We start from the raw sequence: 115,343 nt of genomic DNA, 5'->3' as shown, positions 1-115,343 counted from the left end.
GTTTGAGCAGGGGCTGCCGCTGGATGCGCCGGCGATGGCGGCGTTGCTGCACAGCAAAGAGCAGGGCTGGTGTCCTTTTAACCATGCCAGCGTCGACGCCGTAGCGATCAGTGCGCCGGTGCTGCTCGCCTCCAGCCATCAGCCGGGGCTGCCGCCCGCCGAGGATCTGGAGCTGTGGCCACAGTAGGGGCGGTTGCTGGTGCGCGCCAGACAGTGCGGCGGCGGCAAAAAGCGCACCAACCTGACGCCGCAGACCGCCAGACGGGTGCTGACGCTGTTCAGCCCCGGCGGCAAATCTGAAAAAGGGTGCGCCGCGCCTTTCTTGTGGCAAGCTGGCCATAATGGTATGGTCTTGGCCTTCTCAGATAGATCAATGCGATTCGCAAGGGGATTTACGCAATGCGTATTATTCTGCTCGGTGCGCCGGGCGCAGGTAAGGGCACTCAGGCTCAGTTCATCATGGAGAAATATGGCATTCCGCAAATCTCCACGGGCGATATGTTGCGTGCGGCGGTAAAAGCCGGCACCGAGCTCGGCAACCAGGCGAAAGCCATTATGGACGCCGGTAAACTAGTGACTGACGAGCTGGTTATCGCGCTGGTAAAAGAGCGTATCGCGCAGGAAGACTGCAAAAACGGTTTTCTGCTAGACGGCTTCCCACGCACTATCCTGCAGGCGGATGCGATGAAGGAAGCGGGCATCAAGGTAGACAACGTGCTGGAGTTCGCCGTGCCGGAAGAGCTGATCGTCGATCGCATCGTTGGCCGTCGCGTTCATGCGCCGTCAGGCCGCGTTTACCACGTCAAATACAATCCGCCGAAGGAAGAGGGCAAGGATGACGTGACCGGCGAAGCGCTGACCACGCGCAAAGACGATCAGGAAGAGACCGTGCACAAGCGTCTCGTCGAATACCATCAGCTGACCGCGCCGCTGATCGCCTACTACACCAAAGAGGCAGAAGCGGGCAACACCGCCTACCACAAAATTGACGGCACCCAGCCAGCGGCTGACGTCAGCAAACAGCTGGCCGCTATCCTCGGTTAAGCCTGTCGAGGCTGACGCGTGTCAGCCCCCCTTTTGCAGTAATTGCTTTTCCCTTCTGCGGTTTCGGCTACAATTTCTCTTGTTTTCGCGCATCCCTGCTATCAAGGACTAACAATGAGGCAAGATAAGCCAGGCGTGTTACTGGTTAATTTAGGCACGCCAGACGCTCCTACCACAGCCGCTGTAAAGCGCTATCTGAAACAGTTCCTGAGCGATCCCCGCGTCGTCGACATGCCGCGCTGGCTCTGGTGGCCGATCCTGAATGGCGTCGTGCTGCCGTTTCGCTCGCCGCGCGTGTCAAAACTCTACGCTTCGGTGTGGATGGAGGGCGGCTCGCCGCTGATGGTCTACAGCCAACAGCAGCGCGAATCGCTGGCGGCGCGCGTCGATATGCCGGTCGAGCTCGGCATGAGCTACGGCAACCCGAGCCTGCAGAGCGCCGTGGATCGCTTGATGGCGCAGGGCGTTACGCGCATGATCGTGCTGCCGCTCTATCCGCAATTCTCCTGCTCAACCGTGGCCGCGGTGTGGGACGGGCTCTACAACGCCTTTAAAACCGCGCGCACCCTGCCACATATCGACTTAATCCGCGACTACGCAGAGCATCCGGCCTATATTGCCGCGCTGAAAGCATCGGTGGAGCGCTCCTTTACGGCGCACGGCCAGCCCGACCTGCTGGTGCTCTCCTACCACGGTATTCCGCAGCGTTTCGCCAACGAGGGCGATGACTATCCGCTGCGCTGCGCCGATACTACGACGCTGTTGCAGCAGGCGCTGGGCCTGCGCGACGATCAGATCATGATGACCTTCCAGTCGCGCTTCGGCCGTGAGCCGTGGCTGCAGCCCTACACCGACGAAACCATGCAGGGCCTGGCGAAAAAAGGCGTTAAGCACGTACAGGTGATGAGCCCTGGCTTTGCGGCGGACTGTCTGGAGACGCAGGAAGAGATCAGCGAGCAGAACCGCGAGTTCTTCCTACACGGCGGCGGCGAGAAGTTCGAATATATCCCGGCTCTGAATGCCGACGCCGCGCATATCGAGATGATGGTGCAGCTGGTTAACGCGCGCCGTTAACAGCTCGCCGCAGACAGCCGGCCGCTCTCCCGTGTCCACCGAGGCGCGGGAAAGCCGCTGGCGTATTGCCCTGCCGCCAGTCTGGTGTGCTATCATCCTCCACTTATTTTTCTGACGGTACTCATCATGAAATTTCCCGGCAAACGCAAATACAAACACTATTTTCCCGTCAGCGCCCGCGATCCGCTGCTGCACGCCGCCTCGCAGGAGGTAGAAGCAGGCAGCTGGGTGGTCGGCATCGACCAGACGCTGGTTGATATCGAGGCCAAAGTCGATGACGCCTTTCTGGTGTGCTACGGTCTCAGCGCCGGGCACTCGCTGGTGATTGCCGACGACATCGCCGAAGCGCTCTATGGCGAGCTGATGCGCGACAACTTGGTCAGCCACCAGTTTGCCGGCGGCACCATCGGCAATACGCTGCACAACTACTCCGTGCTGGCCGACGACCGCTCGGTATTGCTCGGCGTGATGTGCAGCAACATCCAGATCGGCGGCTACGCCTATCGCTATCTGTGCAACACCTCCAGCCGCATGTTAACTATCTGCAGGGCGTCGACGGCGCCATCGGTCGCTGCTTCACCCTGATCGGCGAGCAGGGCGAGCGCACCTTCGCCATCAGCCCCGGCCAGATGAACCAGCTGCGCCCCAAAAGCATTCCCGAAGCGGTGATCGCCGGCGCGTCGGCGCTGGTGCTGACCTCTTACCTGGTGCGCTGCGGCGCCGGGGAGCCGATGCCGCAGGCCACGCTGCAGGCGATTGAGTACGCCAAACGCCACAACGTGCCGGTGGTGCTGACGCTGGGCACCAAATATGTGATTGTCGATAACCCGCGGTTTTGGCGCGATTTTCTGCGCGAGCACGTCACCATCCTGGCGATGAATGAGGAGGAGGCGCTGGCGCTGACCGGCGAATCCGATCTGCTGCTGGCCTCCGATATGGCGCTGGAGTGGGTCGATTTGGTGCTCTGCACCGCCGGCCCGACCGGCCTCTATATGGCGGGCTACACCGAAGAGGCGTACAAGCGCAACACCAATCATCCGCTGCTGCCCGGCGCGATAGCGGAATTTAACCAGTACGAGTTCAGCTGCGCCATGCGCCGCCAGGCGTGCGAGCAGCCGCTGCGTATCTTCTCCCATATCGCGCCCTATATGGGCGGACCGGAGAAGATCATGAACACCAACGGCGCAGGGGACGGCGCGCTGGCGGCGCTGCTGCACGACATCACGGGGAACAACTACCATCGGCAGAAAGTGCCCAACTCCAGCAAGCACGCGCGCGAGTACCTGACCTACTCATCGCTGGCACAGGTGTGCAAGTACGCCAACCGCGTCAGCTACCAAGTGCTGAATCAGCATTCGCCGCGCCTGACGCGTGGGCTGCCGGAGCGTGAAGACAGCCTGGAAGAGTCCCACTGGGATCGCTGAGCAATCCCGCTCTGCAGCCGCGGTAGCGAGCACAGGAATAAGGGGAGGCCGCAATGGAAAGGCGCGCGCTTTGCGCCAGCGGAAAAAGCGGGGCTGCCGTGTCAGGCACCCCGCGCTGAGCGGCTTGTCCAGCAAGTGACAGTGCTGTTTTATAATTACAACATACTAAAAAAGCAGGCATCTCCGCACGGTCAAGAATGTGCAGCTTTACGCGGCGCAGGTGAAGCATTGGCCGCTTTTCTGACGTCAGAAAAGCGACGCGCGTCGCTCACGCTATCCCCGTTCCCTCACGCGCGGCAACAGGCGCGCAAGGGAGCAGGGCGGGTTAAATTGGGCATTCGCGCACAACAGGGCGCTCGGTCATCTCCGCTTCCAGCATATGCAGCATGCTGCTGGCGATCTCGCGCTCGCCCATTACCACGCGCGTGGCGCCGCGCGCCATAATGTACTCCACCTCATCGTCATAGTGCGCGCGGGCGATAATTTCGATGTCGGCGAATTTCTCACGCGCCGTGGTAACGATCTCGCCCGACTCATAGCCGTTAGGGATGGTCAGCAGCAGCCAGCGCGCGCAGTCGAGCCGCGCCAGCTCCATGGTCTCGGCGCGCACCGCATTGCCCAGCACCGCCCGGACGCCCTGCTCACGCAGCGCCTCGACACGCGGCCGTGAATTTTCCACCACCACAAAAGGCACATCCGCCTCCAGCAGCTTCTGTCCCAGCAGGCTGCCGACGCGGCCATAGCCGACAATCACCACGTGATGACAGATATCCACCGGGATCTGCTTCTCCTCCTCTTCCGCTTGCTGACGGCTTTCGCTTTTCGCCAGATAGCGCTCGAGCAGGCTGAAGAGCACCGGGTTCAGCATAATGGAGAGGATAGCGGCCGCCAGCACCAGGTTGCGCCCCTCGCTGCTCAGCAGGTTCAGAGAGATGCCCAGCCCGGCAAGGATAAAGGCGAACTCGCCAATCTGCGCTAGGCTGACGGAGATGGTTAGGGCGGTGCGGCGCGAATGTTCGAGCAGCGTCACCAGCAGCCAGGCGGCAAAGGATTTGCCCAGCACCACAATCACCAGCGCGCCCAGCACCGCCAGCGGCTGCTCCAGCAGAATGCGCGGATCGAACAGCATGCCTACCGAGACAAAAAAGAGCACGGCGAAGGCATCGCGCAGCGGCAGGGTGTCATGAGCGGCGCGATGGCTCAGCTCAGACTCATTCAGCACCATTCCGGCAAAAAAGGCACCTAGCGCAAAGGAGACGTCGAAAAGCTCCATTGCGCCAAAGGCTATGCCGAGCGCCAGCGCCAGCACCGACAGAGTGAAAAGCTCGCGCGAGCCGGTGGCGGCGCTTTTGACCAGAATCCACGGCACTGCGCGGCGGCCCACCACCATCATCAGCACCATAAAGGCCGCCACCTTGCCGATAGTCAGCAGCAGATCCCACGCCAGCAGCTGCGGGCTGGCGTTACCCTTATCCAGCATGCCCGCAATGGCGGGCAGCAGCACTAGCGTCAGTACCATCACCAGATCCTCGACGATCAGCCAGCCGATGGCGATCTGTCCGCGCTGGCTGTCAATCAGCTGTCGCTCCTCTAGCGCGCGCAGCAGCACGACGGTGCTGGCAGTAGAGAGGCAGAGGCCGAACACCAGACCGGTCATCAGCGACCAGCCGAGCCAGGCGGAGAGGCCCATGCCGAGCAGCGTGGCGACGACGATTTGTGCCACTGCGCCCGGAATGGCGATGCTCTTTACCGACATCAGATCTTTGAGCGAAAAGTGCAGGCCGACGCCGAACATCAGCAGGATCACGCCCAGCTCCGCCAGCTCCGGCGCCAGGTTGGTATCGGCAACGAAGCCGGGCGTAAAGGGACCGGCCAGCACGCCCGCCAGCAGATAGCCGACCAGCGGTGAAAAGCGCAGACGATGAGCCAGCATGCCAAGGAGAAACGCCAGGACCAGTCCCCCGACGATGGTCGTAATCAACGGTGTGGTGTGATGCATGCCTGTCTCCTTGTATGCAAATGTATCTGCTTGTAACAAATGAGTTTAAAGCAATAAACGCTGTTTCGCTGAATAATTTGCGGATTAACCAGAAAAAAAAATTGAAAATGAGAGGAAAGCGCAACTGAAGGGCTATTTTCCCTGCTTTTACTCAATCGAGGCCGTTTGCAGGCAAGAGCGGCAGGGTGGAATAAGACAGCTTGATGACGGAAATAGCGCGGATAAATGGGCATCCTGCCATGAAAATAAAGGCAAAGCATTGCAAAATCAGGCAGAAAGCGCGTTAATCCAGCTTAAATTATTATTGTTCTCAATTGGGTATGCCTGTTAAATCCGCCCCGGCAGTATCATCGTCCGCGGCTTTCATCTTGAGTTCAGCGAGGCAATATGCGACACAATGGGGCGACAGGCGGACATCACCCGAAACGGGCACGTCGCAGAATAAGGAGATTGGCTTTTCTGTTTTCACGATGGGGTGGGCCTAGCGGCGCAAAAAACGCTGGTGGACACGTTGCTCTATGGCGTGCAGGCCAAAGGCGGCGGGGCGCTGATCCTCTCGGCGGGCGACGTCAATACCGGCGTGCCGGAGTCGGACGAGCTGGACGCCGAACCCGATATTCGCGGCATGAACCTGATCGGCTGTGACGCGATGGCGCTGGGCAACCATGAGTTCGACCATCCGCTTGCGGTGCTGCGCAAGCAGGAAGGGTGGGCGCGCTTCCCGTTCCTCGCCGCCAACCTCTATCAGAAAGGTACCGACCAGCGACTGTTCAAGCCCTGGGCGATATTTAACCGCATGGGGCTGAAGATCGCCGTGCTCGGCCTGGCCACGCCCGATACGGCGCGGCTGGCGAACCCGGAACATCTGCGTGACGTCGAGTTCCGCGATCCGGTCAGCGAAACGGAAAAAGCGGTGGCGGAACTGTGCGCCGGCGAAAAGCCCGACGTTATCGTGGTGTTGAGCTATCTCGGCTATAACGAAAATGGGGAGCACGGCAGCAGCGCCCCCGGCGACGTCACACTGGCGCGCCTTCTGCCGCCGGGCACCGTCGCTATGATCGTCGGCGGCCACTCGCACGATACGGTGTGCATGGAAAAAGCCAACGTGCTGGTAAAAGATTATCAGCCGGGCGCGGCGTCCCAGCCAGACAAGCAGAACGGCGTCTAGATTATGCAGGCCGGAAAGTAGGGCGAATATGTCGGGCGCGGCGATTTTACCTTCCGCAACGGCGAGGTGGAACTGGAGTCCTACACGCTGGTGCTGGTCAACCTGAAGCACAAAATCAAAAATGCGGACGGCAGCGAAAGCTGGCTGACTTGGCAGCAGGAGATCCCGAAAAACAGCACCATGATGAAGCTGCTGATGCCCTACCAGAAGCGTAGCGAGGGTTGCCTCAGCGTCGAGGTCGGCGCGACTCGCGGGCAGGTACGCTTTACGCAGACCAACCTGGGTCAGCAGATCCTACGCGCGCAAATGGCGAAAACCCAGGCGGACTTTGCCGTGATAAGCGGCGGCGGCATTCGCGCCTTACTGCCGGTCGGCAAGTTGAGCTGGCGCGATTTGCTGCAGGTGCAGCCGTTCGGCAATCAGGTGGTCTCCGTGACGCTGACCGGCGCAGAGGTGAAAACCTATCTCGACGCGGTAGCAAACATCAAACCTGATGCCGGCGGCTTCACGCAGTTCGCCAACGTCAGTCTGGTGAGGGATGGCGAGACGGTCAGCGATGTGCGCATCAACGGGCAGCCGCTGCAGGCGAAAAAAAACTACCGGCTGGTCACCAACAGCTTTAACGCGGCGGGCGGCGACGGCTATCCGCGTCTCGACACGCACGCCGGCTATCAAAACAGCGGCGCTATCGATGCCGAGGTGCTGCGCGACTATGTGAAAGCCCACTCGCCGCTCAACGCGGCGGACTATGCGCCGAAAGAGACAATTCGCACTCTGACGGAAGCGGAGAAAACGTCGCGCGAGACGCCGCACAAGCGCAGCTATCTGCAGATGATTCTGGCGTGGATCTGGCCATGGGGACATGAAACGGCGCAACGCGCACCGTAGCGTGCGGCAGGCAAATGCTGGCGCGGATGGCCGAGTCCCGTCGCAACGTCGCCCCCCTCCTTCGCGCCCGGCCAACGCGAGCAGGCGCCTTATTGCTGCGGGGTGCCCGTCAACGGGCCGATGCGCTGCGCGTTCTGAAACGCCTCGGCGATGTTGCGCCTGTTGCGGGACCTCTCGTGCCTCAGCCTATGCTTTCCGCTCTCAGACTGCACAGGCCTGTGCAAGATTACGCCTCGCAGGCTTTACGCCCGAACCAGCGAGGACGCAGCCGGTCCCATATCCAGTTGTACGCCATGGTGTAGGGCAGGAAAAAGAGGAAAAAGGCCACTTCCAGCAACAACGCCTGCCATATCGTAATGCCAAGCATCCACGCGGCGATCGGCAAGCCGATCAGAATAAATCCGCCCTCAAACAGCAGCGCGTGCAGCACACCGCGATGCACCTTGCCCGGCGGACAGTAAATCATATTCCACAGCATCGCCACGGTTGAGAGTATGATCGCCAGAGCGCCTATCTTAAACAGCGGCTTATCCATCGCCTAGGATGCCAGCGTCTCAAATCCCAGCGCATGTAAAAAACGTTCTTTCTGCGAACGGGTACGGATTATCCACCTCCATGAGTCAGGCGGGCATTCTGCCATCCCGTAGTGATAAGATAAAATGATGACCTATCGATAAAAGCGATGGATTAAAATGCGATACTCCCTGGAATCCCTTGAAGCCTTTGTACAGACCGTCAGCAGCGGCTCTTTATCCGAAGCGACGTGCGCGCTGGGCAAAAGCCAGTCAACCATCAGCATGGCGGTAGCCGGAATGGAGGACGATTCTTGGCTTTAAGCTGTTTGATCGCCGCAGACGCCAGCTGATCCTGACCGATCAGGGCAGGCGCGTGCTGGCGCAGGGCGTAGAACCGCGGCTCAGCTTCGCGGTCTCCGACTTCTGGCAGACCCAGCACCACGAGCAGCTGCTGAAGCAGTTCGACGCGCACTATCCCGAGATCGAGCTGGAGTGCGTGATCGCCGAAGACGCCGACGTGCTCGATCTGCTGCAGGCGGGACGTATTCATCTGGGCGTGGTGTGCGTCCAGCCAACGCTGCCGCGGCAGTCCGATCTGACGGAGAGCGCGCTGGAGCAGGTGCGGCAGGTGCGGCAGGTGCGGCAGGTGCGGCTGAACACCTGAGGCGAGCCGCGCGCGGCCGCGCCGTCGGGACGCGTCTGGTCGGCGCCGACCTATTTGCTGCTGCTGCTGCTGCTGGAGATGGCGGAGCAGGGGTTTGGCTGGAGCGTTCTGCCGCGCTGGCTGGTCAGGCAGTTTGGCCATCAGGTGTTGCAGGAGCTGATGCTGCCGGGCTGGCCGCAGCATATTGCGGTAGAGGCGGTCTAGTCGCGGCGCAATCCGCCGGGTCCGGCCGGGCGCTGGATGATCGATCAGCTCTGCGCCAGGCCGCATAGCTAGCGCACGCTGTCGCGTTTTGCGCGGGGGGCGCGTAGGCAGCACAGCGGCTGGTCGCGCCGCGCATGTTCGCTAACGCTTCACAGCGGTTAGTCGCACCGCAGATGTTCGCCAGCGCTGCACAGCGGCTAGTCGCGCCGCGCGATATCCGCCAGCGTCGCGTTGAGCAGACGCGCCAGATCCTGCGCCGCCAACTCAATATCCAGCCCGCGCTTGCCGCCGGAAATAAAGATGGTGGCGGACCCGGCGGCGGAGCTGTCAATCACCGTCGGCAGGCGCTTTTTCTGGCCCAGCGGGCTGTGCCGCCCACCAGATAGCCGGTAACGCGCTGCGCCAGCTGCGGGTCGGCCATATCCTCCTTATTCGCGCCCAGCGCCCTGGCGACCTTTTTCAAATCCAGCTGCCCGGAGACCGGCGTGACGGCCACCGCCAGCCGCTGCGCCTCGCCGTTCAGCGCCACCAGCAGGGTTTTATAAACCTGTCGGGCGTCGAGATTCAGCTTGCGTACGCTTCATCGCCAAAATTTTTTCATGGCTGTCGTGTTCGTAGGGGTGAAGCGTAAAGGGGACCTTTTGTTTTTCCAGCAGTTTTATCGCAGGCGTCATAAATCATCTTTTATAGGATTAATCTTATTACAAAATTCGATAAATTAATGGTGGCGAAAATTTATGCTTTAGAGGAGAATTTGCTCCGCGCCAGCCGACGGTCTGAGTGATAACCAAAATCATAAAAAATTCCTCTTTGACGAGCAGATAGCAATACCGGCCTACTTTTTTTGTTGCTGCAGCATATCGGGCAGATTCTGAACGCCATAGAGATGCAGCACCCCCACTGCCACGATATAGCGCCCGGACGGCAGTGCGTGAAGGCGATCACGCCACTGCGCGTTGCGATGCGTGATCAGCGCGTCGTTAAGCGCTGAGCTGAACATCGAGGGCAGCGTCAGCTTTGGCTGGCGCGGCGGCGCGTCCAGCCACCAGCTCACCATCATCTGCAGCAGACGTGCGTTGGTGTGCCAGTGCGTCAGGGTATCCTGCAGCAGCGCCATGCCGTCATCCGGCAGCGACTTGAGAAGCGCAATCTGCACCGCTGCGCCTTCCAGTTCGATGACCTGTTTGTTCATACCTTTCGCCGCCTGCAGCAGCTGAAAGTCAATGCCGTAATCGGGACACAGGCCAAGTCGCTGCGCCTGCTGCGCCTGCAGCATCAGTGCGATCTGCCAAGTGGGCAGGGCGTCAAACATCGCCGGCGACAGATGAAGCTCGCCGCACAGCGCCTCGAGTCGCTCCCGGTCCGCTGCCGTTAACCGCGTCTCCAGCGGCGCGCGCGGGTCAGCTTCGTCGAACGGCGAACCGCCCTGAGTAATATCCGCCTCGACAATCAGCGTATCCGCCTGTTGCAGCTGTCGCAGCAGGCGCTCCGGCAGCGGCTGCATATCGCGCGTGCCCATATGAATGCTGCCGACCAGGTGCAGCAGGCGATCGTCCAGCCGGATGTCCTGGGCAGGCCAGCGGTAGCTGGCGGGAAAAAACTGACTGAACAGCCCGTGCACGCTGCGCCAAATGCTGCCTCTCATTCCCTCTCCTTCCTCAGTCAAAACGCCATGCTAGCGATTCCCACTGCTGAAAGGCAGGGCAGGGAGGGCTATTGTCGCGCTGTCGGCCGAAAGCGCAGCAGGCGGTTGGCGTTGCCGACCACTGTAATGGAGGACAGCGCCATTGCCGCGCCTGCCACCACCGGGCTGAGCAGCGCGCCGGTCAGCGGGTGAAGCACGCCCGCCGCCAGCGGAATGCCGAGTCTGTTGTAGACAAAGGCGCCCAGCAAATTCTGACGAATATTGCGCAGCGTCGCGCTGGCGAGGGCAAGCGCGTCGGCGACGCTGTGGAGATCGGCGCGCATCAGCGTGATGGGCGCTGTCTCTACCACCACGTCGCTGCCACCGCCCATGGCGATGCCGACATCCGCCAGCGCCAGCGCGTCGTTAATGCCGTCGCCGACCATGGCGACGCGGCGGCCCTGCTGTTGCAGCACGGCGATGGTCTGCGCCTTCGCCTCCGGCAGTACGCCAGCGATCACCTCGTCGATGCCCGCTTCGGCGGCAATAGCGCGCGGTCTCTTCACGATCGCCGGTCAGCATCATCAGGCGGTAGCCCGCCTGGCGCAGCCGCTGCAGCGCCGCTTTGCTCTCCGGACGCAACTGGTTGCGCAGCGCAATCAGCCCGATCAGCTCGCCCGCCTGCGCCAGCAGCACCGGCGTCGCGCCCTGATGCGACAAGCGCGTAATATCCTGCAGCGCCGCCTGCAGATCGATATGGTGCGCCTGCATCAGCGCAACGTTACCCAGCAGCAGCGGCCTGCCGTCGAGTATGCCGCTCACCCCTTGGCCGCGTATTGTACGAAATTGCGCAATCTCGCCTGCGGCGGTCGTGCCCGCTACGGCGACGATCGCCTGCGGCAGCGGGTGGCTGGCGTTGTTCTCCAGCGCGGCGGCGGCCTGCAGAACGGCGTCACGCCGTCTGACCGCGCCACGTCACTACCTCATCCACCTGCGGCGTGCCCGCGGTGAGCGTGCCGGTTTTATCGAACACCAACGTGCACCAGCACGCCCAGCTCGGCGGCGCGGCCGACGCCGGCGATAATCGACATCAGCGTTGCGAGGCCCAGCGCACAGGGGCAGGCGATAATCAGCACCGTGGTGGCGATCACCAGTGTATAGGCGATCTGCGGCTGTAGCCCGACGAAATACCAGACGGCCGCGCTAATCAAGGTGATGGCCACCACCACCGGCACGAACACCGCCGAAATGCGGTCGGCGAGGCGGCCCACGTCGGGCTTGCTGCTCTGTGCCTGGCGCACCAGCTGGATAATACGCAACAGCGCCGTATGCTGGCCGGTGGCGCGTGCCGCAAAGCGTACCGCGCCATCCTGCACCAGCGTGCCGGCGTAGACCCTGTCACCTGCGCACTTGCCCTGCGGCACAGCTTCGCCGGTGAGCATCGCCTCCTCATCCAGCCAGGCTTCGCCCTCGACGATATCGCCGTCTACCGGCACGCGATCGCCAGCGGTCAGCCGCAGCGTCATGCTTGGCTGTACCGCGCTGAGCGGCACCAGCCGTTCGCCTTGCTCGCTGACGAGGCGCGCCAGCGCGTGACCGAGGTTAATCAGGCCGATAATCATTACGCTGGCTTCAAAATAGAGATGGCGCGCCTGCAGCAGAAAAAAGTCCGGCCAGAGCGCCACGCTGAAGGTGTAGATCCAGGCCGCGGCGGTGCCGAGCGCCACCAGCGTATCCATGGTGGCGCTGCCGCTGCGCAGGCTGCGCCAGGCGCTGCGATAGAAGTGACCGCCCGCCACCCATAATCAGCAGCGTGACGACGCCGAGGGCGAGCCAGAGGCTACGGTTGGCGTCGCTCAGCATCATATTGTCGCCGAGCATGCCCCAAATCATCAGGGGCATGCCGAACGCCAGCGCAGCCTGCTAGCTAAAGCGCCGCATCGCCTTGCGCGCGCTGCGCTGCTGTTTGTCGCGCCGCTCCTGCTCATTCTCAACCGGCTGAGCGTGGTAGCCCGCCGCCTCGACGGCCTTAACCAGCTGCTGCGCCGACGCCTCGCCCATCACCAGCGCGCTGCACTCACCCAGATTGACGCGCGCCTGCGAGACGCCGGGTACCTTTTCCAGCGCCTTTTCCACCCGGCTAGCGCAGCTCATGCCGTCGATAAGCAGAAACTGCGCGGATTCAGGCGCGATTGCCGGTTGGGGTTCCGCCACTGTTGTCAGTGCCTCCGGCGGCGGCTCTGAAGCTGTCAACTACTCAGGCTTTGGGCGGCTGTCGCTCGCCAGCGCGGCGTGATAGCACGCCGCTTCCACGGTAGCGATCAGCACGGCGGCGTCGGCGCTGCCGGTAACCCTACGCCTCCTGCTGGGTGACGCTGGCCTGTTCGACATCCTCGTGTTGTTCCAGCGCCTCTTTCACGCGTTTGACGCAGTAGCCGCAGGAGAGGCCTTCCAGCGCCAGAGAAATAGTGTGAGACATAGTCTGCTCCTGTTGTGTTGCAGTTAGCAATGCGAGCTTTTTATCACTCGTGATACAGGCTAAACTTTCCATCAAGGGGAAGGTTAAACTATTTTTATCAGTATCGGCCGCGAGCGATTTTTCAGAGGAGAGCAGCGTGAACATCAGCGATGTGGCGAAAAAAAACGGGTTAACCAGTAAGACGATCCGATTCTATGAAGAGAAGGGGGTCGTGACGCCGCCGCTGCGCAGCGACAACGGCTATCGCTGCTACAGCACCCATCATCTCGATGAGCTCAACCTGCTGCGCCAGGCACGTCAGGTGGGCTTTACGCTCGACGAATGCCGCGAGCTGGTCACGCTGTTCAACGACCCGGCGCGCCACAGCGCCGACGTCAAGGCGTGCACCCTGCAGAAAGCCGGGGAGATCGCCGCGCACATTGAATAGCTGCAGGCGATGCGCCTGCGCCTGCTGGCGCTGGCCGACGCCTGTCCGGCAACGAGCGCGCGGAGTGCCCGCTCATCAACAACCTGGCGGGCTGCGGCGGCGCAGAGAAAAAACCGTCGCGCTAGCGCGGCCGGATGCGCAGCATAATGCCCTCAATGCCCGTGACGATCACCTGGCTGCCGCGCTGGTTAAGCGTGTTGGGCTGCTGGTTGCGCTCGAGGTGGCGCATCCAGCGGGTACCAGAGATAGACGCAAATCAGCGTCAGCAGGGCGAACAGCGTGCCCTGCGCGGTCCAGCTGAAAGGAAGGCACCATTCAATGACGCCCACCAGCACCGCCGCCAGCCCGCTCCACAGCAGATAGCCGCTGGTGCCGAGCATCTCCGCCGCCAGCAGTAACCCGCCCAGCGTCAGCCAGAACCAGTGCGGATGGGCAATCATCTCCACCAGCATCAGCGTTTCGACTCTGAGGATGTGCCCTTAAGCAGCGCGCTGATACCCGCGACCGAGCCCAGCAGGCTGCCGGCGTCCAGCGGCATCACCACCACCTTGCTGTTGTTGGCTTCGCCGATTTTTTGCAGCGCGTCGGTATACTTCTGCGCGACAAAATAGTTCACCGCCTGAATATCGCCTGCCGCGATGCCCTCAGAGACCATTTTCGTGGCGCGCGCTTCCACTTCCGCCTGGCGTTCGCGCGACTCCGCCTGTAAAAAAGCCGAGGTGCGTTCGCCCTCGGCTTTGAGAATACGCGACTGCTTGTCGCCCTCGGCACGCAGGATCGCCGCCTGGCGCACGCCTTCCGCCGCCAGAATGTCGGCGCGCTTGGTGCGCTCTGCCTCATCTGCGCGTTCATGGAGGCGATCAGCTCCTGCGGCGGCCGCACGTCGCGAATTTCGATGCGGGTAATCTTCACGCCCAAGGGGTTAGTCGCCCCGTTGACGATATGCAGCAGGCGGGTGTTGATGTCTTCGCGATACGACAGCATCTCATCCAGCGCCATGCCGCCGAGCACGGTGCGAATATTGGTCATAGTGAGGTTAATAATCGCCAGCTCGAGGTTGCTGACTTCATAAGCGGCGCGCGCCGGATCGACCGCCTAGATAAAACAGACGGCGTCGATGGTGACGTTGGCGTTGGCGTTATCTTTGTAGATGACTTCCTGCGAGGGAATATTCAGCACCCGTTCCATCATATTGATCTTGTGACCAATGCAATCCATAAAGGGCACCACCAGACTTAGGCCGGGCTGTGCAGGGTGCGGGTGTGTAGCCGAAGCGCTCCACGGTCCACTGGTAGCCCTGCGGCACGATTTTGACGCCTGCCTACACCGTGACGAGCGCCAGCACGATTAACGCCGGTATGACTGTCAATATATAACCTCCTGGTTGTTAAATAGCGGGCCGAGTCGCTTCGTCCCGGACGCGGCTGCGCGGCTGGATCAGTACAGCAAGGAGTGTAGAGCTAGCGGCGATAGCGAGCGGTAAGCGCGTCGCCGGTGCCGAGCGCCGCCAGGATCTCCTGCAGCATTTTACGCACCTGACCATCTGCCGCATTCAAATCGCGCTTCAGGAAGCCGAGCAGCAGCTCTAGCGCCTCTTTGCTGCGGCCGACCTGATGCAGCTGCAGCGCCAGCTTCGCCGCCAGCTCCGCATTGGCCGGATCGATCTCCAGCTGCGCCTGCAGCTGCTGAATTTCCGGTGTGTCCGCCGCCTGCTTCAGCAGATCGATTTGCGCCATCAGGCTCTGGTAGCGCGTATCCTGATCCTGCTGCGGCACTTTCGCCAGCACCTCTTCCGCTTCGTCGCTGCGATTCAGTATAATCAGCACCTCTGCCAGCAGAAAGCCGATCTCGCTCGCCTGACGGCTGAGCTGCCACGCCTCTTTCAGCAGCGGCAGCGCCTCAAGCGGCTTGCCTTCGTCCATCAGCGCGCCAGCGCCTGCTGCGCCTTCAGCTCCTCTTTGCGCGGCAGCACCTTCTCTAGCAGGGCGCGCACCGCCTCTTCCGGCTGCGGTCCCTGGAAGCCATCTACCGGCCGGCCGTTCTGAAACAGATAAACCGTCGGAATAGAGCGCAGGCCGAACTGCAACGCCACCATCTGCTCTTTATCGCAGTCGAGCTTAGCGAGAATAAACTGGCCGGCGTACTCCTACGCCAGGCGCTCAAGCAGCGGCGTCAGCTGCTGACAGTGCTGGCTACGCTCCGACCAGAAATAGAACAGCACCGGGATCTGCATGGAGTGTTCCAGCGTCTGGTGCAAGTTGGATTCATTGATGTCGATAATCGAAGCTTGTGGGGACATGACTCAGTCTCTTTGCGAAAAGTGTTTAAAAAATATGGGGCCGGACGGCCCCGCTTCAAGATGAATTCTCAGTGGCTGCGCAAAATGCGATCCAGCATCCAGCCCGGCAGCAGCCGTTTCAGGATGCTCATGGCGTGTGCGACCAGCGTCACTGGATAGCGCAGGCGCGGGCGCGGACTCTCCAGCGCGTGGCGCAGCTTGGGCAGAATCGCCTGCGGTGGCAGCGTAAAACGCGCGGCGATGCCGGGATTGCGTATCGGCTTGCCCGGCTCGCCCTGGGTGACGTTGTCGGTGAAGCGGGTAGCAATAGGGCCCGGCTCAATCAGGCTGACGCGCACGCCGCTGCGGCGCAGCTCCAGACGCAGCGCGTCGCTCCAGGCCTCCAGCGCATATTTGCTGGCGGCGTAGGCGCCGCGGCCGGGGGTGGAAATCAGCCCCAGCACGGAGCTGGTATTGACAATGCGCGCGTCGCCGCTCGCCTCCAGCGCGGGCAGCAGCCGCATCGTCAGCTGATGCGCGCCGAAAAAGTTGGTGGAGAACTGCTGCTGCAGCTGCTGGCGCGACAGCGTGCGCAGCGGTCCGTAAAGGCCGAAGCCGCCGTTGTTAAACAGCGCGAACAGACAGCGATCCGTCAGCGCCAGAATTTCATAGGCGGCGCGGTCGACGCTCGCCGCGTCGTCGAGATCCAGCGCCACGCCGATAAAGCCCTGCGCGCTCATCCGCGCCACATCTTCCGGCTTGCGGCAGGCGGCGATTACCCGATAGCCGCGCGCCAGCAGATCCTGCGCCGCGACCAAACCGATGCCGCTGGAACAGCCGGTAATCACGATGGTTTTTTGCATATCTTTACCCATAAAACGCGCGTCGTCCCGGTTACTCGTGCTTAACTAAGGGAGCCAGCGCCTTCGTCATCAGCTTGGCGATAAAGGGCTGCGCAGCGGGGCTGGGATGGATGCCGTCCTGCTGCATCCATTGCGGCTTCAGATAAACCTGCTCCATGAAAAAGGGCACAGAGGAATGTTGTACTGCTGTGCCAGCCTGGGATAGATCTCGCTGAACGCTTCCGTATAGCGCCGTCCATAGTTGGCGGGCAGTCGCACCTGCATCAGCAGCGGCTGCGCGTTGGCGGCCTTCACGTTGTTGATGATTTTTCGCAGATCCTGCTCGATGGCCTGCGGCGGAAAGCCGCGCAGGCCGTCGTTACCGCCCAGTTCGATTAACACCCACTGCGGCTGATGCTGTTTTAATAGCGCCGGTAAACGCGCCAGGCCCTGCGCGGCGGTATCGCCCCTGATGCTGCCGTTCACCACGCTCGGCCGCTGCTGCCAGCTGTTGTTCAGCAGGCTCGGCCAGGCTGCGCTGACCGGCATGTGGTAGCCGGCGCTCAGGCTATCGCCTAAAACTAACAGGGTGTTCGCAGCGGCTAACCGCGACGCCAGCAGAAGAACGCAAAACATTAAGGGATAATGCCAGCGGAAAACATTTCTGAAGTTCATCGTCTTACAAAGTCCGTCGGTCAGGGTGAACACAGTTGTCCATCCTTACCGGAGTTGACTTCATTGTCAAACGGGCCGAGACAGCAGCGCGCCGAGAGCGATCGCCAGAGCCGCGAGCAGGCGCGTAAGCTGTTGACGCAGCTGGGGCTGGGCGAGCGGTCAGCCATCTGCCGGCGCAGCTCTCCGGCGGCGAGCAGCAGCGCGTGGCGCTGGCACGCGCCTTTAACGGCCGCCCCGGCCTGCTGTTTGCCGACGAACCCACCGGCAATCTGGATCGTAAAACCGGCGACCGCATCGCCGATCTGCTCTTTTTAACCGCGACTACGCCACCACGCTGATTCTGGTGACCCATGACGAACAGCTGGCGGCGCGCTGCGACCGCTGGATCCAGCCGCAGCTGAAAGCGGACCAGCGCTGGATCAGCGTGGATAATTCCGAAGACGAGCTGGGGCGCTAGATGCAGCGCTCCCAGAAGTTTTTGCTGCTCTCCGCCTTGCTGACGCTGATGCTGGCGATCGCCGCCGTCGCGTTGGCGATGAGCCACTACTGCCGCAGCCGCTACGATCTGGTGGCGGTGCTGAAAACCCTGGGCGCCGGGCGCTGCAGCGGCTGATTATCGGCCAGTGGCCGGCGGTGCTGCTGCTGGCGGCCGTATGCGGCGGGGCGCTGGGCGCTGCAGCTTAAGATCTTCGATTTTCCCTGGCAGCCCGATTGGACGCTGTGTCTGGCGCTGCCGCTGAGCGGCGGCTGGCTGGGGGGGGGGGCTGCTGCGCAGCAAGGCGCTGTTCTGGCGCACGGAGTCACTCTGATAATCGGCTCTGGCTGGCTTTAGGCCGCAGCCAGAGCTTACAAGCGGGTAGCATGGAGGGAAGAGCAAAGCGTCCCGCAGCAGGGACAAAACGTTGGGCGTGGTTACATAACGCAGGCGTTAACCGGTTTACGGACGCACCTCAGGGCTGAGGTGCGTATCCGGGCTGGCGGGGATACCGCTTTTGCGATCGGGCCAGGTTGCCCGCGCGGGTGCGCCACTCATCAACCTCGTGGAACGTGCCTGCTGATCAGAACTTCTCAACCGCCCAGGCGATGCCGCTGGCGTACTCCGGCGGCAGCATCGGCACCAGCGCCTGCAGCGCTGCGGCCAGCCGCGCGCTGTCGCTGTCGGTGAGGTTCAGATGGCCAACCTTGCGGCCTGGGCGCACCTCTTTATTATACCAGTACAGATGCACCAGCGACTGCTGCAGCCAGTCGCTGTTCAGCGCGGTGCCGATCAGGTTCACCATCACCGACGGCGCGAACACCACCGGCTGCGGCAGCGCCAGGTTGAGCACGGCGCGCAGGTGCAGCTCGAACTGGCTGATAGAGGCGCCGTTCTGCGTCCAGTGGCCGCTATTATGCACGCGCGGTGCCAGCTCATTGATCAGCAGCCCATGCGGCGTGACAAAACACTCCATCGCCATCACGCCGACGTAGTTCAGCTCCTGCATGATTGCGCTGAGCATCGCTTCGGCCTGCGCCTGCTGCGCGGCGTCCGCCTGCGGAAAGGCGACGCTGGTGCGCAGAATGCCCTCCTGATGCAGGTTGTGGGTCAGCGGGTAAAACACCGTGCGGCCATCCTGACCGCGCCCACCCACCAGCGACACCTCGCCGGAGAAATTGATGCCCTGCTCAACGACGCACTCGCCGTAGCACGCGTCCGGTAGCACGTCGGTCTCATTGGCGCGCAGGCGCCACTGGCCACGACCGTCGTAACCGCCGGTGCGGCGCTTGACGATCGCCAGCTCGCCCAGATCGGCGAACACCTGCGGCCACTCGCTTTTATCGGCCAGCAGCTGCCAGGGCGCGGTAGCGAGGTTCAGCTGATCGAGCAGCTGCTTCTGCGTCAGACGATCCGCCAGGCGTGGAAAAATATCGCGGTTGACGAAGGCGGGGTGAACGGCCAGCTCGCGCGTCAGCGCGGTCTCAGGCCAGCGCTCGATCTCGGCGGTGATCACGCTCTGCGCAATCGGCAGCGCGTCAGGCTCGGCGTCAAGCCCCATCGGATAGACAGCAATGCCCAGCGGTTCGCCCGCCTGGCGCAGCATGCGGCCCAGCTGGCCGTTGCCCAATACGCAAACCGGCTTCATGCGTCCTCCCGCGGGTCCGAGTTATTTAATACCTCGTCAGTCTGCGCTTGGCGCCAGTCGCCGAGGCGAGTCGCCAGCGCTGCGTCGTGGATCGCCAGGATCTGCGCCGCCAGCAGGCTGGCGTTGGCCGCGCCCGCTTTGCCGATGGCCAGGGTGCCCACCGGAATGCCGCGCGGCATCTGCACGATCGAGTAGAGGCTGTCGACACCGCTCAGCGCCGCGCTCTGCAACGGCACGCCCAGCACCGGCACCAGGGTTTTCGCCGCCAGCATGCCCGGCAGATGCGCCGCGCCGCCTGCGCCCGCGATGATCACCTGATAACCCTTATCGGCAGCCGTCTCGGCGAAGCTGAACAGCTTGTCCGGCGTACGGTGAGCGGAAACCACTTCGACATGGAAGGGCACGTCCAGGCTGGTGAGGATCTCCGCAGCGAACTGCATGGTGGACCAGTCACTTTTGGAACCCATAACTATAGCGATGTGGGCCGGGGCGGCGTTGGATGACATGCGGTCAACTCCTGTGAATAAACAAACCTGACCGGTCGGTTAGGTGAAGAAGGGCACAGAGAATAGCATGGGAAAGGCGCAAGGAAAACGGTTCGCCTGAATACGGGGGTTTTCGCCGCCCTTCAGAAGTCGAATTCGATCAGGCTGAGGCCGCTGGCGTCGAGCTGGATCATCGAGCCGCGCGCGTGCCACGCGCCCAGTACCGCGCGCTCGACGGGCTGGCCGTTCAGGACGAAGCGGTGAATCGCCGGACGATGGGTATGGCCGTGGATCATCATGGTCACCTGCTGGCGTTGCAGGGTTGCGTTAACCGCCTCGGCGTTGACGTCCATAATGGCGAGCGACTTATGCTGGTTCGCCTGTTTGCTGCCGTCGCGCATGCGCGCGGCGATGCGTTTGCGTATCAACAGCGGCAGGGCGAGAAAAAGGCGCTGCAGCCAGCGCTGATGCACTTTGGCGCGAAAGCGTTGATAGCCTGCGTCGTCAGTGCAGAGGGTATCGCCATGCAGAATCAGTACGCGATGGCCGTAGAGCGTCAGCACCTGCTCCTCCGTCAGCAGCGTCATGCCGCTGGCGCGGGCATACGCCTTGCCGAGCAGAAAGTCGCGATTGCCGTGGATAAAAAAGAGCGGTACCGGCAGGGCGCGCAGCGCGTCAGCTACCTGGCGGTGCAGCGGGCTAGGATCGTCATCGCCGATCCAGGCTTCAAACAGGTCGCCGAGGATATAGAGCGCGTTGCAGTGCGGCGCTTCACGCGCCAGAAAATGCAGAAAACCGGCGGTAATCGCCGGTTCTTCCTGACACAGATGCAGATCTGCGATAAACAGGGTGCGCGACATTAATCGCTGACGGTCACTTTCTGAATGATAACGTCATCTTTCGGCACATCCAGGTGCATGCTGCTGCGGCCGGTGGAAACCGCCTTGATCTTTTCAACCACGTCCATGCCCTCAACCATTTCGGCGAACACGCAGTAGTCCCAGCCCTGCAGGCTTTCGTCGTGGAAGTTCAGGAAGTCATTGTCGGCGACGTTGATAAAGAACTGCGCGGTCGCGGAGTGCGGAGCGGAAGTACGCGCCATTGCCAGCGTGCCGCGGGTGTTTTTCAGGCTGTTGTTCGCTTTGTTGCGGATTTCCTCTTTGGTCGCTTTCTGCTTCATGCCTTCATGCCCGGCTCAAAACCGCCGTCCTGAATCATAAAGCCGTTGATAACACGGTGGAAAATGGTGTTGTCATAAAAACCTTCACGGCAGTATTTGAGGAAGTTTTTCACGGTAGCTGGCCCTTTATCGTCGAAGGTTTTAATTACGATGTCGCCGTGGTTGGTCTGGAAAGTAACCATCATTCTCGTCCTGTAAAGGTTGTCATCAGTTATCTGACCGCCGCATGGCAGACCGGCCATTGTAGTCTACGCCTCTTATATCATAAATTCCAGTGACGCGTCAGCCCGCCCGCGGCGCATTTGGCACGCTGCCGTCGCGCAAGCGTAAAAAATACGGCACAATATCTAAATAACCTGATAAAAGCGTTTACTACACTCGTCTAAACGGAACCGTTCAATGCTAAAGATTTATAACACCCTGAGTCGACAGAAAGAGGAATTCAAACCTATCCATGCCGGTGAGATCGGCATGTACGTGTGCGGTATCACGGTGTACGACCTCTGTCATATTGGCCATGGGCGTACCTTCGTGGCATTCGACGTGGTCTCCCGCTACCTGCGCTACAGCGGCTATCGCCTGAACTACGTGCGCAACATTACCGATATCGACGACAAAATCATCAAGCGCGCTAACGAGAACGGCGAAAGCATCGAGACCCTGACCAACCGGATGATTGGCGAGATGCACAAGGATTTCGCCGCGCTCAACATCCTACCGCCGGATCAGGAGCCGCGCGCCACGCGCCATATCGTGGAGATTATCGAGCTGGTGGAGCGCCTGATTGCGCGCGGCCACGCCTATGTTTCCGACAACGGCGACGTGATGTTCGACGTGCCGAGCGACGCTGACTACGGTGCGCTGTCGCGCCAGGATCTGGAGCAGCTGCAGGCGTGCGGGCGCGTGGAGGTGGCTGAGGCGAAGCGCAGCCCGATGGACTTCGTGCTGTGGAAAATGTCCAAGGCGGACGAGCCTTCCTGGCCATCGCCATGGGGCAACGGACGTCCGGGCTGGCATATCGAATGCTCGGCGATGAACTGCAAGCAGCTTGGTGTGCACTTTGACATTCACGGCGGCGGTTCGGACCTGATGTTCCCGCACCATGAGAACGAGATCGCGCAGTCGACCTGCGCCCACGACGGTCCGTACGTCAACTACTGGATGCACTCCGGCATGGTGATGGTAGATCGCGAGAAGATGTCGAAATCCCTCGGCAACTTCTTTACCGTGCGCGACGTGCTAAAGCACTACGACGCGGAGACAGTACGCTACTTCCTGATGTCAGGCCACTACCGCAGCCAGCTTAACTACGGCGAAGAAAACCTGGACCAGGCGCGCGCCGCGCTGGAGCGCCTCTATACCGCGCTGCGCCACACCGATCGCAGCGTCGCGTCGGCGGGCGGCGAAGCGTTCGACGCGCGCTTCCGCGCGGCGATGAATGATGACGTCAATACGCCGGAAGCCTACTCGGTGCTGTTCGACATGGCGCGTGAGGTGAACCGCCTGAAGGGTGAGAACCACGACGCGGCGAACGCGCTGGCGGCGAAGCTGCGCGAGATGGCCAACGTGCTGGGCATTCTGCAGCAGGATCCCGAGCTGTTTCTGCAGAGCGGCGCGCAGGCTGACGCCGACGACGTGGCTGAGATTGAGCACTGGGTACAGGCGCGCGCCGACGCGCGGAAAGAAAAAAACTGGGCGCAGGCCGACATCGCGCGCGACAAGCTCAACGAGCTAGGCGTGATCGTGGAGGATGGCCCACAGGGCTCGACCTGGCGTCGCAAATAACCTTAAAGGAGAGGGCGCGCAGGCGCCCTTTTTTATGCCTGTTGAAAAGATTGAAATCCGCGGTTTTCGCTTGGTGCGCCAGCTGTCGCTGCCGCAGATCAATGTCGTCAGCGGCCCCAACGGCTGCGGCAAATCCAACCTCTACAAAGCGGTGAAGCTGCTGCACGACGCCGCCAGCGGACGGCATTCAGAAGGTGATGTGGGCCGGCGGGCTCTGCGCCGCGGCGATCGCCGCCACGATCCCAGACGGCTGACGCTGGCGGCGCAGATAGACGATCTTGAATATCCACTGGAGATTGGCTTTCCGGAACCACTGGCGACCACGCGGTTCAATCTCGATCCGCTAGTCAAAGAGGAGCGCATCTGGCTGAGCGGCTAGCGGCGGCAGCCCGCCGCCTGCATTATGCAGCTTCAAAAACAGACGGCGTTTCTGTATAATGTCGACGGCGAGCGCGTCGACTATCCGGCGACCCTGCATCCAGATGAGTCGCTGTTCGGCCAGCTGGGCGAGCCGCATCACTATCCAGAGCTGTCACAGCTGCGCGAGCGCCTGCGCCAGTGGCGTTTCTACCACGAGTTCGCCGTCTGGCCCGGCTCGCCGATCCGCGCGCCGCAAATCGGCGTGCACTCTCTGGTGCTGGCGCACGACGGCAGCAACCTCGCCGCCGCCTGGGCCACCATCGTCGAGCGCGGCCATCATTAGCTGCTTTAATGCGGTCACCGCGCAGGCGTTTCCCGACAGCGAGTTTCAGGTTGAGGTGCAGAACGGCCGTTTCCAGATGCAGATGTCGCGGCGCGGTGTGCTGCGCCCGCTCGACAGCGCGGAGTTCTCTGACGGCACACTGCGCTTTCTCTGCTTGGTGGTGGCGCTGCTCAGCCCCCGGCCGCCGCAGTTTATGGCGCTTAACGAGCCGGAGAAAAGCCTGCATGCGGATCTCCTGCCGGCGCTGTTGCACCTGATCGCCGAGGCGAGCCAATTTTGTCAGCTGTGGATCACCAGCCACTCGCCGCACCTGGCGCCGCGTAGTATGCGCCGGTGAACCATATTCAGCTGGCGCTGGCGGAGGGGAAAACGCGGCTGTCGGAGTGATGACCGGCGAGAGGGGAAAGCGAGATAGGGGCGGCATTCTTGTCTGCTGGCCTGCGCATGACGTCAGTGCAGGCCAGCTATTTTCGGCTTCCCGCCCGCAGGTTGCGGGCGGGTGAGTCAAGGCAGGCGCCCCAGGCGGTGACGGTTACGCGCTGTCTGGCGAACTCAACGGCCTGTCCCGCCACGATTTTGCAGCGCTTGCGGGTTTCCACCGCGCCGTCAACGGTGACTTCGCCGTCGGCAATGACGATTTTCGCCTGCGCGCCGCTCTCTACCCAGCCTTCCAGCTTCAGCAGATTGCACAGGTCGACGTGGGGGAATTTGCCCAGTAGAAAAGTGCGCCATTACGCCTCCTCCTTGTCATGGTAGCTTTCGCACGCATGCAGCGTGTTCTCAATCAGCGTGGCGACGGTCATCGGACCTACGCCGCCCGGCACCGGCGTGATGTAAGAGGCGCGCTCGGCGGCCGCGTCGAAATCGACGTCGCCCACGACTTTGCCGCTTTCCAGACGGTTGATGCCAACATCGATCACCACCGCGCCCGGCTTAATCCAGTCGCCCGGGATAAAGCCCGGCTTGCCGACCGCTACTACCAGCAGATCGGCGTGCTTGACGTGATGGCGCAGATCTTTGGTAAAGCGGTGGGTAACGGTGGTGGTGCAGCCCGCCAGCAGCAGCTCCATGCTCATCGGGCGGCCGACGATATTGGAGGCGCCAACCACCACGGCGTTCAGGCCGTAGGTATCGATATTGTAGCGCTCCAGCAGCGTAACGATGCTGCGCGGCGTGCAGGGACGCAGGGTCGGCGCGCGCTGGCAGAGGCGGCCCGCGTTGTAGGGATGGAAGCCGTCAACGTCTTTATTCGGCGTAATGCGCTCCAGCACTTTGACGTTGTCGATGCCTGCCGGCAGCGGCAGCTGCACCAGAATGCCGTCGATCTCGCCGTTGTCATTAAGATCGTCAATCAGCTGCAGTAGTTCGGCTTCGCTGGTGGTGGCGGGCAGATCGTAAGAGCGCGACACAAAGCCGACCTCTTCGCAGGCGCGGCGTTTGCTGCCGACGTAGATTTGCGAAGCGGGGTTTTCACCTACCAGAATGACCGCCAGGCCAGGGGCACGTTTTCCGGCTGCCAGACGCTGCTTTACCTTTTCCGCAACCTCAAGGCGCACCTGCTGCGCAATCGTTTTACCGTCAATAATTTTTGCTGCCATCAGAGAGAAAATCCACTGTGTTGAGTTGATCGGGGAAAGGCGCCTATTCTGTCAGAAGCGTGAGGCGCTGTCAGGTTCTGAATCGTCGCGGGTTGTCTGATTCTTTGGCATCCGCACCGCACGCACGGCCAAAAGCTTTGACTCGTTGAGGTCTCGCCGTATAATCCTCGCCATCTCCGTGCGCCCTTAGCTCAGCTGGATAGAGCACCGGCCTTCTAAGCCGTAGGTCACAGGTTCGAATCCTGTAGGGCGTGCTATTTTCTCTTACCAGTATCCTCCCCTAAAGCTTAATAATCCATTTAAAAAAAAAGAGTTTAACGAAATCAGCGTCTGTTGAGGTCTTCTCTTGCATAGTCATCTGGCAGCATAGTTGAGGCTATCTTCTGTTAAAGGGAATTAGTTGCGCCCAAAATGAAGCGGTGCTGGACACCCTGCAAAACGGCCACTATCTCGGCCTGCGCTATATCCTGTGCGGCCGCGAGAGCGCCTGCTATTTTGTCGACAGCGTAGAGGAAAAATGGCTGGCGAAGATGCGCTACTACTGCCATCGCCTGAAGCCGATTCATTCGCTGGCGGAGACTAGCGACGACCGGCTGTTTAAGTTCGCGCTTAATCTCTCTGATGATTTTGTCGAGCCGCTGATGACGGATATCCGTCGGCTGCATGAGGGCGCCGCCGCCGCGACCTCCAGCGGGCACGTTTCGGTGGATCTCATCGTGCCGGGCCACCACAAGGCCAATGGACTCAACATCCTGTCGCAGCGCTGGGGCGTCGATCATGCGCAGGTGCTGGCGTTTGGCGACGGCGGCAACGATCTGGAGATGCTGCAGCAGTCGGGGGTCAGCTTCGCCGCGCCCGCCAATAATGACGCCGGCGTGCTGCAGATTATTGAGAAGATGCTGGCGGGCGCGCCGCCTTTCACAACAGCCGGATCGGCTTAGCCGCGGGCTATCGGGGCAGCGCCGCTGCCCCATTAGACTAGGGCGTGGAGACCTGCCACGCCTGTGTTAGCAGCTAGCGCATCGCCGACGGGCTGTAGCTGACCAGCGAGTTTTTGCTGTTGGCGCGCGCCAGAATCCAGCTTACCTCCGCTTACGCTCAGCGTTTGCTTCTCCTGCCAGAAGGGCAGGATTGCCTACTGCTGTAGCCAGTCCTTCAGGAAGCGCACCGGCTGAGGCGCTGGCGTGGCAAACTGCGCGCTTTGCAGCGCCTGCATCAGCTGCTGCTGTGCTGGCTGCTCACTCTCCGCCAGCAGATCGAGGAAGGGAAAAAGCAGGCGGCCGCACACTTCACCGTGATGGTAGGGCTTAATCGCCCCCAGTTCGCCGGCGAGGCCGTGGATCACCCCCGGACCGGCGCTGCTGAGCGCCACGCCGCCAAGTCATAACACCATCATCATCGCCTCGCGCGCCGCATCGCCCTGTGTGTCGTCGCGGTTCGGATCGGGCCAGGCCTGAACAAACTGCTGTAGCCCACACAGCGCCAGCTGGCGGGTAAAAAGGTTGTCCTTGCTGGAGAGGTAAGCTTCGAACAGATGAGTAAATACGTTGATGCCGCAGGTCGCCAACACCTTTTCCGGCGCGCCCTTCAGCAAATCCGCATCCAGGATAGCAACCTGCGGCACAAATACCGCATGGCGCAGCGACGCCTTTAACCTGAATGTTATGCTGATCAGTCACCACCACGTTTTGCGTCACTTCGCTACCGGTGCCGGCGGTGGTCGGCACGGCAATCAGCGGCAGCGTCACCGCCTGCACCGGCGTTTCGCCTACTTTTTCAAGGTAGCGAGCGGGTGGGCAGCGGATGCTGCACTATGGCGCTAAACGCCTTGGCCGCATCCAGCACGCTGCCGCCGCCAATCGCCACGACGCGATCCACATGGCCGCGCCAGCGTGTGACCCAGGCATCAATCTCAGCCGGTGAGGCTTCATGCGTAACTATTTCATAACCAATAATGAGATCGTTTAGTTCATCTTTTAGGCGCGCATAAACCGGGCCGTTAAGAAAAGAACGCCCGCCAAACAGCGTGTCGTCTGCGGCTCGGCGCGCAGCAGCGGCACCAGCTTCGTAATTCTACCGCGTCCAAACAGGGTTCGTTGATTGCTGTATAGCTCGCTCAGGTTCTCACTCACCGCGACATCCTTTTGTATTAAGGGGAAAAGAGATTGTAACCAAAACCGTGCGCGCCGCTGCGGCAAATTTTCCGATAACACGGAGATGAAAAGTTGATCACCTTCGCAAAACAGAAATTCAGCCTCGTCGGGGAGGTGCTTTCGTCCTGATGTTACCCTTAATCTGTTACTGGTAACAGGTTGTATCCAGCTGTTAACCCGTTTTTCCGATGCCGTACCTGATGTCCTTTGCGGACCCATGATAACACCGCTGCTGACCGCTGGTCAGTCTGCAAGGTGGAGAAAACCTATGCCATTACTTATTATGGCGATTGGGTGTGGCGCGCTGCTGGTTGGCATGATGCAGGGAATGCCGATCAATAAAGTGATCCTTGCTATTAAACACGGCGTGGGCGGCACCCTTGGCAGCCTGGCGCTGATCATGGGTTTTGGCGCCATGCTGGGCAAGCTGCTGGCAGATTGCGGCGGCGCACAGCGTATCGCCACCACGCTGATTGAAAAATTCGGCAAGCAACATATTCAGTGGGCGCTGTTGCTGACCAGCTTTACCGTCGGCTTCGCGCTGTTCTACAAGGTGGGATTTGTGCTGATGCTGCCGCTGGTGTTCAGCATCAGCCGCGTCGGCGCGTGTGCCGCTGCTCTACGTTGGGGTGCCGATGGCGGCCGCGTTGTCGGTAACGCACGGTTTTCTGCCGCCGCATCCCGGCCCAACCGCCATCGCCACGCTGTTCAACGCCGACATGAGTAAAACCCTGCTGTGGGGCACGCTGCTGGGCATTCCGACGGTTATTCTCGCCGGGCTGGTCTATGCGCGCTTCCTGAAAAGCATCGATAAACCCATTCAGGAAAGGCTGTATAATCCGAAAACCTTCAGCGAAGGGGAGATGCCGGGCTTTGGCGTCAGCGTCTAGACCTCGCTGGTGCCGGTGATCCTGATGGCGCTGCGCGCGCTGGCGGAAATGGTGCTGCCGAGAGGGCATCTAGTGCTGGCGTATGCGGAATTCTTCGGCGATCCGGTAATGGCAACGCTGATTGCGGTACTGATCGCCATCTTCACCTTTGGCCTGAACCGCGGACGCAGCATGGACGAGGTAATGGGCACCATTATCGACTCGATTAAGATCATCGCCATGATGCTGCTGATTATCGGTGGCGGCGGGGTGTTCAAGCAGGTGCTGGTGGACAGCGGCGTCGATAAATATATCTCCGGCATGATGCAGGAGAGCAACGTGTCGCCCATCTTTATGGCCTAGTCGATTGCCGCCGTGCTGCGCATTGCGCTCGGCCGTCGCGCTCGGCGCGATTTGTCTCTTCCCACTCCCCGGGCACCTGTATCGGCTCGCTGCCGCTCTGCGGCGAACATTTGACCCAGGCGAGAAACGCCTCCGCTTCCTCCTGCATGCTTGGCGCATTTGAACGCGTCAGGATCAAGGATTATGGTGGTCATGCAGTTATAGATCGCGTCATGGCTGGTCTGCAGCGTCTCCTTATGAGTGGTGCGGCCGCCGGAGAGCGCGCCGCCGAGGATTTCGCATATCGTCGCCAGCGGCATAGCCCTTATGCAGACCAAAGGGCAGCAGCGAGCCGTAGGGCAGTTGATGCATGACGGCGGGATCGAAGCTGGGCTGACCCTGATCATTGCTCAGATAGCCCGGCGGCACCGTTACGCCCTTGTTCCAGGCGACGCGGGTTTTGCCGAAGTCGATGCCGCTGGTGGCGAAATCGAGCAGCAGCGGCTTGCTGCCGCGACGCGGGAAAATCGTGCAGAAGGGGGTTGGTGCCGAAGCGGCGATCGCTGCCGCCAAAGGGCGCTACCATCGGGTCGTCCATCACGTTAACGAAGTGGAAAGAGATAAACCCCGCCGCCGCGCACTGCTCGGCCCAGTGGCGGATATGGTGAGAGTGGTGCAGGCCGACCGCAGCGATGCCTGTCTGCCGCACTCGTGCGATGCCCTACTGCATAGCTTCCCAAACCGCCACCTGACCGAACCCGGCGTGCGCGTAAAAGGTCAGCACCGCGCCGGCGTCCTTTTCCAGCACCGGGCGCTGGTTGAGCTGCAGATGCCCCTGCTGCAACGAGGCCATATAGCTTGGGATCATGCTGACGCCGTGAGAATCGTGGCCGGCTAGGTTCGCCGCCACCAGATGATTGGCCACCAGCCGTGCCCAGTCAGCTTTGCTGCCGGCGTGCAGCCAGATCGCCTGAACAAACTGATGCAGACGCGCCGCATTGATTCGATAGAGTTGACTCACCGTGCTTTTCTCATTTTTTTTAGGGTACATTGCATCCTGCGACCAAAAAGGGTTAACGGCAAGCCTCTTGAGAGACGGGCCACAGCATGGCTCGGTGCGGAGGTTAATGCGGCTGTTCGAAGCCGGCTTTGACCATCTGTTCGCGCAGCGCGAGCGTGATTTCGCGATTACCCCCGGTTACGGGATAGATCATGTTGTTGACGACATCATAAGGTCGTGCTCTTCAAACTCCTGCAGGGTGAGCTGGCCGCCTTTATCGTTGATAGCGAATGCTCCCTTGATGTGATCGCCCGCGTTTTTTGCTTTGAGGCTATAGCGTCCTATACTGGTATTTATCGTGCTCATAATGTCTCCTTGTTACTCGTCTTACGTAGGTTAACGCAGAGGCCTGCCTTTGCTACTAGAAGTTTAGTGCCAAAGAAGAGTGGTAACGAATCGCGATGTGGTTAAAAATCAACAACTGCAACCCGTCTCGCGTCTTGCTCAGGAAAGGAACTAACCGGGCGCGGCGCATCCGGCGCGGCAAAAACGCAGCGATAAGCTATGCTCTTATCCTGAAACGTTTTTTTCTGGCAGAGAAACAAGGATATGAAAATAATTTTGTGGATTATCGCCATCATTTTCATCGTAGGTTTACTGACGCTGACAGGAGTATTTAAGTTAATTTTCTAACGTCAGAGGGGGCACCTCTCAGGTGCCCTTATTCGTATCTCTCTTCACGCGTGAAACCAGACAGCGCGTAATCGGATCCAGCGGCGAATTTAGCAGCAGATCCTGTGCAGTCAGGCGCTTGTTGCAGTTACCGCATCGTGCGTCATGAAAGTCGGCGTCTGATGAAGGTTTATGGGTAAACGTAAACTTTGCGCTGCCGCAGGTGGTACAGCGAATTTTCCATGTGTATGCTCTCCTTGCCCGAAACGAACAGCTACTATTCTAACAAACATCCCCATAAGATTTATCAAAAATCCTAAACAATTAATGCGCGTTATCTTTTGGGTATGGTGGTTGTTTTTTATTTATTTCAGCAGGTTATTGTTTCTTCTAGTGAGAAGGTTTTTCACCCGCGCGGCGCAGCGCCGCTGGGGCTTTTATCGCCTGTGCTGCCTCGACCAGCCCACTTTTTCCACTTCGTTTCGCCGCGGTTTTATTTACGCTGCGCATAATGATGCATGTGACATAGGATTTTTATTAACCCATGACGCACACGACCGCAACGAGGAGAGCGGGTCAACCGGACGTGCCTGTACAGGAAACAGTTGTGAACCGCTATACAGTGAGCACCCTCACCAGCGCGAGGCTCCGCGCTTATTCTCTCTTTCTCCGTTCAGGCAGTGACCAGGCAGTGACCGTTACGCAAAGCATCCAGAGCGGCTGGAACAGCTTTCCCCACAACGTGCAGCAAACTTGGGAAGAGCCGCAAAACCGCAGATCTCTATCTGCCCGCCATTACCTGGCATAATCGCTGGACCTAGCGATGAATATCATATCAACCTCTACAACGAGCGACCGTGGAGCGCAGGCGGCGGCGTGTCGCGCTATGACGTGAAGGGCAATTGGCACGGCCTCTATCTGATGGCGTTCGTTCAAGGATTCGTATAACAAGTGGGAGCCGTTTGCTACGGCTGGGAGGCGACCTGGCGACCCTTGCGCGATCAACGCTTTCATTTGGGCGCCGGCTATACCGCAGGCGTCACGGCGCGGCATAACTGGAAATACATTCCCGTACCGGCCATTTTGCCGCTTGGCTCGGCGGGATATGGGCCGGTTAACTTCCAGATGACTTATATTCCAGGGACTTACAACAACGGCAACGTCTATTTCGCTTGGCTGCGACTTCAGTTCTAGCGCGCAGAGACGCTAGCAAACGGGGGCAATGATAAAAAAAGCGAGATTTATCACTTTTTCATCAATCTTCGCTGGACAAATGTCACCGTAATTGCTGTACTAGATGCCGACACTGTCTTAGTGTCCGTTTTTCATATAAAGGTATATATAGATGTCCAAGATTAAAGGCAACGTTAAGTGGTTTAATGAATCTAAAGGATTCGGTTTCATTACTCCAGAAGATGGCAGCAAAGACGTGTTCGTACACTTCTCTGCTATCCAGATCAATGGCTTCAAAACTCTGGCTGAAGGTCAGCGCGTTGAGTTTGAAATCACCGAAGGCGCCAAAGGCCCATCTGCTGCTAACGTTATCAGCCCGTAAGTTAATAGTCAGAATTTCAAAAACCCGCCGCATGGCGGGTTTTTTATGGCTGGAAAAAGCTGTAATAAAACCCACCTATGACGCTGCCCAGCGCCACGATCAACGCCACAGCCTCATCCCATGCTGCGCGGTATCATCATTTTCATTTGGTCTCTCCGGCTAAAGCTCGACCCTCGGTTTCGCAGTAAAAGATTAACGCCGCCTGAATCTGACGTGACAGATTGATGTCAGCACAGGATCTGCGGCGCCAGTCACATAAAACCACGTAACAATATTATAACAAACCTTACTTGCAACTTTTTTCCTGCCGACTCTATATAATAGAGCGGCAGCACTATCTTCTTTGAAAGAGGCAGGATGAACATACGTCAGGCACATGCGAAAGACAGCTTTGAGCTCAGCGCGCTGCTGGCTGATTTCGCTGAGGTTGAAAGGTAAAGTGTGGAAGGTATCAGTATTGTCAAACTGCCGATCATCGGTGCGCTCATAATACTGCTTTTGGGCACCAACAATAAGTTACGTTCACTAGGTTGCGATCAGGGCTCCGCAATCAAAGGCTTCAAAAAAGCCATGAAAGATGAAAAACCCACTGCAACCCAAACGACGGCTGAAGAATTTCCGGCAGAACGCGTCACGCATAAAGAGTAATTCGCCAGCGAGCAGATATAACCATTTGTTTCTCGCAGACATAAAAAAAACAGACTGTTAGCGTCTGGTTTTTTATTGCCTGCGGCTGGCTTATTTGACTTCCAGTCCTTTCGCCTGCATATCGGCGTGATAGGAGGAGCGAACAAACGGGCCGCACGCGGCGTGGGTAAAGCCCATCGCCAGCGCCTCTTCTTTTATCTCATCGAATTCGGTAGGGCTGACGTAGCGCTGTACGGGCAGATGATGACAGCTCGGCTGCAGATACTGGCCCAGCGTCAGCATAGTAACACCGTGACGACGTAGATCGCGCATCACTTCGATAATTTCCGCGTTGGTTTCGCCCAGGCCTACCATCAGGCCCGATTTGGTCGGGATATGCGGATGCGCCTCTTTGAAGCGCTCCAGCAGCTTCAGCGACCACTCATAGTTGGCGCCCGGACGCACCTGACGATAGACGCGCGGCACGTTTTCCAGGTTGTGGTTGAACACGTCCGGCGGCGTGGCGACAAGAATTTCCAGCGCGCGATCCATACGGCCGCGGAAGTCGGGCACCAGCGTTTCAATCTTGATGGTCGGGTTTTTCTCGCGGATAGCGCTGATGCAGTCAGCAAAGTGCTGTGCACCGCCGTCGCGCAGATCGTCACGGTCAACCGAAGTGATTACTACGTAGCGCAGCGCCATATCGGCGACGGTCTGGGCCAGCTTCAGCGGCTCGTTGGCGTCCGGCGCGTTGGGGCGGCCGTGCGCCACGTCGCAGAAAGGACAGCGGCGGGTGCAGATGGCGCCGAGGATCATAAAGGTAACGGTGCCGTGGTTAAAGCATTCTGCTAGGTTAGGGCAGGATGCCTCTTCGCAGACGGAGTGCAGGCCGTTTTTACGCATCGCCGCCTTGATACCCTGGATTCGGCTGGAATCCGCAAGCATCTTGATTTTCATCCATTCGGGCTTGCGTAGCAGTTCCTGGCGTTCGGTCACAACGGTTTTCACCGGGATGAGCGCCATTTTATCCGCGTCACGATATTTGACGCCGCGTTCCATCTGAATTGGTTTACTCATAAGTCTGCAGGTTCCGGTCGGATTGCGTGGCGAGAGCTTTCGCCTTCAGGCCAGCGGTAAAGCTTTCAACTTTATTTGATAAAACTTCAAAAATTATATCAGTTCTGCCTGGCAGAAGCAGCCGCCAAGCGGCAGTAAAAGTTACAATTTTGTAAATTCGCATGTGCGGTTAAGGCAGCGATAGCGTTTCGGCCGCCAGCCACTCCACCTTATCGAAGCCGAGCTGGCGCGCGAAGGCATTAACCAGCAGCGGCTGCACGTCCGCCAGGCTGACGCCAGGCTGAAAGGCGCTCAGCTGCGTCATGCGCATACCAGCATAGCCGCAGGGATTGATGCGCAAAAACGGAGTAAGATCCATCGCCACGTTCAGCGCTAGGCCATGAAACGAGCAGCCTTTGCAGATGCGCAGGCCAAGCGAGCAGATCTTCTCGTCGCCGACATAGACGCCCGGTGTATCGGGACGCGCGCGCGCCTCGACGCCAAAATGGGCCAGCGTGGCGATCACCGTATCTTCCAGCGCCGTCACCAGCTGGCGCACGCCGATCTTGCGGCGCTTCACGTCAATCAGCACATACATCACCTGCTGGCCCGGACCGTGATAGGTTACCTGGCCGCCGCGATCGCTCTGCACGACAGGAATATCGCCGGGCATCAGCAGATGCTCTGCTTTGCCTGCCTGACCCTGGGTGAAAACGGCGTGATGCTCTACCAGCCAGACTTCGTCGCGGCTGTCGCTGTCACGGCGTTCGGTGTAGTGATGCATGGCATCGGAGACGAGTTGCCAGTCGTGCTGGCCGAGCTGGCGGATAAGAAGCGTATCTGCTGACAAAACGGCGGTCCGGTTAGAGGGAAAGGCTGAGTATAACGTCGGCAAAGGGTAAGACCAATATCCTTTGTCTACGCCGGCACTTACAGCACTATGCACACGATATCGATATTGCCCAGCTCTTCATACAGGGTTTCCACCTGTTCGATATGTGTGGCGTTAATGGTAATCGATACCGAGTGATAGTTGCCTTTGCTGCTTGGCTTGACTTCGGGCGAGTAGTCGCCTGGCACATGGCGTTGCACCACTTCAACCACTTGATCAACCAGCTCCGGCTGCGCCAGACCCATTACTTTATAGGTAAAAGGCGTAGGGAATTTGAGCAGTTCATTTAGTTTGGTTTTCATATTAACTCCGGTGCATAAAAAACAGGCTCCCGCCGAAGCGGGAGCATTACCATAGCGTAGATATGGCGACGGCGTGGCGACTTTTCAATCGCCGGGCCGGTTAGCCGAACCAGTGGTGGAACATCAGCTTGATGTAGTCGATAATGCGGCTAAAGAAACCGCCTTCTTGCACTTCATTCAGCACCACCAGCGGACGCTGCTCGATGGTTTTGCCATCAAGCTGGAAATTGATGCTGCCCACCACTTGGTTTTTCTGCTGCGGGGCGTGCAGTTCGGTGTTGTTCAGCACGTAGCTCGCCTTGAGATCCTTCATGCGGCCGCGCGGGATGGTCAGGTAGGCATCTTTTTCCACGCCCAGCTGGACGCGATCGCTGTTGCCGAACCAGACCGGCTCGGAGGCGAACTCTTTGCCCGCCTTCAGCGGCGCGACGGTTTCAAAGAAGCGGAAGCCCCAGGTCAGCAGCTTTTTGCTCTCGACTTCTCGTCCTTTGAAGGTGCGGCCGCCCAGCACCGCTGAAATCAGACGCATCTGGCCTTCGGTGGCGGAAGAGACGATGTTGTAGCCCGCCGCTTCGGTATGGCCGGTTTTGATGCCGTCGACGTTCAGGCTGGTATCCCACAGCAGACCGTTGCGGTTGGTCTGGCGGATATTGTTAAAGGTGAACTCTTTCTCTTTATAAACAGAGTATTCGTCCGGCACGTCGCGGATCAGCGCCTGGCCGATCAGCGCCATATCGCGCGCCGAGCTGTACTGGCCTTCAGCATCCAGGCCGTGCACCGTCTGGAAGTGGGTATTCTGCAGGCCGAGCGCTTTGACGTAGTTATTCATCAGGCCGACAAAAGCGTCCTGGCTGACGGCGACGGAATCCGCCATCGCCACGCAGGCGTCGTTGCCGGACTGCAGTACGATGCCGCGCGTCAGCTGAGAAACCGGTACGCGATCGCCCGGCTTCAGGAACATCAGCGAGGAGCCTTTGAAGACCGGGTTGCCGGTCGCCCAGGCGTCTTTACCCACGGTCACGACGTCATCCTGATGAATCTTGCCCGCTTTGACCGCTTGGCCAATCACGTAGCTGGTCATCATTTTGGTCAGGCTGGCGGGATCGCGGCGCGCGTCCGCGTTCTTTTCCGCCAGCACTTTGCCGGAGTTATAGTCGATCAGGACATAGGCTTCGGCATCGATGTTATGCACGCCCGGGATCATTGTTTTGAGGTTGACGTCATCAGCAAGTGCTACTTGGCTGAGCGAGAAGGCGATCAGTGATCCCACTGTCAGGCGTTTCAGAAAACGAGAAGATTTCAGCGTGTTCATGTTATGGTCTACAACATCCGTGAAGTTAGGGTTAAAAAAGTGACTCATGATAGCAAATGCATGTTTTACAGGCATCTTGCTTTGCCACTCTGTTGTTAGCAGAGGTTTCCGGCCCGCGGCGCAAAAAGCTTAGCGCCGCGCGCTGGTGATAAACGACGCTTGGCCGTTAGCGATCAGGCGTTGCTGCAGCGCAGCGGCATCGGCGCTGCCTGGCACGTCATATTTCTGTCCAAGGCTGGTTGCCAGCTGCTGCGCGCGCGCGGCGGCTGGAGCAGCGACCGGCGCGGCAGGAACGGCGGCAGGCTGCGGCTCAGGCTCGCTGCCCTCCAGCACGCCGTTGGCCAGCGGCTGCGGCGCGCCGAGGAAGCCAGCGCTGCTCACAGGCGCACCCATGTTGCCGTTGCCTTGCAGCGTGCTGTTGTCCACGGCGCGAATGTCCTGCGCCGGCACGGCGGCGGGCGCGCTGGCACCGTTCATCACGCTGTTGCCGCCGAGATCGGGACGCGCGGGCAGGGCATAGCTCTGCTTCGCCACGGTGGTGCCGATGGTCTCCGGCCCGGAAAGGGTGTCGTCCGGCGCGACCTTGATGTAATCCACACGCACGCGAGTGTTGTTGGAGATATTAGGCGGTCGCCCGCCGCGCGCGACAGGTCAATGATGCGGCCTGGCGTATAGGGGCCGCGATCGTTAACGCGTACCACAATTTGCCGGCCGTTCGCGAGGTTGGTGACGCGCACGTAGCTGGGCAGCGGCAGCGTCGGATGCGCCGTGCTCAGCACGTCGGGATCGTAGCTTTCGCCCGTTGCGGTGCGCTTGCCCTGCGCCTCGTCGCCGTACCAAGTGGCCAGGCCCACTTCGCTGAAGTTTGAGGGATCCTTGACGGATGCGGTAAGTCTTGCCGTTGGCGCTGTTGTTCTGGCTGGTGCCGGGGTTCACAGGCTCATATTTCGGTTCGACGCCCGGAATCTCCACCACCGGGCCGTTATAGGCCGGTTGCGGCGGCGCGGTAGTTTGCGGTTCCGGTGTGGTACAGGCAGCTAAAACCAGAGATGCCAGAGCAACGCTAAGCCACTCCTTACGCATGTGCAGCCTCTTAAACGCTTTTAGATAACATTTTTCTGTGAGTGTGGATCGACATCACGATGCCAAATCCCGCCATAAGCACGATTAACGCCGAGCCGCCATAGCTGACCAGCGGAAGGGGAACGCCAACCACCGGTAAGATACCACTTACCATGCCGATATTAACGAAAACATAAACAAACGAAATCAGCATTAATCCGCCCACCATCACGCGTCCGAAGGTGGTCTGCGCACGCGCGGCGATCATCAGGCCGCGCAGGATTAGCATCAGATAGAGCAGCAGCAGGATCAGCACGCCCACTAGCCCCAGCTCCTCGGCCAGCACGGCGAAAATAAAGTCAGTGTGGCGCTCGGGCAAAAACTCCAGCTGCGACTGGGTGCCGTGCAGCCAGCCTTTGCCGCGCAGCCCGCCAGAGCCGATGGCGATTTTCGACTGGAGAATGTGGTAGCCAGCGCCGAGCGGATCGCTTTCCGGATCGAGCAGCATAATGACGCGGTCGCGCTGGTAGTCGTGCATCAGGAAGAACCACAGCACCGGGATAAAGGCCGCCACCAGCAGCACTGCCACGGCAATCAGCTTCCAGCTCATGCCCGACAGAAACAGCACAAACAGTCCTGAAGCGGCGATCAAAATCGAGGTACCGAGGTCGGGCTGCGCCGCCACCAGCAGCGTCGGCACAAAGATCAGAATCAGCGCGATGCTGGTGTTTTTCAGCGTCGGCGGACAGACGTCGCGGTTGATAAAGCGCGCCACCATCAGCGGCACGGCGATTTTGGCGATCTCCGAGGGCTGAAAGCGCACTACGCCTAGATCGAGCCAGCGCTGCGCCCCTTTACTGATATGGCCGAAGGCGTCGACCGCAATCAGCAGGATCACGCAGACGATATAGAGGTAGGGCGCCCAGCCTTCATAGACGCGTGGCGGAACCTGCGCCAGCACCAGCATCATAACCAGGCCCATGGCTATCTGGCCGATTTTGCGCTCCATCATGCTCGGATCTTGTCCGCTGGCACTCCAGATCACGATGGCGCTGTAGGTCAGGAGTGCGAGGATGACCAGCATAAACAGCGGGTCGATGTGGATACGCGTCCAGATCGTTCTTTTTTGCGGACTATCGTCCATCGACATTGTTATTCACCTTCATAGCTAGAGGGCACGGGGACCGCATCCGGCAGGACCGTATTGTTATCGCCCAGCATAATGTGGTCGAGGATCTGCCGCATAACGGTGCCGACCGCCGGGCCGGCGCCGCCGTTTTCCAGAATCATGGTGACGGCGACGCGCGGCTTGTCATAGGGCGCGAACGCGGTCATCAGCTTATGATCTTTCAGCCGTTCGGCGATTTTGTGCGCGTTGTAGGTTTCGTTCTCTTTCAGGCCGAATACCTGCGCCGTACCGGACTTGGCGGCGATTTTATAGGGCGCGTCGGCAAAGCTCTTGTGCGCCGTGCCGTTGGCGCGGTTGGCGACACCGTACATGCCGTCTTTGGCGATCGCCCAGTAGCCGGAGTGAATATCGCTAATCGGTTCGCCCGGCGGCTGACGCCACGGCATAACGGTTTGCCCCTGGCGCGTTGCGCGCAGCAGGTGCGGCACCTTCACCACGCCGTCGTTAATCAAAATCATCAGCGCCTTGTTCATCTGCAGCGGCGTCGCTGTCCAGTAGCCTTGGCCAATGCCCACCGGAATGGTGTCGCCCCGATACCAGGGCTTTTTAAAGCGCTTCATTTTCCACTCGCGCGTCGGCATATTGCCTGGGCTCTCCTGCGGTAGATCGATGCCGGTGCGATGGCCGTAGCCGAACTTGTTCATCCACTCCGACAGCCGGTCGATGCCCATATCATAGGCGACCTGGTAGAAGAAGGTATCCGACGACTCCTCCAGCGATTTGGTTACGTTCAGGCGGCCGTGGCCCCATTTTTTCCAGTCGCGGTAGCGCTTTTCCGAGCCGGGCAGTTGCCACCAGCCGGGATCGAACAGGCTGGTGTTGCGGTTGATGACGCCGGCGCTGAGCACGGAGACCGCCACGTAGGGCTTCACCGTCGAGGCGGGCGGATAGGCGGCCTGAATCGCGCGATTGTAGAGCGGCCGGTTCTCGTCGCTGAGCAGCCCGCGATAATCTTTACTGGAAATGCCGTCGACAAACAGATTCGGATCGTAACTGGGTGTGGAGACCATCGCCAGGATCTCGCCGGTGCGCGGATCGCTGACCACCACGGCTGCGCGGCTGCCCGCCAGCAGCGTTTCAATATACTGCTGCAGCTTGAGGTCGATCGTCAGCCAGATATCGCGTCCCGCCTGCGGCGACTGCTCGTGCAGCTGACGGATGACGCGGCCGCGGTTGTTGACCTCAACCTCTTCATAGCCGGTAATACCGTGCAGCACATCTTCGTAATAGCTTTCAATACCTAGCTTGCCGATGTCGTGCGTAGCGGCGTAGTTGGGCCACTTGCCCTCTTTATCGAGGCGCGTGACGTCGCGATCGTTGATCTTGGACACGTAGCCGACGACGTGTGTCAGGGTAGGGCCGTAGGGATAGTAGCGGCGCTGATAGCCTTTTACCTCAACGCCGGGAAAGCGGTACTGGTTGACGGCAAAGCGCGCCACCTGCACATCGTTGAGCCCGACCTTGACGGGAATAGAGGTAAAGCGGCGCGAGCGCTTGCGCTCTTTTTCGAAGGCGTCGATATCCTCGTCGGTGATATCGAGCACCGGGCGCAGATCCTGCAGCGTCTGCTTCAGGTTGTCGACCTTTTCCGGCACCAGCTCCGCCTGGTTGATGGTGCGGTTAAGCGCCAGCGCGGTGCCGTTGCGGTCATAGATAATGCCGCGGCTCGGTGCCACCGGCACCAGCTTGATGCGGTTTGCGTTGGAGCGGGTACTGTAATCGTCAAAGCGCAGAATCTGCAGGTAGTAGAGATTGACCACCAGCACGCTGGAAAGCACCAGAATGCCGAAAAAAGCAATGAGTGCCCGGCGGACGAAGAGTTTCTGTTCGGCAGTGTAATCGCGAAAGGCGTTGCTTTGTAATTTCATCCGCAGTTTAAAATGTCGGGAGTGGCCCCTTACCGGTTATTCACGATGATAAAGGTGATTGGCGGTGATGCTCTAGGCACGGTAGAGGCTTTCGGCAACCAGTACGCGCACCAGCGGATGAGGCAGCGTCAACGCCGACAGAGACCAGCTCTGCTCTGCCGCGGCCTTGCAGGCGGGCGCCAGACCTTCCGGGCCGCCAATCAGCAGGCTGACGTCGCGGCCATCTTGCTTCCAGCACCCCAGCTGCTGGGCAAGCTGCGGCGTTTCCCACGGCTGTCCGGGAATATCCAGCGTGACGATGCGGTTGCCTTTGCCTGCGTCGCCCAGCATCGCCTTGCCCTCTTTTTCTAGGATGCGTTTGATATCGGCGTTTTTACTGCGCTTTCCCGGCGGAACTTCAACTAGCTCCAGCGGCATATCTTTCGGGAAGCGACGCAAATATTCCGTAAAACCGCTTTGCGCCCAGTCGGGCATTTTGGTGCCTACGGCCACCAGCTGCAGTTTCACGCCTTAGCTCCAGAGCTTTTCTAGCGCATAAAGCTGGCGGCTCTCTTCCTGCATGACGTGCACGATCACGTCGCCAAGATCGACCACCACCCAGTCAGCGATGTTCTTGCCTTCGACGCCCAGCGGGATCAGGCCAGCGGCGCGCGACTCCTGCACCACGTGGTCGGCAATTGACGCCACGTGACGCGTGGAGGTGCCGGTGCAGATAATCATGCAGTCGGTAATGCTGGATTTACCCTGAACGTTGAGTGCGACGATATCCTGACCTTTAAGATTATCAATCTTATCAATAACAAACTCTTGGAGTGCTTTACCTTGCAAAAGGTTCCCCTTTAATACGGATAGTAACGGGCCGGCTGCTGGCCCCGATGACGCAGCCAAAAAATTAAGCCGCGCAGTATAGCATGCCCTTTGCGCGCGTGGTATATGCCCGGCTTGCGGTTATTTCAGATAGAGGCCGGCGCGATCGATATAGTCAATGACAGCGGGCGGCAGCAGGCTGTCGCAGGGGAGCCCCTGATGACGGCGCTGGCGGATTTCGGTGGCGGAGATATTCACCAACGGCGTGTCAGCCAGCCAGATCAGGCCGGCGGGCTGCTGATGCAGCTGCTGCGCGTCAGCAGTCAGGTGGTCTTCCAGCCAGCGCTGCATCTCGGGCGACCCCATCTCAGCAGCATAGCCTGGACGTTTGCATACCAGCAAATGGCAGAGGGAGAGTAAATCCTTCCAACGGTGCCAGCTTGCCAGCGAGAGCAGCGAGTCCTGGCCGATAATAAAGCCCAGCGGCGGCTGCGGACCACGCTCGGCGCGCAGCGTCTCCAGCGTCGCCACCGTCCAGGAGGGCGTTTCCCGCATCAGTTCGCGGATATCGACGGCAAACAGCAGCCGATCGGCAATGGCGCAGCGCAGCATCTCGACGCGCTGCGCCGGGCTGGCCTCCGGCTGCGGCCGGTGCGGCGGCACGTTGTTCGGCAGCAGCAGCACGCGCGCCAGCCCGATCTGCTGCGCCAGCGCCTCAACCGGGCGCAGATGGCCGAAGTGCACCGGATCGAAGGTGCCGCCAAACAGGGCGTGCAGCTCAGACATGGGCGAAACCCGCCGGGAAGTGTCGATGGCACAGCATCAGCGACAGAGTTTCCAGCTGCGGCCAGATGCGTTGTCCGTAATCTTGTTTCAGGGAGAGTTCAGTCTGCGCCAGCAGAGAGATGGCGCGCTGCAGGCGGGCGCCGTCGACGCGCTGCAGCGCGTCGGTAAACAGCGCGCGGCGATTCTGCCAGATGCGCTGCTGATCCATCAGCGCGCGCAGCGGCTGTTGCGCCTGATGACGCTGCAGGTGCAGCAGGGTCATCAGGTCGCGCTGTAGCGTGCACAGCAGGATAACGGGTTCGCTCTCCTCTTTTTCCAGCTGATGCAGGATGTGCAGCGCGCGCTTGCTTTTACCCGCCAGCAGCGCGTCCACCCAGTGGAAAGGGGTAAAGTGCGCGGTGTCGCTGACCGCTTCTTCTACACGCGGCAGCGTGAGCTTGCCGTCGGGCCAGAGCAGCGACAGCCGCTCCAGCGCCTGCGCCAGCGCCAGCAGGTTGCCTTCATAGCAGTAGCAGAGCAGCTGAATCGCGGCGTCGTCCGGCGCAAGCTGCATGCTTTTCGCGCGCGCCGCGACCCAGCGCGGAAGCTGCGCCTGCTCCGGCGTATGGCACGGCACCAGCACGCCGTGGGCGGCCAGCGCTTTGAGCCAGGCGGCGTTTTCCTGCGCTTTGGTCAGCTTCGCCATGCGGCAGATCAGCAGAATATCGTTATGCAGCAGGCTCGCCAGCGTGTTGAGCTGCTCCGCCATCGTGGCGGAGGGGCCGTTTCCCGGGAAGTGCAGGGTAAGGGTCTGGCGCTGGGCGAAGAGGCTCAGCGCCTGGCAGCTGGCGAACAGGCTCTCCCAGTCTGTCTGGGCGTCCAGCGTAAAACTGATATGTTCTTCGAATCCCTGTGCCGTGGTGGCGACGCGAATCGCGTCGGCGCTCTCCTGCAGCAACAGCGGTTCGTTTCCGGCCAGCAGATAGCAAGCGTGCAGCCCCTCGCGGAGCTGCGTGCCGAGTTGTTCAGGATAGATCCTGATCATTGCAGACTGGTTGCGGAAGAGGTGGCGCTTTCCGCCGCCGGCTCGCTGGCTGAAGCGGGCAGCGTCTCCTTGTTGCTAATCTGCGCGGCGTGCACGGTCAGCAGCTTACGCACCAGCTGCTCTGCGGCGCGCTGGCGCATCTCCTGCATAATCAAGTCCTGCTCAGCATCTTTCGCCAGCGTCGCGTTCGGGTTATCAAAGAACGAGCGATAAACCGTGGTGCTGATTGGATAAAGGCCTTTGCCGGGCAGCAGAACCTGTGCCGACACGCTCATCATCAGCGAATATTCTGCCGTGGTGCCGCTGAGAAAAACCGACGCGGTATCGCGGCCCTGCACTTCGTTGCCGAGACGCAGCGTCGGGATAGCGGTGCGGTTCTTTTCGGTATCCTCAACGATGGTCACATTGTTGATACTCAGTTGCTGACGCACCGTGCAGGCTAGTGGCCCATAGGGGTCGCCGCTGTCCACAATCAGCGTTTTCAGTTCATTCGGCACCTGGGTGGTGCCGCGCGGATGAAAACCACAGCCGGCGGTGATCGTCACCGCCAGCAGGACAAACAGCCTGATAATCAGATGTCGCACAGTTCCTCCTGAACTTAACCTATGACCAGGTTAAGCAGTTTGCCGGGTACATAAATCACTTTGCTAATGGTGACGCCGTCCAGGTACTTCGCCACTAGGTGTTCCTGCGCCGCACGCGCCTGCACCTGCTCCTGCGTCGCGTCGGCGGCAACTGTAATTTTACCACGCACTTTGCCGTTCACCTGCACCACCACCAGCAGCGAATCTTCTACCATCACCGACTCGTCCGCCACCGGCCAGACGGCGTTGTCGACACTGCCTTCGCCGCCCAGTTCCTGCCACAGCACGTAGCTGACGTGCGGGGTGAAGGGATAGAGCATACGCACCACGGCCAGCAGCGCTTCCTGCATCAGAGCGCGACCCTGCTCGCTCTCCTGCGGCGCGCGCGCCAGTTTGTTCATCAGCTCCATAATCGCCGCGATCGCGGTATTAAAGGTCTGACGACGGCCGATGTCGTCGGAGACTTTGACGATGGTCTTGTGCAGATCGCGACGCAGCGCTTTCTGATCGTCATCAAGGCTACTGAGATCCAGCGGGGCCGTCGCGCCTTTCGCCGTGTGCTCATAAGCGAGTTTCCACACGCGCTTCAGGAAGCGATTAGCACCTTCTACGCCCGACTCCTGCCACTCCAGCGTCATTTCCGCCGGCGAAGCGAACATCATAAACAGGCGAACCGTGTCTGCGCCGTAGCGCTCCACCATCAACTGCGGGTCGATGCCGTTGTTTTTCGACTTCGACATTTTGCTCATGCCGGCGTAAATCACCTCGCGGCCCTGATTGTCGATCGCTTTGACGATGCGACCTTTCTCGTCGCGCTCGACGGTAACGTCCACCGGCGAGACCCAGTTACGCTCGCCGTTTGCGCCGAAGTAGTAGAAGGCGTCCGCCACCACCATGCCCTGACACAGCAGGCGTTTGGCAGGCTCGTTGGAGTTCACCAGACCTGAGTCGCGCAGCAGCTTGTGATAGAAGCGGAAGTACATCAGGTGCATGATGGCGTGCTCAATGCCGCCGACATACTGATCCACCGGCAGCCAGTAGTTGGCCGCAGCCGGATCCAGCATGCCTTCATCATAGTTGGCGCAGGTGTAGCGCGCGTAATACCAGGAGGACTCCATAAAGGTGTCGAAGGTATCGGTTTCACGCAGCGCCGGCTGCCCGTTTACCGTGGTTTTCGCCCACTCCGGGGCCGCTTTGATCGGGCTGGTGATGCCGTCCATTACTACATTTTCCGGCAGGATCACCGGCAGCTGGTCTTCCGGCGTCGGCATGACGGTGCCATCTTCCAGCGTCACCATTGGAATCGGCGCGCCCCAGTAGCGCTGGCGGGAGACGCCCCAGTCGCGCAGACGGTAGTTGACCTTGCGCACGCCGACGCCTTTGGCGGCCAGCGCGTCGGCAATGGCTTTAGAGCCCGCTTCATGGCTCAGACCGCTAAATTCGCCAGAGTTGAACAGGGTGCCTTTTTTGGTCATCGCGGCGGCGCTGACGTCCGGCTCGCTGCCGTCTTGGTTTAGCACTACCGGCTTAATCGGCAGATCGTATTTGGTGGCGAACTCCCAGTCGCGCTGGTCGTGCGCCGGTACCGCCATCACGGCACCGGTGCCGTACTCCATAAGCATGAAGTTGGCGACCCAGACCGGCACCTTGTCGCCGGTCAGCGGATGGATGGCGAACAGGCCGGTGGCCATGCCTTTTTTCTCCATTGTCGCTATGTCCGCTTCGGCCACCTTGGTGTTGCGGAATTCGGCGATAAAGTCAGCCAGCACCGGGTTGCCCATCGACGCCTTCAGCGCCAGCGGGTGGCCAGCGGCGACCGCGACGTAGGTGGTACCGAAGAAGGTGTCCGGACGAGTGGTGTAAACGGTGACCTGCTCTTCGCTGTCGGCGACGTCGAAGGTGATCTCGACGCCTTCCGAACGGCCGATCCAGTTACGCTGCATGGTTTTGACCTGCTCAGGCCAGTCTTCCAGCGTGTCGAGGTCGTTAAGCAGCTCATCCGCATAGTCGGTGATTTTCACGAACCACTGCGGGATCTCTTTGTGCTCGACTTTGGTATCGCAGCGCCAGCAGCAGCCGTCAATCACCTGCTCGTTGGCCAGCACCGTCTGATCGTTCGGGCACCAGTTCACCGCCGAGGTTTTTTTATAAACCAGGCCTTTCTCATACAGTTTGGTGAAGAACCACTGTTCCCAACGGTAGTATTCCGGCTTGCAGGTCGCCAGCTCGCGGCTCCAGTCATAGCCGAAGCCCAGCAGTTTGAGCTGGTTCTTCATGTATTCGATGTTGTCATAGGTCCAGGGGGCGGGCGCGGTGTTGTTCTTGACCGCGGCGCCTTCCGCCGGTAGGCCGAACGCATCCCAGCCGATCGGCTGCAGCACGTTTTTGCCGAGCATACGCTGGTAACGCGCAATCACGTCGCCGATGGTGTAGTTGCGCACGTGGCCCATATGTAGGCGGCCAGAAGGATAGGGCAGCATGGAGAGGCAATAGTATTTCTCTTTGCTCTCATCTTCGGTCACTTTGAACGTTTGTTTTTCGTCCCAGTGTTGCTGGACACGGGATTCTATCTCTTCCGGGCGGTATTGCTCTTGCATGGCAGCCTGTGGTCCTCTTAATGAATAACGCTTAGCCTACTTTAAGATCCGCATAGCATACCCATATGGCTGCCGGTCAACAACACGTCCCAGCCCTAGTTGCGGCGATTTCTGCGCTGACTCGCCATCCCGCCCGGCGATTCCGAGCCGCTTTCCTAAACAGTGCGGCAAGCGGCGCAAAGCGGCTAAACTTAAAGCTGACTTACCCGCCCAGAAAGGAGAATAAAATGAACAAAGTGGCGCAAATCTATCGTGAATACCTGGCAGCGCTCACCGATCGCCTGCGCGATGGCGAACGCGATATCGATGCGTTAGTCGCTGCGCGGCAAGAGCTGCTGCTGGCCAGCGATGCCGCGACGCCCGACGAGATCGATCGGGAGCTGGCGGCGGTGCGGCGCGATTTAGAGGAATTTGCACGCAGCTAGGCAGCCTGAGAGCGTCACGGACTCGCTGTTTATGCGCATTATGCGTGAAAGCCTGTGGAAGGCGCTGGCGGATATCACCGATAAAAGCCAGCTGGAGTGGCGCAAAGTGTTTCATGATCTGCATCACCACGGCGTCTATCAGAGCGGCAAGGTGGTCGGGCTGGGCAATCTGGTGTGCGAGAAGTGTCACTTTACCCGCGCAATCTATACGCCACGCCAGAGCCCCTGACGCGCTGCTCGGAATGCGGACACGATCAGTCCCAGCGAGAGCCGTTTGAGCCGTAAGGTTACCGGCATAGATGCGTCTTTGCGATCGGTCTGTGCCATGTGCTCCAGCACGGCGTGGCAGACCGAGAGCTAACGTTTTAGTGCAGAATCTTCGCCAGAAACTCTTTGGCGCGATCCGACCGCGGATTATTAAAGAAGTCGTCTTTCCGCGTATCTTCGATAATCTTCCCTTCATCCATAAAGATGACGCGGTTCGCTACCTTGCGGGCGAAGCCCATCTCGTGTGTCACCACCATCATCGTCATGCCCTCCTGCGCCAGCTCCACCATGACGTCGAGCACCTCGTTGATCATCTCCGGATCGAGCGCCGAGGTCGGTTCGTCGAACAGCATGGCGATGGGATCCATGCAGAGTGCGTGGGCGATCGCCACGCGCTGCTGCTGGCCGCCCGACAGCTGGCAGGGAAACTTCTGCGTATGGGCGGAAAGGCCGACGCGGTTCAGCAGCTTCAGCCCTTTCTTGCGCGCCGCGGCTTTGTCGCGCTTCAGCACTTTCACCTGCGCCAGCACCAAATTGTCGATGATGCTGAGATGGGGAAACAGCTCGAAGTGCTGGAACACCATGCCCACCTTGCTGCGCAACTGCGCCAAATTGGTTTTCTTGTTGTTGACCTCAGTGCCGTTCACTAGAATGCCAGCCCTGCTGGATCGGCTTCAGTCCGTTCACGGTCTTGATCAGCGTCGATTTGCCCGAGCCGGATGGCCCGCACACCACGACGACTTCCCCTTTCTGAACTTCGGTCGTGCAGTCGGTCAGCACCTGAAAGTGACCATACCACTTAGAAACGTTTTTCAGGTTAATCATTTAAACCGTCCTTTTTCTTTTTAGATAGCTGACCAACAGCGACGCGCTCAGGCTGATCGCGAAATAGACCAGACCGGCGAAGAGAACCATTTCTACCTGAGTGCCGTCGCGCTCGCCGATGGTCGAGGCGGTGCGGAAGAAGTCGGCCAGGCTCAGCACGTAAACCAGCGAGGTATCCTGAAATAGCACGATGCCCTGCGTCAGCAGCAGCGGCACCATGGCGCGGAACGCCTGCGGCAGAATAATCAGCTGCATCAACTGCCAGTGCGTCATGCCCAGCGCCAGCGCGGCGTTGGACTGCCCGCGGGAGATGCTCTGGATGCCTGCGCGGATAATCTCGGAGTAGTAGGCCGCCTCAAATAGCGAAAAGGCGATCATCGCTGAGATCAGGCGAATATCGGTTTTCGGCGACAGCCCCAGCACCTGCTGCAGAAAGCTTGGCACCACCAGGTAGAACCAGAGCAGCACCATCACCAGCGGCACGGAGCGGAACAGGTTCACGTAGAGGCGGGCGAACCAGCTTATCGGCTTAAAGGTCGATAGCCGCATTACCGCCAGCAGCGTGCCCCAGATAATGCCGAAAATCACCGCGATGATGGTGATCTTCAGCGTGATAGCCATGCCGTTCAGCAGATAGGGCAGGCTGGGAGGAATCGAACTCCAGTCAAGCTCGTACATTAGTTCCCTCCCAGATTGCCGGGCAGGCGCACCTTGCGCTCCATCAGGCTCATAATCAGCATGATCACCAGGTTAATGGCGATATAGGCCAGCGTAATCGCGGTAAACGACTCGTATGCGTGCGCGGAGTAGTCGAGCAATTTGCCTGCCTGCGCCGCCATATCCACCAGCCCGATGGTCGAGGCGATGGCGGAGTTTTTCACTAGGTTGAGCATTTCCGAGGTCATCGGCGGCACGATCACGCGATAGGCGTTGGGCAGCAGCACGTAGCGGTAGGTCTGCGGCAGCGTCAGGCCCATCGCCAGGCCGGCGTTCTTTTGCCCGCGCGGCAGCGAGGTGATGGCGGCGCGTACCTGCTCGCAGACGCGGGCAGCGGTAAATAGGCCGAGGCAGTAAAGAACTGGATATTGGGATCCAGCTCCGACTTGAACCACATGCCGAGCTTCTCTCCAACCAGCTCCGGTGCCACCAGAGACCAGAAGAAGAACTGCACGATCAGCGGAATGTTGCGGAATAGCTCTATGTAGCAGGTGCCGATCGCCCGCAGCAGGCGGTTGGGCACGGTACGCAGAATGCCGAATAAAGATCCTACAAGAAAGGCGATAATCCAGGCGCAGTAGGAGACCGCAATGGTCACCTGAAATCCGGACCACAGCCAGCCAAGGTAGGTCGTGTTGGCCTGTTCGAGAAAAATGTCCCAGTTCCAGTCGATACCCATAACGAGCTCCGGTAAAAAGGGTAGCAGAAGCTACCCTGAAGATTGATGAACAGCGTCTGTATGGCCTGCTTCAGGGGAACGACCTGAGCAGGGTGTCTGTCCGCGCCGGGTTTTCAGCAATCGAGAGGGCAGCGAAGCCACCCTTGTTGTCGTTGTTAGTTCAGTGCTTTGTCGTTCGGCGTTTTAAACAGCGCCTGCATGTCCGTTGAGAGCTCGAAATTCAGATTCAGGTTCTTCGGTGGAATCGGCTGCTTGAACCAGGTATCAAACCACTTCGCGGCTCCGCCCGAGGTCTGCGCTTTAGCGATGGTGTCGTCGACCAGAGTTTTGAACTGCGCGTCATCTTTACGCAGCATGCAGCCGTAGGCCTCTTTCGACTGCGGCGTGCCGACGATATCCCAGCTGTCCGGTTTCTTCGCCTTGGCGCGCTCGCCCGCCAGCAGGGTATCGTCCATCATAAAGCTACGGCGCGGCCGGTTTCCAGCGTGCGGAACGAGTCGCCATGATCTTTGGCACTGATGATGCGCATCTCCATCTTCTGCTCGTCGTTCAGCTTGTGCAGCAGCACTTCAGAGGTGGTACCGGAGGTCACGACCACGGTTTTGCCTTTCAAATCGGCGAAGTCTTTAATGTCGCCGCCTTTTTTTACCAGCAGACGCGTGCCGACCACGAAAATCGTATCGGAAAAGGCGGCCTGCTTCTGGCGCTCGACGTTGTTGGTGGTCGAGCCGCACTCAAAGTCGTAGGTGCCGTTCTGCAACAGCGGGATACGGTTCTGCGAGGTGATCGGAATCATTTTGACATGCAGAGCCTGCTTGTTCAGCTTCGCCTTGATAGCGTTTACGATGGCGTTAGAGTAGGCCTGCGAATAGCCCACCACTTTCTGCTGGTTGTCGTAATAAGAAAATGGAACAGAGGACTCACGGTGCCCGACGACAATCACGCCGTTGTCGCTGATTTTCTTCAGGGTGCCGTTGAGATCTTCCGCTTGGGGCGCGCTCGCTGCCGCTACTCCTGCCAGCAAAAGCGATAAGGCTACTTTGCGTATCTGCATGGTCCAACTGCTTCAAAATATGTCGCACAGGATAAAAACTGCGCAGATGTATGATGTTGTGTGTATTTCCTGCTGCTTTTTTGTTTTCTCGCCGCGCCAGCGCGGCAAGAATGCTCACTAACATAGTGGATTGTTAACGTTATGAAACGAAAAAGTTTCTCTTTTTGCAAGGTGTTCCGCACCTAATTGAGGCGTATTTCGCCTGTTGCGCGCCCACGGTGCGCCGGGTTGCCTGTTAATGGTGCAGAACCGCGCGCGCTGATGCCACATTCCGCCGGATTTGCAGGAAACGGTGTAACTTAGCAAGCATCGTGCTAGGTCATGTCGCAGCAGAAAATAAGGGGGGCAGGCAGGCGGCGAGCCGATGGCTCGCCGCCTGAAAGGCGATTACGCCTGACGGCGCCACAGCGCCAGCAGCGCCGCGGCCAGCGTCAGCAGCCACACCGGCCACAGGCCGGCGTGGGCGTAAGGGGTTTCGCCAGTGGTTGGCGTCACCTTGTCGAGCAGAACGCCGCGGGTAAACTGCGGCAGGATCTTCTCGACCTCGCCCTGCGCATTCACCACGGCAGTCACGCCGTTGTTGGTGCCTCGCAGCAGCGGGCGGCCCAGCTCCAGCGCGCGCATGCGCGCCATCTGGAAGTGCTGCCACGGGCCGATAGAGTGGCCGAACCAGGCGTCGTTGGAGACGGTCAGCAGGAAATCGGTATCGGGCCGGAAGTTGGCGCGCACCTGCTCGCCCAGCACGATCTCATAGCAGATGGCGCTGGTCAGATGGTAGCCCGCCGCGCTGAGCTGCGGCTGCAGATAGTCGCCGCGGCTGAACGAGGACATCGGCAGATCGAAGAAGGGCGCCAGCGGACGCAGCAGGTTATCCAGCGGCACAAATTCACCGAAGGGCACCAAATGGTTTTTTTGGTAGCGGTTTATGCTCTGATAGCTGTAGGGCGCAGCGCCGCCCAGCACGATCACCGAGTTGTAGTCGTGATAACGGTTCTGCTCGAGCCGTGAATCGACGATGCCGGTGATCAGCGCGCTGCCGCGCTGGTGCAGCTCACCGTCCAGCGCGTGCAGGAACGGCTGCTGGTTGCTTTCCAGATCGGTAATCGCCGACTCCGGCCAGATAATCAGCGGCGCTTTGCCCATCAGCGGCTGGCTCAGGTCGTTGTAGGCGCGCAGCGTGTTGAGCAGCTGCTGCGGATCCCACTTCATCGACTGCGGAATATAGCCCTGCACCAGCGCGACATCGACGCTGCGCGCCGGCTGCGGCTGCGTCCACTGGATATAGCGCAGCGGCCAGGGCAGCGCCAGCAGCAGCAGCGCGGCGACAGCGCTCTTCGCGCTACGCTGGCGCACGGCGTACGCCAGCAGGTTGGCCGCCGCCATCAGCACGAAAGTCAGGGTTTCTACGCCTGCCAGCGGCGCCAGTCCTTTGAGCGGGCCGTCGATTTGGCTGTAGCCGAACTGCAGCCAGGGAAAACCGGTCAGTACCCAGCCGCGCAGGAATTCGCTCATCTGCCACAGCGCGGGCGCCGCCAGCGCCAGACGCCACAGCGTGGCGCGCGGCCAGAAGCAGTTAAGCACGCCGGCGAACAGCGCCGGGTAGAGCGACAGGTAAGCCGCTAGCAGGATCACCAGAAAGACGTTGACCGGGCCGGGCATGCCGCCAAAGGTGGCGATGCTGACATAGACCCAGTTAACGCCGCTGCCAAACAGGCCGAAGCCCCAGGCAAAGCCGATGGCGGTCGCCTGGCCGCTGCGGCGATCCAGCGTCAGCAGCTGCAGGCCGCCGAGCGACAGCAGCGCGGCGGGCCAGAAGTCATAGGGTGAAAAGGCGAGGGTGCCGACGGCACCCGTTAATAATGCCAGCAACAAACGTACCCGCTGGCGCGGGTAAAGTGAGGCAAGGGACATAGCGTTATTCGTCATCCAGCTGGGGGATCGGCGCGTTTTCCGGAGTTTTTACATGCACCTGGATGATGCGGCGGCTGTCGGCCATGGCGACTTTGAACTGATAGCCGTCGATGTCGATGCTCTCTCCTTGGCCGGGAAGATGGCCGAATCTCTGCATCACCATCCCGCCAATGGTATCGACCTCTTCATCGTTGAACTGTGTGCCGAAAATTTCGTTGAAGTCTTCAATCGGCGTCAGCGCGCGCACCGTATAGGTCTGGCGATTAAGCTGGCGGACATCGCGATCTTCTTCGTCGTCATATTCATCTTCGATTTCGCCGACGATCCGCTCCAGAATATCTTCGATAGTGACCAAGCCGGAAACGCCGCCGAACTCATCGATGACGAGGGCCATATGGTAGCGCTGGGAGTGAAACTCTTTCAGCATCCGGTCGACGCGCTTGCTTTCCGGCACCAGAACCGCCGGGCGCAGTACTTTTTCCATGCTGAACGGCTCGGACTTGCTGCTCGTAAACGGCAGTAGATCTTTCGCCATCAAAATGCCTTCGACGTGATCTTTGTCTTTGCTAATCACCGGGAAGCGCGAATGTGCCGATTCGATAATGACGTCGAGGCACTCGTCCAGCGTCTGGTTGCGCTTCAGGGTAATCATTTGCGAACGCGGGATCATAATGTCGCGCACGCGCTGTTCGGCGATATCCAGCACCCCTTCGAGCTGTCGCGGGTATCCTGGTCGATCAGTTCTTTCTGCTCGGAATTGCGTATCAGCTCCAGTAGCTCATCACGGTTTTGTGGTTCGCCGTGGAATAGCTGATTGATAAGCAGGGAGAAAAATCCCTTTTTACTACTGGGTGCATCGCTGTTTTGAGAATGGTCGTCGCTCATGACGTTTTTTTACAGATCTCTCTGGTGAGGGTGTCGCCGTCGGCGGGTGCGCCGACGGCAGGTTAATCTGAGCCAGCGGCTCAGGCGTCTTCTTTTTCCGAAATGTACGGATCGGAATAACCAAGAGCAAGCATTATCTCCGTCTCCAGCGCTTCCATCTCTTCGGCTTCTTCATCTTCGATATGGTCGTAGCCGAGCAGATGCAGCGTACCGTGCACCACAATATGGGCCCAGTGCGCTTCAACGCTTTTCCCTTGCTCATCTGCCTCTTGCTCTACCACCTGACGACAGATAATCAAATCGCCAAGCAGCGGCAGCTCAATGCCGGGTGGTGCTTCAAAGGGAAACGATAGCACATTGGTCGGCTTGTCTTTGCCGCGATAAGTCAGATTAAGCTCATGGCTCTCCGTCTCATCCACCAGGCGAATGGTGACTTCGCTTTCCGGCTGAAAGGGGGTGACCGCCGCTTCCAGCCAGCGCTGGAAAGCGGCTTCGTCAGGCAGGCCGCCGGTCTCTTCGCACGCCAGCTGCAGGTCGAGTATTACCGTGCTCATTTGCTCTCCTGCGCCGCGCTTTGCGCCGCCAGCGCTTCACGCTTGCGCTCTTCCGCCAGCTGGTCGCGGCGTTTTTGGTCCGCCTCTTCCCAGGCCTCATAGGCGGTCACGATGCGCGCGACGACCGGATGGCGCACCACGTCTTCGCTGTGGAAGAAGTTGAAGCTTAGCACCTCTACCCCGGAGAGCACTTCGATGGCGTGGTGCAGCCCCGACTTGGTGCTACGTGGCAGGTCGATCTGGGTTACGTCGCCGGTGATCACCGCTTTGGAGTTAAAGCCGATACGCGTTAGGAACATCTTCATCTGTTCGATGGTGGTGTTCTGGCTCTCATCAAGGATGATAAAGGCGTCGTTCAGCGTGCGGCCGCGCATATAGGCGAGCGGCGCTACTTCGATAACGTTGCGCTCCATCAGCTTCTCGACGCGCTCGAAGCCGAGCATTTCAAACAGGGCGTCATAGAGCGGGCGCAGATAGGGGTCGACCTTCTGGCTGAGATCGCCCGGCAGGAAGCCGAGCTTTTCGCCCGCCTCGACCGCGGGGCGCGTCAGCAGAATACGGCGAATTTCCTGACGCTCCAGCGCATCTACCGCCGCAGCGACTGCGAGGTAGGTTTTACCTGTCCCCGCCGGGCCGATGCCGAAGGTGATGTCGTGGTCGAGAATATTTGCGATGTACTGCGCCTGGTTCAGCGTGCGCGGCTTGATTACACCGCGCTTGGTCTGGATATGCACCGCTTTGCCGAACTCCGTCTCGCTGTCAGCGGTTTGCTCCAGCACGCGGCTCTCTTTGATCGCCAGATGGATCTGCTCAGGCTCGATATCCGGTATGTCGCCGCGCACCGGCGCGGTGTCGACATAGAGCGTGCGCAGGATATTTTCGGCGGCGTTCACGCAGGGCGCGCGACCAACCAGCTTGAACTGGTTGTCGCGACGGTTGATCTCAATACCCAGACGGCGCTCAAGCTGTTTAATATTGTCATCAAACGGACCGCACAGGTTCATCAGTCGGCGGTTATCGGCCGGTTCTAAGGCGATTTCACGAGTTTCGATATTCAAACAAATCCTTTGGGTCACTCAGGGCCAGTTGGAATGTGTATCTGATGCCGTGTTGGCAAACCCCGGTATTTCAGGAAAGTATTCATGGCATGTCGCCGGGGCGCAAGCGTAGCAAAAGATATTTGGGCAGCGCGCCGCGAAACCAAGGGGAGGAAGATGAAAAGGCGGCGCCGTGCGCCGCCGGGGATGCGCGTAATCAGGGCTGGAAGGTGCCGACGCCGATATAGTTCTCTTTGCGCGTGCGCGCAATCACCGAGGCCGGGCTCTCTACGATGCGCAGGCCCATCTCATCTTCGGTGCGCACCACTTTGCCGCGCAGCGAGTTGGTGTAGACGTCGACGATCTCCACGTCGACGAACTTGCCGATTATCTCCGGCGATCCTTCGAAGTTCACCACGCGGTTGGTTTCGGTGCGGCCCGACAGCTCCATCACGTTTTTACGCGAGGTGCCTTCCACCAGAATGCGTTGCACGGTGCCGAGCATCCGGCGGCTCCAGGCCATCGCCTGCTGGTTGATGCGATCCTGCAGAATATAGAGGCGCTGCTTTTTCTCCACTTCCGTTACGTCATCCGGCAGATCCGCCGCCGGGGTGCCGGGGCGCGCGGAGTAGATAAAGCTAAAGCTCATGTCGAAATTGACGTCGGCGATCAGCTTCATGGTCTGCTCGAAGTCCTGCTGCGTTTCGCCGGGGAAGCCGATGATAAAGTCAGAGCTGATCTGAATATCGGGGCGCGCGGCACGCAGCTTGCGGATGATCGCCTTATACTCCAGCGCGGTATGGGCGCGCTTCATCAGGGTCAGAATGCGGTCCGCGCCGCTCTGCACCGGCAAATGCAGGAAGCTCACCAGCTCCGGCGTGTTGCGGTAGACCTCGATAATGTCGTCGGTAAACTCGATCGGATGGCTGGTGGTAAAGCGAATGCGGTCGATGCCGTCGATGGCGGCTATCAGGCGCAGCAGTTCGGCGAAGGTGCAGATCTCGCCGTCAAAGGTTTCGCCACGGTAGGCGTTGACGTTCTGGCCCAGCAGGTTAACTTCACGCACGCCCTGCGCTGCCAGCTGGGCGATCTCTAGCAGGAGATCGTCGCAGGGACGGCTCACCTCTTCGCCGCGGGTATAGGGCACCACGCAGAAGGTGCAGTATTTGTTGCAGCCTTCCATGATCGACACAAAGGCGGTCGGGCCTTCTGCGCGCGGCTCTGGCAGGCGGTCGAACTTTTCGATTTCCGGGAAGCTGATGTCCACCACCGGGCTTTTATTGCTGCGCACGCTGTTGATCATCTCCGGCAGGCGATGTAGGGTTTGCGGGCCGAAGACTATATCCACATAGCTGGCGCGCTGGCGAATATGATCGCCTTCCTGCGACGCCACGCAGCCGCCGACACCGATAATCAAATCAGGGTTGCGCTCTTTCAGGGTTTTCCAGCGTCCCAGCTGGTGGAAAACTTTCTCCTGCGCCTTCTCGCGGATGGAACAGGTGTTGAGCAGCAGAATGTCCGCCTCTTCAGCTTCCTCAGTCAGCGTATAGCCGTGGGTGCTGTTCAGCAGGTCAGCCATCTTGGATGAATCATACTCATTCATCTGACAGCCCCAGGTTTTGATATGCAGTTTTTTCATTGTCGAACTAGCCATTGATTCAGTGAAGTGAAGGGCGCGTATTGTAATGCTTTGACGCTGTTGTGACCAGCGTAGAGCCGTCATACTTGCTGCAACGGTGGGCTGGCGGGCGCAAAGTCTGGCCGCCGTCTCAGCTTGGGAGGGGCATTTCTGCCGCGCCGGCGTTTTTCCGGTACACTTTGCGCCAGTTAACCCGCGTCGCTGGCGCGAGAAAGAAAGGAAGGAGAGAAGCAATGCAGGATAACCGCTTTGATGTGGTGGTGGTAGGTGGTGGCTTGGTAGGCGCCGCGCTGGCGTGCGTTCTGGCGCTGCAGCGGTTTCGCGTGGCAGTGGTGGAGCGCGCAGAGCCAGCGCCGTTCGACCCCGCCAGCGAGCCCGACGTGCGTATCTCCGCCATCGGCAGCGCCTCGGTGGGACTGCTGAAGCAGCTTGACGTCTGGCCGCGCGTGGAGGCGATGCGCTGCGCGCCCTATCGCAAGCTGGAGACCTGGGAGTGGCAGGCGGCCCACGTCAGCTTCGATTCGGCGTCGCTGGGGCTGCCGGAGCTGGGCTATATGGTAGAGAACAGCGTGCTGCAGCGCGCGCTGTGGGAGCGTATGCAGCAGCTGGAGATTCAGCTCTGCTGTCCGGCGACGCTTTCCAGCCTGCAGCCGGAAAACGGCGGCTGGCGTCTCGATCTCAGCGACGGCGCGGCGCTGCATACCCGGCTGGTGGTCGGCGCCGACGGGGCGAACTCGCAGGTACGGCAGATGGCTGGCATCGGCATCAGCGGCTGGAGCTATGCGCAGTCCTGTCTGCTGGTCAGCGTGACCTGCGAGCACCCGGCGGGCGATTCAACCTGGCAGCAGTTTACGCCGCATGGGCCGCGCGCCTTTTTGCCGTTGTACGATAACCGCGCGTCGCTAGTGTGGTATGACGTGCCAGCGCGCATCCGCCAGCTGCAGGCGATGGCGCTGCCGCCGCTGGAAAAAGAGATCGCCGCGACCTTTCCGGCGAGGCTGGGCCGGTTTAAGGCGCATGCGGCGGGCGGCTTTCCGCTGGTGCGGCGTCACGCGCAGCGCTATGTGCTACCGGGCCTCGCGCTGATCGGCGATGCGGCGCACACCATCAACCCGCTGGCGGGGCAGGGCATTAACCTTGGCTACCGCGACGTGGACGCGCTGGTGGAGGTGCTGGTGGAGGCGTGCGGCAACACGCAGGACTGGGCGGCAGAAAACGTGCTGCGCCGCTATCAGTCGCAGCGCCGCTGGGATAATTTGCTGATGCAGAGCTGGATGGATCTCTTCTATTTCGCCTTCAGCAATCCGCTGCCGTCGCTGAAATTTGCGCGCAATTTGGGGCTGATCGCCGCCGAACGCTCCGGCGTGCTGAAGCGTCAAGTGCTGCGCTACGCGCTGGGGCTGTAGCGGAAGCTTGAGAACGGGCGCGTCTGTGCGCGGCGGTGATGATGAGGGATCGCTGACGTGGTTGTCGATGGCTGCAGCGCTGTGCGCGGCCACAGAGGCGCTCCCGATAGCAATATCGTTGTTCGTCATCCATGACCGCTCGGCCCGCGAGGTTACGCTCCTCATCTCTGAGGTGCGCCCGTAAACGAGCCAACGCGCCTCGTTGTTTAAAAACGCTCCCGGCGTTTTTCTCCTTGCGCGGGACGCTTTGCTCTTCGGGGAGTGTTTCTGTGGCCGGAGCGGGCAATCGCGTTGCTGTTTACACGCCGCGTTTAGCAAAGCCAAAAACAACAAGCCCGCAAAAGCGGGCCTGTTGTGCAATTTTGCTGGGGTGCAGGGATTCGAACCCCGGAATGCCGGAATCAGAATCCGGTGCCTTACCGCTTGGCGACACCCCAAATAGTGTCTGTTCAAATTGTCTTTGTATGGCTGGGGTACGAGGATTCGAACCTCGGAATGCCGGTATCAAAAACCGGTGCCTTACCGCTTGGCGATACCCCATTCGGCTGCCGAAGACTCAAATGGTGCGGGAGGCGAGACTTGAACTCGCACACCTTGCGGCGCCAGAACCTAAATCTGGTGCGTCTACCAATTTCGCCACTCCCGCAAAAAAAAAGATGGTGGCTACGACGGGATTTGAACCTGTGACCCCATCATTATGAGTGATGTGCTCTAACCAGCTGAGCTACGTAGCCATCTTTTTTCGCATTACCTTCATCGGCGTTGCGGGGCGCATTATGCGTATTGAGCTTTGGAGCGTCAACACATTTTTTACCGATTTTCGCCCTGGCACGCCCGTTTGTCTGGCTTGTAACCAGGGTGATGAATTATTCGGCAAATTTTGATCGCAACCCGATCAAAACGCAAAAAAATGGGCCCCGCAAGGCCCATCTGGTGATGACTTATTTTGCTTATTTATATGCGTACTGGTGCACGCCAACGGCGCGGCCAGATGGATCGTCCATTGATTTGAACGCTTCGTCCCACTCAATCGCCTTGGCGGAGGAGCAGGCGACCGACGGACCGCCCGGTACGCACTCCGCCGCGCTCGGCAGCGGGAACAGCTCCTCGAAGATCTCGCGGTAGAGATAGGCTTCTTTCGAGTTCGGCGTGTTGTACAGGAAGCGGAAATGCGCGGTCGCCAGCTGCTGATCGCTGATCTGCTGCGACGCCACCTCTTTCAGCGTATCGATCCAGCTGTAGCCGACGCCGTCAGAGAACTGCTCTTTCTGACGCCAGGCGACGCTCTCCGGCAGATAAGAGGAGAAGCACTCGCGCAGGATATGTTTTTCCATTTTGCCGTTGCTGCCGCACATCTTGTCCTGCGGGTTGATGCGCATCGCCACGTCAAGGAACTTCTTGTCGAGGAAGGGCACGCGCGCCTCCACGCCCCAGGCGGACATCGCTTTGTTGGCGCGGGCGCAGTCGTACATGTGCAGCGCCATCAGCTTGCGCACGTTCTCTTCATGGAACTCTTTGGCGTTCGGCGCGTTATGGAAGTAGAGATAGCCGCCAAACACTTCATCCGCGCCTTCGCCGGAGAGCACCATCTTGATGCCCATAGCTTTAATCTTGCGCGACATCAGGTACATTGGCGTCGAGGCGCGAATGGTGGTTACATCATAGGTCTCGATGTGATAAATCACGTCGCGGATCGCATCCAGCCCTTCCTGCACGGTAAAGTGGATTTCATGATGGACGGTGCCCAGATGGTCGGCTACCGCTTTGGCCGCCTTCAGATCCGGCGAGCCTTCTAGGCCGACGGCGAAGGAGTGCAGCTGCGGCCACCAGGCGTCGCTCTTGTTCTGATCTTCCACGCGCTTCGCGGCAAAGCGCTTGGTGACGGCGGAAATTATAGAGGAGTCTAGGCCGCCGGAGAGCAGCACACCGTAAGGCACGTCCGACATCAGGTGGCTTTTGACCGACTCTTCCAGCGCATGCTTCAGGCCGGCCGCGTCGGTAGTGTTGTGCTCAACGGCAGCGTACTCCATCCAGTCGCGCTGCCAGTAGCGGCGGATTTCGCCGTCGGTGCTGGAGAGATAGCTTCCCGGCGGAAACTCTTTAATCGAGCGGCACACCGGCACCAGCGCCTTCATTTCGGAGGCGACATAGAGGTTGCCGTACTCGTCGTTACCCATACAGAGCGGGATAATGCCGATATGGTCGCGGCCGATCAGATACTGCTGCTTTTCGCTGTCCCACAGAATAAAGGCGAACATGCCCTGCAGATCGTCGAGGAAATCGACCCCTTTTTCCTGATAGAGCGCCAGGATCACTTCGCAGTCGGAACCGGTCTGGAACTGGTAGCGATCGCTCAGCTCGGCGCGCAGCGCCTGATGGTTGTAGATTTCGCCGTTAACCGCCAGAACATGGGTGTGGTCGGCGTTGTACAGCGGCTGCGCACCGTTGTTGACGTCCACGATAGAGAGGCGCTCATGCGCGAGGATCACCTTGTCGTCCGCATAGATGCCAGACCAGTCCGGTCCGCGGTGACGCATCAGGCGGGAACTCTCCAACGCTTTTTTACGCAGTTCAATCGGATCGCTTTTCAGATCCAACACACCAAAAATAGAACACATATTCTGACTCCTGAGCTCGCCTGACGGCAATGTTATCGTTGCCTTGTCCGGCAGCCAGCGGCTGCGTGATGTATAAGAAAATGCGCTATTTCCTACCGTCAATGCAAGCATATTCGCGTTTTACTGATGAAAAGATTATTGCCTAGCGCGTTATTTTGAATTTTATATAATTAAAAGGTCGTTTCGTTGCTGGATCCTCAACAGATCCACAAAAGCGGCGAAAAAAACAGCAGATAATTCGCGCAGCGCGGGGAAGAGATGCCGTGCCGCCCGGTATTGGAAGGCGAGCAGAAAAAAGGGGTCAGAAGAGGTCAACATCGGCGACGGAGGGGTAAATCCAGTCGGGACGGAAGGGCATGGCGTCGATGTCGATCAGCGTCGAGAAGCCGGAAAGCACCAGCACGGTTTCCAGCCCCGCCTGCAAACCGGCGAGAATATCGGTGCGCAGGTTGTCGCCAACGATAACTGTTTCTTCTTCTTCTGACATGCGCCTGCATCTTGTTTAGCGCGGCGCGCATGATATAGGGGCTGGGCTTGCCGACATAGAAGGGGCGGCGGCCGGAGATTTTCTCAATGCCGACGCAGAGCGCGCCGCAGGCGGGCACAAAGCCGCGCGTATGGGTATCGGGGTTGGTCGCAATAAAGCACGCGCCGCTGGCGACGAAAAAGGCCGCTTTATGCATCATGTCCCAGTTAAAAGAGCGCGTCTCGCCGACGATAACGAAGTCGGGATTGACGTCGGTAATGGTGAAGCCGGCATTGTAAAGCTCGTGGATCAGTGCGCCTTCGCCAATAACGTAGGCCTTTTTGCCCTCCTGGCGGCGCAGAAAATCGGCGGTGGCCATCGCGGAGGTATAGAACACGGAGTCAGGCACCTCGACGCCCGGGTTGGCGAAGCGGTCCGCCAGATCCTGCGCGGTCTGCGACGGGTAGTTGGTCAGCACCACCAGCGGCATCTTTTTATCCAGAATGCGCCGCAAAAATTCCTGCGCGCCGGGCACAGCGGTGTTGTCATGCATCAGCACGCCGTCTATATCGCAAATTACGCTTTTTATCGTCATGGTTTCGGTCCGGTCCGCATTTATTCTTCCAGAAGATGTTGCAGCAGAATGCCGTTAAGCATAGCGCGCTTGGCCAGCGCGAAGGCGCCTATCGCTGAACGACGATCGAGCTCGGAACGCACCACTGGCAAATTCTTGCGAAAGGCGTTGAGCGCTTGCGTGTTTATACAGCCATCAATCGCCGGAAAAAGCACCTTTTCGGCATCGGTAATTTCGCCCGCCAGCACCACTTTTTGCGGATTGAACAGGTTGATAGCGATGGCGATCGCTTTCCCCAGATAGCGGCCGACATACTCAATCACTTCGCAGGCCAGCGCGTCGCCCTGGTTGGCGGCTTTGCAGATCTGCGCGATCTGACAGGAATCCTGCGTCAGGCTGCTGGGATAGCCTTGGCTAAGCAGATGGCGCACGCGGTTTTCAATCGCGCCGTTGGCGACGATAGTTTCCAGACAGCCGAAGTTGCCGCAGTGGCAGCGCTCGCCCAGCGGATCGACCTGAATGTGGCCGATTTCCCCCACGTTGCCGTTGCTGCCGAGAAAAATCTGGCCGTTGGCAATAATGCCCGCGCCGGTGCCGCGATGCATTCGCACCAGAACGGAGTCGGCGCAGTCGCGGCTTGCACCGAAGTAGTGCTCCGCCAGCGCCAGACTGCGGATATCGTGGCCAACGAAGCTGGTCACGTTAAAGCGTGCCTGCAGGCCGGCCACCAGCGGCCAGTGGCTGACGGCGATATGCGGCATATAGCGGATCACACCGTTAACCGGATCGACCAGCCCGGGCAGGATCACGGAGATGGCGATCAACTCGCGGATTTTGCGCTGGTGCGTCTCGATAAAGCTTCCGATGGCGGTGAACAGGGCGTGCTCCAGCGTCTCCTGGGTGCGCTCCGGCAGGGCATAATCATCCTGCGCCAGCGATTTGCCGCTGAGATCGAACAGCGTCAGCGTGGTGTCGAGGCGGCCGAGCCGCACGCCGATGGTGTGAAAATAGCGGGTTTCCGTAACGATGGAGATGGCGCGGCGTCCGCCGGTGGACGCCTGCTGGTCCACCTCTTTGATCAGGCCGCGCTCGATAAGCTGGCGGGTAATTTTGGTGACGCTGGCGGGCGCAAGCTGACTCAGTTCAGCAATCTGAATGCGCGAAATGGGGCCTTGCTGATCGATTAGCCGGTAAACGGCCGCGCTGTTGAGTTGCTTGACAAGATCGACATTTCCTATTTGTGTCTGGCCGCCAGTGGTCATTCAGTGCTTACTCGCTCAGGACGTCGTCTCCGTTGACAAACGTCTTAATGATTTTGAAATAGCGTGTAAATACAGTGAGGTTGGCGAATTTTCCCGCTTCGATAGTGCCTACTGCTTCTCCACGCCCATTGACTGTGCCGGGTAAAGGGTCGCCATGCGCAGCGCTTCATCCAGCGCGATGCCGACATGGTCGACGGCGTTGCGTACCGACTCGATCATGGTGATCGCCGAGCCGCTCAGGGTGCTATTCTCGTCTACGCACAGGCCATTGCGATAGTATATTGTTTTGCCAGCGAAAATAAATTTATCCATCTCCGCCTCTGCGCCGGCAGGCGCGGTGGCGTCGGTGACCAGCACCAGCTTATTGCCCTTGATGCGCTTCGCGTTGCGCGCGTTAGCGTAATGGACATGTAAACCATCCGCAATGATTCCGCAGTATAAATCAGGTGAATCAAGTAGCGCACCGATCAGGCCCGGTTTGCGTCCGGCAAAGGCGGGAATCGCGTTATAGAGGTGGGTGGCGAAGGTCACGCCCGCGCGGAAGCCCGCTTTGGCCTCATCATTGGTGGAGTTGGAGTGGCCTGCAGACACAACGATGCCCGCCTCCGTCAGCTAGCGGATCACCGCCGCGCCGACGTTTTCCGGCGCCAGCGTCACCTTGGTGATGACGTCGGCGTGATCGCACAGGTAGCTCATCAGCGCGGGATCGGGCAGGCGAATCAGGTCGGGATTATGGGTGCCTTTTTTGGCTTTGTTCAGCCAGGGGCCTTCCAGATGCAGGCCCAGCGCCTGGTTTTTATGACGCTGTTTATAGGCGCGCATAGTGTCGATGGCGCGCTTCATCAGCGCGTCGCTGCTAGTGATCAGCGTCGGCAGAAAGCTGGTGCAGCCCGACTTCTCGTTGGCGCGCTGCATAATTTCCAGCGTCTCGACGCTGAGCGATATCGTCAGGCGGGTCGTCGCGTGGACAAACGCGTGCAATCAGCCCATCGGCGATCAACACCGCATGGTTGTCCAGAGTCTCATGGCCAGTATAAATTCGGCCGTTTACTAATGCGTACATCTTGCTTCTCCCGGCTGGGCCCGTCGTCGCCTCGACGTCGGGCATTAACAATGTTGGCTTAAACGCCTTTCATATTTTCCGCTTCCATTTCGCGGAAATATTTGACGGTTTTCACTTTCAGCTCCATGGTGGCCGGCTTGTCGCAGATCACGACCGATTTCGCGTGCAGCTGCAGGCAGCTGATTGTCCACATATGGTTGACATTGCCTTCGACCGCCGCCTGAAGCGCCTGCGCTTTTACATGGCCGGTCACCAGAATCATTACCTCTTCGGCGTCTAGCAGTGTACCGACGCCGACGGTAAGGGCATATTTCGGCACCTGATCGACGTCGCCGTTGAAAAAGCGTGAGTTCGCCACGCGCGTTTCATGCGTCAGCGTTTTTATACGGGTACGGGAGGCGAGCGAAGAGGCGGGTTCGTTAAACGCGATATGGCCATCGTTGCCGACGCCACCCATAAACAGATGAATTTCACCCAGTGCGCGAATCTTTTCTTCATACTGGCGACATTCTGCGTCAATATCGGGCGCATTGCCATTCAGAAGATTGATATTTTCTGGTTAAATATCAACATGATCGAAAAAATTCCGATACATAAAGCTGTGATGACGTTTGGGATGCTCTTTCGGCAGGGCGACATATTCATCCATATTGAAGGTCACCACGTGCTTAAAGCTAACCTGGCCCGCTTTGTGCGTTCAGGTGTTTGTAAGCCTCCAGCGGCGTGCCGCCTGTCGGCAGTCCGAGCACGAAAGGGCGCTCTGCGGTGGGGTTGAATGCATTGATGCGGTTAACGATGTGGCGGGCTGCCCACTTGCCAACCTGAGTGGGCGTGGGAAAAGGGATAAGTCGCATGTTTCACCTCATTAAGAGTTAGGAGAAGGGGCGAAGCAGGAGGATATGGCGGTTATGAACAACGCGCCGTTCTGGCGTTGGCGTCACAGCCTCACTGCGCCGTGATATTTTTCATCATGAAGCAGGTTGGCATCAATCGCTATACGCCTCGGCGAATCAACACTGCTTTTGAGTGATAATTATCACAGAGTAGACGGATATAATTTGCGAGACGAATCAACTTGCCATTACACTGCGCAACGTGAAGTGTAGTGCTATTCAAACCCCTGCGGCTGACATAACAATATTTCGCGGCGGCAGGGCGACAACCAGTCTCATCGGGGGAAAGGGTACATGCTAGGTTACTTACAGAAGGTCGGTCGTGCACTAATGGTGCCGGTGGCGACCCTACCGGCGGCGGCAATCTTAATGGGGCTCGGCTACTGGCTAGACCCAGATGCGTGGGGCGCCAGCAGTGCTTTTGCGGCGCTGCTGATCAAATCGGGCGCGGCGATTATCGAAAACATGTCGGTGCTGTTCGCCATCGGCGTCGCCTAACGCCTCTCCAAAGACAAAGATGGCGCGGCGGCGCTGACCGGCTTTGTCGGCTTCCTGGTGGTCACGACGCTCTGTTCGCCTGCTGCTGTCGCCATGATCCAGAAAATGCCGGTGGATCAGGTGCCTGCTGTGTTCGGCAAAATCAACAACCAGTTTGTCGGCATTCTGGTGGGGATCCTGTCGGCAGAGATCTATAATCGCTTCAGCCATGTTGAGCTGCCGAAAGCGTTCTCCTTCTTTAGCGGCCGACGCCTGGTGCCCATTCTCGTCTCCTTCCTGATGATCGTGGTGGTCTTTATTCTGATGTATATCTGGCCGGTGATCTTCAACGGCCTGGTCAGCTTCGGTGAACAGATTCAGAAGCTCGGCTCCGTCGGCGCAGGGGTCTACGCTTTCTTTAACCGCCTGCTGAGCTCGGTTGGTCTGCACCACGCGCTGAACTCGGTGTTCTGGTTTGACGTCGCGAGCATCAACGACATTCCGAAATTCCTCGGCGGCGCGCAGTCGGTCGATCGCCAACGGCACCGGCGTGGTGGGTATTAACGGCCGCTATCAGGCGGGCTTCTTCCCGATTATGATGTTTGGCCTGCCGGGCGCTGCGCTGGCTATCTACCACTGCGCGCGTCCGGAAAATCTCGCCAAGGTCGGCGGCATTATGCTGGCGGCGGTGTTCGCGGCCTTCTTTCACCGGCATCACCGAGCCGCTGGAATTCTCCTTTATGTTCGTGGCGCCGGGCTGGTGGATTTGGCGTTGTCGAGTCGCAACCCGCTGGCTACCCACTGGTGGATGCTGATCCCACAGGGCATCGTCTTCTTCGTTATCTACTATTTGGTGTTCCACTTCACCATCAAGAAGTTCAACCTGATGACGCCGGGCCGCGAGCTGGCGGTAGCGGGCGACGAGTCAGATGGCTATGACGTCAACGTCGACAAAACCGACGACGGCGAAAGCGCTACCGAATCACTGGCGCGCCGCTACATCGGCGCGGTAGGCGGCTCCGACAACCTCACCGGCACTGCATCACCCGTCTGCGCCTCGACGTGAAAGATTCCGCGCAGGTGAATGAGTCAGTGGCTAAACGGCTGGGCGCATCCGGCGTGATTCGCCTGAATAAACAGAGTGTGCAGGTCACTGTCGGCACCCAAGCGGAAAGCGTCGCCTCCGCCATGAAGAAAGTGCTGACCAAAGGGGTCGCCTCGGCGGGCAGCGCGACGGCGGCGGCAGCCCCGCAGGCGGCCATTACGCGCGAAAGCGGCGTGGTGGCGACGCTGGTGGCGCCGGTCAGCGGCGAAGTGGTGGCGCTGGAGGAGGTGCCGAACGAAGCCTTCGCCAGCCTGGAGGTAGGCGACGGCCTAGCTATCAAGCCCACTGGTAAAACCGTGGTGGCGCCGATTTCCGGCACGGTAGTGAAAATCTTCGCCACAAACCACGCCTTCTGCCTGGAAACAGGTAACGGCGTCGAAATTGTGGTTCACATGGGGCTGGATACCGTGGCGCTCGACGGCAAGGGCTTTACCCGCCTAGTGGAAGAGGGCGCGACGGTGGCGGCGGGCCAGCCGGTGCTGGAGATGGATCTCGACTATCTCAACGCCCATGCGCGCTCGATGATCAGTCCAGTGGTGGTCAGCAACAGTGATGACTTCGCGGCGATCGCGCTGCGGGCAAGCGGTATGGTGGTTGCCGGCGAAACCCGCCTCTATGAGGTAAGAGGCTAAGCCGCGATTCAGGTCGAGGCAAAAAAAAGCAGGCAGGAAGCTATTCCTGCCTTTTTCGTTTCCGCGCCTTAACAAACGGTTGTTTCCCTGCGACGCTTTGTGGATCATACTCCGTTACTTCGTGATACCTGTCACCCGCTATAAGTATTGAGGATTGAGAGATGAGTGAGGCTGAAGCCCGCCCAACTAACTTTATTCGTCAGATCATCGACGAAGATTTGGCGAGCGGTAAGCACCATAGCGTGCATACCCGTTTTCCGCCGGAGCCTAATGGTTATCTGCACATTGGCCATGCGAAATCCATCTGCCTGAACTTCGGCATCGCACAGGATTATCAGGGACAGTGCAACCTGCGTTTCGACGATACCAACCCGGTAAAAGAGGACATAGAGTTCGTTGAATCGATCAAGCGCGACGTGCAGTGGCTGGGCTTTACGTGGAGCGGGGACGTTCGTTACTCCTCTGATTACTTCGATCAGCTCTATCTCTACGCGGTTGAATTGATCAATAAAGGCCTGGCCTACGTCGACGAACTGACGCCGGAAGAGATCCGCGAATACCGCGGCACCCTGACCGCGCCGGGCAAAAACAGCCCGTACCGCGACCGCAGCGTGGAAGAGAACCTGGCGCTGTTCGAGAAGATGCGCAACGGCGAATTCGCTGAGGGTAAAGCCTGCCTGCGCGCCAAAATCGATATGGCCTCCAGCTTTATCGTAATGCGCGATCCGGTACTCTATCGCATCAAGTTCGCCGAGCATCACCATACCGGCAAAAAATGGTGCATCTACCCGATGTACGACTTTACCCACTGCATCTCCGATGCGCTGGAAAACATTACCCATTCGCTCTGTACGCTGGAGTTCCAGGACAACCGTCGCCTCTATGACTGGGTGCTGGACAACATCTCGATTCCGGTGCATCCGCGTCAGTATGAGTTTTCGCGCCTGAATCTCGAATATGCAGTGATGTCGAAGCGCAAGCTGACGCAGCTGGTCAGCGAAAAAGTGGTGGAAGGCTGGGACGATCCGCGCATGCTGACCGTTTCGGGCCTGCGTCGCCGCGGCTATACCGCCGCGTCGATCCGCGAGTTCTGCCGCCGCATCGGCGTCACTAAGCAGGATAACATGGTGGAGATGGCGTCGCTGGAATCGTGCATTCGCGACGACCTGAACGAAAACGCACCGCGCGCCATGGCGGTGCTCGATCCGCTGAAGGTGGTGATTGAAAACCTGCCGGCGGGCCATCATGAAACCATCACCATGCCGAATCATCCCAACCGGCCGGAAATGGGCACGCGCGACGTGCCGTTCAGCCGCGAAGTGTGGATCGATCGCGCTGACTTCCGCGAAGAGGCGAACAAGCAGTACAAGCGTCTGGTGCTGGGCAAAGAGGTGCGCCTGCGCAACGCCTACGTTATCCGCGCCGAGCGCGTGGCGAAAGACAAGGCGGGCAACACTACCTGCCTCTACTGCACCTGCGATGTCGACGCGCTGAGTAAAGATCCGGCTGACGTCCGCAAGGTGAAGGGCGTGATCCACTGGGTCTCCGCCGAACACGCGCTGCCGGCCGAATTCCGCCTGTACGATCGCCTGTTCAGCGTGCCGAACCCAGGAGCGGCGGACGATGTCCTGACTGCAATTAACCCGGACTCGCTGCACATCCGTCAGGGATTCGTCGAGCCAGGCCTGCAGAACGCCAGCCCGTACGCGCCTTACCAGTTCGAGCGCGAAGGCTACTTCTGCGTCGACAGCCACTATTCGAGACCTAACCAGCTGGTGTTCAACCGCACCGTCGGATTGCGCGATACCTGGGCGAAAATCGGCGATTAATTTACTGCGCTAAATTCATGATAAAATATTAACAGGGCGAGCAATCGCCCTTTTTTATCGCTGCTCGTTGTGTGCTGACGCGTTTTTATGCTGTTGGGGAGAATTGTGGCTTGTCATACTAGCCTGAGATTTATCTGAGTTAATGAAAATTAATCAATTTCCAGATGTGAATTTCATTTTTTTAGGTAGGCTATTTGCTCTTAAAAGAGGCGATGCGGGCAAAAAAAGAAAAAATGACGGCTCTTGGTCAGGAAGCAAAATACAGCGTAGTAGTTTTACATTAGCTGATCGAACGTATCTTCAACCAGACATCTAGCGAAGATGACAGCTTTCATCTGCTGCTCTCCCATTTTCATCCTGACTTCCGCATGGTGACGCCGCAGGGCAGACTGCTGGATCTGAATCAGACCGAAGAGATGTTCCGCCAGCTGCGCGGCAAACGCGAAGGGATGCGTATCGCCACCCGCGAGCATGCCGTGATTTCGCAGCAAAAAGAGGAGGTAACCATTCAATATCGTGAGCTGCAAATGATGGACGGTACCGATCAAACGCGTCTCTCGCTGGCGCTCCTCGACTGCAGCACCTCCATTCCGCGCTGGCGCTTTCTGCAGGAAATGTTGGTCGCCTGACAGCCATAAAAAAAGCCGGTATGCATACCGGCTTTTTCTTTTGTGTTCCGCAACGCCTTACTGGTCGTGCAGCGTTTCGTCTTCGCGGCAATCGCCCAGCGCGCAGTAACCATACAGATAGAGGCTGTGGTTGGTCAGCTTGATGCCGTGACGTGTGGCGATATCACGCTGGCGTGCTTCGATCGACTCGTCGCTGAACTCAATGACCTTACCGCAGTCGAGGCAGATCAGGTGGTCGTGGTGATGCTGCTGGGTCAGTTCGAATACCGATTTACCGCCTTCAAAATTGTGGCGCGTAACGATGCCCGCATCATCAAACTGGTTAAGCACGCGATAAACGGTTGCCAGTCCAATCTCTTCGCCCATATCGATCAAGCGTTTATACAGATCTTCCGCGCTGACGTGATGGCACTGAGGTTCCTGAAGCACTTCCAGAATTTTCAGTCTGGGCAGCGTGACTTTCAGGCCAGCCTTCTTTAATGCGGTATTGTTATCAGTCATGCGGATGTTGTCCTGTTACTTTGCTGGTTACTTGAGGCGCCAAGCCTTGAATATCTTTAGATGTCTATTCTCATTTGCGTCTCATTATAGAGGCGAAGCATTGAAATGAAAACCGAGGGAAACGCCTGAAATCAACACGGGCTGTAAGGCATTACGTAACGGCGCCGGACGGAGAAGTGCAGGAGGTTCGTTATCATCTCGCTAACTTCCTGACCTGGCGGAAGAAATAAGCAGATAACCGATGTGGGTATTGTACAGAAACAGCGGTAAAAGTTAAAAATCTGTAGCTATTATTTCTATAGGAAATAACCGTTCACTCAATGTGAGCCAGCGCCCACATTGAGTATGGCAGATTCATCAGGCTTCGATGATCGCCTGTAGCTGCAGCTCGTCATAGATCTGCTTCACCCAGGCGTCGATGCGCTGAGCGGTCAGCTCCGGCTGACGATCTTCGTCGATGGCTAGCCCCAGGAAGTGCTTGTCGTCCGCCAGCCCTTTCGACGCTTCGAAATGGTAGCCTTCGGTTGGCCAGTGGCCGACGATCACCGCGCCGTTCGGCTCGATAATGTCGCGAATCGTGCCCATGGAGTCGCAGAAATACTCCGCGTAATCTTCCTGATCGCCGCAGCCGAACAGCGCCACCAGCTTGCCATTAAAGTCGATCTCTTCCAGCGTCGGGAAAAAGTCGTCCCAGTCACACTGCGCTTCGCCATAGTACCAGGTCGGAATGCCCAGCAGCAGAATGTCGAATGCTTCCAGATCTTCTTTGGTGCTTTTGGCAATGTCATGCACTTCAGCAACGTCTTTACCCAGTTGTCTATGGATCATTTTTGCAATGTTTTCGGTGTTGCCGGTATCGCTGCCAAAGAAGATGCCTACGATTGCCATGGAGTAAATAACCTCTTAAATCCTGATAATGAGATGCATGCGCAGCGCTCGCGAGTAAGCAAATGATAGCAGAGCGGACAAAAGGGCGGAACTTGAAAAGCCGCTACATTTGCTTATGCGTGCAATTTGCGCGATTCAGTCCAGTTTGAGCTGTGCCAGCAGCATTTGTTCAATCAGTTCGCTGCGGCTGATCTTGCGCTGCTCGGCCAGCGTGTTAAGCGCATCCACGGCTTCACTGGTCATTTTGAGTTCGACACGACGCAGCCCGCGCACTTTGTCACGTTTCAGTTGATTGCGCTTATTGATGCGCAGCTGCTCATCGCGCGAAAGCGGACTGGTTTTCGGTCGACCGGGACGCCGCTCGTTTGCGAAGAGATCCAGCGTGGTGCGGTCAGTGTTTTCTTTTGCCATGGCTTAGTAAAACTAAGGCGCGAACAGGCGCGTTTATGACGATATAGGCCATTGCCGCGGCAAAAAAAGACCGCGGCAAAATTTTAGCGCGCTATCATACTCCAGCCGAAGAGATGATGCCAATGCTAAACCGCGAACGGCAAGCTTTTGCTTTTAAAGCGCAAAAAAGCGGCTAACGCTACGTAATACGGCATCGGGCTTTTCCGCGTGAACCTAGTGACCCGCGCCGCTGATAACATGCGCGTGGTCGTCCGGAAACTGACGCAGCAGCACGTCGCGGTAGTGATTGTCGAGATAGGGCGAGTCGCCGCCGCGAATAAAGAGCGCAGGATGCGGCCACGCCGGCACGGCTTCCCAGCCAGAAATTGTAGCGTAATTTTCCCACAGCGCCGGGACGTTGAAGCGCCATTCGCCTTCGTTAAAGGATTTGAGGATAAACTGAATCACGCCCTCTTCTTTTATCAGGGCTTGCATCACCTGCGCCGCCTCGGCGCGCTGGCGCACGCCCGCCTCGCTGACCGCGCGAATGGCGGCGAAGATGTCGTCGTGGCGACGCGTCTGATAGTCAACTTGGCGCGATGTCGAACATCACTAGCCGCTCAAGGCGCTGCGGTGCCAGCGCGCTCATCGCCATGGCGATTTTGCCGCCCATGGAATGGCCGATCACCGCCACGCGTTCGATATGGTGCGCATCCAGCGCATCCAGCATATCCTGCGCCATCTCGCGGTAGCTCATCGTCTCGGCGCGCGGCGACAAGCCGTGGTTGCGCACGTCCCAGGGCGCGCGCGAGCATGCCAAGGTTATCAAGGCTGCCGAACAGGCCGTGAATAAGTAGAATGGGCAAGGAATCCGCGACGGATTGGTCAGTTTGCAGACGAGCATTTAAAATCATGGCAAAGTTCTTAAGATGGGGACCTCGGCTTAGGTTATCATGCTTTCACCTTTCCAGGCGCGCCAAGGCGGAAGGTTTTAGGGTATATTCCGACTTTTGCCTTCAGAACGTGCGAAGGCTATCAGCCCGCTTGGATTTAACTTTATAATCCTTGTTTTAGAACCTGCTCGCCCAGCAATCTTCCTGCCTTGGCGCAGGCGTTTGTCCAGGCAGGCGTGGTTCTGTCACGAGTCGAAACCGTACGGAAAAAGATGAAAACGATCGAAGTTGACGAAGACCTCTACCGCTATATTGCCAGCCACACGCAGCACATTGGCGAAAGCGCCTCTGACATTTTACGGCGGATGCTCAAATTTACCGCTGGTCGAAGCGCGCCTGCGGCGGCGCCGTTAGCCTCAGGCGACGCGGCGCAAAAAGCGATCCAGCCGGTGCGTGCGGAAAATCGCCTACAGGATCGCGTTCGCGCCATGCGTGAGCTGCTTTTGTCCGACGAATACGCTGAACAGAAAAAAGCGGTTAACCGTTTTATGATGATTTTGTCAACGCTCTATCGCCTTGATCCCACTGCATTTGGTGACGCCACCGCGTCGCTGCAGGGCCGTACTCGCGTCTATTTCGCGGGCGACGAACAAACACTGTTGCAAAATGGCACCCATACTAAGCCGAAGCATGTGCCCGGCACGCCGTACTGGGTGATCACCAACACCAATACCGGCCGTAAATGCAGCATGGTGGAATACATCATGGTCTCTATGCAGTTCCCGCAGGAGCTGGCAGAGAAAGTTTGCGGCACCATTTAAATTAAACCGAAGCGTCAGGGAGCAGCGCCAATGGCCAATCACCCCCGTGCCGGGCAACCCGCCCAGCAGAGCGATTTGATTAACGTTGCACAGTTAACCTCACAGTATTATGTCCTGCAGCCCGACGTAGCTAACCCGGATCATGCGGTGAAATTTGGCACCTCCGGTCACCGTGGCAGCGCAGGCCGCCAGAGCTTTAACGAAAACCATATCTTGGCGATCGTGCAAGCGATCGCGGAAGAGCGTCAGAAAAACGGCATCACCGGTCCTTGCTACGTAGGTAAAGATACCCACGCGCTGTCAGAGCCGGCGATTATCTCTGTACTGGAAGTGCTGGCCGCCAATGGCGTCGACGTTATTGTGCCGCAGGATAACGGCTATACCCCGACGCCGGCGATCTCCAACGCCATTCTGGAACACAACAAGCAGGGCGGCGCCCAGGCTGACGGCATCGTTATCACGCCGTCGCACAATCCGCCGGAAGATGGCGGCATCAAGTACAACCCGCCCAATGGCGGCCCGGCCGGTACCAACGTCACGAAAGTGGTGGAAGATCGCGCTAACCAGTTGATCAAAGCGGGTCTTAAAGAGGTGAAACGCCTGCCGCTGGATCAGGCGTGGGCGAGCGGCCGCATCGTCGAGAAAGATCTGATCCAGCCCTATGTTGAGGGGCTGGCGCAGGTCATCGACTTCGCCGCTATCCAGAGAGCGGGCCTGAAGCTCGGCGTCGATCCGCTGGGCGGTTCCGGCATGGCCTACTGGCAGCGCACTGCCGAGCACTACAACCTCGATCTGACTATCGTCAACGACGCCATCGACCAGACCTTCCGCTTTATGCATCTGGATAAAGACGGGGTGGTGCGCATGGACTGTTCTTCCGAATGCGCGATGGCGGGCCTACTGGCGTACAAAGACAAGTTCGACCTAGCGTTCGGCAACGACCCGGACTACGACCGTCACGGCATCGTGACGCCGGCGGGTCTGATGAACCCGAACCACTATCTGGCCGTGGCCATCAACTACCTGTTCCAGCATCGCCCGCAGTGGGGCAAAGAGGTGGCGGTAGGGAAAACGCTGGTGTCCAGCGCGATGATCGACCGCGTGGTTAACGATATCGGTCGAAAGCTGGTGGAAGTGCCGGTGGGCTTTAAGTGGTTCGTTGACGGTTTGTTCGACGGCAGCTTCGGCTTCGGTGGCGAAGAGAGCGCGGGCGCCTCTTTCCTGCGCTCCGACGGCTCTGCCTGGTCAACTGATAAAGACGGCATCATTCTCTGTCTGCTGGCGGCGGAAATCACCGCCGTCACCGGCAAAAATCCGCAGCAGCACTATGACGAGCTGGCTGAGCGCTTCGGCGCGCCGAGCTACAACCGTCTGCAGGCGCCGGCGACCTCCGCGCAGAAGGCCGCGCTGTCGAAGCTGTCACCGGAGATGGTCAGCGCTGATACGCTGGCGGGCGATCCAATCACCGCGCGCCTGACGGCGGCACCGGGCAACGGCGCCGCGATCGGCGGCCTGAAGGTTATGACGGAGAACGGCTGGTTCACCGCGCGTCCGTCAGGCACCGAAGACGCCTACAAAATCTACTGCGAAAGCTTCCTAGGTGCTGAACACCGCGCGCAGATTGAGAAAGAAGCGGTTGAGATCGTCAGCGAAGCGCTGAAAAATGCCTGATCCAGGCCCAGCAGTACGCTCGCTAAAAGCGCCTTCGGGCGCTTTTTTTATGACATAAAGCGGTAGCCGATGCCGGTTTCGGTGAGCAGGCTGCGTCGGATACGCCTCCAGCTTCTGCCGCAGGTGCGCCATATAAATGCGCAAATAGTGGCTGTGCTCCACCGCCTTCGGCCCCTAGACGTGGCTCAGCAGCATGCTCTGCAGGCGGAACTCCGTGGGCGTCAGATGGATCGCCTGGCCGGCGCGCAGCACGCGCCTCGCCGCCAGATCGACGCTGACGTCGGCAAAGCTTACCGTCGGGTCTGGCTGCTGGCCGCCGTGACGCCGCAGCGCCACCCGCACGCCGATGCCGAACGGTTTCGTCAGGTAGTCGTCGGCGCCAGCATCCAGCACGTCAATCTTGTCCTGCTCATCGACGCTCGCCGACAGCACAATCACCGGCACGCTGCTCCACTGGCGCACCTCGTTGAGAAACGCGCGGCCGTCGCCGTCCGGCAGCCCTAAATCGAGGATCACCAGGTCAGGCTGAGCGTCGCCGCTTCGATCAGGCCCGCTGCAGCGTATCGGCATCGAACACCTTTAAGGCTTCGCTCTCCAGCGCCAGGCGCACAAAACGCCGGATCTCTTTTTCATCTTCGATGATTAATACGGTGGCCAAGCAGTGATGCTTCAGACAGAAAACGCTGCCGCTACTCTATCAGCAAAAGGGCAGGCAGCGAATCGAGACGTAAGAAGATCAGAACGTTAACTGTTCTATAACGTAATTTCACCTAAAAGCGGGGTAAACGGAAATAAGTATAAATAACAGATCGGATGAGTAGTCAAGCCGCGCAAAGGCGCGTAAAATCTAAGCACCATCACACTTCTTCCCCGTCCCAAGGAGGTCACAATGTATCAGCGCTATCCCTGTATAAAATTCTGCTGCGTCGCACGCTGGTGATCGCGGTGGGCCTGCTTGCGTTACCGGTGATGCTGTTCCGTTTGGATCGCGCACGCTTTTACAGCTATCTGCATCGCATGTGGTGCAAAACCAGCGCCAAGCCGGTCTGGCTGGCGCAGAGTGAAGCCGCAGGCGGCATGTTCTGGTAATAGCCCTGAGACGTAAATAACAAAGCCCGACAGCCCTGTCGGGCTTTGCGCTCTGCGCCTCGTCACAGAGAAATCCCTCTCCGGCTCTGGGTTTCAGCTGTTAATCAGCCAGTTTTCAGCTACACTTAAACCTCTACAAGATTTCGGAAATTGTACAATTATGAGCGTAAAAATTCCGCTGGGTATCAGTGCCTGCCAGCTGGGAGAACAAGTGCGTTTCGACGGCGGCTATAAACGATTGGCGTTTGCTGTTAACGAGCTTGCGCCCTTTGTACGTTTTGAACCGGTTTGTCCCGAAATGGCGATAGGCTTGCCGGCGCTGCGTCTGGTCAAGCAGAATGACGACGCGATCTACCTCTGCTTTAGCAAAGAGGGCGGCCAAGAGATGACGCAGCAGACGCGCGACTGGTCGGCCGAGCGCGTAAAATCGCTGCATCACCTGTGCGGCTATATTCTGTGCGCCAAATCGCCCAGCTGCGGCATGGAGCGGATGCGTGTCTATGAGCCGGAGAACAATAACAACCGCAAGGCGGGCGTGGGCCTGTTTGCCGAGAAGCTGCAGGCTGAGATGCCCTGGCTGCCGGTAGAGGAAGATGGCCGACTGCTCGATCCGGCGCTGCGCGAAAACTTTGTCGGTCGCATCTGCGCGCTGCACGAATTCAACCAGATGTGGAAGCGCGGCCTGAGCCGGGCGCAGCTGATCGCCTTCCACAGCCGCTATAAGCTGCTGATGCTGGCGCATTCGCAGGAAAAATACCGCGAGCTGGGGCCGTTCGTCGCCGCCATGAGCCAGTGGGACTCGCTGGAGGCCTACGCCTTCGAATACCGCAACCGCATGATGGCGCTGCTGTCCCAGCCCGCGACATGCCGTAACCACACCAACGTGCTGATGCATGCGCAGGGTTACTTCCGCTGCCAGCTCAGCTCGCCGCAGCGTCAGGAGCTGGCGGAGCTGATCGACCGCTACAGCTGCGGCGTACAGCCGCTGCTCGCGCCGATTACCATGCTGAAACACTATATGTCGCAGTATCCGCATCCTTGGCTGACGCAGCAGCGCTATTTCGGCCCTTATCCCGAAGCGCTGCGCCTGCGCTATTGGCAGTGAGATGCGTACTCATCTGGTCTGGCTGCGCAACGATCTGCGCATCAATGACAACCTTGCGCTGCATGCCGCATGCCGCGACGCCGAGGCGCAGATTGTCGCGCTCTACATCGCCACGCCGTAGCAGTGGCGTTAGCGCGATATGGCACCCCGCCGGTCAGCCTTTATCTATGAAAGCCTGCTGGAGCTACAGCAGGTGCTTGCCGATCGCGGCATCATGCTCCACATCCACGAATGCGACGATTTCGTCGCTTCGCTCGATTATCTGGCTGAATTCTGTCAACGCCATCAGGTCGACGCGCTGTTTTACAACTATCAGTACGAGTTGAACGAGCGCAGGCGCGACGCCGAGGCGGAACGGTGGCTCGACAAAGCGGGTGTGGTTTGCCTGGGCTTCGACGACAGCGTGCTGATGGCGCCCGGCAGCCTACAGACCGGCGACGGCAAGATGTACAAGGTTTATAATCCGTTCAGCAAAGCTTTCGTGCGTCGGCTGCAGCAGGCGATGCCGGAGTGCGTTACCGCGCCGAAAACGCGCAGCGGCAGCGCGATCAAGATAGAGAAACAGCCAGCGCGCTTCAGTTATCTGATGGAAACGTTCGACCGTGAGCGCTTTGCGCCGGGCGAAACGGCGGCGCTGAAGCGGCTGCGCCAGTTTGCCCGGCAGCCGGTGCTCGACTATCACGCCGAGCGCGATACCCCATACGTGGACGGCACCAGCCGGCTGTCGGTCTATCTCACCACCGGCGTGCTGTCGCCGCGCCAGTGTCTGCATCGCTTGCTGAGAGAGCATCCAGACGCGCTCACCAACCCGACGCTTTTCTCATGGCTTAATGAGCTGATCTGGCGCGAATTTTACCGCCATCTGATGGTCGCCTATCCGGCGCTCTGTCGGTATCAGCCCTTTGTCGACTGGACGCGACATGTCGGCTGGCAGCGCAATGAGGCGCACTTCGACGCCTAGAAAGCGGGCGAAACTGGCTATCCCATAGTGGATGCGGCGATGCGCCAGATGCAGGCGCTAGGCTGGATGCACAACCGGCTGCGCATGATCAGCGCCAGCTTTCTGGTTAAAGATCTGCTGATCGACGGTGATCTGGCAGCCAACAACGGCGGCTGGCAGTGGACGGCTTCGACTGGCGTTGAGCCGGTGCCGAACTTCCGCATCTTCAACCCGACAACTCAGGGCGAACGCTTCGATAAGCAGAGCGAATTTATTCGCTAGTGGCTGCCGGAGCTGAAAGAGGTGCCTGACAGCGACATCCACCAGCCGCAGCGCTGGGTGGAGAAAAACCAGAAGAAACTCGATTATCCGGCGCCAATCGTGGAACATAAGCAGGCACGTAAAAAGACATTAGACGCCTTCGAGCGCGCGAAAAACGCAGCCTTAGGCGGCATGGAGCCGTTATGAACCACTACGAACTTGAAACTATCGTCAATCAGCTGCTCAACACCGGCGCCTTTAGCGACTACGCGCCCAACGGCCTGCAGGTCGAGGGTCGATCCGAGGTCAAAACCCTTATCACCGGCGTTACCGCCAGCCAGGCGCTGGTGGATGAGGCGGTCGCGCGCAACGCCGATGCGATTCTGGTACACCACGGCTACTTCTGGAAGAACGAACCGGCAGCGATTAAGGGCATGAAGCGCAACCGCCTGCGCGCGCTGCTGGCGAATGACATCAACCTGTACGGCTGGCACCTGCCGCTCGACGCCCATCCGACGCTGGGCAACAACGCGCAGCTAGCGCAGTTGCTGGAGATCGAGGTCAAGGGCGAGATTCAGCCGCTGGTGTTCTGGGGCGAACTGAAAACGCCGCTGAGCGGCGCGGCGCTGGCGCAGCGCCTTAAAGAGAGGCTGTATTGCGCGCCGCTGCACTGCGGCGATAACGCGCCCACGCTTATTCGTCGCGTCGCCTGGTGCAGCGGCGGCGGACAGGGCTTTATCGACAGCGCGGCCGTCTTCGGCGTAGACGCCTATATCACCGGCGAAGTCTCCGAGCAAACCATTCACAGCGCGCGCGAGCAGTGCCTGCACTTCTTCGCCGCCGGTCACCACGCCACTGAGCGCGGCGGTATTAAAGCGCTGGGCGAGTGGCTGGCCGAGCACCACGGTTTCGACGCCACCTTTATCGATATTCCTAATCCCGCCTGATTAACCCTCTCTGTTGCGCCCGCTTCCGGGCGCAAATTTGTTGACACGCTCTGGACACTTTCGCATAACTATTTGCCTTATTTCGATTTTCATTGGCTGTCGCGCGCGAAGCGCAACGGCAAAGGGGAGGTGGGCGTTGCAACAAGCACGTTGTTATCTGCTTGGCGAACAGGCGGTGGTGCTGGAGCTGGATCCGCCGGTGTCGCTGCAAAGTCGACAGCGCATTTGGGAATTAACGCAGCGCCTGCGCAATTATGAGCAGGTGGTTGAAGTTATTACGGGCATGAACAATATCACGCTGCTGCTACGCGATCAGCAGCAGAGCGCGCTTGACGCCATCGAGCAGCTGCAGCGCTGGTGGGAAGAAAGCGAAGCGCACGAAGTGGCGTCGCGGCGGGTGGACATTCCGGTGATTTAAGGCGGCGAGGCGGGTCCCGATCTGCAGGTGGTCGCCGCGACACGCCGCGATGACGCAGCAGCAGGTGGTCGAGCTGCACAGTAGCATCGACTACGTGGTCTACTTTATCGGCTTCCAGCCGGGCTTCCCCTATCTGGGTGGACTCGACAGTCGACTGTATACGCCGCGCCGAACCGCGCCTCAGCGTGCCGGCCGGCTCGGTCGGCATCGGCGGCAGCCAGACCGGCATCTATCCCCTCGCCACCCCAGGCGGCTGGCAGCTGCTGGGTCAGACCCGCGTTGCGCTGTTCAACCCGCGACAGCAGCCGCCGACGCTGCTGCAACCCGGCGACAGCATGCGCTTCGTGCCGCAAAAGGGGGGCATATGTTGAGGATCCTGCGCGCAGGACTGGCCACTACGCTCTAGGACAGCGGCCGCACCGGCTGTCGTCAGTCCGGCATCAGCGTTGGCGGCGTGCTCGATCTGCCGGCGATGCGCACCGCGAATTTGCTGGTGGACAACGATCCCGATAGCGCGGTGCTGGAGATTGTGCTGGGGCAGTTCAAGGCGGAATTTATGCGCGACAGCTGGTTCGCACTGATCGGCGCGGCCTGTAGCACCGAGCTGGACGACAAGCCGGTCTGGACCGGCTGGCGGCTGCCGGTGAAAAAAGGCCAGGTGCTGACGCTCTCCATGCCGCTGCACGGCATGCGCAGCTATCTAGAAATCCACGGCGGCTTCGACGTCGCGCCGCTGCTCGGCTCCGTCAGCACCGATCTCAAAGCGGGCTTCGGCGGCCGGCATGGACGCAAGCTGGAAGATGGCGACCGTTTGCCGCTAGGCAAGCCCACGCGCCTGTTTAACGGCAAGGCGGGCGTACGCTAGCTGCTGTGAGGCAACCGCATCCGCGCGCTGCCCGGCCCGGAGACCATGAGTTCAGCCGCGAGGCGCAGATGGGCTTCTGGCACACGCCATGGCTGCTCAGCCCACAGAGCAACTGCATGGGCTACTGTCTGCAGGGGCCGGAGCTGCAGCGCGACACCGCGCGCGAGCTGCTGTCGCACGGGCTGGAGCCCGGAGTGGTGCAGGTGCCGCCCAACGGTCAGCCCATCGTGCTGATGGCCGACGCGCAGACCATCGGCGGCTATCCGCGCATCGCCTGCGTGATCGACGCCAATCTCTATCAGCTGGCGCAGATCCGTCTGGGCGAACCGATTCACTTTATTCAGTGTTCGCTGCCGGCCGCCATGCAGGCGCGCATGCACCAGCGGTGCACGCTGGACCATATGGCCTGGGGGCTTGCTGATGAAAATTGATTTAAATGTCGATCTTGGCGAAGGCGCGGGCAACGACCACGCGCTGCTGCAGCTGGTCAGCTCGACCAATATCGCCTGCGGCTTTCACGCCGGCGACGCGCAGACCATGCTGCAGTCGGTGCGCTGGGCGAAAAGGTTCGGCATGGCGATTGGCGCGCACCCGAGCTTTCCGGATCGGGAAAATTTCGGCCGCACTGCCATGCAGCTGCCGCCGGAAACGGTCTACGCCCAGATGATCTATCAGATCGGTGCGCTGAAAAGCCTGGCAGAGAGCGAAGGTCAGCGGCTGGCGCACGCCATCGCTCGCGCGGTGGAGGCGGTCGACGCCAGTCTGATTCTGGTCAGGCTGGCGGGCAGCGAATCAGTGCGCGCCGCGGCGCATCACGGGCTGCGCACGCGTGAAGAGGTGTTTGCCGATCGCGGCTACCTCGCCAGCGGCGCGCTGGTACCGCGCAGCCAGTCGGGCGCGATGATCGACGAGGAGGAGAGCGCCATCGCGCAGACGCTGACCATGGTGAAAGAGTGCAGGGTAAGAAGCGTTAGCGGCGAGTGGGTCGCCGTGAATGCGCAAACCGTCTGCCTGCACGGCGACAGGGCGCACGTCCTGCTGTTCGCGCAGCGGCTGCGCGATCGCTTCGCCGCCGAGCCTTTTCAACATAAGGGTAAACATGGATAACGTAGTAAACCTTTGGCCGCTGCTGGGCATCGCGGCAATCGTGATCGGCTTCCTGCTGCGCTTCAACCCAGTGCTGATGGTGATTGTCGCCGGCTTCGTCACCGGCTTCGCCGCGCTGATGCCGCTGGGCGACATTCTGGAAAGCTCGGCGCTGGCTTTCTCAACACGCGCAACCTGCCGCTGGCCGTCTGCTGATCGTCTACCTCTTTGTGCGCGAGATTACTGTAGCGCTGGGGCTGACCAGTCTCGGCGGCCATCCGCAGATGGTGCGCCCGCTGCTGGCGCCGATAACGTCGGGCTCTTTTCTCGGCGAGGATATTTTCGTCGCCTTCGGCGCGATTATCTTTATGCATAATTTCATGCTGGAGTCGGCCAATATTCAGACCGAGCCGCTGCATATCGCGGTCTGGGGGTATTCCTACCGCCGTCGCCGCCTTTCTTATTTACTCGGCGCGGCTGGTGCGGCTGGATCACGAGCTGCAGGCGCTAAATCAAGACGCGCTGAAAGCGAAAGGAGGCCGCTGATGTTTCAACAACAGTATCTGATGTGGCTGGTGGTGGCTGTGCTCTCGTGGCGCGACAGCCATAACCCGCGTCGGCTGACCACCGGCCTGTTCTGGGCGCTCTACGGCCTGATTTTCCTCGTCGGCGACTGGACCACGTCGCTGATGACGGCGCTTACCGGCACGCCGGAACTGGGCGCACGCTATCTGCATATCATTATCGGCGTGCTGGTGGTGGCGATGGCGCTGATCGCCGGGTTCGGCGGCGTGCGTCTGGGGCGCCACCATCAGCGTAGTGACGAGGAGAAGCAGACCAGCGCCCGCCGTCTCGGCAACCGACTGCTTCTGCCCGCGCTGGCGATCCCGGTGGTGACAGTGATTGGCGTGCTGGCCTTTAACCATATTCCCGGCCTGCAGGAGGCGGTGTTTGGCGCAGGTAACCATGCGACGTTGGTTACGCTGTTCTCTATGACGCTCGGTTGCCTGCTGTGCTGGTTGATCGCCCTGAAGCTCACCCACGAAAAGCCGGTGCAGTCGATGCAGGACGCGCCTTCTGCTGGACGCCATCGGCTGGGCCTTTATTACTGCCGCAGATCCTCGCCCCCTTCGGCCTGCTGTTCACCAGCGCCATTTCGCACCTTACCGAGAACTACCTCGCTGTCGATAACCGCTTTGTTACCGTCGCGGTCTACGCCATCGGTATAGCGCTGTTGACCATGGTGATGGGCAACGTCTTTGCCGCGTTTCCGATTATTACGGCGGGCGTCGGCATCCCGATTCTGGTACTGCAGCACCATGGCGATCCGGCGGTGATGGCAGCGATCGGCATGTTCTCCGGCTACTGCGGCACGCTAATGACGCCGATGGCGACCAACTTCAACATTGTGCCCGCCGCGCTGCTGGAGCTGCCGGACCGCAACGCAGTGAGCAAGGCGCAGGTGCCAACCGGTGTGCTACTGTTAATCGTTAACGTATTTTTGCTCTATTTTCTGATGTTCCGGTGAGGTTGGTATGAAAACGGTTCTGGTTAAGGCGTTCGAACCTTTCGGCGGCGAAGCCCTTAATCCCTCGTGGGAAGCGGTTTGCGCGCTCGACGGCAACGCGATCGGCGGCGCGCCAGCTGCCGGTAGTCTTCAGCGACGTGCTGGGCGTGCTCAATGCCGCAATGGACGAGGTGCAGCCCGATTTAATTCTCTCGGTAGGGCAGGCGGGCGCAGCGACATCAACGAGGAGCGTATCGGCATCAACGTTGATGACGCGCGTATCCCGGATAACGCCAGCCAGCAGCCGGTGGATGAGCCGATCGTGCCTGACGGCCCGGCGGGCTATTTCTCCACGCTGCCGATCAAGGCGATTGTCGCGGTGGTGCGCGAGGCGGGGAGCCCCGCCTCGGTGTCGCAAACCGCAGACACCTTTACCTTCAACCGCGTGATGTACGGTCGGCTGCACCGGCTACATACACAAGGCAACCGCGTGCGCGGCGGCTTTGTGCATATTCCCTACCTGCCGGCGTAGGCGGCGCAGCCCCCCGGTGCGCCCAGCATGTCGCAGGCGCATGTGATGCAGGCGCTGGAGATTGCCATTCGAGTCTCGCTGGAGACGGAAACGGATTTGAAAGTCGCGGGCGGCGCGACGCACTGAGAGGGCAGGCATGCCAGAAGGACCGGAGATCCGCCGCGCGGCGGATCAGCTTGAAGAGGCCATTGTCGGCAAACCGTTGACAGACGTCTGGTTTGCCTTTCCTGAACTGAAAACCTACGAGCCGGCGCTGCTGGGCGAGCAGGTGATCGCCATCGAAACGCGCGGCAAAGCGCTGCTGACGCACTTCTCCAACGGCCTGACGCTCTACAGCCACAATCAGCTGTACGGCGTCTGGCGCGTGGTGGCGAGCGGCACGGTGCCGGAAAGCAAACGGCAGCTGCGCGTGCGGCTGGCAGTCGCCGATCGCGCCATTCTGCTCTACAGCGCCTCGGATATTGAGCTGCTTAACGCCGAGTCGCTGGCAACGCATCCGTTTCTGAACCGCGTCGGGCCCGACGTGCTCGATCCGCAGCTTGACGTAGCGACGGTGCGCGAGCGGCTGCTGTCGCCGCGCTTTCGCCGACGCCAGTTCAGCGGGCTGCTGCTCGATCAGGCGTTTCTAGCGGGACTGGGCAACTACCTGCGCGTGGAGATCCTCTGGCAGGCGGGCCTGCTGGCTCAGCATCGTGCGCAGGATTTAACCGATGCGCGGCTGGATCGGCTCAGCGAGGCACTGCTGGCGATACCGCGCCATTCTTACCGCATGCGTGGCACCATGAAGAAGTATCTCCATGAGGCTGCGTTTCGTTTCGAGGTGTTTCATCGTCAGGGCAAGAAGTGCCGTCGCTGCGGGGAGATTATTCAGAAGGGAACACTGTCGTCGCGGCCGTTTTACTGGTGTCCCGGCTGCCAGCATTAAAACAAAGTAGCGCATGATTTTTTAATAAAAGACGGCGCAAAAGCCTGAGGAGCGGGTAGCCGGACCCGAAGAGCAAAGCGTCGCGCGCTAGGTACAAAAACGCCGGGAGCGTTTTTGCACAACGCAGCGCGTTGGCCCGGTAACGGGCGCACCTCAGGGATGAGGTGCGTATCTGCGCGCGCCAAGCGAGCAGGGATGCGAAAGCGACTTTGCGATCAGGTCCGGTTACCCGCGACCGGCACTGAACCTGCAGGCAATTAAGATCCGGTTACCCGCAACCAGCACTGAACCTACAGGCAATCAAATCTCGTTATCTACAAAAAAACAAAAAGCGGAGATTTCTCTCCGCTTTTTTATCGACTTTACCCTGCGTTATTTCTTCAGCGCAGAGGTAAACGCGCGTTCGGTATAACCGGTATACAGCTGACGCGGACGCGCAATTTTCATCCCTTCGTCGTGCATCTCTTTCCAGTGCGCGATCCAGCCAACAGTACGCGCCATGGCGAAAATCACAGTGAACATCGAGGACGGAATGCCCATCGCTTTCAGAATAATGCCAGAGTAGAAATCGACGTTCGGATAGAGTTTGCGCTCGATAAAGTAGGGGTCGTTCAGCGCGATATGCTCCAGCTCCATCGCCACTTCCAGCAGGTCATCCTTCATGCCCAGCTCGTTCAGCACTTCATGGCAGGTTTCGCGCATCACGGTGGCGCGCGGATCGTAGTTTTTGTAGACGCGATGGCCGAAGCCCATTAGGCGGAAAGAGTCATTCTTGTCTTTCGCGCGACGCACAAATTCCGGAATATGCTCAACGGTGCTGATCTCTTCTAGCATACGCAGGGTCGCTTCGTTCGCGCCGCCGTGCGCCGGTCCCCACAGCGAGGCAATGCCCGCGGCGATACAGGCGAATGGGTTGGCGCCAGAGGAACCAGCGGTACGCACGGTGGACGTCGAGGCGTTCTGTTCGTGATCGGCGTGCAGGATCAGGATGCGGTCCATGGCGCGCTCCAGCACCGGATTCACCACATATTCTTCACACGGCGTGGCGAACATCATATACAGGAAATTGCCGGCGTAGGAGAGGTCGTTACGCGGATAAACAAACGGCTGGCCAATAGAGTACTTGTAGCACATCGCCGCCATGGTCGGCATTTTCGACAGCAGACGGAACGCGGCGATTTCGCGGTGGCGCTCGTTATTGACGTCCAGCGAGTCATGGTAAAACGCCGCCAGCGCACCGGTCACGCCGCACATTACCGCCATCGGGTGAGAGTCGCGACGGAAGCCGTGGAACAGACGGGTAATCTGCTCGTGGATCATGGTGTGGCGCGTAACAGTTTCACGGAATTCTTCATACTGCTGCTGCGTCGGCGCTTCGCCGTTCAGCAGAATGTAGCACACTTCCAGATAGTTGGAGTGCGTCGCTAACTGATCAATAGGGAAACCGCGGTGCAGCAGGATGCCTTCATCGCCGTCGATAAAGGTAATCTGGGATTCGCAGGATGCGGTAGAAGTGAAGCCCGGATCGAAGGTGAACAGGCCTTTAGAACCCAGCGCGCGCACGTCAACCACATCCTGGCCCAGCGTGCCCTTCAGCACATCCAGCTCAACAGGTGTGTCATCTTGTTGTAGGGTTAGCATCACTTTTTTATCTGTCATTTTCGTCTCCGTAGCGCCTTTGTAAGTTAAGGATCTTAGACACCTGAAACGCGGTCATGTTGCGGTCGCCATTAACTTCATAATAACACTCTGCGTTAACAAATCGGGGGCAGGGCACAGAGTGAGAGGCTCGTTCCGGGGGGAACGAGGCCGTCATGAAAATCTCTATATCGCGGTTGTTAAAGATCCGGTCTGGCATAACTTCCTGGTAATCAACAACCTGATGCCTTAGGGTGCTCACACTCAGAATGTTAAATAACTTGTGCTTAGGGGAAAGTTTATCCCCATAACTTTTATGCATCACAGGGGGTTGATGCCTTAGTTTGTAACTGAATTGTTGAACTATTGTCAAATCAGATAATTAAATTTGTATTAAATGTGAAATTCGTGAGTGTGATCACTGTTTAACGCATTGTAGGGGAATTGTAATAAGAATGTGATCGTCTTATACTACCGCTAGGTCTCCGGAAACGAAACCCCCTGACACTAGGAGCCACCCAGCGTTTCTACCGCGTCAATTAACACTGGATGTTGCTGATTGGTGACGGTTAAAGTCTAGAACACACCTGTGATTCGACTCCGCCTCAGGGACCGGAGGAAGCAAAATAAAAAAGAGCTGTGTGGTCATAAACCGTGAAAAAACAAAGACCTGTCTACTTGGATCTCTCGACGATCCGGTTTCCCGTTACTGCAATATCGTCCATTCTCCACCGCATCTCCGGCGTCATTACTTTTGTGGTTCTTGGCATTCTGCTCTGGTTGTTGGGCATTTCTCTCTCTTCCCCGGAAGGTTTCCAGCACGCCGCCGCCATTATGGACAGCTTCTTTGTGAAGTTTATCGTGTGGGGCATTCTCACCGCGCTGATATTCCATACGGTGGGCGGGATTCGTCATATGTTGATGGATTTTGGTTACCTCGCTGAAACGCTGGCCATCGGCCGCCGCTCTGCCTGGGTCACCTTTGGCATTACTATCGTGCTTTCAATCTTGGCTGGAGTTCTCGTATGGTAAGCAATGCATCTGCGTTGGGCCGTAGCGGCATTCAGGACTGGCTGCTGCTACGCGCTTCGGCAATCCTCATCACGCTCTACATCCTCTACCTGGTCGGCTTTCTCGTGCTGACTGACACCCTGACCTATGACGTCTGGCGCGCCTTCTTCGCCTCGGCGTTCACCAAAGTGTTTACGCTGCTGACGCTGTTCTCGATTCTGGTGCATGGCTGGATCGGCATGTGGCAGGTACTGACCGACTACGTCAAACATCTGGCGGTTCGTCTGCTGTTGCAGATGGCGATCGTGGTCGCGCTGTTAACGTATGCAATTTATGGAACTGTAGTTGTGTGGGGTGTGTAAATGAATTTGCCAGTCAGAGAATTTGATGCCGTGGTGATCGGCGCAGGCGGCGCAGGTATGCGCGCCGCACTGCAAATCTCCCAGTCGGGCCAGACCTGCGCCCTGTTATCAAAAGTTTTCCCGACCCGTTCCCACACTGTGTCTGCGCAGGGCGGCATTACCGTCGCGCTCGGCAACACACATGAAGACAACTGGGAATGGCACATGTACGACACCGTCAAAGGCTCCGACTATATCGGTGACCAGGACGCGATCGAATATATGTGTAAAACCGGCCCGGAAGCGATTCTGGAGCTGGAGCATATGGGCCTGCCGTTCTCCCGTCTGGAAGATGGCCGCGTCTATCAGCGTCCGTTCGGCGGCCAGTCGAAAAACTTCGGCGGCGAGCAGGCGGCGCGCACCGCGGCGGCGGCGGACCGTACCGGCCACGCACTGCTGCATACGCTCTATCAGCAGAACCTGAAGAACAAAACCACGATTTTCTCTGAGTGGTACGCGCTCGACCTAGTGAAAAACCAGGATGGCGCTATCGTCGGCTGCACTGCCATCTCTATTGAAACCGGCGAAACCGTCTACTTCAAAGCGAAAGCCACCATTCTCGCCACCGGCGGCGCGGGCCGCATCTACCAGTCGACCACCAATGCGCACATCAATACCGGCGACGGTGTCGGCATGGCGCTGCGCGCGGGCGTGCCATTGCAGGACATGGAGATGTGGCAGTTTCACCCGACCGGCATCGCCGGCGCGGGCGTGCTTGTGACCGAAGGCTGCCGCGGCGAAGGCGGCTACCTGCTGAACAAGCACGGCGAGCGCTTTATGGAGCGTTACGCGCCGAACGCCAGAGACCTGGCGGGACGCGACGTAGTGGCGCGCTCGATGATGATCGAAATCCGCGAAGGCCGCGGCTGCGACGGCCCGTGGGGCCCGCACATCAAACTCAAGCTCGACCATCTGGGCGTAGAAGTGCTGGAGTCTCGCCTGCCGGGCATCCTTGAACTGTCGCGCACCTTCGCCCACGCCGATCCGATGAAAGAGCCGATTCCGGTTATCCCGACCTGCCACTATATGATGGGCGGCATTCCGACCCGTGTCACCGGCCAGGCGCTGCGCATCAACGCGCAGGGCGAAGATGAGGTGATCCCAGGGCTGTTCGCCGTCGGCGAAATCGCCTGCGTGTCGGTGCACGGCGCCAACCGCCTCGGCGGCAACTCGCTGCTGGACCTGGTGGTGTTCGGCCGTGCGGCCGGCGTACACCTGATGGAGTGCATCGAACAGCAGGGGCCGCTGCGCGATGCCACCCTGGAAGAGATCGACGCCGCCATCGCGCGTTTCAACCGCTGGGAAAACAACACCACCGGCGAAGACCCGGTAGAAATCCGCAAAGCGCTGCAGCGCTGCATGCAGAACAACTTCTCGGTATTCCGTGAAGGCGATGGAATGAAGCAAGGTCTGGAAGAGCTGAAACAGATTCGCGAGCGTCTGAAGTCAGCCCGTCTCGCTGACCGTTCGCCGGATTTCAATACCCAGCGTATTGAGTGCCTGGAGCTGGATAACCTGATGGAAACCGCTTACGCCACGGCGGTCGCGGCTAACTTCCGCACCGAAAGCCGCGGCGCGCACAGTCGCTTCGACTATCCGGATCGCGATGATGAAAACTGGTTGTGCCACAGTCTCTACGTCCCTGAAACCGAGCGCATGACGCGCCGCGAGGTGAACATGCAGCCGAAACTGCGCGCGGCCTTCCCGCCGAAAGTGCGTACCTACTAATTTCAGGAGACGATCATGAGACTCGAGTTTTCTATTTATCGCTACAATCCTGAGGTGGACGCCGCGCCGCGCATGCAGGATTACACGCTGGAATCGGAGGACGGGTGCGACATGATGTTGCTGGATGCGCTCATCCACCTGAAAGAGAAAGATCCGACGCTGGCGTTCCGTCGCTCCTGCCGCGAAGGCGTGTGCGGCTCCGACGGCCTCAATATGAACAGGCAGAACGGTCTGGCGTGCATCACGCCGGTCTCCGCGCTGGGCAACGGCACGAAGAAGATCGTGATCCGTCCGCTGCCAGGCCTGCCGGTGATCCGCGACCTGGTCGTGGATATGCGGCAATTCTATGCGCAGTATGAGAGGATTAAGCCTTACCTGTTGAATAACGGGGAGAATCCGCCGGCACGCGAGCACCTGCAGACGCCTGCCGAGCGTGAGCATCTGGACGGACTCTACGAGTGCATCCTCTGCGCCTGCTGCTCCACCGCCTGTCCGTCTTTCTGGTGGAACCCGGACAAGTTCGTAGGTCCGGCCGGCCTGCTGGCCGCGTATCGCTTCCTGATCGACAGCCGCGACACCGAAACCGAAGCGCGTCTGGACAACCTGAGCGACGCTTTCAGCGTTTTCCGCTGTCACAGTATCATGAACTGTGTGAGCGTATGTCCGAAAGGGCTTAACCCGACGCGCGCCATCGGCCATATCAAGTCGATGCTGCTGCAGCGGAACGCGTAATACCTTATCTGTCCGGGAACCTCAGGTTCCCGGCGTTTTACGGAAGCCTTGCTAAGCGCAGCAGCGTCACGCTTAGCAAGGTTCCCTTACGGGCAGGGCGCCAGTGAGCGCACAGTGCTCGTATCGTTGAACTCATTACGGCAAACCGCGAAAGCGGCAACAAATGAAACCTCAAAAAAGCATAGTAATGCTTAAGGGATCACAATGCAGAACAGCGCGATGAAGCCCTGGCTGGACTCCTCTTGGCTGGCCGGCGCGAACCAGTCTTACATAGAGCAACTCTATGAGGATTTCCTGACCGATCCGGACTCTGTCGATGCAGTGTGGCGTACGATGTTCCAACAGCTGCCGGGCACCGGCGTGAAACCGGAACAGTTTCACTCCACCACGCGCGAATACTTTCGTCGCCTGGCGAAAGATGCATCACGTTATACCTCCACCGTTTCCGATCCGGCTGCTAATTCTAAGCAGGTCAAAGTCCTGCAGCTGATTAACGCCTTCCGCTTCCGCGGCCACCAGCACGCTAATCTCGACCCGCTCGGCCTGTGGAAGCAGGACCGCGTCGCCGATCTCGACCCGGCCTTCCACGATCTCACCGACGACGATTTTCAGGAAAGCTTTAACGTAGGCTCTTTCGCCATCGGCAAAGAGACGATGAAGCTGGCCGACCTCTTCGACGCGCTGCAGCAGACCTACTGCGGCTCTATCGGTGCGGAGTATATGCACATCAACAACACCGAAGAGAAGCGCTGGATCCAGCAGCGTCTGGAATCGGTGGCGGGTCGCGCCGCGTTCAGCAGCGAAGAGAAAAAAGGTTTCCTGAAAGAGCTGACGGCGGCAGAAGGGCTGGAGAAATATCTCGGCGCGAAATTTCCCGGCGCCAAACGCTTTTCGCTGGAAGGCGGCGACGCGCTGATCCCGATGCTGCGCGAAATGATCCGCCACGCCGGCAAGAGCGGCACGCGCGAAGTGGTGCTGGGTATGGCGCACCGCGGTCGTCTGAACGTGCTAATCAACGTGCTAGGCAAAAAGCCGCAGGAGCTGTTCGACGAGTTCGCCGGCAAGCATAAAGATCACCTCGGCACCGGCGACGTGAAATACCATATGGGCTTCTCCTCCGACGTGGAGACCGAAGGCGGCTTGGTGCACCTGGCGCTGGCGTTCAACCCGTCGCACCTGGAGATCGTCAGTCCGGTTGTTATGGGCTCGGTGCGCGCCCGTCTCGATCGCCTCGATTCTCCGGGCAGCAATCAGGTGCTGCCGATCACCATCCACGGCGACGCCGCGGTGATCGGGCAGGGCGTGGTGCAGGAAACCCTTAACATGTCGCAGGCGCGCGGCTACGAAGTGGGCGGCACCGTACGCATCGTAATTAACAATCAGGTGGGCTTCACTACCTCCAACCCGCGTGACGCGCGTTCGACGCCTTACTGCACCGACATCGGCAAGATGGTGCTGGCGCCGATCTTCCATGTCAACGCGGACGACCCGGAGGCGGTGGCGTTTGTCACCCGTCTGGCGCTCGACTATCGCAACACCTTCAAGCGCGACGTCTTTATCGACCTTGTATGCTATCGCCGTCATGGCCACAACGAAGCGGATGAGCCGAGCGCAACCCAGCCGCTGATGTACCAGAAAATCAAAAAGCACCCGACGCCGCGTAAGCTCTATGCCGATCGTTTGGCAGCGGAAGGCTCCGCCAGCTCTGAAGACGCCACCGAAATGGTTAACCTCTATCGCGACGCGCTGGACGCGGGCGAATGCGTGGTGCCGGAGTGGCGTCCGATGAGTCTGCACTCCTTTACTTGGTCGCCTTATCTCAACCACGAATGGGATGAGAGCTACCCGGCGACGGTGGATGCGAAACGTCTACAGGAGCTGGCGCGCCGTATCAGCCAGATCCCGGAAGCGGTAGAAGTACAGGCGCGCGTAGCGAAAATCTACAACGACCGCAAAGAGATGGCCGAAGGCAACAAGGCGTTCGACTGGGGCGGCGCGGAGAACCTGGCCTACGCCATGCTGGTGGATGAGGGCATTCCGGTGCGTCTCTCCGGCGAAGACTCCGGCCGCGGCACCTTCTTCCATCGCCATGCGGTGATCCATAACCAGGCCAACGGCTCGATCTACACGCCGCTGCACCATATCCATAACGGCCAGGGGCAGTTCAAGGTGTGGGATTCGGTGCTGTCGGAAGAGGCGGTGCTGGCATTCGAATATGGCTACGCCACCGCGGAGCCGCGCACCCTGACCATCTGGGAAGCGCAGTTCGGCGACTTCGCCAACGGCGCGCAGGTGGTGATCGACCAGTTCATCAGCTCCGGCGAGCAGAAGTGGGGCCGCATGTGCGGTCTAGTGATGCTGCTGCCGCACGGCTACGAAGGCCAGGGCCCGGAGCACTCCTCGGCGCGCCTGGAGCGGTATCTGCAGCTCTGCGCCGAGCAGAACATGCAGGTGTGCGTGCCCTCCACGCCAGCGCAGGTTTACCACATGCTGCGTCGCCAGGCGCTGCGCGGCATGCGCCGTCCGCTGATCGTGATGTCACCGAAATCGCTGCTGCGTCATCCGCTGGCAGTCTCCTCGCTGGACGAGCTGGCCAACGGCAGCTTCCAGCCGGCGATTGGCGAAATCGACGCGCTCGATCCGCAGCAGGTAAGACGCGTAGTGCTCTGTTCCGGCAAGGTCTACTACGATCTACTCGAACAGCGCCGCAAAAACGAGCAGACCGATGTCGCCATCGTGCGTATCGAGCAGCTCTATCCCTTCCCGCACAAAGCGGTGCAGGAAGCGTTAAAAGATTATGCCCATGTGCAGGATTTCTTCTGGTGTCAGGAAGAGCCGCTGAATCAGGGCGCATGGTATTGTAGCCAGCATCATTTCCGCGAAGTGGTTCCGTTTGGCGCTTCGCTTCGCTATGCGGGCCGTCCGGCCTCCGCTTCGCCAGCCGTGGGCTATATGTCCGTACATCAACAACAGCAGCAAGACCTGGTTAATGACGCGCTGAACCTTGGTTAATTTAAAAGGAAAGATAATGAGTAGCGTAGATATTCTCGTTCCCGACCTGCCTGAATCCGTTGCCGATGCCACCGTGGCAACCTGGCACAAAAAACTAGGCGATGCGGTAAGCCGCGACGAAGTGCTGGTAGAGATCGAAACCGACAAAGTGGTACTGGAAGTGCCAGCCTTGGCTGACGGCGTGCTGGAAGCGGTGCTGGAAGACGAAGGCGCAACCGTGACCTCGCGCCAGATTCTGGGCCGCCTGAAAGAGCGCAACAGCGCCGGTAAAGAGACTAGCGCCAAAGCAGACACCAACGAGTCGACTCCGGCGCAGCGCCAGACCGCGTCGCTGGAAGAAGAGAGCAACGATGCGCTGAGCCCGGCGATCCGTCGCCTGATCGCTGAGCACGATCTGGACGCGTCGCAGATCAAAGGCAGCGGCGTCGGCGGCCGCATCACGCGCGAAGATGTGGAAAAACATCTGGCGAACAAACCTGCCGCGGCCAAAGCCGCGTCGGCCGCCGCGGAATCGGCGCCGCAGCAGGCGGTTGCCAACCGCAGCGAGAAGCGCGTGCCGATGACCCGTCTGCGCAAACGCGTGGCGGATCGTCTGCTGGAAGCGAAGAACAGCACCGCGATGCTGACCACCTTCAACGAAGTGAACATGAAGCCGGTCATGGATCTGCGCAAGCAGTACGGCGACGCCTTCGAGAAGCGTCACGGCGTGCGTCTGGGCTTTATGTCCTTCTACATCAAGGCGGTGGTGGAAGCGCTGAAGCGTTTCCCGGAAGTGAACGCCTCGATCGACGGCGAAGATGTGGTTTACCACAACTACTTTGACGTCAGCATCGCCGTTTCCACGCCGCGCGGCCTGGTGACGCCGGTGCTGAAAGATGTCGACGCGCTGAGCATGGCGGACATCGAGAAAAAAATTAAAGAGCTGTCGGTGAAAGGCCGCGACGGCAAGCTGACGGTTGATGAGCTGACCGGCGGCAACTTCACCATCACCAATGGCGGCGTCTTCGGCTCGCTGATGTCTACCCCGATCATCAACCCGCCGCAGAGCGCCATTCTGGGCATGCACGCCATTAAGGATCGCCCGATGGCGGTCAATGGTCAGGTCGTGGTGCTGCCAATGATGTATCTGGCGCTCTCCTACGACCACCGCCTGATCGACGGCCGCGAATCGGTCGGCTATCTGGTAGCGGTCAAAGAGATGCTGGAAGATCCGGCGCGTCTGCTGCTGGATGTCTGATTTTCGCCGGTCGCGCCGCGCTAAGGCGCGCCCAACATTTTTACTCTTTCAGACCTGAATGGATAGAACATCATGAACTTACACGAATACCAGGCGAAACAGCTGTTTGCACGGTATGGTATGCCGGCACCAACGGGTTACGTCTGTACTACGCCACGCGAAGCGGAAGAAGCGGCCTCTAAATTTGGTTCTGGCCCGTGGGTAGTAAAATGTCAGGTTCATGCCGGCGGACGCGGTAAAGCGGGCGGTGTGAAAGTGGTTAACAGCAAAGAAGATATCCGCGCTTTCGCTGAGCACTGGCTGGGCAAACGCATGGTGACCTATCAAACAGACGCCGAAGGCCAGCCGGTCAATCAGATCCTGGTGGAAGCGGCGACCGATATCGATCAGGAACTCTATCTGGGCTCGGTTGTTGACCGTGCGACCCGTCGCGTGGTCTTTATGGCCTCGACCGAAGGCGGCGTAGAGATTGAGAAAGTAGCGAAAGAGACCCCGTACCTGATCCACAAAATAGCGCTCGATCCGCTGGCCGGTCCGCAGCCTTATCAGGGCCGCGAGTTGGCGTTCAAACTGGGCCTGACCGGCAAGCAGGTCAGCCAGTTCACCAAAATTTTTATGGGCCTCGCGACCATGTTCTTCGAGCGCGATCTGGTGCTGGTCGAGATCAACCCGCTGGTGATCACTAAGCAGGGCGATCTGGTCTGCCTCGACGGCAAACTGGGCGTAGACAGCAACGCGCTGTTCCGTCAGCCGGAGCTGCGCGAAATGCGCGATCCGAGCCAGGAAGATCCGCGCGAAGCGCACGCAACGCAGTGGGAACTGAACTACGTGGCGCTGGAAGGCAACATCGGCTGTATGGTGAACGGCGCAGGTCTGGCGATGGGCACCATGGATATAGTGAAGCACCACGGCGGCCAGCCGGCTAACTTCCTCGACGTGGGCGGCGGTACGACCAAAGAGCGCGTAACCGAAGCCTTTAAAATCATCCTCTCCGACGACGCGGTTAAAGCGGTATTCGTCAACATCTTCGGCGGCATCGTGCGCTGCGACCTGATCGCAGACGGCATCATCGGCGCCGTGGCCGAAGTAGGCGTCAACGTGCCAGTTGTGGTGCGTCTGGAAGGAAACAACGCCGAGCTGGGCGCGCAGAAACTGGCGGACAGCGGACTGAATATCATTGTAGCAACCAGCCTGACCGACGCCGCACAGCGCGTGGTTGCGGCTGCGGAGGGGAAATAATGTCAATTTTGATCGACAAGAACACCAAAGTGATTTGCCAGGGCTTTACTGGCGGTCAGAGCACCTTCCACTCTGAGCAGGCGCTGGCGTACGGCACCCAGCTGGTCGGCGGCGTAACGCCGGGCAAAGGCGGCACCACGCACCTGGGCCTGCCGGTGTTCAACACTGTGCGCGAAGCGGTAGAAGCGACTGGCGCCACCGCCACCGTGATCTACGTTCCGGCGCCGTTCTGTAAAGACGGCATACTGGAAGCGATCGACGCGGGCATCAAGCTGATCATCACCATTACCGAAGGCATCCCGACGCTGGATATGCTGACGCTGAAAATGAAGCTGGACGAAGCGGGCGTGCGCATGATCGGGCCGAACTGTCCGGGCGTTATCACCCCAGGCGAATGCAAAATCGGCATCATGCCGGGCTACATTCATCAGCCTGGCCGCGTCGGCATCGTTTCGCGCTCCGGCACCCTGACCTATGAAGCGGTGAAGCAGACCACGGATATCGGCTACGGCCAGTCTACCTGCGTCGGCATCGGCGGCGACCCGATCCCGGGCTCTAACTTCATCGACATCCTAAAAATGTTCCAGGATGACCCGCAGACCGAAGCGATCGTTATGATCGGCGAGATCGGCGGCAGCGCAGAAGAAGAGGCGGCGGCATTCATTAAAGAGCACGTCACCAAGCCGGTTGTCGGCTATATCGCCGGCGTAACCGCGCCGAAAGGCAAGCGTATGGGCCACGCAGGCGCCGTTATTGCCGGCGGCAAAGGTACAGCGGACGAGAAGTTTGCTGCGCTGGAAGCTGCAGGCGTGAAAACTGTGCGCAGCCTGGCAGACATCGGCGACGCCATAAAAGCGGTGCTGCCGGCGAAGTAAGTTCGCTTTATACGCAGTATCAGGCCACCTTCGGGTGGCCTTTTTTTGCCAGAACGCGGACGGCGCAGGCTCGGCAGGAGAGGGCGCGGCGATAATAAAGCGGCGAAAAAAATAACCTTATTTTTGGAAGGCGCGTTAAAAAAAGGAATTAAAGGTAATGCATTCCTTAATTAAGGAATCTGTTTATGACATCTAATTAACAAGAAACTTTAAGCTACATAAATGGAAAATTATTCCGTTAATTCAGATCAACAAAAATCCAGATTTAACAGACTTTACCGCTGGCAAAGCGTAAGCCAACCGGTTTAAATTGCTCTGCATCAATTCAGTCTTTTCCAGCAAAGTATCAAGAGATTGCGCCAGCTGTAAGTAAATCAAGGCCGGGCCTTTCTTGTGATGCTGCGCGAAAAGCGCTGAGCTAATCGTTTATCGGGGAATTTTCACCACTGTTACTCGCTCACGTCGGGCCGCGGATGGCATTGATCCGTCGGTAACAAAAACTAGAATCAATAATAAGTCGTTCCTGAATCTTATTCTGCGCATCAATGCCTGTTGTTTGACGTTGTTATTCGCGGAGCAAGTTCATGCGAGGAGAAAGGAGTCACTATGTCAGATATCGTCGAACTGTCGCGTTTACAGTTTGTCTTGACGGCGATGTACCACTTTCTGTTTGTCCCGCTGACGCTCGGTATGGCGTTTTTGCTGGCCATCATGGAAATGGTCTACGTCCTGAGCGGCAAAGCCATCTATAAAGATATGACCAAATTCTGGGGCAAACCCTTCGGCATCAACTTTGCCCTGGGCGTCGCCACCGGTCTGACCATGGAGTTCCAGTTCGGAACCAACTGGTCTCATTACTCACACTACGTTGGCGACATTTTTGGTGCGCCGCTCGCCATCGAAGGGCTGATGGCGTTCTTCCTCGAGTCCACCTTTGTCGGCCTCTTCTTCTTCGGCTGGGATCGCCTGAGCCAAACGCAGCACCTGGCGGTGACTTGGCTGGTGGCACTCGGCTCAAACCTCTCAGCGCTCTGGATCTTCTGGCCAACGGCTAGATGCAGAACCCCATTGCCTCTGAGTTCAACTATGAAACCATGCGCATGGATATGCTGAGCTTCTCCGAGCTGGTGCTCAATCCGGTTGCGCAGGTGAAATTTGTGCACACCGTGGCGGCGGGCTACACCACCGGCGCGATGCTTATTCTCGGCATCAGCACTTGGTCTCTGCTCAAGGGACGTGACGTCGCCTTCGCGAAGCGCTCCTTCGGCATGGCGGCGGTGCTCTCGGTAATCGTGCCCGACGACGAATCGGGCTACGAGATGGGCGACGTGCAGAAAACCAAGCTCGCCGCCATCGAAGCGGAGTGGGAGACCCAGCCTGCGCCGGCGGCCTTTACCCTGTTCGGCCTGATTGCCACGCGATCGATCGATACGCCGGTCACCGGCCTGAAAGATCTGATGGCGCAGCATGAGGTGCGCATCCGCAGCGGCATGAAAGCCTATACGCTGCTCAACGAGCTGCGCAGCGGCAGCGCAGATCCCACCGTGCGCGACGCCTTCAACTAGCACAAGCAGGATCTCGGCTACGGACTGCTGCTGAAGCCGCTACACCTCGACGTGACCGACGCCAGCGAGGTGCAGATCCAGCAGGCGGTGAAAGACTCCATTCCGCGCGTGGCGCCGCTCTCTATTTCGCCTTCCGCATAATAGTGCTGGCTGGCGTGCGTGCTGCTGCTGGGCATCATCACCTTTTCCTTCTGGAGCTTGATTCGCAACCGCATCGGTCAGCATCGCTGGCTGCTGAAGGCGGCGCTCTACGGCATTCCGCTGCCGTGGATTGCCGTCGAGGCGGGCTGGTTCGTCGCCGAATATGGCCGTCAGCCGTGGGCGATCTGCTATTCTCCATGCTGCTGATCTGTGGTCTCTACACGCTGTTCCTAGTGACGGAGATGTACCTGATGTTTAAATTCGCGCGCCTTGTCCCCAGCAGCCTGAAAACCGGCCGCTATCACCATGAGCAGCGCGCGGATAAGAAGAGCAACCATGTTTGATTATAAAGTTTTGCGCTTTGTCTGGTGGCTGCTGATCGGCATCCTGCTGGTGGGGTTCGCGGTGGCGGACGGCTTCAATATGGGCGTTGGCATGCTGACGCGCCTGATGGGCAGTAACGACACCGAGCGCCGCATTATGGTCGACAGCATCGCGCCTCACTGGGACGGCAACTAGGTCCGGCTCATCACCGCGGGCGGCGCGCTGTTCGCCGCCTGGCCGATGGTCTACGCCGCCGCCTTCTCTAGCTTCTATGTGGCGATGATTCTGGTGCTGGCGTCACTCTTTTTCCGCCCCGTGGGTTTTGATTATAGTTCTGAAATTGAAGATATGCGCTGGCGCGGCCTGTGGGACTGGGGCATTTTTATCGGCAGCTTCGTGCCGCCGCTGGTGATTGGTGTGGCGTTTGGCAACCTGTTACAGGGGGTGCCGTTTCACGCCGATGAATATTTACGCCTCGACTATACCGGCAACCTCTTCCAGCTGCTCAATCCGCTCGGCCTGCTGGCGGGGGTGGTCAGCGTGACGATGATCCTGACGTAGGGCGCGACCTATCTGCAGATGCGCACCAGCGGCGAGCTGCACCAGCGCGCGCGCCTTATGACCGCAGGCATCGCGCTGTTTCCCTTTATCATACCGTCAAGCCTTGAGCCCGGCATGAGCCTGACGATGTGGGATTCGACCTCGAGCCTGCGCACGCTGACGGTAATGACCTTCGCCGCCATCGTCTTTGTGCCGGTCATTCTGATCTACACCCGCTGGTGCTACTACAAGATGTACGGGCGCATCACCAAAGAGCATATTGAGCGCAACACGCACTCTCTCTACTGATTAAGGAGACACCGCATGTGGTATTTTGCCTGGATTCTCGGCACCCTGCTGGCCTGCGCCTTCGGCATCATCACTGCGCTGGCACTGGCGCACGTCGAGGAGAGCGCCGCACGGGATGAGCGCGCCTGATGCGCAAGCTGATTCGGACTTCATATAGTCTGCTGGACAAAGGGCCTTTGCGGGCCCTTTCGCTCATGCTGGCGCTGATCGTGGCAGGCTGCCTGTTCTGGGATCCGTCGCGCTACGCCGCGCACACCAGCACGCTGTCGGTCTGGCAGGGCGTGCTGGTGATCTGGGCGGTGTGCGCCGGGATGATCCACGGCGTTGGCTTTCGTCCGCGCCGCACGCGCTGGCAGGCGCTCTTCTTGCCGCTGCTGGCCCTGATCCTATGCTGTTAGGCCTCTACTGGTTCTGGTGGTTCTGGCGCTAGCCGCCGTTTCACGCCTGCTGGCCGCGAAGTAATGTCAGCGGCCGGTCAAGAAATCTGCTAAAAATCCTTCCGTTTGTTTCCATCTGATAATTATTTTCTCCTGGCTCTGGCATCCCATTCCCAACCCCAAATCTCTTGCATTATAGTATAGTAGCAACGTTTAAAAACGGGACCGGGATATAGAGTGAGTACAATGCTGTTTCGCTGGCCGGTTCGGGTCTACTACGAAGACACCGACGCCGGTGGTGTGGTTTATCACGCCAGTTATATCGCTTTTTATGAACGAGCACGTACTGAAATGCTGCGTCAGCGCCATTTCAGTCAGCAAACGCTGCTGGAACAGCAGATCGCTTTTGTGGTGCGGGTATGACGGTGGACTATCTGGCGGCAGCGCGCCTTGACGACCTTCTGGAGATCCAGAGTGACGTCAACGAAATGACGCGCGCGACCATAACGTTCTCCCAGCGTATCGTGAATGCAGAAGGCAAAGTCCTGAATGAAGCAGAGGTCCTGGATTGCTTGCATCAACCCACATCTTATGAAGCCGATTGCGCTTCCCAAGTCTATTGTCGCGGAGTTCAAGCAGTGACTGACATGAACGTTCTTGATTTGTTCCTGAAGGCGAACCTTCTTGTTAAACTTATCATGTTGATCTTGATCGGCTTTTCTATTGCCTCATGGGCCATCATTATTCAGCGCACCCGAATTCTGAATGCGGCAGAACGCGAGGCGGAAGCGTTTGAGGACAAATTCTGGTCCGGCATTGAGCTGTCGCGCCTCTATCAGGAGAGCCAGGGTCGTCGCAACGAGCTGAGCGGCTCCGAGCAAATCTTCTATGCGGGCTTTAAAGAGTTCGCCCGCCTGCACCGCGCCAACAGCCACGCGCCCGAAGCGGTGGTGGAGGGCGCCAGCCGCGCGATGCGCATCTCCATGAACCGCGAGCTGGAGACGCTGGAAAACCATATTCCTTTCCTCGGCACCGTCGGCTCCATCAGTCCCTATATCGGCCTATTTGGCACCGTATGGGGCATCATGCACGCCTTTATCGCGCTCGGCGCGGTGAAACAGGCGACACTGCAGATGGTGGCGCCCGGTATCGCCGAAGCGCTGATCGCCACCGCGATCGGCCTGTTCGCCGCTATCCCGGCGGTCATGGCCTACAACCGACTGAACCAGCGCGTCAACAAGCTGGAGCAGGGCTACGACAACTTTATGGAAGAGTTCACGGCCATCCTGCACCGTCAGGCTTTCTCCAGCGACAACGCGAAGTAAGCGGAGGTAAACCATGGCCAGAGTACGTGGTCGCGGCCGCCGCGACCTGAAATCAGAAATCAACATCGTTCCGCTGCTCGACGTCCTGCTGGTGCTGCTGCTGATCTTTATGGCAACGGCGCCGATTATTACCCAGAGCGTCGAGGTGGATCTGCCGGACGCCACCGACTCGAAAACGGTCTCCAGCGACGATAATCCGCCGGTCATCGTCGAGGTGTCGGGCATGGGCCAGTACAGCCTGGTGGTGGATCACTATCGTATGAATCAGCTGCCGCAGGAGCAGGTAGTGAGCGAAGCGCAGCGCCGTATCGAAGCGAATCCAAAAACCGTGTTTTTGATCGGCGGCGCGAAAGATGTGCCCTACGACGAAATTATCAAGGCGCTTAACCTGCTGCATCAGGCAGGCGTTAAATCTGTCGGTTTGATGACGCAGCCGATCTAAAGTCGAACCGTTTTTGGGGAACCGAGTGTGTCGAAGGCAACCGAGCAAAACGAGAAGTTAAAGCGCGCGATAATTATATCGGTGGCTCTGCACGTCGTGCTGATCGCGCTGCTGGTCTGGAGCTCGTTCAACGAGAATATTGAGGCGAGCGGCGGTGGCGGCAGCAGCGATATCGACGCGGTGATGGTCGATCCCGGCGCCGTAGTCGAGCAATACAATCGTCAACAAAACCAGCAAAGCGACAGCCAGCGCGCCGAACAGCAGCGCCAGAAACAGGCGCAGCAGCAGGCGGAAGAGCTGCAGCATAAGCAGTCCGTCGAACAGCAGCGTCTGAAAGCGCTGGAGGAAGAGCATCTCCAGGCGCAGCAAGCGGCGAAAGAGCAGGCGGAAGCGGCGGCTGACGCGAAGCAGAAGGCGGAAGAGCAGGTGAAGGCCGCTGCGGCCGCTTCGGCGAAAGAAAAAGCGGTCGTCGACGCCAAAGCCGCTGCCGATGCGAAAGCGAAAGCGGCCGCCGAGGCCAAATCGAAAGCGGCGGCCGACGCTAAGGCGAAGGCGGTGGAAGAGGCGAAAGAGAAGGCCGCTCAAGCCACGAAAGCCAAAGCCGATGCGGCCGCGAAAGCGAAAGCCGCAGCCGATGCGAAGAAAAAAGCCGCGGCGGAGGCGGCGAAGAACAGCAGCGACGTTGACGATCTGCTGGGCGGTCTGACCTCCGGCAAAAACGCGCCGAAGAGCGGCAACGCCAGCGGCGGCGGTGCGGCGGCAGGGCAGGGCAACCAGAAAAAATCGGGCGCCTCCGGTGCGGATATCAGCGACTATGCGGGCCAGATCCAGGCAGCGATCCAGAGTAAGTTTTACGATTGGGAAAACTACAAGGGCCTCACCTGTACGCTGCGCATTAAGCTAGCGCCGGATGGTTTGCTGATCGACGCCAAAGCGGAAGGGGGCGATCCCGCGCTCTGTCATGCAGCGCTGTCCGCTGCGCGGCAGGCGCGTATTCCTAAGCCGCCGTCGCTGGACGTTTATCAGGTCTTTAAGAACGCGCCGCTGGATTTCAAACCGCAATAATGCAGTATCTTACCGCAGCTTGATCTATGGTTAAGCCGTAAACAAACAGAAGTCGTGGTTTTTCAGGAACAGAGCCAATTATCGTGGACTGAGGTTCAGGTAAGGGAGATAAGATGAAGCAAGCTCTTCGTATCACGTTAAGCTTTTTTGTGCTGTTGTGGGCGGCCATGCTGCATGCAGAAGTCCGCATCGAAATTACACAGGGCGTCAATACGGCGCGTCCGACTGGCGTCGTGCCGTTCAAGTGGGCCGGCTCTGGTGCTGCGCCGGAAGATGTCGGCGGCATCGTCGGCGCTGACCTACGCAACAGCGGCAAGTTCAACCCGCTGGACGTTTCTCGTCTGCCACAGCAGCCGACCAGCGCGCAGGAAGTACAGCCTGCGGCTTGGACCGCGCTAGGCATCGACGCGGTGGTTGTCGGCCAGGTTCAGTCGAACCCGGACGGCAGCTATCGGGTTTCCTATCAGCTGGTGGATACCGCCGGCTCGCCGGGCAATGTGATCGCGCAGAACTCCTATAAGGTCACCAAACAGTGGCTGCGCTACGCGGCGCATACCGCCAGTGATGAGGTGTTCGAGAAGCTGACGGGCATCAAGGGCGCGTTCCGTACCCGCATCGCCTACGTGGGGCAGACCAACGGCGGCCAGTTCCCGTATGAGCTGCGCGTGGCCGACTATGACGGCTACAACCAGTTTGTGGTGCACCGTTCGCCGCAGCCGCTGATGTCGCCGGCCTGGTCGCCGGACGGCTCGAAAGTGGCCTACGTCACCTTTGAAAGCGGCAAATCGGCGATGGTGGTACAGACGCTCTCCAACGGGGCGATCCGTCAGGTGGCGTCCTATCCGCGACACAACGGCGCGCCGGCTTTCTCGCCGGACGGCTCTAAACTGGCTTTCGCCCTGTCGAAAACCGGCAGCCTCAACCTCTACGTCATGGATTTGGGCTCGGGCCACATACGTCAGGTCACTGATGGACGTTACAACAGCACCGAACCGACCTGGTTCCCGGACAGCCAGACGCTGGCTTATACCTCGGATCAGGCGGGTGCGCCGCAAATCTACAAAATTGGCATCAACGGCGGCGCACCGCAGCGTATTACCTGGGAAGGAGCACAGAATCAGGATGCTGACGTGTCGACCGATGGCAAGTCTATGGTGATGATCACCACCAGCGGCGGTGCGCAGCACGTCGCTAAACAGGATCTGGAAACGAGTGCCGTCCAAACGTTGACGAACACGTTCCTGGATGAAACGCCGAGCTTGGCACCGAACGGTACGATGGTAATCTATAGCTCTACTCAGGGGATGGGTTCCGTGTTGCAGTTGGTTTCAACCGATGGGCGTTTCAAAGCGCGTCTTCCGGCAACTGATGGACAGGTTAAATTCCCTGCCTGGTCGCCGTATCTGTAATACCCGCGTAGGCGGGTATAACAAACAACTAACAATCATGGGATTTTGAAATGCAACTGAACAAAGTGCTGAAAGGGTTGATGCTGGCTCTGCCGGTTCTGGCTGTAGCTGCTTGTAGCTCACACAAAAACAACAACAATGACCAGACCGGCATGGGCGCTGATGGCGCTTACGGCAACGGCGCTGGCATGAACGGCAGCGGCAACATGTCTTCTGACGAGCAGGCGCGTCTGCAGATGCAGCAGCTGCAGCAGAACAACATCGTTTACTTCGGTCTGGACAAATATGACGTCCAGTCTGACTACGCTCAGATGCTGGACCAGCACGCGGCCTTCCTGCGCAGCAACCCGTCCTGTAAAGTGACCATTGAAGGTCACGCGGATGAGCGCGGTACGCCGGAATACAACATCGCGCTGGGCGAGCGTCGCGCTAACGCCGTGAAGATGTATCTGCAGGGCAAAGGCGTGTCAGCTGACCAGATATCTATCGTTTCTTACGGTAAAGAGAAGCCGGCCGTGCTGGGTCATGACGAAGCGGCTTACTCTAAAAGCCGTCGTGCCGTTCTGGTCTACTAAGAGAATCACATGATTAGTAACTTCAGGCTCCACCTGTTGGGCCTGTCGTTACTGGTTGGCGTAGCGGCCCCCTGGGCCGCTAATGCCCAGGCGTCAATCAGTAGCGTCGGCTCTGGCTCGGTCGAAGACCGCGTCACCACTCTTGAACGTATTTCCAATGCTCAGGCTCAGCTTCTGCAGCAACTGCAGCAGCAGATGAGCGACAACCAAAGCGATATCGACTCGCTGCGCGGGCAAATTCAGCAAAACAGCTATCAACTTAACCAGGTGATCGAGCGGCAGAAACAGCTCTATCAGCATATCGACAGCCTGAGCAGCAGTGGCGCCAACAGCGACTACAACACCGCGGTCGCCCTGATTCTGGAAAAGAAACAGTATGACCAGGCAATTGCCGCGCTGCAGGCGTGGGTGAAGCGCTATCCCGATTCAACCTATCAGCCGAACGCCAACTACTGGCTGGGGCAGCTGAATTACAACAAGGGTAAAAAAGATGATGCAGCTTACTACTATGCCACCGTAGTCAAAAACTACCCGACATCGCCGAAGGTGTCGGAAGCGTTGTTGAAGGTTGGCGTCATCATGCAGGAGAAAAACGACACGGCGAAAGCCAAAGCCGTTTACCAGCAGGTGATAAAGCTTTATCCCAACACTGATTCAGCAAAGCAGGCGCAAAAACGCCTCGCCGGGCTGTAATTTGTGCAGCCAGCACCGAATTTCGTGCGATTTCTGGTCTGGCAGCATGAAAGTATTGGAAAATAAGGGTTGCGCTACCTCGGTAAATCATTAATATATACCGCCGTTGCCGGGACAGAATGAAATGTCTGTGGCAAGCCTGAAGATGGGTCGTTAGCTCAGTCGGTAGAGCAGTTGACTTTTAATCAATTGGTCGCAGGTTCGAATCCTGCACGACCCACCAATTCAGAGAAAAGCGCCTTTAAGGCGCTTTTTTAGTTTCTGTGCGCCGCGGGTTAGCGTGCAGGATGAGAAACTGCAACGCGCACGACTCGCACCACATCAAGGCCCGCTACTCACGGCCTCGCTGCGTCACTGCCGACAACTCTCCCTGGTCACGCCTTTTGCTTTACCTTTACAACAGCGGTCAGATATCTTCCAGATATGCATCACCGCATAGCTGCGCCAGGGCCGCCACGCCGGTGAACGCGCTTCCGCCACTGACGGCGTCATGCCGCCGAGATTATTGCGCACGGCGATATCCTCTTTGGGAAAGGCGTTGGGCCAGCGCAGGGCGCGCATCGCAATAATAGTGCGCGGTCTAGGGGCCGATTCCCGACAAACTCACCAGCTCGCGTATCACCTCTTCAGGCGACTGCGTGGCGTTAAAGTACATGATCCCTTAGCGCATCTGCGCAAAGGCGATGATGGCGAGCGAGCGGGCGCTGACTATCCCTAACGGCGCAATGTCGTCCACCGTCGCGCTGGCGATACGCGCGGCGCGTCAGCTCGGGGAGGGGGGTCTCACAGGGCTCGCCAAAGGCAGCGGCGAAGCGGCTGCTCACGGTGGTGGTGGCTTTCACCGACACCTGCTGCCCGATAATGGCGTGCACCCCAAGCTCAAAGGCGTCGAAGGCACCCGGCTCGCGCAAAATGGGATTGAGCGCCAGGCTGGGTGCCAGCAGCACATCTTGTTGCAGGCGCTCGACAATCCGCTACGGCTGCGCGTTGAGATCGAACAGATCGTGCAGGCACCGCAGCAACAGCGGCAGCACCGGCGTCAGCGAGGTGGAAAAGGTCACCTGCAGGGCGCTCTTCTGCGGCAGATGCGCCACGCTGATCCAGCCCCGACAGCTGCCCAGCGCCACGGTACGGCGATAGACGCCATCCTGCACCGACTCCACCTCTTTAATCACGTGAGTCTGTAAAAAGTCCAGCATCGCAGCCCAGTCGTAGGGCGGCCGATAGGCGAGGTGCAGCGTCGCGCTGTCTTCGCTGGGACCCAGGCGACGGCGCGCTGGCGCCTTTGCACAGCGCGCTCGGCGTCATGCGATAGCGCGCCTGAAACACGTCGTTAAAGCGCCGTAGGCTGCTGAAGCCGCTGGCGTAGGCCACCTGCGTAACCGGCAGCGACGTTTCCGTCAGCAGCTGCTTGGCGAGCAGCATGCGCCGCGTCTGCTTCAGCTTCTGCTGCACGATACGGCGCAGCTGGCGCAGGCTAAGGCAAAATTCGGCGGCGATCGCCTCCAGCCCCTCGCGCTCCTCCAGCATTCCCTCTTCGATACGCTGAATCAGCCGGTCGTCCACGCGGTGAGGATAGTCCACCGGCGCGTTGCCCGGCGCAAGCTCGGGGCGGCAGCGCAGGCAAGGCCGAAAGTGCGCCTTCTCCGCCGCTTCGGCAGAGCCGAAGAAAAGACAGTTCTTCAGCTGCGGCGCCTTCACCGGACAGATGGGACGGCTGTAGATGCCGGTTGAGGTGACGCCGACAAAAAAGACGCCGTCGAACCGGGTGTCGCGCGAGGTCGGCGCTTGCCAGGCAATTTTAGGATCGAACATAGTATCTCCCGCAAATAGAGACAGACTAGACCGGGTTTCGCCCGCGGACTCGCTGTTTTCGGACAGCACAGCAGTTTAGTCTGATGGCCGAAAACGGCCAGTATCCTGGCGGAAAAGTGGGATAATCACCAACCTTTCAACGAGAGAGGAGCTGCACATGTACTTCTACAAGCGCGTCTCAACGCCGGTTGGCGAACTGAAGCTGGTGGCAAGCGAGCGCGGGCTGGCCGGCATTCTGTGGCAGGGCGACGATCCTCGCGGCTCGTGCTTCCTACCGCAAACGCAGGATGAGGCGCACTTGGTTCTTATCGAGACCGAGCGCCAGTTGCGCGAATACTTTGCCAGCGAGCGCCGCAGCTTTACGTTGCCGCTCGACTTCGTCGGCACCGAGTTTCAGAAAAAAGTGTGGCAGGCGCTGGTGGCGATCCCGTTCGGCAAAACCAGCAGCTACGGCGACATCGCCCGGGCCATCGGCCACCCGCAGGCGGCGCGCGCGGTCGGGGCGGCCAACGGCAGAAACCCGGTCTCAATCGTCGCGCCGTGCCACCGCGTTATCGGCGCCAACGGCAAGCTGACCGGCTTTGCCGGCGGCATTGAGGTCAAGGCGTTCCTGCTCAATCTGGAAATGCCGACGGCGGCGGGCATGCTGCCGCTATTTGCAGCGCTGCCACCCCCAGCCCGCTGGCTGAAAAAAGCGCACGACACCGAGGCCGGTTTCCGCTATCTTGTTTAGCATATAAAACATGGTTGCGGAAAATATGTGCTATCTCCGCCTCAACATGCAATTTTCGTTCATTTCACAAAACGAGATCGGTGCAATGAGTCTCCAGTTCGATGCAGAAAGCGCGATTTACCCTTTTCCGGCCAAACCCGCCCGGCTGACCGATGCGGAAAAACCCCGTTATATTGAAAAAATCAAACGCCTGCTCAAAGCGCGCGACGCGGTGATTGTGGCGCACTACTACACCGATCCGGAAATTCAGGCACTGGCGGAAGAGACCGGCGGCTGCGTGGCGGACTCGCTGGAGATGGCGCGCTTCGGCAGCACCCATCCCGCCTCGACGCTGCTGGTGGCAGGCGTGCGCTTTATGGGCGAGACGGCAAAAATCCTCAGCCCGGAAAAAAACGTGCTGATGCCGACGCTGCAGGCGGAATGCTCGCTCGATCTCGGTTGCCCCATCGACGATTTCAACGCCTTTTGCGACGCCCATCCCGACCGCACCGTGGTGGTCTACGCCAACACCTCGGCGGCGGTCAAGGCGCGCGCCGACTGGGTAGTGACCTCCAGCATCGCGGTTGAGCTGATCGATTACCTTGACAGCCGCGGCGAGAAAATCATCTGGGCGCCAGATCGCCATCTCGGCCGCTACGTCACGCAGCAAACCGGCGCCGACGTGCTGTGCTGGCAAGGTGCCTGCATCGTGCATGACGAGTTTAAAACCCAGGCGCTGCAGCGCATGAAGGCGCTCTATCCCGACGCGGCGGTGCTGGTGCATCCGGAATCGCCGCAGGCGATTGTCGAGCTGGCTGATGCGGTCGGCTCCACAAGCCAGCTAATTCAGGCGGCGAAAAGCCTGCCCCATTCGCAAATGATCGTGGCCACCGATCGCGGCATCTTTTACAAAATGCAGCAGGCGGTGCCGGACAAAACCTTGCTGGAGGCGCCTACCGCGGGCGAGGGCGCGACCTGCCGCAGCTGCGCGCACTGCCCGTGGATGGCGATGAACGGCCTGAAAGCGATTGCTGACGGGCTGGAGCAAGGCGGTGCGCAGCATGCAATCGAAGTGGATGCCGCGCTGCGCGAGGCGGCGCTCGTGCCGCTCAACCACATGCTATCCTTTGCTGCGGAACGTCAACTGAAGCTCAAAGGGAACGCCTGATGGATTTTTTCAGCACGAGCAATATCCTGGTTCATATCCCGCTTGGCGCGGGCGGCTACGATCTTTCTTGGATCGAAGCGGTCGGCACGCTGGCCGGCCTGATCTGCATCTGGCTCGCCAGCCTCGAAAAAGTGATCAACTATCTGTTCGGCCTGATTAACGTCACGCTGTTCGCGGTGATCTTTTTCCAGATTCAGCTCTACGCCAGCCTGCTGCTGCAGCTCTTTTTCTTCGTCGCCAACCTCTACGGCTGGTACGCCTGGAGCCGTCAGACCGATGATCGCCAGGCGGCGCTGAAAATCCGCTGGCTGCCACTGCCAAAGGCGCTGGGCTGGGGCGCTGTCTGCGTTGTCGCCATTGCGCTGATGACGCGCTATATCGATCCCGTTTTCGCCCTGCTGACGCGCGTGGCAGTCTCGCTGATGAACGCGCTTGGCCTGCCGGTGGCGATGCCGATGCTGCAGCCTGACGCCTTTCCCTTCTGGGACGCCAGCATGATGGTGCTCTCTATCGTGGCGATGGTGCTGATGACGCGCAAATCAGTGGAAAACTGGCTGCTGTGGGTAGTGATCGACGTGATCAGCGTGATGATTTTCGCCCGGCAGGGCGTCTACGCCATGGCGCTGGAGTATGTCATCCTGACGCTGATTGCCCTTAACGGGTCGCGTCTGTGGATAGCTAGCGCGCGCCAGCATGGCTCGCGCGCGCTGGCGCGTCAGTGAGGATGCGCGTGTTCGCCGTGATGATGGTGGTGATGCGCAGCCGCTGAGCCGCCGTCATCGTAGTCCAGCTCGCAGTCCGGCGTGGCGCACGGCTGGTACTCCATCTGCACCGTAGCATGGCCAATCTGGTACTTCTGGTGCAGATAACGATGGATGCGGCCCAGCAGCGCATCGTGATCGTAGGGCGGGATCACATGCATATGCAGCGTCAGCACCGGCTTTTCGCCCACCTGCCAGACGTGCACGTGATGCACGTTGCGCACCTCCGGCAAGTTGAGCGTCAGGTCGCGCGCCAGTTTCTCCACGTCTATCAGCGCAGGCGCGTCCTCCAGCAGCTCATGCAGACTTTCCCGCAGCAGCGTCCAGGCGCTGCGCAGCACCAGCAATGACACCAGCAGCGACAGGATCGGGTCATGGCGTCCAGCCGGTAAAGAGGAGCACCAGCACCGCGACGATGGCACCCACCGAGCCGAGCAGATCGCCCATCACGTGCAGCGCGGCTGCGCGCACGTTCAGGTTTTTTCCTCGCTGCCGTGGGTGCTGCAGCCAGAACAAAAGCAGATTGGCCAGCAGGCCCGCCACAGCGATGCCGAGCATCAGGCTGCCGCGGTCACCGGCTGTGGCTGGTAGAAACGCCACAGCGCCTCCCAGATGATCAGCGCGGTAATCACCAGCAGCGCGATGGCGTTGACGAACGCCGCCAGCGGGTCCGGCGCGAAGTCCGTCAGCAGCGCGGAGATATCGCCGAGCTGAACCGGTTTGATCATCACGCGCTCGTTCTCGCGTAGCGGCAGCGCGAGCAGCTGGGCGTCGGTGGAGCAGAGCACCCGCCGCGTCGGCCTTTGCCGCTGGCACTCTCGACGGCGCAGCAGCGCACGTCCCTCGGCAAGGCCGTCTGCCTGGATGTTGAAGCGCGCCAACTGCTGCTGCAACACCAGCAGATTGGCCGGATGATCGTCCACCACGGCGATGCGCAGGTCGGCGTAGCGGGGCAGCGCGACGGGTTCCTGCGGCGTGGCTTCGCAGCGCCGCAGCGGCAGGCTGACCTTGACCTTGGTGCCGCTGCCCTTTACCGAAACCTTTTTGCTGGATGGCGCCTGATACTAGGATCGAACAGCCGGGCTACTCCTGCGGCGGAATGCCGCTGCCGCTGTCCTGCACGCTGAAGGTGAGCCAGCGGTCGTCAGCGACGAGCGTCAAGCGGATGACGCCCTGCGCGGTAAACTTCAGCGCGTTGGTCATCAGGTTGTTGATCACCTGCTGTAGCCGGTCCGCATCGATCAGCACGCTCTCTGACAGCGGCGTCAGCGCCTCGACGCGCAGCGTCGGGCCGCCGGCGCGCATCAAAGGTTGGTAGAAGCGCTGCTGCTGCGCCAGCCAGTCGCGCAACGCCAGCGGGCGCGGCGCCAGGGTAAAGCTGTTGCTCTCGATGCGCACATGATCCTATAGGTTGTTCAGCAGGGTCAGCAGCGAACTGGCGCTGCTGTGTAGACCAGCGCCAGGATGGCGGCGCTCACCACGCCGAGCACCAGCCGCGACAGGGAGCGCATCGCCATGGCGTTGCCCGGCTGCGGCGGCGTCAGCCAGCCGTCACGCATCTGGCGCTGCGTATCGACCGGGATCTGCTGCAGCGTGCGGTTCAGCAGCGGGCGCAGCAGCGGCTGAGCGATGGCGACGCCCAGCGCCACCGGCCAGGCGATATCGCTGGCGGCGAAGGCGAAATGCAGCCGATCGCCATAGCGTGCGGTGATGCGCCAGCGCGCCGATCTGGTCGTTTGCCAGCGCACTATAGAGGCTGTCGCGATCGGCCGAGCACGGCGAGAATGGCGCTCAGCAGCTGCGCCATACGCTGGCTTTTCACCAAGTAGCCCGACGCGCCGAGCACCTGCGCGCTGCGCAGATAGTGGTTGCTCTGCTGCGCGGAGTAGATCAGCACCGAAATGTGCGGGAAGTGCGCCTTCAGGCGGCGCAGGATCTCCAGCCCGTCGCCTTCCGGCAGGCCGATATCGAGCACGATAAGATCGGTGGGCTGCGTCAGCAGCTGGCGCGCCTGTTACTCGCTGGCGGCGGATCGTAAATAGATGGGAAAGGGTGCCTGGTCGAGCGCGGCTTCCTGCGCCACTTCAACCAGCGGATGGTCATCAATCAATAACAGCGAGGCCATGACAGTTTCCTGAAGGAATTCGTCGCCTCAGCATAGCGGAAGTTAACGTAGAGAAAAATAATGGAGAGCCGAAGCGCTTTCCAGAATGAATTACTGTGAGGTGCCGTCAGTTTTACTGATCAACCTGACCGCCACCTTCATGGGTCTGCACTTTGCTGTTGATATCGAGGCATTTGCCGTCTTTACACTGGCTGTTCTGGTCCATTTGATCAGCCGACATATTGCTGCTGCCGTTCGCCGTAGGGTTGATATTGGTACCGGTATTATTAATATCATTGTTGTCGACATTATTCGGCGGCAGATTCTGTTTTGCGCCGCCAGCCGCTGCGCCCGCTTCCTCTGCCTGGTTCGCCGTGCCGTTATTGCCGCTGTCGGCCATTGCCGCGCCGCTGCCTACTGTCATTGCTGCTGTGAGAAAGAGAATTGCAAACTTATTCATCATTATGCTCCTGTAATCAATGATAGCTGCTGTCTTAAACCCGATGATGCAGTTTGACGCAAAGAGGTACCGACGAAATTTAGTTTTGCCCGAATTAAATACGAAAGGGATAAATAATGTAAGCGCAGCATTTTTCAGCGCTTAATAAAAGCCTAGCCGAGAACCCTATAAATGCAAATTTCACACGTGCATTTAAGCGCACGCCTTAATTTACACCTCGGGCGTAACCGTATAAATTGACCGGGTTGCGCCCGACGCGAGTCGGGCCAGGAATAAACGGAATGATTTATGAATTACCAGAACGATGATTTACGCATTCGGGACATTAAAGAGCTGCTGCCTCCCGTTGCGCAGGCGCGCGAAGCGATCCATCAGATCCTGCAGCAACAGGACGATCATCTGCTGCAGCTGCGAGAAGAGCTGAAAGGCGAACTTGAAGTGGTGATGCGCATCTATTTCGAAAAGCCGCGTACCACGGTAGGCTGGAAAGGGCTGATCAACGATCCCTATATGGAGGGCAGCTTTCAGCTCAACGACAGCGGCCTGCCGACGGCGGGGGAGTTCCTCGATATGATCACGCCGCAGTATGTGGCAGATCTGATGAGCTGAGGCGCCATCGGCGCGCGCACCACCGAGTCGCAGGTGCATCGCGAGCTAGCATCGGGGCTTTCCTGCCCGGTCGGCTTTAAAAACGGCACCGACGGCACGATTAAGGTCGCCATCGACGCCGCCGATTCGCCGTACTGCTTACTCTCTGTGACCAAGTATGGCTACTCGGCGATCGTCGAAACCAGCGGTGACGCGGACTGCCATATTATTCTGCGCGGCGGCAAAGAGCCGAACTACAGCGCCTACCACTTCAGCGTGGTGAAAGCTGGCCTGGCTAAAGCGGTTCTGCCGCAGCAGGTGATGATCAACTTCAGCCAAGCCAACAGCAGCAAGCAGTATCAGAAGCAGCAGGAAGTGGCGGACGACCTGGCGGGATAGACTGCCGGCGGCGAGCGCGCCGTTATCGGCGTGATGATCGAGAGCCATCTGGTCGAGGGCAATCAGAGCCTGGAGAGCGGCGAGCCGCTGGTGCATGGCAAAAGCGTGACCGACGTCTGCATCGGCTGGGACGACACCGATAAGGCGCTGCGCCAGCTTGCCGCTGCAGTGAAGCAGCGCCGCGGCTGATTTAAAGCAAAGGGTAGCAAGGTGCTGAGGCGGCAAGCGTGCACCAATCGCAAAGTCGCTCAAGGCATCTATGCTCGCTTGGCCGCACACTTATGCTATGCACCTTATCCCTGAGGTGCGCCTGTAAGCGGGCCAACGTGCTGCGTTGTGCAAAAACGCCTCGGCGTTTTGTCCATGGCGCGGGACGCTTTGCTCTTCGGTTCATGCTTACCACGTTTTGAATGCTGTGTGTCTCTGTCGTTTTCAACATTCAATTTGCAGTAATAAATAAAGGCCAGACATTGTCTGGCCTTTTAACATTTCAGCTAACGCTTACTTTGCTTTAACCTGGTTAGCGACGGCGGCGGCTTTCGCTGCAATCTCGTCGGCATCGCCCAGGTAGTAGTGTTTGATCGGTTTGAAATTCTCGTCGAACTCATACACTAGCGGCACGCCGGTAGGGATGTTCAGCTCGAGGATTTCCTCTTCGCTCATGTTGTCGAGATATTTCACAAGCGCGCGCAGCGAGTTGCCGTGCGCGGCAATGATTACTTTCTCACCGCTCTTAATGCGCGGCAGAATGGTTTCGTTCCAGTAAGGGATCACGCGCTTGATGGTCAGCGCTAGGCTTTCGGTGGTCGGCAGCTGCTCGGCGCTCAGTTTACCGTAGCGCGGATCGTGGCCCGGGAAGCGCTCATCGCTGCGATCCAGCTCCGGCGGGGTAACCGCAAAGCTGCGACGCCACTGTTTGACCTGCGCGTCACCATATTTAGCGGCGATTTCCGCTTTGTCCAGGCCCTGCAGCGCACCGTAGTGGCGCTCGTTCAGGCGCCAGCATTTTTCCACCGGCAGCCAGGCCTGATCCAGCTCATCCAGAACGTTCCACAGAGTGTGAATGGCACGTTTCAGCACGGAGGTGTAAGCAAAATCAAAGACGAAACCTTCTTTTTTCAGCAGCTGACCGGCTGCTTTGGCTTCGGTGCGACCTTTGTCAGAAAGATCCACGTCATACCATCCAGTAAAGCGGTTTTCCTGGTTCCACTGACTTTCGCCGTGGCGGACCAGAATCAGCTTAGTTACGGCCATAGTTAACTCCTTAACATCTTTGATGTTTCTACGATAATGGAAAACTTGCTGCAACCAACCCGACGCGCGCGCCCGGCGGCCCATGGATAGCGCCATACCATAGCGGAAAACGGTGCAGGGCGTAAGCCTGTCGGCGATGCACTGAGCGTTTTTCAGTCGAAGGCTTAGCGCGAGGTAAAACGGTAGCGCGTCTCCGATTCCCTACGTTCGCTAGGCTGCAGCCAGCAGGAGGGTTGCGGCCACTCGGGATGGTTGGGCGAATCGGGTAAAAATTCGCTCTCCAGCGCAATGCCCTGGAAAGCAGTATAGCTGTCCTATTCGCGCGCGCGCGTGCCCGCCAGGTAGTTGCCGGTATAGAACTGTAGCGCAGGCGCGGCGGCGGTGACCGTCAGCTGCAGCATGCCGTCCACCGACCAGAGGTGCGCGGCGGGCTGGCTGACGTCGCCGTCGGCATCAAGCAGAAAAGCGTGATCGTAACCTTTCACCGCCTGCTGGTCCGCATTCGCGAGGAAATCCTGCGCTACCGTTTTCGCCGCGCGGAAATCGAAGCTGGTGCCCGCGACCGCCTTCAGCGGCGCACTGGGAATGCCGCAGCTGTCGACCGGCAGGTACTGTTCGGCGAGCATTTGTAAGCGATGCTGACGCGCGTCGCCATGATGCACGTCAAGGTTAAAGTAGGCGTGATTGGTGAGGTTCACCGGGCAGGGGCGATCGACCTCGGCCTGATAGCTGATCGACAGGCAGTTATCGTCGTCCGGCGAGTCGAGGCGATACATCACACGGTTCTCGCTCTGGCTGACGATCTGCCAGCAATGCTTGTCGAAGCCCTGCGGGCCACCGTGCAGCTGATGCTCGCCCTGATTCGCTGCCAGCTGGATAGCCTGCTGCGTCAGGATGGCGCGGGCGATGCGGTTGGCGTAGTGGCCCACAGTGGCGCTGAGGTAGGCGTCCTGATGCAGGTAGTCAGAAGGCATTGCACAGCCGAGCAGCGCTTCGCGCACACTGCCGTCAGCCATCGGCACGCGCGCCGAGAGCCAGGTCGCGCCCCAGTCCATAAAGGTCGCCACCATGCCGCCGGCGTTGTGCAGCACGGTAATGCGCAACGGCTGGCCGTCGGGCGCATGGGAGTTGACGTCGCTTAGTATTGGCCGGCTCCTTCCGAGGCAGTACAGACTTAGAAGGTTTCTTTGATGCCGGTTTTCGCTTCGTACTGCTCCGCCACTGCTGCTTTGACCTGGTCCACCAGATCGAACGGCATCAGCGCCACCACGCAGCCGCCGAAGTCACCGCCGGTCATGCACACACCGCCGCGATCGCCGATCTTCGCCTTGACGGTCTCCACTAGCGCGTCAATCGGCGGCACGGTGATTTCGAAGTCGTCGCGCATCGAGGCGTGCGATTTCGCCATCAGCTCGCCCATGCGTTTCAGATCGATTTTGCTCAGCGCGTCGGCGGCTTCCAGCGTGCGGGCGTTTCCCGTCAGCACGTGTCGCACGCGCTTCGCCACCTAGCGGATCCAGCTCAAGCCTACCGCCCTGAACCGATCTATATCGACATCGCGCAGCGCCGGCTGGTCAAAGAAGCGCGCGCCGGTTTCGCACTGCTCGCAGCGCGTGTTGTATTCGCTGCCTACCAGGCTGCGGCGGAAGTTGGAGTTGATAATCACCACCGCGACATCTTTCGGCATCGGTACCGGACGGGTACCGAGGGTGCGGCAGTCGAGCAACAGCGCGTGATCTTTTTTGCCCAGCGCGGAAATCAGCTGGTCCATGATGCCACAAT

80 protein-coding genes, 6 tRNA genes and 46 pseudogenes (2 of these 132 cut by a window edge) are annotated in these 115,343 nt (G+C 59.2%); 63 read left to right on the top strand and 69 right to left on the bottom strand.

The window, feature by feature from the left end:
• Positions 1-104: the end of a DUF6024 family protein gene (locus EIO60_RS05835; RefSeq protein WP_309484692.1), read on the top strand. 487 nt of this gene lie to the left of the window's left edge; 104 of the gene's 591 nt are visible here — the last part of the coding sequence; its start codon lies beyond the left edge, outside the window; it ends in the stop codon at positions 102-104.
• Positions 105-138: 34 nt separating this feature from the next.
• Here the strand turns inward: EIO60_RS05835 and EIO60_RS16110 are convergent, their stop codons facing one another.
• On the bottom strand, positions 139-294 hold the full coding sequence (locus tag EIO60_RS16110) for a hypothetical protein (protein WP_309484691.1): 156 nt from the start codon (positions 292-294) through the stop codon (positions 139-141).
• Positions 295-399: 105 nt separating this feature from the next.
• On the opposite strand from EIO60_RS16110, the gene adk reads away from it, so the two are divergent.
• The 3 genes and pseudogenes from adk (at position 400) to EIO60_RS05820 (ending at position 3,542) form a co-directional block, all read left to right on the top strand.
• Positions 400-1,044, top strand: a complete 645-nt coding sequence (adk, locus tag EIO60_RS05830; RefSeq protein WP_258576166.1) for an adenylate kinase — start codon at positions 400-402, stop codon at positions 1,042-1,044.
• Positions 1,045-1,158: 114 nt separating this feature from the next.
• On the top strand, positions 1,159-2,118 hold the full coding sequence (gene hemH, locus EIO60_RS05825; protein WP_258576165.1) for a ferrochelatase: 960 nt from the start codon (positions 1,159-1,161) through the stop codon (positions 2,116-2,118).
• A 126-nt stretch (positions 2,119-2,244) separates the two neighbouring features.
• Positions 2,245-3,542: pseudogene (locus tag EIO60_RS05820) on the top strand (inosine/guanosine kinase).
• Between the two features lie 325 nt (positions 3,543-3,867).
• Here EIO60_RS05820 and ybaL read toward each other — a convergent pair.
• The gene (ybaL, locus tag EIO60_RS05815; RefSeq protein WP_258576164.1) at positions 3,868-5,541 is read right to left on the bottom strand and encodes a YbaL family putative K(+) efflux transporter; all 1,674 of its coding nucleotides are present in this window, start codon (positions 5,539-5,541) and stop codon (positions 3,868-3,870) included.
• Positions 5,542-6,019: 478 nt separating this feature from the next.
• Here ybaL and ushA point away from each other — a divergent pair.
• A pseudogene (gene ushA / locus EIO60_RS05810) lies at positions 6,020-7,597 on the top strand (bifunctional UDP-sugar hydrolase/5'-nucleotidase UshA); the annotation flags it as partial.
• Positions 7,598-7,823: 226 nt separating this feature from the next.
• Here the strand turns inward: ushA and EIO60_RS05805 are convergent.
• Positions 7,824-8,132: a PACE efflux transporter gene (locus EIO60_RS05805; RefSeq protein WP_258576163.1), complete on the bottom strand. Its 309-nt coding sequence runs from the start codon at positions 8,130-8,132 to the stop codon at positions 7,824-7,826.
• Between the two features lie 157 nt (positions 8,133-8,289).
• Between EIO60_RS05805 and EIO60_RS05800 the strand changes: the two are divergent.
• Positions 8,290-9,052: pseudogene (locus tag EIO60_RS05800) on the top strand (LysR family transcriptional regulator).
• A 125-nt stretch (positions 9,053-9,177) separates the two neighbouring features.
• Here the strand turns inward: EIO60_RS05800 and ybaK are convergent.
• The 3 genes and pseudogenes from ybaK to EIO60_RS05785 form a co-directional block, all read right to left on the bottom strand.
• Positions 9,178-9,654, bottom strand: a pseudogene (gene ybaK, locus EIO60_RS05795) (Cys-tRNA(Pro)/Cys-tRNA(Cys) deacylase YbaK).
• 161 nt (positions 9,655-9,815) lie between these two features.
• Positions 9,816-10,625 carry a TraB/GumN family protein gene (locus EIO60_RS05790; RefSeq protein ID WP_258576162.1) on the bottom strand — a complete coding sequence of 270 codons (810 nt, stop codon included), beginning with the start codon at positions 10,623-10,625 and terminating at the stop codon, positions 9,816-9,818.
• Between the two features lie 68 nt (positions 10,626-10,693).
• Positions 10,694-13,083 (bottom strand): annotated as a pseudogene (locus EIO60_RS05785) (copper-translocating P-type ATPase).
• Positions 13,084-13,219: 136 nt separating this feature from the next.
• On the opposite strand from EIO60_RS05785, the pseudogene cueR reads away from it, so the two are divergent.
• Positions 13,220-13,635: pseudogene (gene cueR / locus EIO60_RS05780) on the top strand (Cu(I)-responsive transcriptional regulator).
• A gap of 63 nt (positions 13,636-13,698) precedes the next feature.
• On the opposite strand, the gene EIO60_RS05775 reads toward cueR, so the two are convergent.
• From EIO60_RS05775 to tesA, 5 genes and pseudogenes are all read right to left on the bottom strand, one after another.
• Positions 13,699-13,962: an NfeD family protein gene (locus EIO60_RS05775; RefSeq protein WP_258576161.1), complete on the bottom strand. Its 264-nt coding sequence runs from the start codon at positions 13,960-13,962 to the stop codon at positions 13,699-13,701.
• A pseudogene (locus EIO60_RS05770) lies at positions 13,962-14,882 on the bottom strand (SPFH domain-containing protein). Before EIO60_RS05770 ends, EIO60_RS05775 begins: the two are co-directional and overlap by 1 nt.
• A 65-nt stretch (positions 14,883-14,947) precedes the next feature.
• Positions 14,948-15,809 (bottom strand): annotated as a pseudogene (locus EIO60_RS05765) (co-chaperone YbbN).
• Positions 15,810-15,877: 68 nt separating this feature from the next.
• Complete coding sequence (locus tag EIO60_RS05760) at positions 15,878-16,651, bottom strand: SDR family oxidoreductase (protein WP_258576297.1); 774 nt, start codon at positions 16,649-16,651, stop codon at positions 15,878-15,880.
• A 31-nt stretch (positions 16,652-16,682) separates the two neighbouring features.
• Positions 16,683-17,305 (bottom strand): annotated as a pseudogene (gene tesA, locus EIO60_RS05755) (multifunctional acyl-CoA thioesterase I/protease I/lysophospholipase L1).
• On the opposite strand from tesA, the pseudogene EIO60_RS05750 reads away from it, so the two are divergent.
• Positions 17,276-17,696, top strand: a pseudogene (locus EIO60_RS05750) (ATP-binding cassette domain-containing protein); the annotation flags it as partial. The pseudogenes tesA and EIO60_RS05750 sit on opposite strands and share 30 nt — an antisense overlap.
• Positions 17,682-17,977 (top strand): annotated as a pseudogene (locus EIO60_RS05745) (putative ABC transporter permease subunit YbbP); the annotation flags it as partial. The pseudogenes EIO60_RS05750 and EIO60_RS05745, both read left to right, overlap by 15 nt.
• Positions 17,978-18,363: 386 nt before the next feature.
• Here the strand turns inward: EIO60_RS05745 and purK are convergent.
• The 4 genes and pseudogenes from purK to ppiB form a co-directional block, all read right to left on the bottom strand.
• Positions 18,364-19,428 carry a 5-(carboxyamino)imidazole ribonucleotide synthase gene (gene purK, locus EIO60_RS05740; RefSeq protein WP_258576160.1) on the bottom strand — a complete coding sequence of 355 codons (1,065 nt, stop codon included), beginning with the start codon at positions 19,426-19,428 and terminating at the stop codon, positions 18,364-18,366.
• Positions 19,425-19,934 carry a 5-(carboxyamino)imidazole ribonucleotide mutase gene (gene purE, locus EIO60_RS05735; protein WP_258576159.1) on the bottom strand — a complete coding sequence of 170 codons (510 nt, stop codon included), beginning with the start codon at positions 19,932-19,934 and terminating at the stop codon, positions 19,425-19,427. Before purE ends, purK begins: the two co-directional genes overlap by 4 nt.
• 122 nt (positions 19,935-20,056) lie before the next feature.
• Positions 20,057-20,773 carry a UDP-2,3-diacylglucosamine diphosphatase gene (lpxH, locus tag EIO60_RS05730; RefSeq protein WP_258576158.1) on the bottom strand — a complete coding sequence of 239 codons (717 nt, stop codon included), beginning with the start codon at positions 20,771-20,773 and terminating at the stop codon, positions 20,057-20,059.
• Positions 20,773-21,275 (bottom strand): annotated as a pseudogene (gene ppiB, locus EIO60_RS05725) (peptidylprolyl isomerase B). The gene lpxH and the pseudogene ppiB overlap by 1 nt, the downstream one beginning before the upstream one ends.
• A 217-nt stretch (positions 21,276-21,492) precedes the next feature.
• Between ppiB and cysS the strand changes: the two are divergent.
• Genes cysS through EIO60_RS16580 form a run of 4 tightly spaced genes read left to right on the top strand, consistent with a single transcriptional unit; the run spans position 21,493 to position 23,918 of the window.
• Entirely contained in the window at positions 21,493-22,878 is a 1,386-nt protein-coding gene (cysS, locus tag EIO60_RS05720; RefSeq protein ID WP_258576157.1) for a cysteine--tRNA ligase, read from the top strand.
• A 34-nt stretch (positions 22,879-22,912) separates the two neighbouring features.
• Entirely contained in the window at positions 22,913-23,257 is a 345-nt protein-coding gene (locus tag EIO60_RS16590) for an AAA family ATPase (protein WP_374058135.1), read from the top strand.
• Positions 23,258-23,281: 24 nt separating this feature from the next.
• On the top strand, positions 23,282-23,581 hold the full coding sequence (locus EIO60_RS16585; RefSeq protein ID WP_374058134.1) for a hypothetical protein: 300 nt from the start codon (positions 23,282-23,284) through the stop codon (positions 23,579-23,581).
• A gap of 55 nt (positions 23,582-23,636) precedes the next feature.
• Positions 23,637-23,918, top strand: a complete 282-nt coding sequence (locus EIO60_RS16580; protein WP_374058133.1) for an AAA family ATPase — start codon at positions 23,637-23,639, stop codon at positions 23,916-23,918.
• Positions 23,919-24,102: 184 nt separating this feature from the next.
• On the opposite strand, the pseudogene ybcJ reads toward EIO60_RS16580, so the two are convergent.
• A pseudogene (gene ybcJ / locus EIO60_RS05710) lies at positions 24,103-24,297 on the bottom strand (ribosome-associated protein YbcJ); the annotation flags it as partial.
• Between the two features lie 15 nt (positions 24,298-24,312).
• Entirely contained in the window at positions 24,313-25,179 is an 867-nt protein-coding gene (folD, locus tag EIO60_RS05705; protein ID WP_258576156.1) for a bifunctional methylenetetrahydrofolate dehydrogenase/methenyltetrahydrofolate cyclohydrolase FolD, read from the bottom strand.
• 180 nt (positions 25,180-25,359) lie between these two features.
• Between folD and EIO60_RS05700 the strand changes: the two genes are divergently transcribed.
• Both EIO60_RS05700 and EIO60_RS05695 read left to right on the top strand, forming a co-directional pair.
• Positions 25,360-25,433 (top strand) — tRNA-Arg (locus EIO60_RS05700).
• A gap of 159 nt (positions 25,434-25,592) precedes the next feature.
• Positions 25,593-26,120 (top strand): annotated as a pseudogene (locus tag EIO60_RS05695) (HAD hydrolase family protein); the annotation flags it as partial.
• A 73-nt stretch (positions 26,121-26,193) separates the two neighbouring features.
• Here the strand turns inward: EIO60_RS05695 and EIO60_RS05690 are convergent.
• A pseudogene (locus tag EIO60_RS05690) lies at positions 26,194-27,311 on the bottom strand (iron-containing alcohol dehydrogenase).
• Between the two features lie 289 nt (positions 27,312-27,600).
• Between EIO60_RS05690 and EIO60_RS05685 the strand changes: the two are divergent.
• Positions 27,601-28,561: pseudogene (locus EIO60_RS05685) on the top strand (gluconate:H+ symporter); the annotation flags it as partial.
• Here the strand turns inward: EIO60_RS05685 and EIO60_RS05680 are convergent.
• Together EIO60_RS05680 and EIO60_RS05675 are read right to left on the bottom strand one after the other, a co-directional pair.
• Positions 28,554-29,594 (bottom strand): annotated as a pseudogene (locus tag EIO60_RS05680) (malate/lactate/ureidoglycolate dehydrogenase). The pseudogenes EIO60_RS05685 and EIO60_RS05680 sit on opposite strands and share 8 nt — an antisense overlap.
• A gap of 73 nt (positions 29,595-29,667) precedes the next feature.
• Positions 29,668-29,909, bottom strand: a pseudogene (locus EIO60_RS05675) (hypothetical protein).
• A 243-nt stretch (positions 29,910-30,152) separates the two neighbouring features.
• Here EIO60_RS05675 and EIO60_RS17125 point away from each other — a divergent pair.
• Positions 30,153-30,236 carry a small membrane protein YohP gene (locus EIO60_RS17125; RefSeq protein WP_019105993.1) on the top strand — a complete coding sequence of 28 codons (84 nt, stop codon included), beginning with the start codon at positions 30,153-30,155 and terminating at the stop codon, positions 30,234-30,236.
• A gap of 18 nt (positions 30,237-30,254) precedes the next feature.
• Here EIO60_RS17125 and EIO60_RS17120 read toward each other — a convergent pair whose 3' ends face one another.
• Positions 30,255-30,452, bottom strand: coding sequence for an ECs_2282 family putative zinc-binding protein (locus tag EIO60_RS17120; protein WP_445082593.1), 198 nt, complete (start codon positions 30,450-30,452; stop codon positions 30,255-30,257).
• A 639-nt stretch (positions 30,453-31,091) separates the two neighbouring features.
• On the opposite strand from EIO60_RS17120, the pseudogene pagP reads away from it, so the two are divergent.
• The 3 genes and pseudogenes from pagP to tatE all read left to right on the top strand — a co-directional run bounded on the left by pagP (position 31,092) and on the right by tatE (position 32,418).
• Positions 31,092-31,409 (top strand): annotated as a pseudogene (gene pagP, locus EIO60_RS05670) (lipid IV(A) palmitoyltransferase PagP).
• A gap of 151 nt (positions 31,410-31,560) precedes the next feature.
• Positions 31,561-31,770 carry a transcription antiterminator/RNA stability regulator CspE gene (gene cspE, locus EIO60_RS05665; protein ID WP_258576155.1) on the top strand — a complete coding sequence of 70 codons (210 nt, stop codon included), beginning with the start codon at positions 31,561-31,563 and terminating at the stop codon, positions 31,768-31,770.
• Positions 31,771-32,211: 441 nt separating this feature from the next.
• Complete coding sequence (tatE, locus tag EIO60_RS05660; protein WP_258576154.1) at positions 32,212-32,418, top strand: twin-arginine translocase subunit TatE; 207 nt, start codon at positions 32,212-32,214, stop codon at positions 32,416-32,418.
• Positions 32,419-32,508: 90 nt separating this feature from the next.
• Here the strand turns inward: tatE and lipA are convergent, their stop codons facing one another.
• The 13 genes and pseudogenes from lipA to leuS all read right to left on the bottom strand — a co-directional run bounded on the left by lipA (position 32,509) and on the right by leuS (position 45,876).
• On the bottom strand, positions 32,509-33,474 hold the full coding sequence (gene lipA / locus EIO60_RS05655; RefSeq protein WP_258576153.1) for a lipoyl synthase: 966 nt from the start codon (positions 33,472-33,474) through the stop codon (positions 32,509-32,511).
• A gap of 169 nt (positions 33,475-33,643) precedes the next feature.
• On the bottom strand, positions 33,644-34,303 hold the full coding sequence (gene lipB / locus EIO60_RS05650; protein WP_258576152.1) for a lipoyl(octanoyl) transferase LipB: 660 nt from the start codon (positions 34,301-34,303) through the stop codon (positions 33,644-33,646).
• Between the two features lie 80 nt (positions 34,304-34,383).
• Positions 34,384-34,647 carry a DUF493 family protein YbeD gene (gene ybeD / locus EIO60_RS05645; RefSeq protein WP_258576151.1) on the bottom strand — a complete coding sequence of 88 codons (264 nt, stop codon included), beginning with the start codon at positions 34,645-34,647 and terminating at the stop codon, positions 34,384-34,386.
• A gap of 100 nt (positions 34,648-34,747) precedes the next feature.
• A complete protein-coding gene (gene dacA / locus EIO60_RS05640) occupies positions 34,748-35,959 on the bottom strand; it encodes a D-alanyl-D-alanine carboxypeptidase DacA (RefSeq protein WP_258576296.1) in 1,212 nt (403 codons plus the stop codon).
• Between the two features lie 129 nt (positions 35,960-36,088).
• Positions 36,089-37,042 (bottom strand): annotated as a pseudogene (gene rlpA / locus EIO60_RS05635) (endolytic peptidoglycan transglycosylase RlpA).
• Positions 37,043-37,052: 10 nt separating this feature from the next.
• A complete protein-coding gene (gene mrdB / locus EIO60_RS05630; protein WP_258576295.1) occupies positions 37,053-38,165 on the bottom strand; it encodes a peptidoglycan glycosyltransferase MrdB in 1,113 nt (370 codons plus the stop codon).
• A gap of 8 nt (positions 38,166-38,173) precedes the next feature.
• On the bottom strand, positions 38,174-40,078 hold the full coding sequence (gene mrdA / locus EIO60_RS05625; RefSeq protein WP_258576150.1) for a peptidoglycan DD-transpeptidase MrdA: 1,905 nt from the start codon (positions 40,076-40,078) through the stop codon (positions 38,174-38,176).
• Positions 40,079-40,150: 72 nt separating this feature from the next.
• Positions 40,151-40,585 carry a 23S rRNA (pseudouridine(1915)-N(3))-methyltransferase RlmH gene (rlmH, locus tag EIO60_RS05620; protein ID WP_258576149.1) on the bottom strand — a complete coding sequence of 145 codons (435 nt, stop codon included), beginning with the start codon at positions 40,583-40,585 and terminating at the stop codon, positions 40,151-40,153.
• Between the two features lie 3 nt (positions 40,586-40,588).
• Positions 40,589-40,906: a ribosome silencing factor gene (gene rsfS / locus EIO60_RS05615; RefSeq protein ID WP_258576148.1), complete on the bottom strand. Its 318-nt coding sequence runs from the start codon at positions 40,904-40,906 to the stop codon at positions 40,589-40,591.
• Between the two features lie 120 nt (positions 40,907-41,026).
• On the bottom strand, positions 41,027-41,671 hold the full coding sequence (nadD, locus tag EIO60_RS05610) for a nicotinate-nucleotide adenylyltransferase (protein ID WP_258576147.1): 645 nt from the start codon (positions 41,669-41,671) through the stop codon (positions 41,027-41,029).
• Positions 41,664-42,695, bottom strand: a complete 1,032-nt coding sequence (gene holA / locus EIO60_RS05605; protein WP_258576146.1) for a DNA polymerase III subunit delta — start codon at positions 42,693-42,695, stop codon at positions 41,664-41,666. The genes nadD and holA overlap by 8 nt, the downstream gene beginning before the upstream one ends.
• Positions 42,692-43,279, bottom strand: coding sequence for an LPS assembly lipoprotein LptE (gene lptE, locus EIO60_RS05600; RefSeq protein ID WP_258576145.1), 588 nt, complete (start codon positions 43,277-43,279; stop codon positions 42,692-42,694). Before lptE ends, holA begins: the two co-directional genes overlap by 4 nt.
• A gap of 14 nt (positions 43,280-43,293) precedes the next feature.
• A complete protein-coding gene (gene leuS, locus EIO60_RS05595) occupies positions 43,294-45,876 on the bottom strand; it encodes a leucine--tRNA ligase (RefSeq protein ID WP_258576144.1) in 2,583 nt (860 codons plus the stop codon).
• Between the two features lie 227 nt (positions 45,877-46,103).
• Between leuS and EIO60_RS05590 the strand changes: the two are divergent.
• Positions 46,104-46,586 (top strand): annotated as a pseudogene (locus tag EIO60_RS05590) (zinc ribbon-containing protein).
• 80 nt (positions 46,587-46,666) lie between these two features.
• Here EIO60_RS05590 and EIO60_RS05585 read toward each other — a convergent pair.
• From EIO60_RS05585 to miaB, 9 genes and pseudogenes are all read right to left on the bottom strand, one after another.
• Positions 46,667-47,393 (bottom strand): annotated as a pseudogene (locus EIO60_RS05585) (amino acid ABC transporter ATP-binding protein).
• Complete coding sequence (gene gltK, locus EIO60_RS05580) at positions 47,394-48,071, bottom strand: glutamate/aspartate ABC transporter permease GltK (RefSeq protein ID WP_258576143.1); 678 nt, start codon at positions 48,069-48,071, stop codon at positions 47,394-47,396.
• Positions 48,071-48,789: pseudogene (locus tag EIO60_RS05575) on the bottom strand (amino acid ABC transporter permease). Before EIO60_RS05575 ends, gltK begins: the two are co-directional and overlap by 1 nt.
• 155 nt (positions 48,790-48,944) lie before the next feature.
• Positions 48,945-49,843 (bottom strand): annotated as a pseudogene (locus tag EIO60_RS05570) (amino acid ABC transporter substrate-binding protein).
• Positions 49,844-50,230: 387 nt separating this feature from the next.
• Positions 50,231-51,754: an apolipoprotein N-acyltransferase gene (gene lnt / locus EIO60_RS05565; protein WP_258576294.1), complete on the bottom strand. Its 1,524-nt coding sequence runs from the start codon at positions 51,752-51,754 to the stop codon at positions 50,231-50,233.
• 4 nt (positions 51,755-51,758) lie between these two features.
• Positions 51,759-52,639, bottom strand: a pseudogene (gene corC / locus EIO60_RS05560) (CNNM family magnesium/cobalt transport protein CorC).
• Positions 52,640-52,719: 80 nt separating this feature from the next.
• On the bottom strand, positions 52,720-53,193 hold the full coding sequence (gene ybeY, locus EIO60_RS05555; protein WP_258576142.1) for an rRNA maturation RNase YbeY: 474 nt from the start codon (positions 53,191-53,193) through the stop codon (positions 52,720-52,722).
• A complete protein-coding gene (locus EIO60_RS05550) occupies positions 53,190-54,251 on the bottom strand; it encodes a PhoH family protein (RefSeq protein ID WP_258576141.1) in 1,062 nt (353 codons plus the stop codon). Before EIO60_RS05550 ends, ybeY begins: the two co-directional genes overlap by 4 nt.
• Positions 54,252-54,447: 196 nt before the next feature.
• Positions 54,448-55,869, bottom strand: coding sequence for a tRNA (N6-isopentenyl adenosine(37)-C2)-methylthiotransferase MiaB (gene miaB, locus EIO60_RS05545; RefSeq protein WP_258576140.1), 1,422 nt, complete (start codon positions 55,867-55,869; stop codon positions 54,448-54,450).
• Between the two features lie 233 nt (positions 55,870-56,102).
• On the opposite strand from miaB, the gene ubiF reads away from it, so the two are divergent.
• Positions 56,103-57,275, top strand: a complete 1,173-nt coding sequence (gene ubiF, locus EIO60_RS05540) for a 3-demethoxyubiquinol 3-hydroxylase (RefSeq protein WP_258576139.1) — start codon at positions 56,103-56,105, stop codon at positions 57,273-57,275.
• Between the two features lie 365 nt (positions 57,276-57,640).
• Here the strand turns inward: ubiF and EIO60_RS05535 are convergent.
• The 9 genes and pseudogenes from EIO60_RS05535 to nagB form a co-directional block, all read right to left on the bottom strand.
• Positions 57,641-57,712, bottom strand: a tRNA-Gln gene (locus tag EIO60_RS05535).
• 28 nt (positions 57,713-57,740) lie between these two features.
• Positions 57,741-57,815 (bottom strand) — tRNA-Gln (locus EIO60_RS05530).
• A 21-nt stretch (positions 57,816-57,836) separates the two neighbouring features.
• Positions 57,837-57,921: transfer RNA gene (locus tag EIO60_RS05525), tRNA-Leu, on the bottom strand.
• An 11-nt stretch (positions 57,922-57,932) separates the two neighbouring features.
• Positions 57,933-58,009 (bottom strand) — tRNA-Met (locus EIO60_RS05520).
• Between the two features lie 216 nt (positions 58,010-58,225).
• A complete protein-coding gene (asnB, locus tag EIO60_RS05515) occupies positions 58,226-59,893 on the bottom strand; it encodes an asparagine synthase B (RefSeq protein WP_258576138.1) in 1,668 nt (555 codons plus the stop codon).
• A gap of 301 nt (positions 59,894-60,194) precedes the next feature.
• A pseudogene (locus tag EIO60_RS05510) lies at positions 60,195-60,954 on the bottom strand (HAD-IIA family hydrolase).
• Positions 60,955-60,974: 20 nt separating this feature from the next.
• Positions 60,975-62,195 carry a DNA-binding transcriptional regulator NagC gene (gene nagC, locus EIO60_RS05505; RefSeq protein WP_258576137.1) on the bottom strand — a complete coding sequence of 407 codons (1,221 nt, stop codon included), beginning with the start codon at positions 62,193-62,195 and terminating at the stop codon, positions 60,975-60,977.
• A gap of 7 nt (positions 62,196-62,202) precedes the next feature.
• Positions 62,203-63,258 (bottom strand): annotated as a pseudogene (nagA, locus tag EIO60_RS05500) (N-acetylglucosamine-6-phosphate deacetylase).
• 58 nt (positions 63,259-63,316) lie between these two features.
• Positions 63,317-64,112, bottom strand: a pseudogene (nagB, locus tag EIO60_RS05495) (glucosamine-6-phosphate deaminase).
• Positions 64,113-64,445: 333 nt separating this feature from the next.
• On the opposite strand from nagB, the pseudogene EIO60_RS05490 reads away from it, so the two are divergent.
• From EIO60_RS05490 to EIO60_RS05480, 3 genes and pseudogenes are all read left to right on the top strand, one after another.
• Positions 64,446-66,365 (top strand): annotated as a pseudogene (locus tag EIO60_RS05490) (glucose PTS transporter subunit IIA).
• 161 nt (positions 66,366-66,526) lie between these two features.
• Positions 66,527-68,194 (top strand): glutamine--tRNA ligase, encoded by a 1,668-nt coding sequence (gene glnS / locus EIO60_RS05485; RefSeq protein ID WP_258576136.1) that lies wholly within the window; start codon positions 66,527-66,529, stop codon positions 68,192-68,194.
• Positions 68,195-68,478: 284 nt separating this feature from the next.
• A complete protein-coding gene (locus tag EIO60_RS05480; RefSeq protein WP_258576293.1) occupies positions 68,479-68,823 on the top strand; it encodes a hypothetical protein in 345 nt (114 codons plus the stop codon).
• A 57-nt stretch (positions 68,824-68,880) separates the two neighbouring features.
• On the opposite strand, the gene fur is transcribed toward EIO60_RS05480, so the two are convergent.
• From fur to EIO60_RS05460, 4 genes and pseudogenes are all read right to left on the bottom strand, one after another.
• Positions 68,881-69,324 carry a ferric iron uptake transcriptional regulator gene (gene fur, locus EIO60_RS05475; protein ID WP_258576135.1) on the bottom strand — a complete coding sequence of 148 codons (444 nt, stop codon included), beginning with the start codon at positions 69,322-69,324 and terminating at the stop codon, positions 68,881-68,883.
• A gap of 357 nt (positions 69,325-69,681) precedes the next feature.
• Positions 69,682-70,212, bottom strand: coding sequence for a flavodoxin FldA (fldA, locus tag EIO60_RS05470; RefSeq protein WP_258576134.1), 531 nt, complete (start codon positions 70,210-70,212; stop codon positions 69,682-69,684).
• Between the two features lie 135 nt (positions 70,213-70,347).
• Entirely contained in the window at positions 70,348-70,623 is a 276-nt protein-coding gene (gene ybfE / locus EIO60_RS05465; protein WP_258576133.1) for a LexA regulated protein, read from the bottom strand.
• A gap of 213 nt (positions 70,624-70,836) precedes the next feature.
• Positions 70,837-71,516 (bottom strand): annotated as a pseudogene (locus EIO60_RS05460) (alpha/beta fold hydrolase).
• A gap of 251 nt (positions 71,517-71,767) precedes the next feature.
• Between EIO60_RS05460 and seqA the strand changes: the two are divergent.
• The gene (gene seqA / locus EIO60_RS05455; RefSeq protein ID WP_258576132.1) at positions 71,768-72,316 is read left to right on the top strand and encodes a replication initiation negative regulator SeqA; all 549 of its coding nucleotides are present in this window, start codon (positions 71,768-71,770) and stop codon (positions 72,314-72,316) included.
• Positions 72,317-72,346: 30 nt separating this feature from the next.
• Positions 72,347-73,987 (top strand): phosphoglucomutase (alpha-D-glucose-1,6-bisphosphate-dependent), encoded by a 1,641-nt coding sequence (gene pgm, locus EIO60_RS05450; protein WP_258576131.1) that lies wholly within the window; start codon positions 72,347-72,349, stop codon positions 73,985-73,987.
• A 47-nt stretch (positions 73,988-74,034) separates the two neighbouring features.
• On the opposite strand, the pseudogene EIO60_RS05445 reads toward pgm, so the two are convergent.
• Positions 74,035-74,645, bottom strand: a pseudogene (locus tag EIO60_RS05445) (response regulator).
• 248 nt (positions 74,646-74,893) lie between these two features.
• On the opposite strand from EIO60_RS05445, the gene EIO60_RS05440 reads away from it, so the two are divergent.
• The 12 genes and pseudogenes from EIO60_RS05440 to nei all read left to right on the top strand — a co-directional run bounded on the left by EIO60_RS05440 (position 74,894) and on the right by nei (position 83,662).
• Positions 74,894-75,076, top strand: coding sequence for a YbfA family protein (locus EIO60_RS05440; RefSeq protein WP_258576292.1), 183 nt, complete (start codon positions 74,894-74,896; stop codon positions 75,074-75,076).
• Positions 75,077-75,236: 160 nt separating this feature from the next.
• Positions 75,237-76,181 carry a YbgA family protein gene (locus EIO60_RS05435; protein ID WP_258576130.1) on the top strand — a complete coding sequence of 315 codons (945 nt, stop codon included), beginning with the start codon at positions 75,237-75,239 and terminating at the stop codon, positions 76,179-76,181.
• A gap of 1 nt (position 76,182) precedes the next feature.
• Positions 76,183-77,589, top strand: a pseudogene (gene phrB, locus EIO60_RS05430) (deoxyribodipyrimidine photo-lyase).
• Positions 77,586-78,329, top strand: a complete 744-nt coding sequence (locus EIO60_RS05425; RefSeq protein WP_258576129.1) for a type 2 GTP cyclohydrolase I — start codon at positions 77,586-77,588, stop codon at positions 78,327-78,329. Before phrB ends, EIO60_RS05425 begins: the two are co-directional and overlap by 4 nt.
• 136 nt (positions 78,330-78,465) lie before the next feature.
• On the top strand, positions 78,466-78,747 hold the full coding sequence (locus tag EIO60_RS16575; RefSeq protein ID WP_374058131.1) for a carboxyltransferase domain-containing protein: 282 nt from the start codon (positions 78,466-78,468) through the stop codon (positions 78,745-78,747).
• Positions 78,748-78,796: 49 nt separating this feature from the next.
• Positions 78,797-79,118: pseudogene (gene pxpB, locus EIO60_RS16570) on the top strand (5-oxoprolinase subunit PxpB).
• A pseudogene (gene pxpC / locus EIO60_RS05415) lies at positions 79,112-80,043 on the top strand (5-oxoprolinase subunit PxpC). The pseudogenes pxpB and pxpC overlap by 7 nt, the downstream one beginning before the upstream one ends.
• Positions 80,033-80,719 (top strand): 5-oxoprolinase subunit PxpA, encoded by a 687-nt coding sequence (locus EIO60_RS05410; protein ID WP_258576128.1) that lies wholly within the window; start codon positions 80,033-80,035, stop codon positions 80,717-80,719. Before pxpC ends, EIO60_RS05410 begins: the two are co-directional and overlap by 11 nt.
• Positions 80,607-80,958, top strand: a pseudogene (locus EIO60_RS05405) (5-oxoproline transporter, DUF969 family subunit); the annotation flags it as partial. The gene EIO60_RS05410 and the pseudogene EIO60_RS05405, both read left to right, overlap by 113 nt.
• Positions 80,959-81,243: 285 nt before the next feature.
• A pseudogene (locus EIO60_RS05400) lies at positions 81,244-82,226 on the top strand (DUF979 domain-containing protein).
• A 7-nt stretch (positions 82,227-82,233) separates the two neighbouring features.
• Positions 82,234-82,737: a pyroglutamyl-peptidase I family protein gene (locus EIO60_RS05395; protein ID WP_445082591.1), complete on the top strand. Its 504-nt coding sequence runs from the start codon at positions 82,234-82,236 to the stop codon at positions 82,735-82,737.
• A 136-nt stretch (positions 82,738-82,873) separates the two neighbouring features.
• Positions 82,874-83,662 carry an endonuclease VIII gene (gene nei / locus EIO60_RS05390; protein ID WP_258576127.1) on the top strand — a complete coding sequence of 263 codons (789 nt, stop codon included), beginning with the start codon at positions 82,874-82,876 and terminating at the stop codon, positions 83,660-83,662.
• 372 nt (positions 83,663-84,034) lie between these two features.
• Here nei and EIO60_RS05385 read toward each other — a convergent pair whose 3' ends face one another.
• Positions 84,035-85,321 (bottom strand): citrate synthase, encoded by a 1,287-nt coding sequence (locus EIO60_RS05385; RefSeq protein WP_258576126.1) that lies wholly within the window; start codon positions 85,319-85,321, stop codon positions 84,035-84,037.
• Between the two features lie 633 nt (positions 85,322-85,954).
• Between EIO60_RS05385 and sdhC the strand changes: the two genes are divergently transcribed.
• The 20 genes and pseudogenes from sdhC to EIO60_RS05285 all read left to right on the top strand — a co-directional run bounded on the left by sdhC (position 85,955) and on the right by EIO60_RS05285 (position 104,523).
• Entirely contained in the window at positions 85,955-86,332 is a 378-nt protein-coding gene (gene sdhC / locus EIO60_RS05380) for a succinate dehydrogenase cytochrome b556 subunit (RefSeq protein WP_258576125.1), read from the top strand.
• Positions 86,326-86,673, top strand: coding sequence for a succinate dehydrogenase membrane anchor subunit (gene sdhD / locus EIO60_RS05375; RefSeq protein ID WP_258576124.1), 348 nt, complete (start codon positions 86,326-86,328; stop codon positions 86,671-86,673). Before sdhC ends, sdhD begins: the two co-directional genes overlap by 7 nt.
• Positions 86,674-88,440: a succinate dehydrogenase flavoprotein subunit gene (sdhA, locus tag EIO60_RS05370; protein WP_258576123.1), complete on the top strand. Its 1,767-nt coding sequence runs from the start codon at positions 86,674-86,676 to the stop codon at positions 88,438-88,440.
• Between the two features lie 15 nt (positions 88,441-88,455).
• Positions 88,456-89,172, top strand: coding sequence for a succinate dehydrogenase iron-sulfur subunit (locus EIO60_RS05365; RefSeq protein WP_258576122.1), 717 nt, complete (start codon positions 88,456-88,458; stop codon positions 89,170-89,172).
• Positions 89,173-89,376: 204 nt separating this feature from the next.
• Positions 89,377-92,184, top strand: coding sequence for a 2-oxoglutarate dehydrogenase E1 component (sucA, locus tag EIO60_RS05360; protein WP_258576121.1), 2,808 nt, complete (start codon positions 89,377-89,379; stop codon positions 92,182-92,184).
• A gap of 16 nt (positions 92,185-92,200) precedes the next feature.
• On the top strand, positions 92,201-93,421 hold the full coding sequence (odhB, locus tag EIO60_RS05355) for a 2-oxoglutarate dehydrogenase complex dihydrolipoyllysine-residue succinyltransferase (protein WP_258576120.1): 1,221 nt from the start codon (positions 92,201-92,203) through the stop codon (positions 93,419-93,421).
• 72 nt (positions 93,422-93,493) lie between these two features.
• Positions 93,494-94,660, top strand: coding sequence for an ADP-forming succinate--CoA ligase subunit beta (sucC, locus tag EIO60_RS05350; protein ID WP_258576119.1), 1,167 nt, complete (start codon positions 93,494-93,496; stop codon positions 94,658-94,660).
• Positions 94,660-95,535: a succinate--CoA ligase subunit alpha gene (gene sucD / locus EIO60_RS05345; RefSeq protein WP_258576118.1), complete on the top strand. Its 876-nt coding sequence runs from the start codon at positions 94,660-94,662 to the stop codon at positions 95,533-95,535. The genes sucC and sucD overlap by 1 nt, the downstream gene beginning before the upstream one ends.
• Positions 95,536-96,141: 606 nt before the next feature.
• Positions 96,142-97,585, top strand: a pseudogene (locus tag EIO60_RS05340) (cytochrome ubiquinol oxidase subunit I).
• Positions 97,578-98,414, top strand: a pseudogene (cydB, locus tag EIO60_RS05335) (cytochrome d ubiquinol oxidase subunit II). Before EIO60_RS05340 ends, cydB begins: the two co-directional pseudogenes overlap by 8 nt.
• A gap of 15 nt (positions 98,415-98,429) precedes the next feature.
• Entirely contained in the window at positions 98,430-98,543 is a 114-nt protein-coding gene (gene cydX, locus EIO60_RS05330) for a cytochrome bd-I oxidase subunit CydX (RefSeq protein WP_258576117.1), read from the top strand.
• A 47-nt stretch (positions 98,544-98,590) separates the two neighbouring features.
• A complete protein-coding gene (gene ybgE / locus EIO60_RS05325; RefSeq protein WP_374058130.1) occupies positions 98,591-98,812 on the top strand; it encodes a cyd operon protein YbgE in 222 nt (73 codons plus the stop codon).
• A gap of 225 nt (positions 98,813-99,037) precedes the next feature.
• Positions 99,038-99,433: pseudogene (gene ybgC / locus EIO60_RS05320) on the top strand (tol-pal system-associated acyl-CoA thioesterase).
• The gene (tolQ, locus tag EIO60_RS05315; protein WP_258576116.1) at positions 99,430-100,116 is read left to right on the top strand and encodes a Tol-Pal system protein TolQ; all 687 of its coding nucleotides are present in this window, start codon (positions 99,430-99,432) and stop codon (positions 100,114-100,116) included. The pseudogene ybgC and the gene tolQ overlap by 4 nt, the downstream one beginning before the upstream one ends.
• Positions 100,117-100,129: 13 nt before the next feature.
• A complete protein-coding gene (gene tolR, locus EIO60_RS05310; protein WP_258576115.1) occupies positions 100,130-100,558 on the top strand; it encodes a colicin uptake protein TolR in 429 nt (142 codons plus the stop codon).
• Positions 100,559-100,585: 27 nt separating this feature from the next.
• Positions 100,586-101,623: a cell envelope integrity protein TolA gene (tolA, locus tag EIO60_RS05305; protein WP_258576114.1), complete on the top strand. Its 1,038-nt coding sequence runs from the start codon at positions 100,586-100,588 to the stop codon at positions 101,621-101,623.
• Positions 101,624-101,736: 113 nt separating this feature from the next.
• Positions 101,737-103,032, top strand: coding sequence for a Tol-Pal system beta propeller repeat protein TolB (gene tolB, locus EIO60_RS05300; protein WP_258576113.1), 1,296 nt, complete (start codon positions 101,737-101,739; stop codon positions 103,030-103,032).
• Positions 103,033-103,082: 50 nt separating this feature from the next.
• The gene (gene pal / locus EIO60_RS05295) at positions 103,083-103,607 is read left to right on the top strand and encodes a peptidoglycan-associated lipoprotein Pal (protein WP_258576112.1); all 525 of its coding nucleotides are present in this window, start codon (positions 103,083-103,085) and stop codon (positions 103,605-103,607) included.
• 9 nt (positions 103,608-103,616) lie between these two features.
• Positions 103,617-104,300, top strand: coding sequence for a tol-pal system protein YbgF (gene ybgF / locus EIO60_RS05290; RefSeq protein ID WP_258576111.1), 684 nt, complete (start codon positions 103,617-103,619; stop codon positions 104,298-104,300).
• Positions 104,301-104,447: 147 nt separating this feature from the next.
• Positions 104,448-104,523 (top strand) — tRNA-Lys (locus EIO60_RS05285).
• A gap of 128 nt (positions 104,524-104,651) precedes the next feature.
• Here EIO60_RS05285 and EIO60_RS16565 read toward each other — a convergent pair.
• The 4 genes from EIO60_RS16565 to EIO60_RS16550 form a co-directional block, all read right to left on the bottom strand.
• Entirely contained in the window at positions 104,652-104,861 is a 210-nt protein-coding gene (locus tag EIO60_RS16565; RefSeq protein WP_374058129.1) for a hypothetical protein, read from the bottom strand.
• Positions 104,862-104,944: 83 nt separating this feature from the next.
• Positions 104,945-105,247 carry a DNA glycosylase family protein gene (locus tag EIO60_RS16560; RefSeq protein ID WP_374058128.1) on the bottom strand — a complete coding sequence of 101 codons (303 nt, stop codon included), beginning with the start codon at positions 105,245-105,247 and terminating at the stop codon, positions 104,945-104,947.
• Positions 105,248-105,274: 27 nt separating this feature from the next.
• Complete coding sequence (locus EIO60_RS16555; protein WP_374058126.1) at positions 105,275-105,499, bottom strand: AlkA N-terminal domain-containing protein; 225 nt, start codon at positions 105,497-105,499, stop codon at positions 105,275-105,277.
• Positions 105,468-106,115, bottom strand: coding sequence for a bifunctional transcriptional activator/DNA repair enzyme AdaA (locus EIO60_RS16550; protein ID WP_374058125.1), 648 nt, complete (start codon positions 106,113-106,115; stop codon positions 105,468-105,470). The genes EIO60_RS16555 and EIO60_RS16550 overlap by 32 nt, the downstream gene beginning before the upstream one ends.
• A 157-nt stretch (positions 106,116-106,272) precedes the next feature.
• Here EIO60_RS16550 and EIO60_RS05275 point away from each other — a divergent pair, with 157 nt between their 5' ends.
• The 3 genes from EIO60_RS05275 to pnuC all read left to right on the top strand — a co-directional run bounded on the left by EIO60_RS05275 (position 106,273) and on the right by pnuC (position 108,717).
• A complete protein-coding gene (locus EIO60_RS05275; protein WP_258576110.1) occupies positions 106,273-106,848 on the top strand; it encodes a methylated-DNA--[protein]-cysteine S-methyltransferase in 576 nt (191 codons plus the stop codon).
• Between the two features lie 85 nt (positions 106,849-106,933).
• Positions 106,934-107,995, top strand: coding sequence for a quinolinate synthase NadA (nadA, locus tag EIO60_RS05270; RefSeq protein ID WP_258576109.1), 1,062 nt, complete (start codon positions 106,934-106,936; stop codon positions 107,993-107,995).
• Positions 107,995-108,717 (top strand): nicotinamide riboside transporter PnuC, encoded by a 723-nt coding sequence (pnuC, locus tag EIO60_RS05265; RefSeq protein WP_258576108.1) that lies wholly within the window; start codon positions 107,995-107,997, stop codon positions 108,715-108,717. The genes nadA and pnuC overlap by 1 nt, the downstream gene beginning before the upstream one ends.
• On the opposite strand, the pseudogene EIO60_RS05260 reads toward pnuC, so the two are convergent.
• From EIO60_RS05260 to EIO60_RS05245, 4 pseudogenes are all read right to left on the bottom strand, one after another.
• Positions 108,711-109,421, bottom strand: a pseudogene (locus EIO60_RS05260) (cation diffusion facilitator family transporter); the annotation flags it as partial. The gene pnuC and the pseudogene EIO60_RS05260 sit on opposite strands and share 7 nt — an antisense overlap.
• A pseudogene (locus EIO60_RS05255) lies at positions 109,413-110,526 on the bottom strand (sensor histidine kinase); the annotation flags it as partial. The pseudogenes EIO60_RS05255 and EIO60_RS05260, both read right to left, overlap by 9 nt.
• Positions 110,525-110,881, bottom strand: a pseudogene (locus tag EIO60_RS05250) (response regulator); the annotation flags it as partial. The pseudogenes EIO60_RS05255 and EIO60_RS05250, both read right to left, overlap by 2 nt.
• Before the next feature lie 90 nt (positions 110,882-110,971).
• Positions 110,972-111,323: pseudogene (locus tag EIO60_RS05245) on the bottom strand (protein YbgS).
• A gap of 285 nt (positions 111,324-111,608) precedes the next feature.
• Here EIO60_RS05245 and EIO60_RS05240 point away from each other — a divergent pair.
• Positions 111,609-112,496: pseudogene (locus EIO60_RS05240) on the top strand (3-deoxy-7-phosphoheptulonate synthase).
• 312 nt (positions 112,497-112,808) lie between these two features.
• Here the strand turns inward: EIO60_RS05240 and gpmA are convergent.
• The 3 genes and pseudogenes from gpmA to galK form a co-directional block, all read right to left on the bottom strand.
• Entirely contained in the window at positions 112,809-113,561 is a 753-nt protein-coding gene (gpmA, locus tag EIO60_RS05235) for a 2,3-diphosphoglycerate-dependent phosphoglycerate mutase (RefSeq protein WP_258576107.1), read from the bottom strand.
• 164 nt (positions 113,562-113,725) lie between these two features.
• Positions 113,726-114,706: pseudogene (locus tag EIO60_RS05230) on the bottom strand (galactose-1-epimerase).
• Between the two features lie 29 nt (positions 114,707-114,735).
• A pseudogene (gene galK, locus EIO60_RS05225) lies at positions 114,736-115,343 on the bottom strand (galactokinase); it runs 505 nt beyond the window's last position.

This window comes from Candidatus Pantoea persica (assembly GCF_013753875.1).
GTDB classification, from domain to species: domain Bacteria; phylum Pseudomonadota; class Gammaproteobacteria; order Enterobacterales; family Enterobacteriaceae; genus Pantoea; species Pantoea persica.
This window is presented reverse-complemented; position numbering and strand designations above follow the sequence as displayed.

Excerpts from the sequence above, each read along its gene's own strand:
- adk (WP_258576166.1), top strand. The coding sequence starts at position 400 with ATGCGTATTATTCTGCTCGGTGCGCCGGGCGCAGGTAAGGGCACTCAG.
- hemH (WP_258576165.1), top strand. The coding sequence starts at position 1,159 with ATGAGGCAAGATAAGCCAGGCGTGTTACTGGTTAATTTAGGCACGCCA.
- ybaL (WP_258576164.1), bottom strand. The coding sequence starts at position 5,541 with ATGCATCACACCACACCGTTGATTACGACCATCGTCGGGGGACTGGTC.
- EIO60_RS05805 (WP_258576163.1), bottom strand. The coding sequence starts at position 8,132 with ATGGATAAGCCGCTGTTTAAGATAGGCGCTCTGGCGATCATACTCTCA.
- EIO60_RS05790 (WP_258576162.1), bottom strand. The coding sequence starts at position 10,625 with ATGAGAGGCAGCATTTGGCGCAGCGTGCACGGGCTGTTCAGTCAGTTT.
- EIO60_RS05775 (WP_258576161.1), bottom strand. The coding sequence starts at position 13,962 with ATGCTGGTGGAGATGATTGCCCATCCGCACTGGTTCTGGCTGACGCTG.
- EIO60_RS05760 (WP_258576297.1), bottom strand. The coding sequence starts at position 16,651 with ATGCAAAAAACCATCGTGATTACCGGCTGTTCCAGCGGCATCGGTTTG.
- purK (WP_258576160.1), bottom strand. The coding sequence starts at position 19,428 with ATGAAGCCGGTTTGCGTATTGGGCAACGGCCAGCTGGGCCGCATGCTG.
- purE (WP_258576159.1), bottom strand. The coding sequence starts at position 19,934 with ATGTCATCCAACGCCGCCCCGGCCCACATCGCTATAGTTATGGGTTCC.
- lpxH (WP_258576158.1), bottom strand. The coding sequence starts at position 20,773 with ATGTCGCGCACCCTGTTTATCGCAGATCTGCATCTGTGTCAGGAAGAA.
- cysS (WP_258576157.1), top strand. The coding sequence starts at position 21,493 with ATGCTAAAGATTTATAACACCCTGAGTCGACAGAAAGAGGAATTCAAA.
- EIO60_RS16590 (WP_374058135.1), top strand. The coding sequence starts at position 22,913 with ATGCCTGTTGAAAAGATTGAAATCCGCGGTTTTCGCTTGGTGCGCCAG.
- EIO60_RS16585 (WP_374058134.1), top strand. The coding sequence starts at position 23,282 with ATGCAGCTTCAAAAACAGACGGCGTTTCTGTATAATGTCGACGGCGAG.
- folD (WP_258576156.1), bottom strand. The coding sequence starts at position 25,179 with ATGGCAGCAAAAATTATTGACGGTAAAACGATTGCGCAGCAGGTGCGC.
- EIO60_RS17125 (WP_019105993.1), top strand. The coding sequence starts at position 30,153 with ATGAAAATAATTTTGTGGATTATCGCCATCATTTTCATCGTAGGTTTA.
- cspE (WP_258576155.1), top strand. The coding sequence starts at position 31,561 with ATGTCCAAGATTAAAGGCAACGTTAAGTGGTTTAATGAATCTAAAGGA.
- lipA (WP_258576153.1), bottom strand. The coding sequence starts at position 33,474 with ATGAGTAAACCAATTCAGATGGAACGCGGCGTCAAATATCGTGACGCG.
- ybeD (WP_258576151.1), bottom strand. The coding sequence starts at position 34,647 with ATGAAAACCAAACTAAATGAACTGCTCAAATTCCCTACGCCTTTTACC.
- dacA (WP_258576296.1), bottom strand. The coding sequence starts at position 35,959 with ATGAACACGCTGAAATCTTCTCGTTTTCTGAAACGCCTGACAGTGGGA.
- mrdB (WP_258576295.1), bottom strand. The coding sequence starts at position 38,165 with ATGGACGATAGTCCGCAAAAAAGAACGATCTGGACGCGTATCCACATC.
- mrdA (WP_258576150.1), bottom strand. The coding sequence starts at position 40,078 with ATGAAATTACAAAGCAACGCCTTTCGCGATTACACTGCCGAACAGAAA.
- nadD (WP_258576147.1), bottom strand. The coding sequence starts at position 41,671 with ATGTCTGAGCTGCACGCCCTGTTTGGCGGCACCTTCGATCCGGTGCAC.
- holA (WP_258576146.1), bottom strand. The coding sequence starts at position 42,695 with ATGATCAGGATCTATCCTGAACAACTCGGCACGCAGCTCCGCGAGGGG.
- leuS (WP_258576144.1), bottom strand. The coding sequence starts at position 45,876 with ATGCAAGAGCAATACCGCCCGGAAGAGATAGAATCCCGTGTCCAGCAA.
- gltK (WP_258576143.1), bottom strand. The coding sequence starts at position 48,071 with ATGTACGAGCTTGACTGGAGTTCGATTCCTCCCAGCCTGCCCTATCTG.
- lnt (WP_258576294.1), bottom strand. The coding sequence starts at position 51,754 with ATGTCCCTTGCCTCACTTTACCCGCGCCAGCGGGTACGTTTGTTGCTG.
- ybeY (WP_258576142.1), bottom strand. The coding sequence starts at position 53,193 with ATGAGCACGGTAATACTCGACCTGCAGCTGGCGTGCGAAGAGACCGGC.
- miaB (WP_258576140.1), bottom strand. The coding sequence starts at position 55,869 with ATGAAAAAACTGCATATCAAAACCTGGGGCTGTCAGATGAATGAGTAT.
- ubiF (WP_258576139.1), top strand. The coding sequence starts at position 56,103 with ATGCAGGATAACCGCTTTGATGTGGTGGTGGTAGGTGGTGGCTTGGTA.
- asnB (WP_258576138.1), bottom strand. The coding sequence starts at position 59,893 with ATGTGTTCTATTTTTGGTGTGTTGGATCTGAAAAGCGATCCGATTGAA.
- nagC (WP_258576137.1), bottom strand. The coding sequence starts at position 62,195 with ATGACCACTGGCGGCCAGACACAAATAGGAAATGTCGATCTTGTCAAG.
- glnS (WP_258576136.1), top strand. The coding sequence starts at position 66,527 with ATGAGTGAGGCTGAAGCCCGCCCAACTAACTTTATTCGTCAGATCATC.
- fur (WP_258576135.1), bottom strand. The coding sequence starts at position 69,324 with ATGACTGATAACAATACCGCATTAAAGAAGGCTGGCCTGAAAGTCACG.
- fldA (WP_258576134.1), bottom strand. The coding sequence starts at position 70,212 with ATGGCAATCGTAGGCATCTTCTTTGGCAGCGATACCGGCAACACCGAA.
- ybfE (WP_258576133.1), bottom strand. The coding sequence starts at position 70,623 with ATGGCAAAAGAAAACACTGACCGCACCACGCTGGATCTCTTCGCAAAC.
- seqA (WP_258576132.1), top strand. The coding sequence starts at position 71,768 with ATGAAAACGATCGAAGTTGACGAAGACCTCTACCGCTATATTGCCAGC.
- pgm (WP_258576131.1), top strand. The coding sequence starts at position 72,347 with ATGGCCAATCACCCCCGTGCCGGGCAACCCGCCCAGCAGAGCGATTTG.
- EIO60_RS05435 (WP_258576130.1), top strand. The coding sequence starts at position 75,237 with ATGAGCGTAAAAATTCCGCTGGGTATCAGTGCCTGCCAGCTGGGAGAA.
- EIO60_RS05425 (WP_258576129.1), top strand. The coding sequence starts at position 77,586 with ATGAACCACTACGAACTTGAAACTATCGTCAATCAGCTGCTCAACACC.
- EIO60_RS05410 (WP_258576128.1), top strand. The coding sequence starts at position 80,033 with ATGAAAATTGATTTAAATGTCGATCTTGGCGAAGGCGCGGGCAACGAC.
- EIO60_RS05395 (WP_445082591.1), top strand. The coding sequence starts at position 82,234 with ATGAAAACGGTTCTGGTTAAGGCGTTCGAACCTTTCGGCGGCGAAGCC.
- nei (WP_258576127.1), top strand. The coding sequence starts at position 82,874 with ATGCCAGAAGGACCGGAGATCCGCCGCGCGGCGGATCAGCTTGAAGAG.
- EIO60_RS05385 (WP_258576126.1), bottom strand. The coding sequence starts at position 85,321 with ATGACAGATAAAAAAGTGATGCTAACCCTACAACAAGATGACACACCT.
- sdhD (WP_258576124.1), top strand. The coding sequence starts at position 86,326 with ATGGTAAGCAATGCATCTGCGTTGGGCCGTAGCGGCATTCAGGACTGG.
- sdhA (WP_258576123.1), top strand. The coding sequence starts at position 86,674 with ATGAATTTGCCAGTCAGAGAATTTGATGCCGTGGTGATCGGCGCAGGC.
- EIO60_RS05365 (WP_258576122.1), top strand. The coding sequence starts at position 88,456 with ATGAGACTCGAGTTTTCTATTTATCGCTACAATCCTGAGGTGGACGCC.
- sucA (WP_258576121.1), top strand. The coding sequence starts at position 89,377 with ATGCAGAACAGCGCGATGAAGCCCTGGCTGGACTCCTCTTGGCTGGCC.
- odhB (WP_258576120.1), top strand. The coding sequence starts at position 92,201 with ATGAGTAGCGTAGATATTCTCGTTCCCGACCTGCCTGAATCCGTTGCC.
- sucC (WP_258576119.1), top strand. The coding sequence starts at position 93,494 with ATGAACTTACACGAATACCAGGCGAAACAGCTGTTTGCACGGTATGGT.
- sucD (WP_258576118.1), top strand. The coding sequence starts at position 94,660 with ATGTCAATTTTGATCGACAAGAACACCAAAGTGATTTGCCAGGGCTTT.
- cydX (WP_258576117.1), top strand. The coding sequence starts at position 98,430 with ATGTGGTATTTTGCCTGGATTCTCGGCACCCTGCTGGCCTGCGCCTTC.
- tolR (WP_258576115.1), top strand. The coding sequence starts at position 100,130 with ATGGCCAGAGTACGTGGTCGCGGCCGCCGCGACCTGAAATCAGAAATC.
- tolB (WP_258576113.1), top strand. The coding sequence starts at position 101,737 with ATGAAGCAAGCTCTTCGTATCACGTTAAGCTTTTTTGTGCTGTTGTGG.
- pal (WP_258576112.1), top strand. The coding sequence starts at position 103,083 with ATGCAACTGAACAAAGTGCTGAAAGGGTTGATGCTGGCTCTGCCGGTT.
- ybgF (WP_258576111.1), top strand. The coding sequence starts at position 103,617 with ATGATTAGTAACTTCAGGCTCCACCTGTTGGGCCTGTCGTTACTGGTT.
- EIO60_RS16565 (WP_374058129.1), bottom strand. The coding sequence starts at position 104,861 with ATGCGCGCCCTGCGCTGGCCCAACGCCTTTCCCAAAGAGGATATCGCC.
- EIO60_RS16555 (WP_374058126.1), bottom strand. The coding sequence starts at position 105,499 with ATGCTGGACTTTTTACAGACTCACGTGATTAAAGAGGTGGAGTCGGTG.
- EIO60_RS16550 (WP_374058125.1), bottom strand. The coding sequence starts at position 106,115 with ATGTTCGATCCTAAAATTGCCTGGCAAGCGCCGACCTCGCGCGACACC.
- EIO60_RS05275 (WP_258576110.1), top strand. The coding sequence starts at position 106,273 with ATGTACTTCTACAAGCGCGTCTCAACGCCGGTTGGCGAACTGAAGCTG.
- nadA (WP_258576109.1), top strand. The coding sequence starts at position 106,934 with ATGAGTCTCCAGTTCGATGCAGAAAGCGCGATTTACCCTTTTCCGGCC.
- pnuC (WP_258576108.1), top strand. The coding sequence starts at position 107,995 with ATGGATTTTTTCAGCACGAGCAATATCCTGGTTCATATCCCGCTTGGC.
- gpmA (WP_258576107.1), bottom strand. The coding sequence starts at position 113,561 with ATGGCCGTAACTAAGCTGATTCTGGTCCGCCACGGCGAAAGTCAGTGG.